The organism is Amycolatopsis ruanii (assembly GCF_003385175.1).
GTDB lineage: Bacteria > Actinomycetota > Actinomycetes > Mycobacteriales > Pseudonocardiaceae > Amycolatopsis_E > Amycolatopsis_E thermalba.
In genome coordinates this window covers 1-111,795 of sequence record NZ_PQHY01000016.1, presented here as the reverse complement: position 1 = coordinate 111,795, position 111,795 = coordinate 1, and the positions used below count along the sequence as shown (strand labels likewise).

The 111,795-nt window shown below is 72.1% G+C and carries 108 protein-coding genes and 6 pseudogenes (1 of these 114 only partly in view); 63 read left to right on the top strand and 51 right to left on the bottom strand.

Annotation, left to right across the window (positions count from 1 at the left end):
* From D0D28_RS11860 to D0D28_RS36710, 4 genes and pseudogenes are all read left to right on the top strand, one after another.
* Positions 1-367: the 3' portion of a hypothetical protein gene (locus D0D28_RS11860; RefSeq protein WP_162831038.1), read on the top strand. It extends 62 nt beyond the left edge of the window; 367 of the gene's 429 nt are visible here — the last part of the coding sequence; its start codon lies off the left edge, out of view; it ends in the stop codon at positions 365-367.
* Positions 368-473: 106 nt separating this feature from the next.
* Positions 474-866 carry an ArsR/SmtB family transcription factor gene (locus tag D0D28_RS11855; RefSeq protein ID WP_116110613.1) on the top strand — a complete coding sequence of 131 codons (393 nt, stop codon included), beginning with the start codon at positions 474-476 and terminating at the stop codon, positions 864-866.
* Between the two features lies 1 nt (position 867).
* Entirely contained in the window at positions 868-1,512 is a 645-nt protein-coding gene (locus tag D0D28_RS11850) for an SRPBCC domain-containing protein (protein ID WP_240323179.1), read from the top strand.
* Between the two features lie 86 nt (positions 1,513-1,598).
* Positions 1,599-1,715: pseudogene (locus tag D0D28_RS36710) on the top strand (hypothetical protein); the annotation flags it as partial.
* Here the strand turns inward: D0D28_RS36710 and D0D28_RS11840 are convergent.
* Together D0D28_RS11840 and D0D28_RS11835 are read right to left on the bottom strand one after the other, a co-directional pair.
* Positions 1,696-3,204, bottom strand: a complete 1,509-nt coding sequence (locus D0D28_RS11840; RefSeq protein ID WP_116110612.1) for an MFS transporter — start codon at positions 3,202-3,204, stop codon at positions 1,696-1,698. The pseudogene D0D28_RS36710 and the gene D0D28_RS11840 overlap by 20 nt on opposite strands.
* Positions 3,201-4,073: an alpha/beta hydrolase gene (locus D0D28_RS11835; protein ID WP_116110611.1), complete on the bottom strand. Its 873-nt coding sequence runs from the start codon at positions 4,071-4,073 to the stop codon at positions 3,201-3,203. The genes D0D28_RS11840 and D0D28_RS11835 overlap by 4 nt, the downstream gene beginning before the upstream one ends.
* Positions 4,074-4,195: 122 nt before the next feature.
* Here D0D28_RS11835 and D0D28_RS11830 point away from each other — a divergent pair, with 122 nt between their 5' ends.
* Together D0D28_RS11830 and D0D28_RS11825 are read left to right on the top strand one after the other, a co-directional pair.
* Positions 4,196-5,152 (top strand): LysR family transcriptional regulator, encoded by a 957-nt coding sequence (locus D0D28_RS11830; protein WP_116110610.1) that lies wholly within the window; start codon positions 4,196-4,198, stop codon positions 5,150-5,152.
* Positions 5,153-5,204: 52 nt separating this feature from the next.
* A complete protein-coding gene (locus D0D28_RS11825) occupies positions 5,205-6,074 on the top strand; it encodes an alpha/beta fold hydrolase (RefSeq protein WP_094007585.1) in 870 nt (289 codons plus the stop codon).
* A gap of 1 nt (position 6,075) precedes the next feature.
* Here the strand turns inward: D0D28_RS11825 and D0D28_RS11820 are convergent, their stop codons facing one another.
* Genes D0D28_RS11820 through D0D28_RS11780 form a run of 9 tightly spaced genes read right to left on the bottom strand, consistent with a single transcriptional unit; the run spans position 6,076 to position 14,303 of the window.
* A complete protein-coding gene (locus D0D28_RS11820) occupies positions 6,076-6,828 on the bottom strand; it encodes an SDR family NAD(P)-dependent oxidoreductase (RefSeq protein ID WP_116110609.1) in 753 nt (250 codons plus the stop codon).
* A gap of 21 nt (positions 6,829-6,849) precedes the next feature.
* Entirely contained in the window at positions 6,850-8,202 is a 1,353-nt protein-coding gene (locus D0D28_RS11815; RefSeq protein ID WP_116110608.1) for an MFS transporter, read from the bottom strand.
* Positions 8,199-9,269, bottom strand: coding sequence for a maleylacetate reductase (locus D0D28_RS11810; protein WP_116110607.1), 1,071 nt, complete (start codon positions 9,267-9,269; stop codon positions 8,199-8,201). Before D0D28_RS11810 ends, D0D28_RS11815 begins: the two co-directional genes overlap by 4 nt.
* Positions 9,266-10,135, bottom strand: a complete 870-nt coding sequence (locus D0D28_RS11805; RefSeq protein WP_094007581.1) for an intradiol ring-cleavage dioxygenase — start codon at positions 10,133-10,135, stop codon at positions 9,266-9,268. The genes D0D28_RS11810 and D0D28_RS11805 overlap by 4 nt, the downstream gene beginning before the upstream one ends.
* Positions 10,132-10,962, bottom strand: coding sequence for a sugar phosphate isomerase/epimerase family protein (locus D0D28_RS11800; protein WP_162831045.1), 831 nt, complete (start codon positions 10,960-10,962; stop codon positions 10,132-10,134). Before D0D28_RS11800 ends, D0D28_RS11805 begins: the two co-directional genes overlap by 4 nt.
* On the bottom strand, positions 10,959-11,582 hold the full coding sequence (locus D0D28_RS11795; RefSeq protein ID WP_116110605.1) for a nuclear transport factor 2 family protein: 624 nt from the start codon (positions 11,580-11,582) through the stop codon (positions 10,959-10,961). Before D0D28_RS11795 ends, D0D28_RS11800 begins: the two co-directional genes overlap by 4 nt.
* Before the next feature lie 17 nt (positions 11,583-11,599).
* Positions 11,600-12,346: an SDR family NAD(P)-dependent oxidoreductase gene (locus D0D28_RS11790; RefSeq protein ID WP_205413236.1), complete on the bottom strand. Its 747-nt coding sequence runs from the start codon at positions 12,344-12,346 to the stop codon at positions 11,600-11,602.
* Entirely contained in the window at positions 12,343-13,053 is a 711-nt protein-coding gene (locus tag D0D28_RS11785; RefSeq protein ID WP_116110604.1) for an alpha/beta fold hydrolase, read from the bottom strand. Before D0D28_RS11785 ends, D0D28_RS11790 begins: the two co-directional genes overlap by 4 nt.
* A complete protein-coding gene (locus D0D28_RS11780; RefSeq protein ID WP_240323178.1) occupies positions 13,050-14,303 on the bottom strand; it encodes an MFS transporter in 1,254 nt (417 codons plus the stop codon). Before D0D28_RS11780 ends, D0D28_RS11785 begins: the two co-directional genes overlap by 4 nt.
* 158 nt (positions 14,304-14,461) lie before the next feature.
* On the opposite strand from D0D28_RS11780, the gene D0D28_RS11775 reads away from it, so the two are divergent.
* The gene (locus tag D0D28_RS11775) at positions 14,462-15,211 is read left to right on the top strand and encodes an IclR family transcriptional regulator (protein ID WP_116110602.1); all 750 of its coding nucleotides are present in this window, start codon (positions 14,462-14,464) and stop codon (positions 15,209-15,211) included.
* Positions 15,212-15,560: 349 nt separating this feature from the next.
* Here D0D28_RS11775 and D0D28_RS11765 read toward each other — a convergent pair whose 3' ends face one another.
* Together D0D28_RS11765 and D0D28_RS11760 are read right to left on the bottom strand one after the other, a co-directional pair.
* Positions 15,561-16,421, bottom strand: a complete 861-nt coding sequence (locus D0D28_RS11765) for a class I SAM-dependent methyltransferase (protein WP_116110601.1) — start codon at positions 16,419-16,421, stop codon at positions 15,561-15,563.
* 76 nt (positions 16,422-16,497) lie between these two features.
* On the bottom strand, positions 16,498-17,100 hold the full coding sequence (locus D0D28_RS11760; RefSeq protein ID WP_094009228.1) for a helix-turn-helix transcriptional regulator: 603 nt from the start codon (positions 17,098-17,100) through the stop codon (positions 16,498-16,500).
* 113 nt (positions 17,101-17,213) lie between these two features.
* Here D0D28_RS11760 and D0D28_RS11755 point away from each other — a divergent pair, with 113 nt between their 5' ends.
* Entirely contained in the window at positions 17,214-18,794 is a 1,581-nt protein-coding gene (locus tag D0D28_RS11755; protein WP_116110600.1) for an MFS transporter, read from the top strand.
* 28 nt (positions 18,795-18,822) lie between these two features.
* Here the strand turns inward: D0D28_RS11755 and D0D28_RS11750 are convergent, their stop codons facing one another.
* Complete coding sequence (locus tag D0D28_RS11750; protein ID WP_116110599.1) at positions 18,823-19,665, bottom strand: helix-turn-helix domain-containing GNAT family N-acetyltransferase; 843 nt, start codon at positions 19,663-19,665, stop codon at positions 18,823-18,825.
* A gap of 100 nt (positions 19,666-19,765) precedes the next feature.
* Here D0D28_RS11750 and D0D28_RS11745 point away from each other — a divergent pair, with 100 nt between their 5' ends.
* The 3 genes from D0D28_RS11745 (at position 19,766) to D0D28_RS37635 (ending at position 22,225) form a co-directional block, all read left to right on the top strand.
* A complete protein-coding gene (locus D0D28_RS11745; protein WP_240323177.1) occupies positions 19,766-21,457 on the top strand; it encodes an NAD(P)-binding domain-containing protein in 1,692 nt (563 codons plus the stop codon).
* Positions 21,427-21,711, top strand: coding sequence for a hypothetical protein (locus D0D28_RS36705; protein ID WP_162831037.1), 285 nt, complete (start codon positions 21,427-21,429; stop codon positions 21,709-21,711). The genes D0D28_RS11745 and D0D28_RS36705 overlap by 31 nt, the downstream gene beginning before the upstream one ends.
* Before the next feature lie 280 nt (positions 21,712-21,991).
* On the top strand, positions 21,992-22,225 hold the full coding sequence (locus D0D28_RS37635) for a zinc-binding dehydrogenase (protein WP_429727776.1): 234 nt from the start codon (positions 21,992-21,994) through the stop codon (positions 22,223-22,225).
* Positions 22,226-22,278: 53 nt separating this feature from the next.
* Here the strand turns inward: D0D28_RS37635 and D0D28_RS11735 are convergent, their stop codons facing one another.
* The 5 genes from D0D28_RS11735 to D0D28_RS11710 form a co-directional block, all read right to left on the bottom strand.
* On the bottom strand, positions 22,279-23,409 hold the full coding sequence (locus D0D28_RS11735; RefSeq protein ID WP_116110598.1) for an FAD-dependent oxidoreductase: 1,131 nt from the start codon (positions 23,407-23,409) through the stop codon (positions 22,279-22,281).
* 64 nt (positions 23,410-23,473) lie between these two features.
* Positions 23,474-23,911: a MarR family winged helix-turn-helix transcriptional regulator gene (locus D0D28_RS11730; protein ID WP_116110597.1), complete on the bottom strand. Its 438-nt coding sequence runs from the start codon at positions 23,909-23,911 to the stop codon at positions 23,474-23,476.
* A gap of 12 nt (positions 23,912-23,923) precedes the next feature.
* Entirely contained in the window at positions 23,924-24,253 is a 330-nt protein-coding gene (locus tag D0D28_RS11725; protein WP_094002550.1) for a putative quinol monooxygenase, read from the bottom strand.
* A 508-nt stretch (positions 24,254-24,761) separates the two neighbouring features.
* Positions 24,762-25,112: a hypothetical protein gene (locus D0D28_RS11720; RefSeq protein ID WP_116110596.1), complete on the bottom strand. Its 351-nt coding sequence runs from the start codon at positions 25,110-25,112 to the stop codon at positions 24,762-24,764.
* A gap of 545 nt (positions 25,113-25,657) precedes the next feature.
* Positions 25,658-26,290 carry a hypothetical protein gene (locus D0D28_RS11710; RefSeq protein WP_240323176.1) on the bottom strand — a complete coding sequence of 211 codons (633 nt, stop codon included), beginning with the start codon at positions 26,288-26,290 and terminating at the stop codon, positions 25,658-25,660.
* Between the two features lie 172 nt (positions 26,291-26,462).
* On the opposite strand from D0D28_RS11710, the gene D0D28_RS11705 reads away from it, so the two are divergent.
* The 5 genes from D0D28_RS11705 to D0D28_RS11680 all read left to right on the top strand — a co-directional run bounded on the left by D0D28_RS11705 (position 26,463) and on the right by D0D28_RS11680 (position 31,777).
* On the top strand, positions 26,463-27,404 hold the full coding sequence (locus D0D28_RS11705) for an acyl-ACP desaturase (RefSeq protein ID WP_116110595.1): 942 nt from the start codon (positions 26,463-26,465) through the stop codon (positions 27,402-27,404).
* A gap of 108 nt (positions 27,405-27,512) precedes the next feature.
* Positions 27,513-28,379 carry a helix-turn-helix domain-containing protein gene (locus tag D0D28_RS11700; RefSeq protein WP_116110594.1) on the top strand — a complete coding sequence of 289 codons (867 nt, stop codon included), beginning with the start codon at positions 27,513-27,515 and terminating at the stop codon, positions 28,377-28,379.
* 871 nt (positions 28,380-29,250) lie between these two features.
* Positions 29,251-29,775: a hypothetical protein gene (locus tag D0D28_RS11690; protein WP_233156960.1), complete on the top strand. Its 525-nt coding sequence runs from the start codon at positions 29,251-29,253 to the stop codon at positions 29,773-29,775.
* Between the two features lie 257 nt (positions 29,776-30,032).
* Complete coding sequence (locus D0D28_RS11685; RefSeq protein ID WP_116110593.1) at positions 30,033-30,449, top strand: TetR/AcrR family transcriptional regulator; 417 nt, start codon at positions 30,033-30,035, stop codon at positions 30,447-30,449.
* Entirely contained in the window at positions 30,446-31,777 is a 1,332-nt protein-coding gene (locus D0D28_RS11680) for an MFS transporter (RefSeq protein ID WP_116110592.1), read from the top strand. Before D0D28_RS11685 ends, D0D28_RS11680 begins: the two co-directional genes overlap by 4 nt.
* A gap of 98 nt (positions 31,778-31,875) precedes the next feature.
* Here D0D28_RS11680 and D0D28_RS11675 read toward each other — a convergent pair whose 3' ends face one another.
* Entirely contained in the window at positions 31,876-32,652 is a 777-nt protein-coding gene (locus D0D28_RS11675) for an SDR family oxidoreductase (protein WP_116110591.1), read from the bottom strand.
* A 587-nt stretch (positions 32,653-33,239) separates the two neighbouring features.
* On the opposite strand from D0D28_RS11675, the gene D0D28_RS11670 reads away from it, so the two are divergent.
* The 6 genes and pseudogenes from D0D28_RS11670 (at position 33,240) to D0D28_RS36145 (ending at position 36,883) form a co-directional block, all read left to right on the top strand.
* Positions 33,240-34,073, top strand: coding sequence for an SDR family NAD(P)-dependent oxidoreductase (locus D0D28_RS11670; RefSeq protein ID WP_116110590.1), 834 nt, complete (start codon positions 33,240-33,242; stop codon positions 34,071-34,073).
* 105 nt (positions 34,074-34,178) lie between these two features.
* A pseudogene (locus D0D28_RS37630) lies at positions 34,179-34,526 on the top strand (serine hydrolase domain-containing protein); the annotation flags it as partial.
* A 97-nt stretch (positions 34,527-34,623) separates the two neighbouring features.
* A complete protein-coding gene (locus D0D28_RS37625) occupies positions 34,624-35,094 on the top strand; it encodes a serine hydrolase (protein ID WP_429728401.1) in 471 nt (156 codons plus the stop codon).
* A gap of 198 nt (positions 35,095-35,292) precedes the next feature.
* Entirely contained in the window at positions 35,293-35,700 is a 408-nt protein-coding gene (locus D0D28_RS11660; RefSeq protein ID WP_116110589.1) for a RidA family protein, read from the top strand.
* Between the two features lie 118 nt (positions 35,701-35,818).
* Positions 35,819-36,652 (top strand): phosphotransferase family protein, encoded by an 834-nt coding sequence (locus D0D28_RS11655; protein ID WP_205413235.1) that lies wholly within the window; start codon positions 35,819-35,821, stop codon positions 36,650-36,652.
* A gap of 108 nt (positions 36,653-36,760) precedes the next feature.
* Positions 36,761-36,883 (top strand): toxin-antitoxin system, antitoxin component, PHD family protein, encoded by a 123-nt coding sequence (locus D0D28_RS36145; RefSeq protein ID WP_198958067.1) that lies wholly within the window; start codon positions 36,761-36,763, stop codon positions 36,881-36,883.
* 379 nt (positions 36,884-37,262) lie between these two features.
* On the opposite strand, the gene D0D28_RS11645 is transcribed toward D0D28_RS36145, so the two are convergent.
* The 3 genes from D0D28_RS11645 to D0D28_RS11635 form a co-directional block, all read right to left on the bottom strand.
* On the bottom strand, positions 37,263-37,769 hold the full coding sequence (locus D0D28_RS11645; protein ID WP_198958068.1) for a hypothetical protein: 507 nt from the start codon (positions 37,767-37,769) through the stop codon (positions 37,263-37,265).
* A gap of 92 nt (positions 37,770-37,861) precedes the next feature.
* Complete coding sequence (locus D0D28_RS11640; protein ID WP_094002559.1) at positions 37,862-38,095, bottom strand: hypothetical protein; 234 nt, start codon at positions 38,093-38,095, stop codon at positions 37,862-37,864.
* Positions 38,096-38,362: 267 nt separating this feature from the next.
* Entirely contained in the window at positions 38,363-39,568 is a 1,206-nt protein-coding gene (locus tag D0D28_RS11635) for a hypothetical protein (RefSeq protein ID WP_094002560.1), read from the bottom strand.
* A gap of 98 nt (positions 39,569-39,666) precedes the next feature.
* Between D0D28_RS11635 and D0D28_RS11630 the strand changes: the two genes are divergently transcribed.
* The 5 genes and pseudogenes from D0D28_RS11630 to D0D28_RS35600 all read left to right on the top strand — a co-directional run bounded on the left by D0D28_RS11630 (position 39,667) and on the right by D0D28_RS35600 (position 46,511).
* The gene (locus D0D28_RS11630; protein WP_205413234.1) at positions 39,667-40,521 is read left to right on the top strand and encodes a glycosyltransferase family 2 protein; all 855 of its coding nucleotides are present in this window, start codon (positions 39,667-39,669) and stop codon (positions 40,519-40,521) included.
* Between the two features lie 746 nt (positions 40,522-41,267).
* The gene (locus D0D28_RS11625) at positions 41,268-42,209 is read left to right on the top strand and encodes a YcaO-like family protein (protein WP_162831044.1); all 942 of its coding nucleotides are present in this window, start codon (positions 41,268-41,270) and stop codon (positions 42,207-42,209) included.
* Positions 42,131-43,480 (top strand): MFS transporter, encoded by a 1,350-nt coding sequence (locus tag D0D28_RS11620; RefSeq protein WP_346009479.1) that lies wholly within the window; start codon positions 42,131-42,133, stop codon positions 43,478-43,480. Before D0D28_RS11625 ends, D0D28_RS11620 begins: the two co-directional genes overlap by 79 nt.
* A gap of 108 nt (positions 43,481-43,588) precedes the next feature.
* Positions 43,589-45,576, top strand: a pseudogene (locus tag D0D28_RS11610) (TfuA-like protein).
* Positions 45,573-46,511, top strand: coding sequence for an ATP-grasp domain-containing protein (locus D0D28_RS35600; protein ID WP_162831042.1), 939 nt, complete (start codon positions 45,573-45,575; stop codon positions 46,509-46,511). Before D0D28_RS11610 ends, D0D28_RS35600 begins: the two are co-directional and overlap by 4 nt.
* A 497-nt stretch (positions 46,512-47,008) precedes the next feature.
* Here D0D28_RS35600 and D0D28_RS11595 read toward each other — a convergent pair whose 3' ends face one another.
* The 7 genes from D0D28_RS11595 to D0D28_RS36695 all read right to left on the bottom strand — a co-directional run bounded on the left by D0D28_RS11595 (position 47,009) and on the right by D0D28_RS36695 (position 54,074).
* Complete coding sequence (locus D0D28_RS11595) at positions 47,009-49,549, bottom strand: hypothetical protein (protein ID WP_162831041.1); 2,541 nt, start codon at positions 49,547-49,549, stop codon at positions 47,009-47,011.
* Positions 49,542-50,921 carry a hypothetical protein gene (locus D0D28_RS11590; protein WP_162831040.1) on the bottom strand — a complete coding sequence of 460 codons (1,380 nt, stop codon included), beginning with the start codon at positions 50,919-50,921 and terminating at the stop codon, positions 49,542-49,544. The genes D0D28_RS11595 and D0D28_RS11590 overlap by 8 nt, the downstream gene beginning before the upstream one ends.
* 224 nt (positions 50,922-51,145) lie before the next feature.
* Complete coding sequence (locus D0D28_RS11585) at positions 51,146-51,547, bottom strand: PGPGW domain-containing protein (RefSeq protein WP_094002567.1); 402 nt, start codon at positions 51,545-51,547, stop codon at positions 51,146-51,148.
* 6 nt (positions 51,548-51,553) lie between these two features.
* Complete coding sequence (locus D0D28_RS37620) at positions 51,554-52,222, bottom strand: FAD-dependent monooxygenase (protein ID WP_429727775.1); 669 nt, start codon at positions 52,220-52,222, stop codon at positions 51,554-51,556.
* 108 nt (positions 52,223-52,330) lie between these two features.
* Positions 52,331-52,498, bottom strand: a complete 168-nt coding sequence (locus D0D28_RS35595; RefSeq protein ID WP_162831039.1) for a hypothetical protein — start codon at positions 52,496-52,498, stop codon at positions 52,331-52,333.
* A gap of 101 nt (positions 52,499-52,599) precedes the next feature.
* Complete coding sequence (locus D0D28_RS11575) at positions 52,600-53,640, bottom strand: PucR family transcriptional regulator (RefSeq protein WP_240323173.1); 1,041 nt, start codon at positions 53,638-53,640, stop codon at positions 52,600-52,602.
* Positions 53,641-53,687: 47 nt separating this feature from the next.
* Entirely contained in the window at positions 53,688-54,074 is a 387-nt protein-coding gene (locus D0D28_RS36695; RefSeq protein WP_240323172.1) for a PucR family transcriptional regulator ligand-binding domain-containing protein, read from the bottom strand.
* Between D0D28_RS36695 and uraD the strand changes: the two genes are divergently transcribed.
* The 21 genes from uraD (at position 54,049) to D0D28_RS11470 (ending at position 76,940) form a co-directional block, all read left to right on the top strand.
* On the top strand, positions 54,049-54,762 hold the full coding sequence (gene uraD, locus D0D28_RS11570; protein WP_346009478.1) for a 2-oxo-4-hydroxy-4-carboxy-5-ureidoimidazoline decarboxylase: 714 nt from the start codon (positions 54,049-54,051) through the stop codon (positions 54,760-54,762). The genes D0D28_RS36695 and uraD overlap by 26 nt on opposite strands.
* Positions 54,759-55,073, top strand: a complete 315-nt coding sequence (gene uraH, locus D0D28_RS11565; RefSeq protein ID WP_116110580.1) for a hydroxyisourate hydrolase — start codon at positions 54,759-54,761, stop codon at positions 55,071-55,073. The genes uraD and uraH overlap by 4 nt, the downstream gene beginning before the upstream one ends.
* A 25-nt stretch (positions 55,074-55,098) precedes the next feature.
* Positions 55,099-55,974: a factor-independent urate hydroxylase gene (gene pucL, locus D0D28_RS11560; RefSeq protein ID WP_116110579.1), complete on the top strand. Its 876-nt coding sequence runs from the start codon at positions 55,099-55,101 to the stop codon at positions 55,972-55,974.
* Positions 55,975-55,986: 12 nt separating this feature from the next.
* The gene (locus D0D28_RS11555; protein WP_116110578.1) at positions 55,987-56,859 is read left to right on the top strand and encodes an FAD binding domain-containing protein; all 873 of its coding nucleotides are present in this window, start codon (positions 55,987-55,989) and stop codon (positions 56,857-56,859) included.
* Entirely contained in the window at positions 56,850-57,335 is a 486-nt protein-coding gene (locus D0D28_RS11550) for a (2Fe-2S)-binding protein (protein ID WP_116110577.1), read from the top strand. Before D0D28_RS11555 ends, D0D28_RS11550 begins: the two co-directional genes overlap by 10 nt.
* Positions 57,332-59,641: a xanthine dehydrogenase subunit D gene (pucD, locus tag D0D28_RS11545; RefSeq protein ID WP_116110576.1), complete on the top strand. Its 2,310-nt coding sequence runs from the start codon at positions 57,332-57,334 to the stop codon at positions 59,639-59,641. Before D0D28_RS11550 ends, pucD begins: the two co-directional genes overlap by 4 nt.
* A gap of 54 nt (positions 59,642-59,695) precedes the next feature.
* Positions 59,696-60,178 carry a nucleoside deaminase gene (locus tag D0D28_RS11540; RefSeq protein WP_116110575.1) on the top strand — a complete coding sequence of 161 codons (483 nt, stop codon included), beginning with the start codon at positions 59,696-59,698 and terminating at the stop codon, positions 60,176-60,178.
* Positions 60,179-60,368: 190 nt separating this feature from the next.
* Positions 60,369-61,808 carry an NCS2 family permease gene (locus D0D28_RS11535; protein ID WP_116110574.1) on the top strand — a complete coding sequence of 480 codons (1,440 nt, stop codon included), beginning with the start codon at positions 60,369-60,371 and terminating at the stop codon, positions 61,806-61,808.
* 11 nt (positions 61,809-61,819) lie between these two features.
* Entirely contained in the window at positions 61,820-62,200 is a 381-nt protein-coding gene (locus D0D28_RS11530) for an allophanate hydrolase-related protein (RefSeq protein ID WP_116110573.1), read from the top strand.
* Entirely contained in the window at positions 62,197-63,018 is an 822-nt protein-coding gene (locus D0D28_RS11525; protein ID WP_116110572.1) for a hydroxypyruvate isomerase family protein, read from the top strand. Before D0D28_RS11530 ends, D0D28_RS11525 begins: the two co-directional genes overlap by 4 nt.
* Positions 63,019-63,051: 33 nt before the next feature.
* Complete coding sequence (locus D0D28_RS11520; protein WP_116110571.1) at positions 63,052-63,927, top strand: 2-hydroxy-3-oxopropionate reductase; 876 nt, start codon at positions 63,052-63,054, stop codon at positions 63,925-63,927.
* A 52-nt stretch (positions 63,928-63,979) separates the two neighbouring features.
* The gene (gcl, locus tag D0D28_RS11515) at positions 63,980-65,692 is read left to right on the top strand and encodes a glyoxylate carboligase (protein WP_116110570.1); all 1,713 of its coding nucleotides are present in this window, start codon (positions 63,980-63,982) and stop codon (positions 65,690-65,692) included.
* Positions 65,689-66,795 carry a glycerate kinase gene (locus D0D28_RS11510; RefSeq protein ID WP_116110569.1) on the top strand — a complete coding sequence of 369 codons (1,107 nt, stop codon included), beginning with the start codon at positions 65,689-65,691 and terminating at the stop codon, positions 66,793-66,795. The genes gcl and D0D28_RS11510 overlap by 4 nt, the downstream gene beginning before the upstream one ends.
* Positions 66,792-68,111 carry an allantoinase AllB gene (gene allB / locus D0D28_RS11505; RefSeq protein ID WP_116110568.1) on the top strand — a complete coding sequence of 440 codons (1,320 nt, stop codon included), beginning with the start codon at positions 66,792-66,794 and terminating at the stop codon, positions 68,109-68,111. Before D0D28_RS11510 ends, allB begins: the two co-directional genes overlap by 4 nt.
* Complete coding sequence (alc, locus tag D0D28_RS11500; RefSeq protein ID WP_116110567.1) at positions 68,108-69,226, top strand: allantoicase; 1,119 nt, start codon at positions 68,108-68,110, stop codon at positions 69,224-69,226. Before allB ends, alc begins: the two co-directional genes overlap by 4 nt.
* 129 nt (positions 69,227-69,355) lie before the next feature.
* Positions 69,356-69,991, top strand: coding sequence for a cysteine hydrolase family protein (locus tag D0D28_RS11495; protein ID WP_116110566.1), 636 nt, complete (start codon positions 69,356-69,358; stop codon positions 69,989-69,991).
* Positions 69,992-70,067: 76 nt separating this feature from the next.
* On the top strand, positions 70,068-71,483 hold the full coding sequence (locus D0D28_RS11490) for a helix-turn-helix domain-containing protein (RefSeq protein ID WP_116110565.1): 1,416 nt from the start codon (positions 70,068-70,070) through the stop codon (positions 71,481-71,483).
* A gap of 278 nt (positions 71,484-71,761) precedes the next feature.
* Entirely contained in the window at positions 71,762-73,234 is a 1,473-nt protein-coding gene (locus tag D0D28_RS11485) for a purine-cytosine permease family protein (protein WP_116110564.1), read from the top strand.
* A gap of 27 nt (positions 73,235-73,261) precedes the next feature.
* On the top strand, positions 73,262-74,554 hold the full coding sequence (locus D0D28_RS11480; protein ID WP_116110563.1) for a flavin monoamine oxidase family protein: 1,293 nt from the start codon (positions 73,262-73,264) through the stop codon (positions 74,552-74,554).
* Positions 74,554-75,516 (top strand): agmatinase, encoded by a 963-nt coding sequence (gene speB / locus D0D28_RS11475; RefSeq protein ID WP_205413230.1) that lies wholly within the window; start codon positions 74,554-74,556, stop codon positions 75,514-75,516. The genes D0D28_RS11480 and speB overlap by 1 nt, the downstream gene beginning before the upstream one ends.
* Positions 75,516-76,940 (top strand): gamma-aminobutyraldehyde dehydrogenase, encoded by a 1,425-nt coding sequence (locus D0D28_RS11470; RefSeq protein WP_116110561.1) that lies wholly within the window; start codon positions 75,516-75,518, stop codon positions 76,938-76,940. Before speB ends, D0D28_RS11470 begins: the two co-directional genes overlap by 1 nt.
* Before the next feature lie 25 nt (positions 76,941-76,965).
* On the opposite strand, the gene D0D28_RS11465 is transcribed toward D0D28_RS11470, so the two are convergent.
* Both D0D28_RS11465 and D0D28_RS11460 read right to left on the bottom strand, forming a co-directional pair.
* On the bottom strand, positions 76,966-78,432 hold the full coding sequence (locus tag D0D28_RS11465; RefSeq protein ID WP_116110560.1) for a PP2C family protein-serine/threonine phosphatase: 1,467 nt from the start codon (positions 78,430-78,432) through the stop codon (positions 76,966-76,968).
* Positions 78,433-78,585: 153 nt separating this feature from the next.
* On the bottom strand, positions 78,586-79,731 hold the full coding sequence (locus D0D28_RS11460; RefSeq protein WP_116110559.1) for a UDP-N-acetyl glucosamine 2-epimerase: 1,146 nt from the start codon (positions 79,729-79,731) through the stop codon (positions 78,586-78,588).
* Positions 79,732-79,906: 175 nt separating this feature from the next.
* On the opposite strand from D0D28_RS11460, the gene D0D28_RS11455 reads away from it, so the two are divergent.
* From D0D28_RS11455 to D0D28_RS11445, 3 genes are read left to right on the top strand one after another with little or no spacing between them, the layout of a single operon-like run.
* Positions 79,907-81,148, top strand: coding sequence for a sensor histidine kinase (locus tag D0D28_RS11455; RefSeq protein WP_116110558.1), 1,242 nt, complete (start codon positions 79,907-79,909; stop codon positions 81,146-81,148).
* Complete coding sequence (locus D0D28_RS11450) at positions 81,145-81,831, top strand: response regulator transcription factor (RefSeq protein WP_094002594.1); 687 nt, start codon at positions 81,145-81,147, stop codon at positions 81,829-81,831. The genes D0D28_RS11455 and D0D28_RS11450 overlap by 4 nt, the downstream gene beginning before the upstream one ends.
* Positions 81,815-81,997 carry a hypothetical protein gene (locus tag D0D28_RS11445; RefSeq protein ID WP_116110557.1) on the top strand — a complete coding sequence of 61 codons (183 nt, stop codon included), beginning with the start codon at positions 81,815-81,817 and terminating at the stop codon, positions 81,995-81,997. The genes D0D28_RS11450 and D0D28_RS11445 overlap by 17 nt, the downstream gene beginning before the upstream one ends.
* Here D0D28_RS11445 and D0D28_RS11440 read toward each other — a convergent pair.
* A complete protein-coding gene (locus D0D28_RS11440) occupies positions 81,981-82,241 on the bottom strand; it encodes a hypothetical protein (protein WP_094002596.1) in 261 nt (86 codons plus the stop codon). The two genes, D0D28_RS11445 and D0D28_RS11440, sit on opposite strands and share 17 nt — an antisense overlap.
* Positions 82,242-82,394: 153 nt before the next feature.
* On the opposite strand from D0D28_RS11440, the gene D0D28_RS11435 reads away from it, so the two are divergent.
* Positions 82,395-82,862: a hypothetical protein gene (locus tag D0D28_RS11435; protein ID WP_116110556.1), complete on the top strand. Its 468-nt coding sequence runs from the start codon at positions 82,395-82,397 to the stop codon at positions 82,860-82,862.
* A 69-nt stretch (positions 82,863-82,931) separates the two neighbouring features.
* Here D0D28_RS11435 and D0D28_RS11430 read toward each other — a convergent pair whose 3' ends face one another.
* From D0D28_RS11430 to D0D28_RS11400, 7 genes are all read right to left on the bottom strand, one after another.
* Entirely contained in the window at positions 82,932-83,921 is a 990-nt protein-coding gene (locus D0D28_RS11430; RefSeq protein WP_116110555.1) for a ferritin-like domain-containing protein, read from the bottom strand.
* 154 nt (positions 83,922-84,075) lie between these two features.
* Complete coding sequence (locus tag D0D28_RS11425) at positions 84,076-84,498, bottom strand: ATP-binding protein (protein ID WP_094002599.1); 423 nt, start codon at positions 84,496-84,498, stop codon at positions 84,076-84,078.
* Between the two features lie 121 nt (positions 84,499-84,619).
* Positions 84,620-86,077, bottom strand: a complete 1,458-nt coding sequence (locus D0D28_RS11420) for a purine-cytosine permease family protein (RefSeq protein WP_116110554.1) — start codon at positions 86,075-86,077, stop codon at positions 84,620-84,622.
* Positions 86,078-86,099: 22 nt separating this feature from the next.
* The gene (locus D0D28_RS11415; RefSeq protein WP_116110553.1) at positions 86,100-86,822 is read right to left on the bottom strand and encodes an enoyl-CoA hydratase/isomerase family protein; all 723 of its coding nucleotides are present in this window, start codon (positions 86,820-86,822) and stop codon (positions 86,100-86,102) included.
* Positions 86,819-88,003: an acyl-CoA dehydrogenase family protein gene (locus D0D28_RS11410; protein WP_116110552.1), complete on the bottom strand. Its 1,185-nt coding sequence runs from the start codon at positions 88,001-88,003 to the stop codon at positions 86,819-86,821. The genes D0D28_RS11415 and D0D28_RS11410 overlap by 4 nt, the downstream gene beginning before the upstream one ends.
* Positions 88,004-88,034: 31 nt before the next feature.
* Positions 88,035-90,104, bottom strand: coding sequence for an acetate--CoA ligase family protein (locus D0D28_RS11405; protein ID WP_116110617.1), 2,070 nt, complete (start codon positions 90,102-90,104; stop codon positions 88,035-88,037).
* Positions 90,101-90,922: an SDR family NAD(P)-dependent oxidoreductase gene (locus D0D28_RS11400; protein WP_116110551.1), complete on the bottom strand. Its 822-nt coding sequence runs from the start codon at positions 90,920-90,922 to the stop codon at positions 90,101-90,103. Before D0D28_RS11400 ends, D0D28_RS11405 begins: the two co-directional genes overlap by 4 nt.
* Before the next feature lie 233 nt (positions 90,923-91,155).
* Between D0D28_RS11400 and D0D28_RS11395 the strand changes: the two genes are divergently transcribed.
* On the top strand, positions 91,156-91,785 hold the full coding sequence (locus D0D28_RS11395; protein ID WP_094002604.1) for a TetR/AcrR family transcriptional regulator: 630 nt from the start codon (positions 91,156-91,158) through the stop codon (positions 91,783-91,785).
* 84 nt (positions 91,786-91,869) lie between these two features.
* Here the strand turns inward: D0D28_RS11395 and D0D28_RS11390 are convergent, their stop codons facing one another.
* From D0D28_RS11390 to D0D28_RS11380, 3 genes are read right to left on the bottom strand one after another with little or no spacing between them, the layout of a single operon-like run.
* Positions 91,870-93,387 carry an aldehyde dehydrogenase (NADP(+)) gene (locus D0D28_RS11390; protein WP_116110550.1) on the bottom strand — a complete coding sequence of 506 codons (1,518 nt, stop codon included), beginning with the start codon at positions 93,385-93,387 and terminating at the stop codon, positions 91,870-91,872.
* A gap of 21 nt (positions 93,388-93,408) precedes the next feature.
* Positions 93,409-93,900 carry a flavin reductase family protein gene (locus D0D28_RS11385; protein WP_233156970.1) on the bottom strand — a complete coding sequence of 164 codons (492 nt, stop codon included), beginning with the start codon at positions 93,898-93,900 and terminating at the stop codon, positions 93,409-93,411.
* A gap of 25 nt (positions 93,901-93,925) precedes the next feature.
* Positions 93,926-95,227, bottom strand: coding sequence for a flavin monoamine oxidase family protein (locus D0D28_RS11380; protein ID WP_116110549.1), 1,302 nt, complete (start codon positions 95,225-95,227; stop codon positions 93,926-93,928).
* A gap of 211 nt (positions 95,228-95,438) precedes the next feature.
* On the opposite strand from D0D28_RS11380, the gene ribA reads away from it, so the two are divergent.
* The 5 genes from ribA to D0D28_RS11355 all read left to right on the top strand — a co-directional run bounded on the left by ribA (position 95,439) and on the right by D0D28_RS11355 (position 101,076).
* Complete coding sequence (gene ribA, locus D0D28_RS11375; protein ID WP_116110548.1) at positions 95,439-96,644, top strand: GTP cyclohydrolase II; 1,206 nt, start codon at positions 95,439-95,441, stop codon at positions 96,642-96,644.
* 29 nt (positions 96,645-96,673) lie between these two features.
* Positions 96,674-98,068 carry an LLM class flavin-dependent oxidoreductase gene (locus tag D0D28_RS11370; RefSeq protein WP_094002608.1) on the top strand — a complete coding sequence of 465 codons (1,395 nt, stop codon included), beginning with the start codon at positions 96,674-96,676 and terminating at the stop codon, positions 98,066-98,068.
* Complete coding sequence (locus tag D0D28_RS11365) at positions 98,068-98,850, top strand: 2-keto-4-pentenoate hydratase (protein ID WP_094002609.1); 783 nt, start codon at positions 98,068-98,070, stop codon at positions 98,848-98,850. Before D0D28_RS11370 ends, D0D28_RS11365 begins: the two co-directional genes overlap by 1 nt.
* Positions 98,851-98,876: 26 nt before the next feature.
* On the top strand, positions 98,877-100,220 hold the full coding sequence (locus D0D28_RS11360; protein WP_094002610.1) for an MFS transporter: 1,344 nt from the start codon (positions 98,877-98,879) through the stop codon (positions 100,218-100,220).
* A 67-nt stretch (positions 100,221-100,287) separates the two neighbouring features.
* Positions 100,288-101,076, top strand: coding sequence for an IclR family transcriptional regulator (locus D0D28_RS11355; RefSeq protein ID WP_094002611.1), 789 nt, complete (start codon positions 100,288-100,290; stop codon positions 101,074-101,076).
* A 24-nt stretch (positions 101,077-101,100) separates the two neighbouring features.
* Here the strand turns inward: D0D28_RS11355 and D0D28_RS11350 are convergent, their stop codons facing one another.
* The 8 genes and pseudogenes from D0D28_RS11350 to D0D28_RS11320 all read right to left on the bottom strand — a co-directional run bounded on the left by D0D28_RS11350 (position 101,101) and on the right by D0D28_RS11320 (position 107,145).
* Positions 101,101-101,733 carry an SMI1/KNR4 family protein gene (locus D0D28_RS11350; protein WP_094002612.1) on the bottom strand — a complete coding sequence of 211 codons (633 nt, stop codon included), beginning with the start codon at positions 101,731-101,733 and terminating at the stop codon, positions 101,101-101,103.
* A 1-nt stretch (position 101,734) separates the two neighbouring features.
* Positions 101,735-102,949 carry a NucA/NucB deoxyribonuclease domain-containing protein gene (locus D0D28_RS11345; protein ID WP_116110547.1) on the bottom strand — a complete coding sequence of 405 codons (1,215 nt, stop codon included), beginning with the start codon at positions 102,947-102,949 and terminating at the stop codon, positions 101,735-101,737.
* Between the two features lie 466 nt (positions 102,950-103,415).
* Complete coding sequence (locus tag D0D28_RS37615; RefSeq protein WP_429728399.1) at positions 103,416-103,676, bottom strand: sterol carrier protein domain-containing protein; 261 nt, start codon at positions 103,674-103,676, stop codon at positions 103,416-103,418.
* Between the two features lie 502 nt (positions 103,677-104,178).
* A pseudogene (locus tag D0D28_RS37610) lies at positions 104,179-104,415 on the bottom strand (GNAT family N-acetyltransferase); the annotation flags it as partial.
* Positions 104,416-104,438: 23 nt separating this feature from the next.
* Positions 104,439-104,795, bottom strand: coding sequence for an IclR family transcriptional regulator domain-containing protein (locus D0D28_RS37475; protein WP_346009481.1), 357 nt, complete (start codon positions 104,793-104,795; stop codon positions 104,439-104,441).
* Between the two features lie 73 nt (positions 104,796-104,868).
* A pseudogene (locus D0D28_RS37605) lies at positions 104,869-105,246 on the bottom strand (helix-turn-helix domain-containing protein); the annotation flags it as partial.
* A gap of 207 nt (positions 105,247-105,453) precedes the next feature.
* Positions 105,454-106,536, bottom strand: a pseudogene (locus tag D0D28_RS11325) (MFS transporter); the annotation flags it as partial.
* Between the two features lie 99 nt (positions 106,537-106,635).
* Positions 106,636-107,145 (bottom strand): MarR family winged helix-turn-helix transcriptional regulator, encoded by a 510-nt coding sequence (locus D0D28_RS11320; protein WP_116110546.1) that lies wholly within the window; start codon positions 107,143-107,145, stop codon positions 106,636-106,638.
* A gap of 111 nt (positions 107,146-107,256) precedes the next feature.
* Between D0D28_RS11320 and D0D28_RS11315 the strand changes: the two genes are divergently transcribed.
* From D0D28_RS11315 to D0D28_RS11295, 5 genes are all read left to right on the top strand, one after another.
* On the top strand, positions 107,257-107,766 hold the full coding sequence (locus D0D28_RS11315) for a cupin domain-containing protein (RefSeq protein WP_094002616.1): 510 nt from the start codon (positions 107,257-107,259) through the stop codon (positions 107,764-107,766).
* Between the two features lie 11 nt (positions 107,767-107,777).
* Positions 107,778-108,332 (top strand): dihydrofolate reductase family protein, encoded by a 555-nt coding sequence (locus tag D0D28_RS11310; protein ID WP_094002617.1) that lies wholly within the window; start codon positions 107,778-107,780, stop codon positions 108,330-108,332.
* A 21-nt stretch (positions 108,333-108,353) separates the two neighbouring features.
* On the top strand, positions 108,354-108,698 hold the full coding sequence (locus D0D28_RS11305) for a DUF1801 domain-containing protein (protein WP_094002618.1): 345 nt from the start codon (positions 108,354-108,356) through the stop codon (positions 108,696-108,698).
* Positions 108,699-108,923: 225 nt separating this feature from the next.
* On the top strand, positions 108,924-111,023 hold the full coding sequence (locus D0D28_RS36685) for an aldehyde dehydrogenase family protein (protein ID WP_116110545.1): 2,100 nt from the start codon (positions 108,924-108,926) through the stop codon (positions 111,021-111,023).
* Positions 110,947-111,543, top strand: coding sequence for a ClpP family protease (locus D0D28_RS11295; protein WP_094002620.1), 597 nt, complete (start codon positions 110,947-110,949; stop codon positions 111,541-111,543). Before D0D28_RS36685 ends, D0D28_RS11295 begins: the two co-directional genes overlap by 77 nt.
* Positions 111,544-111,795: the final 252 nt, after the last annotated feature.

Genomic DNA, 111,795 nt, shown 5'->3' with positions numbered 1-111,795 from the left:
GTGGGCGGTCGTCACCGAAGAGACCGGCAGCGGGTCCACGTGGCAGCTCGCGGGACCGACGTGGCAGGCCACCGTAGTCGTCGAGCCGCGAAGCTGGCTCGGGTCGACGTTCCAGGCGCGGGATCCAGTGACCGGCAGGAGTGCCACCTACGACATCGACACCGACCTGTACGACATTTCGCTGGACGATCAACGCGAATTCGCGGAGGAGATCGAGCGCGATATCGTCGAGTTTCTCGGCAGCCTGAGGGCGAAAGCCGTTCTGCGTGGGAATGACGGATCGAAGTTCGTGCTCGTCTTTCCAGGGGCGTTTCATGGCCAGCGTGCGCACCTGCGCGGATCTTGCCGCCGCTCGGGCGGGCGGTGACTTCGTTCCGGTGGAGTGACGACCAACTCCGCCTCGCCCTGGAGGTCCTGGTCGACATCATGTATCAGCCTTGATTTATATTAGCCCGCCCCGGTAGGATCTCGGTGTGCACGCGTTCGACATCCTCGGCGACCCCGTACGCCGGCGCATTCTCGAGCTGCTCGCCGACGGTGAGCAGACCTCCGGGGCGGTCACGGATGTCATCCGGGCCGAGTTCGGCATTTCCCAGCCCGCTGTCTCCCAGCATCTGCGTGTGTTGCGGGACAGCGGGTTCGCGTCGGTCCGGGCCGAGGGTGCTCGCCGGTTCTACACGGTGGAGCCCGCGCCGCTGCGCGAGGTCGATGCGTGGCTGGACCGGTTCCGCCGGTATTGGGAACAACGCCTCGACGCCCTCGGCACCGAGCTGACCCGGGGCAAGCGCGCACGCCGGTCCCGGGCCGGTGAGGCGCCCACCCGGCCGGCCGGGCACAGCCCCGATCCATCCACCGAGAGGACATGACATGAAGGACGTACTGGACGAGCTGGCCGCCGTGCGCCGGGTCATGGGCAAGGGCAGCGTGCCGGCCGGCGAGGCGTACACCGTGGAGCTGCGGCGCCGGTATGACGCGGAGATCGACGACGTCTGGGACGCCATCACCAACCCCGAGCGGCTGCGCCGCTGGTTGAGGCCGGTCACCGGAGACCTCCGGCTTGGCGGGAAGTACGAGTTGGCCGGCGGTGAGCACGGCGAAATCCTCCGGTGTGAGCCGCCGCGGCTGCTCAAGGTGTCCTGGCTCTACGGCCCGGACGCCGACGCCTGGCCCGGCACGAGCGAGGTCGAGGTGCGCCTGGCCCCGGGTCCCGCCGGCGACACCGAGTTCGAGCTGATCCACGCAGCGGTCGTCGGTGAGCCCTCCTTCCCCACCTACGGCCCGGGCGCCGGCGGCGTCGGCTGGGACCTGGCGCTGCTCACCCTGGCCCGGCTCCTGGCCGATGGCGGGAGCGCCGACCACGAGGAGTTCGAGAAGTCGCCCGAAGGACGCGAGTTCAGCCGGCGCAGCGCCGCGGCCTGGGGCGAGGCTCAGTTGGCCGCCGGTGGCGACCCGGAGCACGTCGCGGCCGCGGTCGAGGCCACCACCAAGTTCTACGCACCCGACCCGGCCTGACATTCCTGACCGGGTGGGCGCGGCGCTCGCGCCCACGATGAGAATCAGGTTCCTCGACCGGCTCCCGGATCACGGACGGGTCCACAGTGGAGTTTCGCGGGCCGGGGACGGCGGGTTCTGCTACGCGCCGACGGTGGTGGCAGGGCGACGAGATCGTCACCGACGAGGGGTTCGGTCCGGTCATCACGGTCCAGCGGGTCGGCGACGAGCAGGAGGCGATCCGGCACGCCAGCTCCGTCCGCTACGGGCTGGCGCGTGACCACGGCCGCGGGATGCGGTCAACGGCGGGGGAAGGCCGGCCGCCGCTGGCATCCGCCCGGACGGCGCACTGCCCGGTGCCTTGCGGGCCAGTCCGATGGCGCACGCGGCGGCGAGGGTGAACACCGCGGCCTCGTAGGTCATCGCGTGCCACAGTGCTCCGCCGGCGTCCGGGGCGGATGCCGCGTAGGCGATGCCGGCCAGCGTGACGCCCAGCGTCCCGCCCAGTTGCTGCGCGGTCGGGAGCAGGCCGGAGACCGAGGTGGCGGCCTCGGGCCGGACCCTGGCGATCACCTGGGCGAACGCGGAAGCGGTGAACAGCCCGAAACCGGCGCCGCCGAGGGCGAGAGCCAGCCAGTACGTCCACAGCAGACCGTGGTGGCCGAGAGTCACCGGGACGGCGAGCGACACGAGCCCCAGGGTGAGGGACGACGCGGCGAGGACGCCGGGGCCGGCACGCCCGCCCAGCCGTTGCGCGATCCCGCTGCCCGCCAGCGCGCCGAGGGCGTACGGGGTGACGCCGAGCCCGGCCTGCAGGGGGCTCCAGCCTGCCGCGCCCTGCAGGTGCATCGACAGCAGCAGCGTGAACGACGGCACGCCCGCGTTGAAGACCAGGACGACACCGAGCCCCCACCTCGTCGCCGGCTCGGCCATGGTGGACGGATGCACCAGGGGAGCGGGCACCCGGCGCTGGGAGACCGCGAAACCGGCCAGGATGACCACCGCCAGCGCGAGGCTCACCCAGGTCCACAGTGGCCACCCCGCCTCCCGCCCCACGGCCAGCGGGAAGATCAGCAGCGCGAAACCCAGCAGGCTCAGCACCGCCCCGACCGGATCGACCCGTGCCCGGACCTGTCCGGTGTGGACGGTCGGCAGGACGGGGGACAGGGCGAGGGCCAGGAGCCCGATCGGCACCGTCACCAGCATGGCCGCCCGCCAGCCCAGCCCCAGCGGGTCGAGCTGGATCAGCACGCCGCCGAGCACCGGGCCCGCGAGCGAGGCCGCCGCCATGGTCGCGCCGAACGCGCTCAGTGCCGCGGGCCGGCGGGGCGCGGGCACCGCCGACTGGATGATCGACAGGATCTGCGGCGCCATGAGCCCGCTGCCGAAGCCCTGCACCAGGCGGCAGGCGATCAGCACCCACGCCCCGGGCGCCGCGGCCGCACCGAGGGAGGCGGCGGTGAACAACGCCATCCCGGCGACGAACATCCGCCGGTACCCGTACCGGTCACCCAACCGGGCCGACACGATCAGGGAACAGGCGTAGGTGAGGGTGTAGCCGGCGAGAACCAGCTGGGTTTCGCCGGCTCCGGCACCCAGATCCCGCCGGACGTCGAGGACACCGACCTGCAGGACCGTCACGCTGAACAGCTGGACGAACGTGCCGGACAGGATGACCGGCAGGAGGAGCCGCCGCCGCAGCGCCGGCGTCACCGGGTCACCGCGCCCTGCAGGGCGATGGTCGCGAGCAGCGCCGCCAGTTCCGCCGGACGGGTCACGAACGGTGAGTGGCCGCCGGGCAGGGACCGCACGTGGAACGGGTTGTCCGGCGTGACCCGGTCGGCCTCGGCGATCATCAGGTCCTGGGTGACGGGCGGCAGGGCGAGGTCGCCGGTCAGCCTGACGTAGGAGCGCGGGAGACGTCCCCAGCGCCCGGGCGTGACCTCGACCGGCGTGGTGAAGCTGCGGTACGGGTGGTCCGGGTGCAGGAAGTGGCGCCAGGTGTCCGGCTGGTCCGCGGGCAGGTCGTTGAGGAAGGCCCGGCGGATCACCTCGGTCACGGCCGGATCGGGCGACAGCGGGTTGATCCGGAACGCGCCGAGCTCCGCCGGGTCGGCGACGGGCGGAACCTGGACGGCGCCGGCGTTCTCCTCCGCGCCGATGTAGTCGGCGAACCGGGGCCTGCCCGCGGGCACGAACGCGGACAGGTACACCAGCCGGTCGACCAGCTCGGGGGCCGGCTCGGCGGCGGCCGACACCGGTGATCCGCCGGCGCTGTGCGCGACCAGGACCACGTTCCGGTAGCGCGTGCGCGCGCTGACCATCGCCTCGAGCACCACGTCCGTCGCGTGTTGCATCGTGATCTCGTGCAGCGCCGACTTCTCGGTGGCGAGCCCGGGCTGGCCGGGCAGGAAGTACCCGGGCGGGACCGGGGCGCCGAGCCCCGCTCCGGGCAGGTCGACGGCCACCGACGCCAGGCCGTGCCCGGCGAGGGCCCGCTGGGCGGGCGCCCAGTGCAATGCGGAGTGCCACGCGCCGTGCACCAGCAGGACGACGGTTTCGCAGGCGGAGGGACGGTTCACGGGAAGTCCTTCGGAGGTAGTCGATCGAGGGGACCGGACCAGATCACCGCACCGGGACCCACGTCATCCACCGCGATATCTCACAGCGCCGCCCGCGATACTTCCTCCGTATCATCGCGCTCGTGGAAGCCCGTCACCTCCGCTACGCCCTGGCGCTGGCCGAGCACCAGCACTTCGGCCGCGCCGCCGCCTCGCTCGGCATCGCCCAGCCACCGCTGTCCACCCAGATCGCCGCGCTGGAACGGGAGATCGGCGAGCGGCTGTTCGACCGCACGGCACGCGGGGTCTTCCCCACCGCCGCCGGTGAGGCCTTCCTCGCCAGGGCACGCAGCGCGCTCGCCGAGATGAACCTGGCCCGGATCGACGCCGGCCGCGCCGCGCGCGGGGAAACCGGGCGGCTCCGGATCGGGTTCCTCGGATCCGCGCTGCTCGCCCCGCTGCCCGGCGTGATCGGCCGCTTCCGCAGGACCCATCCGGACGTCCGGCTCACCCTGCAGGAGCTGGACAGCCCCGCCGCGTCGGCGGCGTTGCTCGCCGGCGAGCTGGATGTGGCCGTCGGGCGGGGCAGCCCCCGGGGCGCCGGGGCGGAGGACCTGGTCACGGTGCCCATCGGGGCGGACCACCTGGTGGCCGTGGTGTCCACGATGCACCCCTTCGCCGGGCGCCCGTCCGTCGGCGTCGAGCAGCTGACCCGCGAGCCGCTCGTGGTCAGCGCGGACGCGGCCGGCACCTACCTGCGACCACTGTTCGAGGCCGACGCGGCCGTCCTCGACGCCGCCACGATCGCCCGGGACATCCACACGATCGCCGGGCTCGCCGCGTGCTGCGCCGGGGTCGGGCTCGGGCCGGCCCGGATGCGGCTCCTCGCTCGCGACGACGTCTGGTTCTGCGACGTCGAACCCCGGTTCCGGTTGCCGGATCTGCAGATGTCGTTCCGGGTGACCGATTCCTCGCCCGTCCTCGCGGCGTTCCTCGCGGTGGTCCGGCAGAACTGCGCGGACGTGGGCTCCTGGCTCGACGAGCTCCTCGCCCGGCACCCCGCTGCCACTGAGCGGCAACCGCCGCTTGGTGTGTCCTGAGCGGCGCGGGCACTGTGGTCCGGGAGAACTCCCGTGACCGCAAGGGGAAGACATGCCGTGGGATATTCGCGAATCGGTGCGCCTCGACGACGTCGAGCTGGCCTACCGCGTCGCCGGGGACGGGCCCGAGGCCGCCGTGCTGGTGCACGGCTGGCCGCAGACGCACGCCTGCTGGCGGCACGTGGTGGAGCCGCTCAGCCGCGGGCGCACGCTCATCGTGCCGGATCTGCGTGGGTACGGTGACTCGGGACTGGCCCGCTCGGGGGAGTACGACAAGCGCGCCACCGCCGCCGATCTCAGTGCCCTCATCCGCCACCTGGGGTTCTCCTCGGCGGTGGTGATCGGCCACGATCGCGGCGCGCGCGTCGCGCACCGGTGGGCCCTGGACCACCCCGCGGACATCGATGCCCTGGTGCTGCTGGACATCCTGCCGACCAGGGTCGTCATGGACACGTTCGACCGCGACTCGGCGAGCGCCATGTGGCACTGGTTCTTCCACCGGAACCCGGAGCTGGCGGCGACACTGGTCGCCGGCAACGTCGAGGCGTATCTGCGGCACTTCTTCTCCCGGGTCCTCGAATCCGGCGCCGTGGACGCGCGGACCTTCGAGCACTACGTCGCCGCGTTCAGCGATCCGGGACACCTGCGAGCGTCCTTCGAGGACTACCGGACCGGCTTCTCCACCGACCTCGACCGTGACCAGGCCGATCACGCGCGGGGGCTGCGGGTGCGGGCGCCGCTGCTCGTGCTGTGGGGCGCCGAGGGCGGTCTCGGCGGGACCGACGTGGTGCGCGTCTGGCAGGAGCACCACGCCGATCCCGTGGCCGTGCGCGGGTACGCCGTCCCGGGCGGTCACTACGTTCCCGAGGAAGCACCCGGGGACGTGGTGGCCGCCGTGGAGGCGTTCCTCGCCCAGCGGTGAGTCACACGGCGGTCAGCCCGCCGTCGACCAGGATCTCCACACCGGTCACGTAGGAGGCCTCGTCGCTGGCGAGGAAGAGGACGACGTCGGCGACCTCCCGCACCTCGCCGGCCCGCTTCATCGGCACCCCGTCCAGTTGCCGGGCCCGCCACACCGGGTCGGCCGAGCTGCGGGAGGTGCGCATCGGCGGGAGCATTCCCGGAGCCACCGCGTTGACCCGGATCCCGTCGTCGGCGTAATGCACGGAGGCGGTCCTGGTCATCGACTTCACGGCCGCCTTGGACGCCCCGTAGCCGAGGTGCACGCCGAGCTGGCCGATCGAGGCCGAGATCGAGGACAGGTTGACGATCGAGCCGCCGCCGGTGCGGGCCATGGCGGCGGCGCCGTGCTTGATGCCGAGGAACACACCCTTGGCGTTGACCAGCATGAGCTGGTCGAAGAACGCGGTGCTGGTGAGGTCGGGGTCGAAGGTGCCGCTGATCCCGGCGTTGTTGACCAGCACGTCGAGCCGCCCCAACTCCGCCAGGACCTCGTCGATCGCGGTCGTCCAGGAGCCTTCGTCGGTGACGTCCAGGTGGAGGTAGCGCGCCCGCCCGCCGCCGGCCTGAATTTCCTTGACCACGGTGGTGCCGTCGTCGTCGTTGATGTCGGCGACGACCACGGCCGCGCCCTCGCGGGCGAACGTCGTGGCGGTGGCGCGGCCCATCCCGCTGGAGGCGCCGGTGACCAGCGCGGTCTTGTCGCGCAGTCGCATGATCGGGTCCCTTTCCTGAGGTCAGCTGTGTGCGGAGAGGCGTCCGGTGACCGGTTCGCCCTCGGGTGCGCGGGCTCGCCTGCCCTTGACGACGACGGCGAGGATGCACACGGCGCCGGGCACGAGCAGCGAGAGGAACACCTGGTGGTAGTCCAGACCGGCGGCGACGAGCACCGTGCCGATGGCCGCTCCGCCGATCGCCCCGAACCGGGCGACGCCGGTCGCCCAGCTGGTTCCGGTGGCGCGGATGCTCGTGGGGTAGAAGGCGGCGCCGATGATCGGGAAGGCCGTGCCGCAGGTGTTGGTGAACACCCCCATCACGAACATCAGCGTCCCGAGCACCAGCACGTTCGGCGGCGCGACGGCCACCAGCACGAACATCGCGCAGGCGCACCCCATGGCGGCGACGACCGTGCGGTGCAGGCCGAAGCGGTCCATCGCCGACCCGATCCCGAGGTTGCCCAGTGTGCCACCGGCCTGGAGCAGCAGCCCCATCGTCGCGGCGGCGGTCAGGGAGAAGCCGATGTCGGTCATCAGGATGGGCATCCAGCTGTTCGTCAGGTAGACGATGAAGAACGCGGCGCTGAAGCCGATCCAGATGGTGGCGGTCCCCAGCCGGAACCGGCGGGCCACCAGCCCGGCGACCCGGGCCTTCGCCTCCACCGGCGGCTCGTGGAGGGCGAACCGGGTGCCGGGCGGGAAGTTCTCCGGCACGATCCGGTTCACCAGGCCCACCAGCTCGGCCTCCCGCCCGGCCTGGCGGGCGAGGTACTTCGGCGACTCGGGCAACGCGAAGTAGACGACGACGGCGTAGGCGATCGGCAGGACACCGGCGGCGACCAGCGCCCAGTGCCAGCTCGCGACCTGCACGACGAGGCTGGTGAGGAACCCGGCGATGGCGCCACCGAGGGTGTGGCCGCAGTAGGTGAGCGCCATCATCGTGCCCCGGCGCCGCACGGGAGCGTACTCGGAGACCAGCGTCGTCGCGTTGGGCAGCGCGGCACCGAGACCGAAACCGGTGAGCAGGCGGAGGATCGAGAACCACACCACGTCCGGGGCCAGCGCGGTCGCCGCGCACATCACCCCGAAGAAGACCATCGAAGCGAGGATGACCTTGCGCCGGCCGACGCGATCCGCGATCGGCCCGGCGACCAGGGACCCGAGCGCCATGCCGAGCAGCCCGCTCGTGATCACCGGCCCGAGCTGGGCCTTCGCCAGGCCCCAGTCGGCGAGCAGGGGCGGGCCGAGGTAAGCGACGACGGCGAGGTCCAGGCCGTCGAGGACCACCACACCCAGGCAGAGCAGCAGGACTTTACGCTGCAGGCCTCCGACCTTGTTGCGGTCGATGACGTGTTGCAGGTCGAGACTCGTCACGTGTCCTCCGTGGGACAGGAGCCGGTGAGCGCGCCGCCGAGGATGGCTCGCAGATCGTGTTCCGTCACCGGCTTCGGATTGGCGTAGGGCGCGGACAGCGCTTGGGCCACCACGGTGTCCACGCCGTCCTCCGGCATCCCGAGTGCCTTCAACGACATGTCGGCGCCGAGATCACTGGCGAGGCGGAACAGGTGCGCGGCCGGATCATCGGCCCCGAACGCGGCCCGCAACGCGGCCCGCGCCCGGGGCGCGGCCGGGAGGTTGACCGCGAGCACGTGCGGGAGTACCGCGGTGTGGATTTCGGCGTGCGGCAGGTCGAACGTGCCGCCGAGGATGTGACACAGCTTGTGGTGCAACGACATCGTGGTCGCGCCCAGCACGCTGCCGGCGAGCCACGCCCCGTAGAGGGCCTCCGATCGGGCGTCGAGGTCGTGCGGATCGGCGGCCACCCGGGGGAGCGCGGCGGCCAGCGCGCGTGCCGACTCGGCCGCCATCAACGCGGTGACCGGTGAACCGTCCGGGGCGTAGAGGGCTTCGGCGGCGTGCGCGAGGGCGTTGACCCCGCTGGTGAGCGACAGGGCCGCCGGCAGGGTGAGGGTCAGCCGCGGGTCGTAGACCACAGTGGACGGCAGCACTCGGGGGTCCCGGCCGGTGGTCTTGCGGCCGGCGTCGGTCAGGCCCCAGATCGGGGTCATCTCCGAGCCGGCGTAGGTCGTGGGCACCGCGACGACGGGCAGCCCGGTGTCCTTGGCGATGGCCTTCGCCAGGCCGATGGCGGAGCCGCCACCGACGGCGAGACATCCGTCGGCGCCGAGGTCCCGGCTGCGCGCGATCGCCGCCGCCGCGACCGCGACCGGCACGTGCGGGGCGGCGTGCGCGTGCAGTGCCGCGACCCGGCCGCCGAGCGGGGACGTGAGCTCGGTGGCCAGCTCCGCCTGCTCCGGGGTGCACACCACGATCAGCCTGCGCAGGCCCAGGCGCTCGACCTCCTCGGCCAGGCGGCTCACCGCCCCCGCCGCGAACACGACCCGGCCGGAGCGGCTCTCGTGCACGAAGTCGTGGGTCATGACCGAACCCGATCCAGGACGATGTCGAATTCGAGGAGCCGGAACGGGTTCGCCACCCCGTAGCGCGCGGCGCGATCCGGATCGTCGACGTCGGTGACGGGCCGGATCAGTGACTCCTTGACCCCGAACACCGTGTCGGAGTCCAGGTACGGGCTCCCTTCGACGAACACGTGGGTGGTGAGCGGCGCGTGGCCCGGGGCGTCGGCGATGACGTGGATGTGCGCGGGCCGGTTCGGGTGCCGCCTGGTGGCGGCGAGCAACCGGCCGACCGGCCCGTCGTCCGGGATCGGGTAGTAGCGGGGAACCACGGTGCGCAGCCAGAACCGGCCGTGCTCGTCGGTGACGAACAGCCCGCGCAGGTTGCGCTCCGGCTGCACGCCGGGTTGCTGCACGTCGTAGAACCCGGCGCCGTTGGCCTGCCACACGTCCACTCGCGCGCCGGGCAGCGGGGTTCCGTCGGACGAGCGGACCTGCCCGGCGAACACGCACGGCTCACCGTTGCCGTCGAGCGAGATGTTCGCGCCGAGCTCGCGTGGCGGGGAGTCGACCAGGTGGAACGGGCCGAGGACCGTGGTGTCGGTGGCGGCGGCGGATTTCCGGTTGTTGATCGCGTCGACCAGCATCGACACCCCGAGCACGTCGGAGAGCAGGACGAACTCCTGGCGGGTGTCGTCGCAGGTGTGCCCGGTCGCGGTGAGGAAATCGATCGCCTGCTGCCACTCCGCGTCGGTCAGTTCGACGTCCTTGACGAACGCGTGCAGGTGCTTGACGAGGCTCGTCATGACCTGCTTCAAGCGTGGGTCGGGGGTGCCGGCGAAGCTCTCCGCGACGACCTCCGCCGAGGTGTCCTCCGAAAAGCCGGTCATCGGCCCTCCTCGAGGTTGATCGTCCAGGGGGGCGCGGGGAATGCGGCGCGGTCGAGGACGTCGGTGGCGGCGTCGAAGGCGAACCGGGCCGCGTCCCGCGCCGGGCGGGCGTCGAGCTCGTCGGAGAAGACCTCCGCCGACATCGGCGCGGTGACGCCGCGGTCCCGCAGGGCGCCCAGCACGGCGAGCGTGTCCCCGGCGCCGCGGCCGGGCAGCAGCCGCCGGTGGCGGGCCTCCTCGGTCAGGTCGGGACCCGGTTCGGGCAGCACGTCGCACAGCTGCACCGTGGTGATCACGGAGGCGGGGATGCCGTCGAGATCGGCGGGCGTGGCGCCGGAGCGGAACCAGTGCCACAGGTCGAGCGTGATCCCGCCGTTGCGCCGGTCCGCCGCGGCGACGACCTCCCACACCTCGCCGAGCGTGCGGACGTGGCTGTAGGGGAGGAACTCGAAGCCGACCAGCACGCCGTGCTCGGCGGCGCGGTCGCACAGCGCGCCGAACGGCTCCACCAGGTCGGTCAGCGGGTGCGCCTGGAACATCGGGAGGTTGAGGTGCCGCACCCCGATCCGGTCGGCGAGCCGGAACATGGCCTCCTCCACCGGATCGGGGCCCAGCGCCCAGTCCCAGTTGTGCTCCAGCTCGAGCACCCGCAGACCGTGCTGGTCGAGCAGGTCGCGGATCCGCCCGTCGGGCAGGTCCGTGCCGAGGTAGTCACTCACCCGCAATCCGATGCCGGTGAACCCGGCCTGGGCAGCCGCGGTGATGCGGGTGGGGAGGTCGGCGTGGCGCAGCGTGTTCGCGCTGCAGTTGAGGTGCTTCATGCTCATCCCTTGCTCACCTCGCCCGCGGTGGCCGAGCCCGCGAGCCATTTCGCGCCCTCGTCGTACAGGCGGCGCACGGCCTCTCCGGTGAGCCCGGGCAGCCCGGTCTTGACCGTGAACCCCGCCTTGGTCTGCAGGTAGGCCAGATGGCGGTATCCGGACGGGAACCGGTTCAGCAGTCCGGTGTCGAGCTCCAGCCGCGCGGACGGGTCGACGGGGTCGAGCCGGTCCTTCTCGTAGATCGGCTGCCTGCGCACGATCTTCCACGCGCCCTCGTGGCGGCAGCAGAAGTCGTAGAACCGGCCGGTGCACACCACGTCGGCCTCGACCCCGTCGACGCTCGCGCGCTGGCTGATCGTCATCTTCGTCTGGACGACGGCCCGGTCGCCGTCGACGTCGGCGCTGTGCCCGCCCAGGAAGTGCAGGATGTTCACGCCCCGGTCGAACCCCTCGCGGCTGACCGCGATGAACTCCGCGGCCGGCCCCTGGAACCAGGTGGCGGTCATCCACCCCTGGATCGGGTGCCAGACCGTCGCGAAGCGATCCCAGTCCCCGGCGTCGCGCCAGACGACCCAGTTGTCGACCAGTTCGCGCAGTTCCAGCCTGTCTTCGAGGCTCGTCGGCATGCTTTCCAACCCCCTTGTCATCGGATCGCCGGCGCCAGCTGGGTTCCGGCGGCGACGTGGATCACTTCGCCCGTGATGGCGCGGGCCCGGTCGGACACCAGGAACGCCACGGTGTTCGCGACGTCGGCCGGTTCCACCAGCCTGCCCAGCGGCGAGGCGGCGGCCATCGTGCCGGCGTAGTCGTCGAGGAACCCCGGATCGGCCTTCTGGGCGTTGAAGGCGGTGTGCACGAAACTCGGCGCCACGACGTTGACCGTGACCCCGAGCGGGCCCAGTTCGCGGGCGGCCACCCGGGTCGGCCCGACGAGCCCGGCCTTCGACGCGGAGTACGCCGGGGTCCAGCCGCCGCCGAGCCACACGCGCGAGCCGATCGACACCACCCGGCCGCCGCCCTGCCGCCGCCACCGCGGAACGCAGTGCTTCATCAGCAGCACCGGCCCGGTCAGGTTCACCTGCACCGTCGCCTGCCACGTGTCGAGGTCCAGGTCCGCCACCGTGTGCGGCGGCTCGATGCCGGCGTTGTTCACCAGCGCGTCGACCCGGCCCCAGGTGGCGTCCACCTGCTCGACGGCGGCCCGGACCGCTGCCTCGTCGGTGACGTCCGCCTCGACGCCCAGCACCTCTCCGGTGAACCGATCCGCGGCCTGGCTCGCCCCGCGGCGGTCCAGCAGCGCGACCCGGAAGCCGTCCGCGAGCAGGGCCGTGGCGATCGCCGTGCCCATGCCGCCGGCGCCCCCGGTCACGATCGCGACCGGGGCGGTCACGACGCGTGCTCCGTCGCGACCTTGACGATCGTGTCCGCCACGGCGCCGGGCATCGACAACATGGGGGAGTGGCTGGAGTCGAGTTCGCTCACCGAGCCTGCCCGGGCGGCCATCTTGCGCTGGACCTCCGGCGTGCAGGCCCGGTCCAGCGTGCACACGACGAAGTGGGCGGGAACCGTCCGCCAGGCCGCCCGGGAGACGACCGCGGTCCGGGCGTCGGCGTGCTCGGGGGTGAGGCGCCCGGCCGCGCTCGCCGCGTCGGCGGGCGCGCAGTCGTGGTAGAAGGCGTGCCGCGCGGTGTCCGGGTCGATGACCAGGTAGTCGCCGACCTGGCGGATGTCGTCCTTGCCCGCCTGGGAGCCCGCCTCGGCGTCGTTGACGGACGCCACCGAGTCGCCGGGTTCGAGGCAGAACGCGCTCAGGTAGATCAGGGCACGCACGCCCGGGGCGTCGCCGACCTCGGTCAGCAGGGCGCCGGAGTAGGAGTGGCCGACGAGCACGACGTCACCGGGGATGCCGTCGAGCACGCGGACGAGGTGGTCGCAGTGCCCCCGGAACGTCGGGTCACCCGGGGCCCGGTCCTTGCCGGGCAGCGTGACGCTGACGCAGGGATAGCCGTCGGCTTCGAGCAGGGTCGAGACACGTTCCCAGGCCCAGCCGCCGTGCCACATCCCGTGCACGAGAACGATGGTGGGACGGTCGGTCATGACGCGGTCCTTCCGGTCAGTTGCTTGTCTACTGTGGACACGCTGGTGTCACGGGTGCGGAGGGAGTAGGTGAGCGCGATCCCGGCCATGTAGATCCCGGCGATCACCCAGAGCGTCCCGGCGACACCGATCGGCGCCACCAGCCCGGCGACGACGGGCCCCAGGAACTGGCTCACCCCCGCGCCGAGGTTCAGGATCGCGACGGCGCCGCCGACGCGGTGCGGGGCCAGCGCGGGCAGGATCGCCGAGAGCGGGACGAATCCGGAGAGCCCGGCGCCGTAGACGACGGCGACCACGAGGACGGCCCAGAAGTTCGGGCCCAGCAGCGCCGGCACGTGGTAGAAGGCGGGCACGCTGAGCGCGCAGAGCAGACCGCCGAACCACGCCACCGTGCGGACGCGGCCGATCCGGTCGGCGACGTAGCCGAACAGCACGTTGGCGAGGATGTTCGTCAGCAGCATGGTGCCCCACACCGTCTGCCATTCCGGTGTGGACAGTCCGACGTCCCGCACCATGAACGTGCCCAGGAACACGACGAAGGCGTAGAAACCCAGGGTGTTGATCACTCGGACGATCCCGCCGAGACCCACCTTCGGCCGTTCGACGACGACGGTGACGGCGCCGAGCACGGCACGCAGGCTGGTCGCGGCACCGGCAGGCGGTTGCGGGCGGGCCTTGACCAGGACCGCGAGCAGGATCCCGCCGGCCCCGATGAACGCCAGCGAGGTGACCAGGGTGGCGAACTCGCCGATCAGCGGGATGACCGCCCCCGCGTAGTAGGAGCTGATCACCCCGAGGCCGAGCACGAAGAAGAACCAGTACCAGCCCACGGCCTTGCCCATCACCGACTCGGGCGTGTCCATGGCCACCCAGACGAGGAAGCCGTAGGAGAACAGCGGATAACCCAGCCCGCGGACGCCGAAGCTGATCAGCATGACCGTGAAGTCGCCCTGAGCCAGCGCGACCAGGAACGCGATCTCGAAGACCACCCAGATCGCGAACCCGGCGAACATCACGCGCCGGGGGCCGAACGCCTCGGCGAGCGCACCGGACAACCAGGCGGCGACGGCGACGACGAACCCGTAGACGCTCCACAGCAGCGAGGTCTGGCCCGGTCCGAAGCCGCGCTCGGCGAGGTAAGGGGACAGGAAGCCCGACTCGATGCCGTCGCCGATCATGAACAACGTGAGCGCCACGAACCCCCAGCGCAGATGCGGGACGATGCCCTGCCGTGCCCAGAACCCGCTCATCGGTCCGGCCACCCGGTGACACGGCCGTCGGTTGTCTTCATCCTCAGAACCTCCTTGTTCTGCCCTGGTCTCGCGGGAACGTAGCGATCCTGCGGCCCGGCCACCGCCGGCACCAGACGTGATTGCCGCCCAGTGGCAATCGTCCGTACATTGGCGGCATGGCAGGCCGAACGAACACGCCCGGACAGTCGGTCTCCCGGCGGCTGCTGACCGTCCTCGACTGTTTCGACGTGGCGCATCCGGCGCTCACGCTCACCGAGGTGGCCACCCGCAGCGGCCTGCCGATTTCGACCGCGCGCCGGCTCATCACCGAGTTGCGGGAGTGGGGCGGGCTGGAACGCCTCGAGGACGGCCGGTACCGCATCGGGATGCGCTTGTGGACGATCGGCACCCTGGCCCCGCGGCAGCGTGGGCTGCGGGAGGCCGCGCTGCCCTACATGCACGACCTCTTCCAGGCGGCCCAGGAGAACCTCCAGCTCACGGTGCTGGAGGGCACGCAGGCGCTGTGCATCGAGAAGATCTCCAGCACCAAGGCCGTTCCCACGCGGACCGAGGTCGGTGGCCGCCTGCCGCTGCACGCGACCGGCGTCGGGAAGGTCTTCCTGGCGTTCTCCGGACAGGACCTGCTGCGGTCGGTCGTCGAGGCGGGGCTGGCCCGGATGACCCCGCACACGATCACCCAGCCGGGCCGCCTCGCGGCCGCGCTGGAGGAGGTCCGCAAGACCGGTGTCGCCTACTCCTACGAGGAGATGACCCTGGGCGCGGTGTCCGTCGCCGCCCCGGTCCTCGGCCTGGACGGCCGGGTGCGCGCCGCGCTCGGCATCGTGGCGCATTCCCGCGCCGCCGTCGACCGGCTCGCCCCGGCTGTGCGCACCGCGGCCCTGGGCATCGCCCGCTGGGCCGATTGAGCCCCGGCGGGGAGCCGGTCAGGCTTCGCGAGCGGCCTCGCTCCTCACGCGCGCGTGCGGCCCAGACGGAACGTTCGGTGCGGACTGCGAGGTCGTCACGCCGCAGGAGGCTGTGCGGGCTGTTCGTGTCGAGCAGCCGGCCGGGCGCGGCGCGGCCCTCGGGATTGCCCGCTGGGCCGGCTGAGTCCCGTCGGGGACCGGTCAGGGGAGGCCCGGCGGCGGGCGGCCGGCGGAGCAGGTGATCCAGCGCGGCGCCGGCCCGCTGCGGCAGATGCCTCGTGCCGGGCAGCACGGCCGCTCGGCAGTGGTCAGTCGCGTCGATGAGTCCGGCTTCGCGGAGGGCCTCTCCTCAAGCGCGGCGTGCGGCCCAGACGGAACGTTCGGTGCGGACCGCGAGGTCCTCACGCCGCAGGAGGCTGTGCGGGCTGTTCGTGTCGAGCAGCCGGTCGAGCGCGGCGAGGTCCTCGGGGTCGAGCTCGGCCGCGACCGCGCCGCGGGCGCGCTGCAGCGCGCCCAGGGCGTACCGGCCGACCGCCGCGTTGCCGGCGCCCTGGACGTCCACCTCGACGACGAGCTCGCCCTCCACCACGAACCCGGCGGCGGCGAGCATCGGTCCCCAGTCGGCGCCGCGATGGGGGAGGTGCTGGGCGTGGCGCCGGTCGCTCACGGCGTGGACGCGGTCCTCCAGGCCGGGCCGGTCGTCGGGTGCGGTCCTGGGCAGGAAGCGGGGAATGCCCGCCATCTCGACCACGACGAACAGGCCGCCGGGCGCGAGCAGGTCGTGGACGGACCGCAGGGCGCGGCCGGGATCGGCCATGTGGTGCACGGCGCCCGAGGCCCAGACGAGGTCCGGGGTGCCGAGGTCGGGCCAGGTGGCATCGTCGAGGTCGGCGAGCACCGTGTGCACGTGCCCCTCCACCCCGCGGGCGCACGCCTTCTCACTGAGCCGCCGCAGGTGGCCGGGGGAGGTGTCCACGGCCGTGACATGCGCCTCGGGGAACTGGTCGAGAAGGGCGAACGTGCCCGCGCCGGTGCCCGAGGCGAGGTCGACGATCTGGCGCGGATCGCCGTGCAGGGGCAGCCACCTGATGATGCCGGCGGTGTGCTCGGCGAGGACTTCCGCGTCCAGTTCGAGGATCTCCGCCAGCGCGCTGTCGGGGTCGTGGTGGTGGCCGTGCCGGCGGTGGTCGTGGTGCTGGGCGTGCGTCATACTGCGACGATAAGCGCGTTATGCCTTTTCCGCGTGTTGTCATGCGCATTGCGCAAGGAAGTCGGCTCGCGCGATGCTAGGAGCGCAAGTCGTGGCGTCGTGAGCCGTCGTCCTCGGAGTTGTCGTTCTCGCGATGCCCGCGGCGGGCGTCGCGGTCGTAGATGAACAAGACCTCGCACGGGCGGCCCTCCGCCCCGATGGCGTGCGGCGTCATGGTCGGGAACTCGGCGGCGCGGTTCGTCTCGACCCGGAACCTGGCGTCCCCCAGCACCAAGGTGGCGGTGCCGGACAGCACGAGGAGCCACTCCCGGCCGGGGTGGGCACGCATCCTGGCGGGGTTGTCCGGCGGCGGCTCGGTCAGCCGCCTGCGCATCACCGTCATGCCGGGGTCGCTCTTCATCGGCCAGCTCAGTCCGCGCGCTCCGTGGTTCATCGGGCTGATGATGACGTCGTCCACGGCGTTCTCGACCAGCTGGTCGAGGGTGGTGTCCAAGGCGCGGGCCAGTGCGACGAGCTGGTCCAGCGCCAGGCGGCGCTGACCGTTTTCGATGCGGCTCAGCGAGGACTGTCCCAGGTGGACTCGCTTGGCCAGTTCCTCCAGGGACAGGCCCTGCGCGACCCGCAAGGCCCGGATCCGTTTGCGCACGAGGCCGTCCAGCGCACTTTCTTCTTGCGTCATGAGCAAGAGTGTATGCCATTGACGCAAATCCTGCTTAACATCGTGGCAGACGGTTCCCGGGCGCCGAACCACGTTCCGGGCCGTGATCTCCCAAATCCATCGGAAAGGAACCCATGAGCACCAACCAGCCCGCGCAGGGGGCTGCCACCCCGGACGCGCGGCAGCTGCGCACCATCCTCATCTCCGTGTCCGTCTCGTTGATGGCCGTCGTCGCCTCGGTCTCGGGCCTGAACGTCGCGCAGACCCACATGGCCGTCGAGTTCGGCGCCTCCCTGGGCACGGTTCTCTGGATCATCAACATCTACACCCTGACCCTGGCCGCGCTGCTGCTGCCGCTCGGCGCGATCGGTGACCGCCTGGGCCGCAAGCCCATGCTCACCGCCGGGCTCACGGTGTTCGGCACCGCGAACGTGGTGGCGGCACTGGCCCCGACCGCCGAGGTCATGATCGCCGCCCGCGCGATCGGCGGCGCCGGCGCCGCGATGATCATGCCGATCACCCTTGCCGTCATCACCTCCACCTTCCCCGAGGAACAGCGCGGCAAGGCCATCGGCGTGTGGACGGCCGTCGCGGGAGGCGGCGGCGTCCTGGGCATGTTCCTCTCCGCCCTCCTGGTCGACGTCGTCGACTGGCGCTGGCTGTTCGCGCTCCCGATCGCGCTGATCGTCGTGGCGATGGCGACGACGGTGAAGTCGGTGCCCAACTCCCGTGAGCGCGCGGCACACGCCTACGACACCGTCGGCGCGCTGCTCGCCGCCGTCGCCGTCGTCGGTCTCATCTTCGCGCTGCAGGAAGGGCCCGAAGGCGGCTGGGCCGCCCCGGAAACGGTGATCAGCCTCGCCGCCGGCCTCGTCGCCGGCATCGCCTTCGTGGTCTGGGAGCTGCGCCGCCGGGACGCCGCCCTGCTGAACGTGCGCTTGTTCCGGGAACGCGGCTTGGCGGGCGGCTCGCTCACGTTGCTCGCGGTCTTCGGCGTCCAAGCGGGTATCGGCGTGGTGCTGTTCCCGTTCTTCCAGGCCGTGCTCGGGTGGTCGGGACTGCTGTCGACGGCGGCCCTGATGCCCATGGCGATCTCGATGATGCTGGCTTCCGGCCTCGCGGCCAAGCTGGCCGCGGGCATCGGCTCCCGCGCGACCATGGCTGCCGGCGTCGCGCTGGCCGTCGTGGGACTGGTGTTCATGGCCCTGTTCGTCTCGGTGTCGGGCGGCTACCTGTCGATCCTGCCGGGGCTGGTCGCCGTGGGTCTGGGCATGGGCCTGTCGATGACGCCGTCCACCGAGGCCATCACCGGCTCGTTGCCGCGGGACAAGCAGGGTGTCGCCTCCGCGCTCAACGACATCACCCGCGAACTCGGCACCGCCCTGGGTGTCGCGGTGCTGGGCGCGCTGCTGTCCGCCGGGTATCGCGGCTCGATCGACGGCAGGCTGGCCGGTGTCCCCGAGGAGGCCGCGGACGTCGCCAGGGAGGGCGTCGCCAACGCCGTCGAGGTCTCGGGCGGCGCCGGCGCGCAGGCGGCACAGATCGTCCAGGCCGCCCGCGAGTCGTTCGTGGACGGATGGCAGCAGTCCATCTGGGCCGGAGCGGCCGTGATGGTGGTGTTGTTCGTCTACGTCGCCGTGTGGGGCCCGAAGAACCGGATGCGCTCCACAGTGGACGACACCGAGACCGCGCTCAGGTCGAGCCTGGTCGAATGAGCCGGCTCGACCCAGCTCAGCCGCCCGGTCAGCTGACGTTGTTGCGGCGTTCGAGGAAAACGGTGTCGTGCCAGGTGCCGTTGCGTTGGGCGATGCGTTCGCGGATGCCGATGGTGCGGTAGCCGGCGGAGTGGTGCAGGGCGAGGCCGGCGCGGTTTTCGGTGAAGATGGAGGTTTGCAGGGTCCAGTAGCCGGCCTCGTCGAGGGCGATGACCTGCTGCCGGATCAGGGCTTTGCCGATGCCGCGGCCGCGGTGGCCGTCGGCGACGTAGATCGAGGTTTCGGCGACGCCGGCGTAGCAGTCGCGAGTGGACACCGGGGTGGCGGCCGCCCAGCCGACCACCTCGCCGTCCAGTTCGGCGACCCACCGCTGGTCCGGGAGCCATGTCGCGTCGAGGGTGGCCCGGCTGGGGACGGTGGTCTCGAAGGTGGCGATCCCGGTGGCCATGCCTTCGCCGTAGATGCGGCGGACCGCGGCCCAGTCCTCGTCGCGCAAGGCCCGCACGGTGACGTCGGCGGGGACGTCTTCGGGGCAGCAGGGACGCGGCGCGAGCAGGCCCATCACGGCGTCGGCGGCGTGCGGGAGGCCGGCGCAGCAGGCCGCGTTGACGGTGACGATGGTGGCGGTGCCCTCCTTGCGCACCTGCACGAACCCGACGTCGGCGAGCTTGCGCACGTGGTGTGAGCAGGTGGACTGGCTGATGCCGACCAGGCCGGTCAGGGCGCCGACGGTGATGCCGCGGGGTGCGGTGGCCACGGCGTGCAGCAGCCGCACCCGGGTGGGCTCGGCCAGGCACGCGAACCAGTCGGCGTAGGTGGCGGCTTCCCCGTCGGGCAGGACTCGGGCCTGGGGCGCGGCAGTCATGGTCATGCCCCCGAGTGTATCGATTCCAATCGATGGTTGCCTCGATCGATGACAGTCGATACAGTCTGGGCAAGTCAATCGAGCTGGATCGATGGAATGGGCCGGGATGAGTGAGCTGCCCGTCGTGGTGGTGGGGGCTGGGCCGATCGGGCTCGCGGCCGCGTCCGAGGTGCTGGAGCGGGGTTTGGAGCCGGTGGTGCTGGAGCGCGGGTCGCAGGCGGGGGCGTCGGTGGCGCAGTGGAACCACGTGCGCTTGTTCTCCCAGTGGTCGGAGCTGGTGGACCCGGCGGCAGGCCGCCTCCTGGAGGCCACCGGCTGGGAACACCCCGCGGCCGAGGACTACCCGACGGGGCAGGAGTGGGTCGCGTGTTACCTGGCGCCGTTGGCTGCCGCCCTCGGTGAGCGCGTGCGGTTCGGCGCGGAGGTGGTGGGTGTGGCGCGCCGGGGCCGGGACCGCGTGGTGGATCACGGGCGGGACACCGAGCCGCTGACGGTGCACGTCCGCCACGCCGACGGCCGCGAGGAGCTGATCACCGCGCGCGCGGTGATCGACGCCTCGGGCACGTGGACCAACCCGAACCCACTGGGTGGCGACGGGCTCCCGGCGCTGGGCGAACGGGCGGCGGCGGACCGGATCACCTACCAGGTGCCCGACCTCGGCGACCCGGTGGTCCGGGAACGGTTCGCCGGCAGGCACGTCGCGGTCGCGGGCAGCGGGCACTCCGCGTTGACGGCGCTGGTCGCGCTCACCGCCGTGGCGGGCACGCGGATCAGCTGGATCCTGCGCCGCGGCTCGGTGGGCACCACCTTCGGCGGCGGCGAGGCCGACCAGCTGCCCGCCCGCGGCGCGCTCGGGCTGCGGGCCAAGGAGGCCGTGGACGCCGGGCTGGTGCAGATCGTGTCCGGGTTCCGCACCGAGGCCGTGACGCGCGACGAGCAGGGCCGCCTGGTGCTGCGCTCGGGCGACGGGCGCACCGTCGAGGCGGTGGACGAGGTCGTGGTGGTGACCGGCTTCCGCCCAGACCTGTCCTGGCTGTCGGAGCTGCGGCTGGAGCTGGACGCCACGCTGCAGGCGCCGGTCGCGCTCGCGCCGCTGATCGACCCGAACGTGCACTCCTGCGGCACCGTCTACCCGCACGGCGCGAAGGAACTCGCGCACCCGGAGCCGAACGTGTACCTGGCCGGGATGAAGAGCTACGGCCGCGCCCCCACGTTCCTCGCCATGACCGGCTACGAGCAGGTCCGCTCCATCGCCGCCGCACTGGCCGGGGACCACGAGGCCGCCGGACGGGTGGAGCTGGTCCTGGCCGAGACCGGGGTGTGCGGCGGGGCCGGCTTGTTCGTCGTCTCGACCGACAGCGGCGAGGAGCTGTCCGCGCCGATCGTCATCGCCGCGACCGGCGCCTTCACCTCCCCGTATCGGCCCGCGCTCCCCGGACTCGACGAGTTCACCGGGACCGTCCTGCACTCCGGCGACTACCGCGAGCCGAGCCCCTTCGCCGGGCAGCGGATCGTGGTGGTGGGCGCGGCCAACTCCGCCGTCCAGATCGCGATCGACCTCGCCCCGCACGCCCGCGTCACCCTCGCCACCCGATCCGCTACGCCCCCCGGAAACCGCTCGGGCGGGACGTGCACTTCTGGCTCACCGTCACCGGATTCGACGCCCTGCCCATCGGCCCCTGGCTGCGCACCAAGCCGGGCATGCCCGTCCAGGACGCGGGCGGCTACCGCGCCGCGATCGACGCCGGCGCACCAGACCAGCGCCGGATGTTCACCGCCATCGACGGCGACACCGTGACCTGGCCCGACGGCACCCGCGAACGGGTCGACACCATCCTCCTGGCGACCGGGTTCCGCCCGGGACTGTCCTACTTGGACAAGCTCGGTGCCCTCGGCCCGGCCGGGATGCCGAAGCAGCACCGCGGCCTGTCCACCACCCATCCCGGGCTCGGGTTCGTCGGGCTGGAGTGGCAGCGCAGCTTCTCCTCCGCGACCATCCGCGGCGTCGGCCGCGACGCGGCCTACCTCGCCCGACGGCTGCTAAGGCGGTGAGCGGTCGGGTGCGTGTGGATCGGGCCGATCAGCGTCTCGCCGAGCGGGGTGAGTGCGTACTCGGCGCGGGCGGCACCTCGGCGTAGGCGTGGCGGTCGACGAGCTCACCGCGGCGGACCGGGCCCTTGCTGAGACCGGCGAGCACGACCCTCCGGTGAATTTCCGCTGCCGCAGCCGCTTCCGTTCGTACCCGGCTGGGGCATCAGCGGTGTCGTCGAAGAGACCAGGACGTACCGGTTGCGGCCCGGTGACGAGGTGTTCGGCATGCCGCTGTTCCCCCGTGTGGCTGAACGCGTACGCGGAATTCGTGGCGGCCCCGGCGTTGCACCTGGTGCGCAAGCCGGCTTCGTTGTCGCATGTGGAGGCTGCGGCGCTGCCGGTCGTCGGGCTGACGGCGTGGCAGGGCGAGCTCCGGGTCCACGTGCAGGAGGTGTTCCCCTTCGACCGGATCGCAGACGCGCACCGCCTGCTCGACGCCGGCCACCTGCAGGGCAAGCTCGTCCTCACCGTCTGACGCCGCGGGCGGCGTTCGAAGCTCCGCCCCGTGATCGTGGGGGCTCCGGCGTTTCAGTCGCCGTTCTCCGTGAAGAGCTTGATCAGGCCCGCGGCCGCGTCGTCGCCGTCGAGGTCGTGGAGTTCCGCGCCGATGGAGCCGAACTCCACGCTGCGCGGGAACATGGCTTCCTCGTACTGCGTGAGGGCGGTTTCGATGTCGCCGGGGTGGGCGGCGATGGCCTTGCCGAGTTCGGCGCCGTCGTACATGGCGCTGTTGGCGCCTTCGCCGTTCGGCGTCAGGAGGTGCGCGGCGTCGCCGAGCAGGGTCACCCCGGGCACCCGCTCCCACTTGTGCCCGAGCGGCAGGGTGAAGATGGGACGCAGCAGCGGTGCGACGTCGCCGTCGGTGATCAGTGCGGTGAGCTCGGGTGCCCACCCGTCGAACTCCTGCGCGATCCGTGCGGCCGCGGCCGCGCCGTCGGCGAAGTCGATGGCCGCGAACCACTCCAGCGGTTCGCGGAGTACGACGTAGGTGTGGATGGTCTCGCCCTTTTCCCGGTGGGCCTGGATCCCCTTGCCGCCCGTCGCGGGTGCGGCCATGGAGCCGCTGCCGACGGCTCGCGCGGCAGCCGGGTGCCGGGTGTCGACGTCGAACAGGTAGGTCTCCACATAGGACATCCCGGTGTACTCGGGTGTGGCATCGGAGAGCAACGGCCGCACCCGTGACCACGCGCCGTCCGCTCCGACGAGCAGGCTCGTGGTGATGGTGCCGCCGTCGGCGAAGGTCACCTCGTGGTGCCCGTCGCCCAGGGAGCGGGTGCCGACGGCCTTTCGGCCCCACTGCACGGTGTCGCCGGGGAGTGAGTCGAGCAGGATCCGGCGCAGGTCGCCGCGCTGCACTTCGGGTCGTCCGCCGGTGCCGTCGTCGGGCTTGTCGAGCAGGACGGTCCCGTCGGAGGCGAGGATCCGCATGGCCTGGCGGCCGTGGAGGACGATGCCGCGGAACTCGTCCATCAGGCCGGCCGCTTCGATGGCGAGCTGCCCGTTGTAGTCGTGGATGTCGAGCATCCCGCCCTGCGTGCGGGCCGTCGGCGCGGGCTCGGCTTCGTAGACCGTGGCCGGGATTCCGTGGAGGTGCAGGACACGGGCGAGCGTGAGGCCGCCGAGTCCCGCCCCGATGATCGTGACGTGAGGGGTGTTCATAATGGTCTTCTTCCGGGCAGGTCCAGGCCGGCGCGGCGCGGACGTGGGGTGGCGGGGCGGTGGGTCAGGACGGGTCCGGCTGCGGCAGATCCGCGGCGATCTTCGTGAGGAGGGCCTGCAGGGTGGCGCGCTCCGCCTGGTCCAGCGGGGCCAGGATCGACTCCTCGACGCCGGTCATCGCGGTCTCGAACCCGGCGATCAGTTCGCTTCCCGCCGGTGTCGCGTAGACGCGTTTGCTGCGCTCGTTGCCGGGCTCGATGCGCCGCTCGACGAAACCGCGGCGCTCGAGCCCCTGCAGGAGGCTGGTCACGCTCGCCGCGCTGGTGCGGCTCATCCGGGCGATGTCCCGCTGGATCGCCCCGGGGTTGCGGACCAGGTAGACGAGCGCGGCGCTCTGCTCGTGGGTGAGCCCGCGCTCCCGGATCCAGTCCTCGCCGCTTTTCCGCTGCGCCCAGACGATCCAGCGCATCAGATCGAGGCTGCCGGTCGGTGTCGTCTCCATGCTTCGACCTTCTCAGCTGGAGGAGACGATGTGCACCGGCGTCCGGACGCCCCATTCCTCGGCGCCGTCGGCGACGAGGTCGGCGATCCGCTGGTGCCCTTCGTCGAACTGCCCTTCCTGGAGCGCGGCGCTCGAGTAGTGGCGGTCGAACGACGCGTCGTCCCGGTAGAACTCGAAGGCCCACATGACGTCGGGATCTTCGTCCGAGCGGGCGAGGACCCACTCGACCGGGCCGTCCGGGTCGCCGTTGAAGTGTTGCTCGTGGCAGGCCTGGAACAGTTCGTCCCCCATTCCGGGCTTCGCCTTGACCTTCAACACCATTCCCGGCTGCTTCGCATGCATCTCGTGCTCCTTTCTCGGGTGCTCGCCCTGTCGACTAACACTTAGCACTCTAAACGTTAGAGTTCTAAGTGTCAAGGAGATGCAGGTGAGGTCCGCGCCGAGGACGGGCTTTACGCGCGAGCCTCGCCAGAAGCCGCCTCGCGCCGCTGGAGCGGCTTGTCGGTGGTGGACCAGCGGCGGCGGGGGTGCCCAGGGATGGCTGCGGCAGTAGTTCGTCTCGCGCCCGTTGGCTCCGATGACGCCGACCGGCACCCTCCGGCTCGAGGACTGCCCCGCTTGCGACCCGCGACAACGGTCCGTCGCTGGTCAGACCCTGCCGGGTCACGCCGATCACCCGGCGGCGCAGCCCAAGCCGGTGTATGCGCAGAACGCGAGCCGGATGGCCTCGCCCTGCCCGATGGATGAGCCGCTTCTTCTTGCCGGGATCCTTCGAGTTGTGGCTCGCCTCCGGCACGGTGACGACGAAGTCGAACCCGTCGATGACCACAGCCGGTTCGCCGCCGCGCAGCTAGAACGGCTCGGCCCCGGCATCGTCCTGGTCGATGCCGGTTCGCGCTTGCCGGATCGGCGCCGGTTCGCGATGCACCGGATACGGCCGGAACGTCACCGAGGCCACTCCCTCCAGCTCGTCCGCAAGCCGCCGCCTCAGCTCCTCGCCCGCCTGGTTGAAGCGGATCGCCTCCGCGCGGTCGTCGAACCCGGAATCGACGGGGTTCGCCGAGTCGTACTGCTGCTCGTACCACGCCGCCCACCGTTCGAGGTCAGTGCGCAGCAAGCTGCTGATCGGCAATGCGGCCGGCGGCACATTCGCCACGCCGTCTTGGCGCTCCTCCCACACCGGCCAGCAGCCGAACCCCACGCCAACCCTGAGTCTGTGCACGGCTCGAAGCCTAGGTCATGGTCCGCTCGCCGATGGGCGGTTGGGACGGGCGTGCTTCGCAGCGCGGCTGGGTCCGCCGGGGCGCAGCGGGGCAGCAGGGCGGCCGGGCAGGTCGGCGGCGGGGTGGTTCATTGGCGGGCGTTGCGGCCCAAGGTGGCGTAGACGGGCGCCCCTCCGGTGTCAGCTCGAGCAGCGCTGCCAGCCGGCGACGAGCTGCGGGCCTGCTGCGCAGCGCCTACCCCGACCTCCGTGATCGATGGCAACAAGCGGCTGAGCTGGATGGCCGCCTTCGTGTTCTACGGGCTGACCGGTCTCGTCTCGACGCGCCCGCGGATGAGGCATACGACCTCGTCATCGGGGTTTCCACCGGCGCGGTCCCGTATGCGGAGGCCGCCGCGCGGCCGGCCCGATGGACTCGGCCCAGCCTCGCTCCACCGCGTGGTCCTGCTGACTTCCGCTCCGGTACCTCAGTGTGCTTCGCGGACTCGGATCCGGGAGTCCAGCCCGACCGGCGTCGAGTCGGGCTAGACGTTCGTCGGGCAGGGGCCGGTCGCCGGGGTGAGCGGGGCCGGCTCGTAGGCCTGCACCGGTGTCGTGCAGCCGGTGGGCACCAGGTGGTCGTCCTGCTGCACGTAGGTCACCCAGTACAGCGGCGCGAGCGCGAAGCTGGGCTCGTACGTGCTCTGCCGCACCGCGGCGTCCGGCAGGCCGTCGGCGTTGAGGTCGCGCACGTCGGCCGAGACGCCCTCCACCGCGGTGTCCACCGTGATCTTCGTATCGACCCGCAGCGTCGCGACGGCGGCGGAGTGCGCGCCGTACTCGAACGCGACCGAACAACGCGCCGCGCCGCAGAGCCCGGCCGTAACCCGCTCGTAGGGTTGCCCGTCGCTGCCGCGGACCTGTGCCGTGTCGACCAGGCTTGCGCCGTCCCAGTACGCCAGCACGTTGCCGCCGGCTCCGTGCAGCCCGTCGAGCCGGTGCCCGCCGGGCAGCGCAGCGGAGAACGTGGTTTCGCAGCCCTGTTCGCAACCCGGCACGACCGGCGGCGGCCCGTCGGCCTGCGGCGCTCCGCTCGTCGTGATCGCGGCGGCCGACGGGACCGCCAGCGTCACGACGCTCAGCAAGGCCAGCAGACAGTCGCGAAACCCCCTCTTCATGTCCTCCATTGTGACCCGTTCCGGCTCCGGACGGGCGGTGCCGTCGCCGGGTGTGATGTGGCACCGGGGGCGCTCGGCGGGAACCCGTCGAGGCGCTCGCGCGTTGTCAGTACCTACGGGACCGTAACCTACGGCCTCGTAGGTTCCTGGCCGCCACCCGAAGGACGTGCGCATGACGCTTCCCGACACCACCCGCCTGATGTACGAGCTGGAAGGGACGGTCGAAGAGAACCTCAACCGCCATCTCACCGCGGCCCAGGACTGGATGCCGCACGAGTTCGTGCCGTGGAGCGAGGGCCGGAACTTCGCGGATCTGGGTGGCGAGGCGTGGGACCCGGCGCAGTCGCGGGTGTCGCCGGTGGCGCGGACGGCGCTGGAGGTCAACCTGCTGACCGAGGACAACCTGCCCAGCTACCACCGGGAGATCGAGCGCGCGTTCGGCCGGGACGGGGCGTGGGGGACCTGGGTGCACCGGTGGACCGCGGAGGAGGGCAGGCACGGCATCTGCATCCGCGACTACCTGCTGGTGACCCGCGCGGTCGACCCGGTCGAGCTGGAGCGGATGCGCATGGAGACCATGCAGGCCGGCTACGACAGCGGGGACAAGCCGTTGTTGCGGGTGTGCGCCTACGTGTCGTTCCAGGAACTCGCGACGCGGCTGTCGCACCGCAACACCGGGCGCTACACCCAGGACCCGCTGGCGGAGAAACTGCTGGCCAGGGTGTCCACGGACGAGAACCTGCACATGGTGTTCTACCGCAACCTGGTGAAGGCGGCGCTGGAGATCTCCCCGGACGCGATGATGCGGGCCATCACCGACGAGGTCCTCGACTTCGCGATGCCGGGCGCGGTCATCCCGAGCTTCGCGCGCAAGGCCGCGTTGATCGCCAAGGCCGGGATCTACGACCTGCGCATCCACCACGACGACGTCGTGATGCCGCTGCTGCGGTACTGGAAGGTCTTCGAGCTGGAAGGCCTGGGTCAGGCCGGTGAGACCGCGCGCGACGAACTCGCCGCATTCCTCACTGGACTCGACGCGCAGGCCTCGCGGTTCGAGGACCGCCGAGCGGCCGCGCTCGCCCGCGACGCCGCGCGTGATCGCCCGCTCGCGTGACTCCCGGCCCGGCGTCCAGCACGGCCCCCCGTGACGGGGGGACAAGATGGGCCACCTTCACCGCGCGCCGGGTGGCCACCGGTGGGCACAATCGGGTCCATGAGCGGCATGAAGAGCGGTGAGCTGGCGCAGTTCCTGCGAACCTGCCGGTCCCGGGTCAGCCCCGAGGAGCGGGGCCTGGACGGCTCGGCCCGGCGGCGGGTGCCGGGGTTGCGGCGCGAGGAGCTGGCGCAGCTGGCCGGTGTGAGCGTGGACTACTACACCCGCCTCGAGCAGGGCCGCAGCCGCAGCGCCTCGGCCGAGGTGCTGGACGCCCTGGCGACCGCGTTGCGGCTGACCGACGCCGAGCGCCAGCACCTGATGGACCTGGGCCGCCCCGAACCCGCGGTGCGCAAGCGGCGCGCGCGGCCGCAGCGGGTGGATCCGGCGACGCTGCGCCTGGTGGAGATGTTGGACGAGGTGCACTCACCGGCGTTCGTGCTGGGGCGGCGCCTGGACGTGCTCGCGCACAACCGGCTCGCGGGCGCCCTCATCACCGACTTCCGGGCGCTGCCCGCCGCCGACCGGAACCAGGCGCGGTTCGTGTTCTTCGACCCGCACGCCCGTGAGCTGTACCAGGACTGGGAGGCCGTCGCCGCCGACACCGTCGCCATGTTGCGCCTGGACGCCGGCCGCTACCCGGACGACCCGCAGCTGTCGGCGTTGATCGGTGAGCTGTCCATCCACTCCGAACAGTTCCGGAAATGGTGGTCGGACCACAAGGTGCACCGGCGCACCACCGGCTCCAAGGGCTACCACCACCCGCTGGTCGGCGACCTGACCGTGCAATACCAGGCGCTGCACCCGGCGGGCGACCCGGACCAGATCCTGTTCGTCTACACCACCGAACCGGGCTCGGCGTCGGAAAACTCGATGCGCCTGCTGGCCAACTGGCACAGCACGGAGAACCAGGACCGCGAGCTGCCGGTGCGCTGATGCGCCCCGGATCTCGCTTGGCTGGGGGCATGAACCGAGACACCATGGCCCTCACCGGCGCCAGTGGCATCGGGCGGGCCGCTACCTCGCGGCGGCTCTGCTCACGAATGGCTGACACCGGCGTTGCTGGCCGCAGGCGGGCGGGTCGTGCACGTCGCGCCGCCCCCCACCTGTCGGCCTCGCGGGACGTGACCATTGGGCAGTAGCTTGAGGGCGGGGTGGCGCTGGCCCTGGGCCTGCTGGGGCTGAGGGGCTGAAGGGGACCAGGGACACCGAGGCGCTCCTGGTGCTCATCGCCGTCGCGGCGGCGGGCGCCCAGCTTGCCGCTGTTCACCGAGATCGGGCCGTCGGAGGCGCTGGCCCCGGCCGGGCGGGGCGTCGCGGTCGCGGTGGTCGTCCTGCTGGTGCGCCTGGCGTTCGTGTTCACCACGCCCTGCCTGCTGCGGCTGGTGGACCGGCGCCCGCGCCAGCGGGAGCTGCGGTCGCCGGCCCGTGTGCGCGTGGTGCTGGGCTGGGCGGGGATGTGCGGTGGCGCTGGCCGTGGCTCTGTCGCCGGCGACGTCCCAGGTCGTGAGCCACTCGGCGAGCGAGCCAGCGTGCACGTTCTCGTGCAGGTGCCCGGTGCAGCTCGCCGAGGAGCGCCGGGAAGCTGCTGCGGGAGCACCACCAGCTCACGCCCCAGGACGACCGGGCCTGCATATGTGGTCCACAAACCGGCGCCGCGGCTGCTTGTGGGGCAGTGCGATGTGGTCCAACCGGACAGTGCAGTGTGGTGGTCCAGGTGGGTCGGTTGACGGTGGTGGAGCCGGTTTGCGGGCGGGTGTTCGGACAACGGTTTTGGCCCAGCCCTGGATGGTGCATATTGGCGTCGGTGCGCGCCGTCTCGGGTTGTTGGCGTGGTATCGCCCTGCTCAGCTGGTTCGACGGAGGAGACGCCACCATGAGATCCGGTGCCCCGAACAGCTCCTACGGCGGCTACCTGGGCCATCCGAGGGACATGCCCGGGCTGATGAGGGGGGCGCGGGTACTCCTGTTCGTCATGGGTGGCGTGCAGCTCACCGTCGGTGCGCTGGTCGCCAGCTTCTCGGCCGGCATCATCGCTGGCAACGGCGGCAGCATCGCCGATGCCGTCGCCCTCGTCAGTGTGCTGCTGGGCCTGGGGGCGCTGTCGATCGTCCTGGGGACGAAGTTCGCCACCGGCGGCAGAGGTGTCCGGGTCACCACGATCGTGTACGCATCGCTGATGATCGTGGCCTGCCTGGGCATCCTGGGCCTCGGGGACGGCTTCGGCCTCATCTTCGCGGGCGGGCCGGTCATCGGGCTCGCCTGTGGCGGCATCATCCTGGCGTTGATGGTCACCGCACAGGCCGGCGCCTGGTTCAACCGCCCACGGTAGGCAACCGAGCAGCACGGTACCCACACACGCGCGAGGGTCCCCTTCACCACAGCGGAGCACGGGGCTGCGCGCTCGGCGAGCGCGGCCACCGACACAGGACGGCTGGTGCGGGCATGGGCTGCACGGCCCGATGCTCGCCGCCGCCCTGCGTCATCTCGCGCCGGTCGGGCGGTTGTGACGCCGCTTCTCGTCGCTTCCGAAATTTCCACCACCGCCTCCGGGGTTGTTAGTAGTCGGCCGAGCAACGGCGCGAACAGCTGCTGGAGCTGGCCGCCGAGGAGTTCGCCGCGGCTGGGCTGCACGGCGCGTCGATGGAGACGCTCGCCCGTCGCGCGGGGATCTCGCAAGCCTGCGTGTTCCGGTTGTTCGGCACCAAGAAAGCGCTGTTCCTGCAGGTGGTGCGGCGCGCGTTCACGCGGCTCATCGAAGGTATGGACCGCGCCGCGGAGCACACGTCCGGGACGGGCTCGGTCAAGGTCATGGGCGGGTACTACGACAGCGTTCTCGCCGACCGCACTGGGCTGCTGGTGCAGCTGCAGGCCTTCGCCGCCTGCGCCGACCACGAGGTCCGCGAGGTGGTGCGCGAGCACATGGCCAGGATGTGGGCCCGTGGCATCCGCACCCGCATCAACGCGGGGCTGTTCGAGCACCTGACCGAGGAGAACAACCAGTGAGTGCTTCCTCGACGCCTGCGACCGGCCAGGCCGAGGGTGCCGCTCGCGGCGGCACCCTCCTGGTGGCGGCGCTGGTGTTCATCGCGTTGGTGGTCGCGGCGATCGGCAGCCTGGGCGCACCGCTGATCACGTCCGTGGCCGAGGAGTACGACGTGTCGCTGTCCACCGCGCAATGGACGTTGGCCATCACGCTGCTGACCGGTGCCGTGGCCACCCCCCTGCTCGGCCGCCTCGGCTCCGCCCACCGGCGGCGGAAGGTCGTCCTGGCCACGCTCGCCGTCGTGGCGCTGGGCAGCGTGGCCACCGTGGTGCCCGCGCCGTTCGCGGTGATCTTGGCAGGCCGTGCCGCGCAGGGCGTAGGTCTGGGCCTGACCGCGCTGATGATGGCCACCGCCCGCCAGCACCTCGGCGACCGAGCCGTGAGCACGATCGCGATGCTGTCGGTGGCCTCCACCGTCGGCGTCGGCTACCCGATCGCGAGCCTGCCGGCCCAGGTCGGCGGCGTGCGCGTGGCCCACCTGCTCGGCGTGGTGGTCGCCGTGGCCGCGCTGATCACCGCCGTGGTCGCCGTCCCGCGGGACACCGGAGCCGCGCCGGCGAAGGAACCGGTGGACTGGCTGGGCGCGTCCCTGCTCTCCGCCGGCCTGGTGGCGGTGCTGCTGGTGACCAGCCAGTCGAGCCGGTGGTCGAGCGACCCGCTCCCGGTCGTGCTGATCCTGCTCGCCGGCGCCGTGGCGCTGGCGGCCTGGGTCCTCGTCGAGCGGAAGGCGGCGCGCCCGCTGGTGGACCTGACCGCGCTGCGGCATCCGGCGGTGGCGGGCGCCAACGTGGTCATGTTCGTCTCCGGTATCGCCATGTACCTGCTCTTCACCCTGGTCACCCGCTTCGTGCAGACCCCCTCGCAGGCCGGCTACGGGTACGGGCTCACCGAGGTCGAGGCGGGTCTGGTGCTGGTCCCGTTCTCGGTGCTGGGTTTCGTCGCCGGCCGCGTGACGCCGAAGATGCGGGAGAAGGTCAGCCCGTTCGGCCTGCTGACCGCGAACGGTTTCGTGATCGCCCTCGCGTGCGTGCTGTTCGCCGGCGTCCGCGGACTGGGTGTGGTGTGGCCGATCGTGGTCATGGGCGTGCTGGGCTTCGGCGTCGGCGGCTTCTCCCTCGGCAGCGCGGTCAGCGGCCTGATCCTCGCCGCGCACACCGCCGCCGGCAGCTTCGCCCCCACCGACTCCGGCTATTCCACCGCAGCTTGGACGGCCGGGGTGCTGGCGCTGGTCACCATCGTGCCGGCGGCGGGGATGAACGCCTCCCGGCGCAGGCGGCACCAGTCGTGACGAGGCGACCAGCGGCCGATGACCAGCCTGGCGAGTAACGACAGCAGCGGCTGCTCGGCGCGCCGTCCGGTTAGGACGGACGGCGCGCTCCGAGCCGCTCAGACCGGCTGGGCGGTCGGCAGGATGGTGATCTCGCTGAGGTTGACGTGCCGGGGCGCCGCGGCGATGAACGCAACAGTCTCGGCCACGTCGGCCGGGCTCAGGCACTCGATGTCGCGCAGCAGGTCCGCCATCAGCGTGCTGGCATCCGGGTCGGTGACGTGGTCGGGCAGTTCGGTGTCGACCATGCCCGGCTCGATCGCCGACACCCGCACCATCTTCCGGCCCAGCTCGACGCGCGCGAGCCTGCTGAAGTGGCTGAGGTAGGCCTTCGTGCCGGAGTAGACGGAGAACTTCTCCAGGATCCGGGTTGCGGCGATCGAGGAGGTGGTGATCAGGTCCGCGGGCCCGCCCGCGTCCGCGGCGGCGACCAGGTGCGGCACGAACGCGGCGAGGACGTTCATCACCCCGGTGATGTTGAGGTCGATCTGGCGCTGCCAGTCGTCGACCTTCAGGTCCTCGATGGGGGAGATCAGCTGCACGCCGGCGTTGTTGACGACCAGGTCGGCCCGGCCCAGCTGATCGGTCACCTGCGTGGCCGCCGCGGTGACGGCGTCGCGGTCGGTGACGTCCAGCGGGACGGCGAGCGCGGTGCCGCCGGCGACGGTGATCCGGGCGACCAGGTCGCCGAGGTTGTCCTTGCGGCGCGCGGCGACCGCGACCTTCGCCCCGAGCGCGGCGAGCCGTTCCGCGGTGGCCGCGCCGATCCCGCTGCTGGCGCCGGTGACGACGGCGACCCGGCCGGCGAGCGGGGTTCCGGTGATGACCTGCGACATGACGATTGTTCCTTTCCGGTTGCGGGTTTTCGTCCCGATGCCTTCACACAACCAGTCCGGGGGCCGGAAATGGGGCCACAACAGCGCCTCTGTTGTCGGGGGACAGGATGATCCCCCCAGCCGCGCCGGGTGAAGCGCACCGGCAGCGACAGCGGGCCGCGCCTGATCCCGCCGGGGATCCAGGCGAGCGGGGCGCCCAGGCGGTAGTGGATCGCCATGGACTGCCCTCCGGGCGCGCCGATACCGCGCGCCACCAGGCCGACGACGACATCCAGGCCTGGCCGGCCGCCGCGGACTGATCACGCCACGCACCAGGGCCGCTTCCGACGCTGATCCCGGTTCGGCGGTCTGGACCAGCAGGACCCGGCCGGGACGAGCGCGCGGTCAGCAGGTTCCGGGCTGCCGACGGCGCGCGCTGACGGGTGGTCATCCAGCCAGGGTGCCCCGCGGCGCGGACCACGGGCGGCGGTTGGGTGGCCCATTCCGTCCCAGGATGAGCGAGGCCCTGTTCGGCGCCCTTTTCGCCGCTCCCCGTTGGTTGAGTGGTGGCACAGGCACAACGCCGAAGCGAAAGGAGACACGAGGAAATGGCTACTTGGCTGATCACCGGCGCATCGCGCGGCCTCGGCGCGGAGATCGCCCGCGCGGCGCTGGCCGGCGGGGACACGGTGGCGGTCGCGGTCCGCAACCCGGACCGGCTCCCGGACGACCTCAAGACCGGCGGCCGCGTGTTCCCGGTCGCGCTGGACGTCACCGACACCGCCGCGATCGCCCCCGCGGTGGAGTCCGTGGTCGACCGGTTCGGCGGCATCGACGTGCTGGTCAACAACGCCGGCCGCGGTCTGCTGGGCGCGCTGGAGGAGATCAGCGACGCCGAGGCGCGGTCGCTGTTCGACCTCAACGTGTTCGGGCTGATCAACGTCACCCGCGCGGTGCTGCCCTACATGCGTGAAGCGGGTGGCGGGAAGTTGGTCCACATCGGATCCCGGTCGGGTTTCGAGGGTGAGCCCGGGGTGAGCGTGTACAGCGCGTCGAAGTTCGCGGTGGCCGGCATCAGCGAGGCGCTGTCGGTGGAGCTGGCGCCGTTCGGGATCCAGAGCATGGTCGTCGAACCGGGCGTGTTCCGCACCGACTTCCTCGACGCCAGCTCACTGTCCCTGCCGGACAACCGGATCGCCGCCTACGACGGCACCCCGGCACACACGACGCTGGACTGGGTCGGCGAGGCCAACCACACCCAGCTGGGCGACCCGGTCCAGGGCGCGGCGCTGATCTGCGAGGTCACCGGCCAGGAGAAGCTGCCCACCCACCTGCTGCTCGGCCGGGACGCGCTCGACCGCTGGCAGGTGAAGGTCGACCGGATCGCCGAGGACACCGAGCCCTGGCGGGAGAAGTCCATCGCGACCGCCCACCAGGACTGAGGTGGACCGTCCCGATCGCGGCCCCGCGGATTCGTCCGGAACGACCGATCCGCGGGGCCGCGTTCGTGCGCGCGAACGAACTTCTCCGCCACCGGCGCCGCTACCGTGACCCGATGGCGAACCTGGACGAGATCACCGGCTGGCTCGGACGCGATCCTGGCCGAGGCGCGTGAGGTGCCCGGTGCGCCCGCCGTGGGCGGCGAGGTCGCCGACGCGGGCGCCGGGGTGCTGAACCGGGCGACCGGGGTCGAGGCCACCCCGGACTCGGTGTTCCAGATCGGGTCCATCACCAAGGTCTGGACCACCACGCTCGCCATGCAGCTGTCCGAGGAGGGCGCGCTCGACCTGGACACGCCGGTGCGCCGGTACCTGCCGGAGTTCCGGGTGCCGGACTCCAGCGCCGCCGCCGCGATCACCGTCCGCCAGCTGATGTGCCACACGTCCGGCTTCGAGGGCGACCTGTTCACCGACACCGGCCGCGGCGACGACTGCGTCGAGAGGTACGTCGCGACCCTGGGCGGGGACCGACCAGCTGTTCCCGCCGGGGGAGATGTTCTCCTGCAACAACGCGGCCTTCGTCGTGCTCGGCCGGATCGTCGAGGTGCTGCGCGGCAAGCCCTACGACCAGTGCCTGCACGACCACCCGGCCACCCCGCTCGGCCTCACGCACTTCGCGACGAACGCCGACGAGGCGATCGCGCCGCGGTCGGGCATCTGCCGGGCGGGCAGCCTGCCCCGGTGTGGTCGCTGGCCCGCTCCAACGCGCCGGCCGGCTCGGCGCCGGCGATGCGGCCACGGGACCTGCTGGCCTTCGCCCGCCTGCACCTCTCCGGCGCACCGCCCCGGATGGGACGGCGCTGCTCAGCCCGGGCAGAGTGAAGGCCATGCAGGAGCGGCAGGTCCTCCTGCCGCCGCTCGGGCTGATGGGCACCGCCTGGGGGCTCGGCGCACCTACTCCAGCGAGGTCGCCGACCTCACGGTGACCCAGGACGACGACGGCGGCCTCTGGCCAGCTGGGTGAGGCCGAGCGGACCGAGCTGGTCCGCCTGGACGATGACGTCCTCATCCCGTGCACCTGATGACCGGCCTGCGCGCGATCGTGGAGGGCTACCCGCTCGTCGGCGAGGTCCGCGGGATGGGTTTGATGACCGGCGTGGAACTCGTCGTGCCTCGCCGACGACCGTTACCCCACCACTGTCGGACGAACTGAGGAGAACGCATGATCCGGCGCTGGAACCCGGACACCGTCGCCGCCCCCATCGGGATGTACAGCCACCTGGCCCAGGTGCCGTCCGGTCACGAGCTCGTGGTGATCTCCGGCCAGGTTGGCGCGCTGCCCGATGGCTCGCTCGCCGGTGCCGACGCCGAAGCCCAGACCGAGGCGGTGTTCGCCAACCTGGAGCGGCTCCTCGCGGCGGCGGGCGCGCAGCCGGAGCACGTGGTGAAGCTGTTCAGCATGGTGGCCGGCGCCGAGCACCTGCCCGGCCTCCGCACGGTGGTGAAGCGGACCTTCACCCGCTGGTACCCGGACGGCGACTGGCCGGCGCAGTCGCTGATCGTGGCGGCCGCGCTGGCCCGGCCGGACCTCCTGGTGGAGGTCGAGGCCATGGCCGCGGTGCCGCGCTGAGGCCCGCCGAGTTCCCGGCGCTCCGCGACCAGGTGTGGCTGGACACGCCGGGGGCGGAGCCGGTGGTGACGGCGATGCGAGGTGCCCGACGCGTGGTCGTCGGGCGGGTTCGACTGGGGTGGCGCTGCTGGCGCAGGACGGTGGACGAATCTTCTGCAAGGGCATCGCCGAAGCCGGTGGCCGCCGGGGAGTGATGCACCGCCACGAGGCCGAGGTCAATCGGTGGTTGCCCTCGGCCATCGCGCCGCGGCTGCGGTGGAGTGTGGAGGTCGAGGACTGGCTGTTGCTGGGGTTCGAGCATGTGCCTGGTAGACACGCCGATCTTGCCCCCGGGGCGCCGGACCTGGCAAAGATCGTCCCCGTGCTCGGCATCCTCGGTGCGGAGCTGGCCGCGTGCCCGGTTCAGGCGCCGCTGGTGGCCGAGCAGTGGGCGAGACTGGCGGCCTGGCGCAGGCTGGCGAAGGACACTCCGCCCGATCTCGATCCGTGGGCGCGGGAACATCTCGACGAGCTGGTGGCGGAGGAAGCGCGCGCGATCGAGCTGGTCGCAGGCGACCACCGGGTGCATACCGACCTGCACTCGCTCAACATCCTCGTCGGCGAGGACGGTGCCCGGATCGTGGATTGGGCCTGGTCCCGGCGCGGCAACCCCGCCCTCGACACGGCGTTCCTCATTCCGCGGCTGATCGCCGCAGGCCACCACCCTGACGCGGCGGAATGCTGGGCCGAGGCGGTGCTGGCGTGGCGATCCACTCCGGCCGCCACGCGTAAGGCGTTCGCCATCGCCATTTGGGGCATCTGGCAACTGCTCGAGCGGGACCAATCGCTGCCACACCGCCCGGCACTCATCACTGCGGCGCGGGGCTGGGCATTACACCGCATCCACCAGCACAAGATTGGCAACGAGCAGGCTGACCAAGGTTGCCAGCCATGGTTGGTCAAGCACGATTGACCGTATGGTGCGGACGGTGGAGGTGCAGGAGGCCAAGACGCGGTTGTCCGCAATCTTGGCTGATGTCGAGGGGGTGAGGAGGTTGTCATCGCGCGGGGAGACGTCCCGGTGGCCCGGTTGGTCCCGATTCAGGAGCCGCCGGAACGGGAATTGGGCTTCGTGCCCTACCGTGTTCCGGAGTCGTTCTCCGAGCCGCTGCCCGACGACGAGCTCGCGGCGTGGGAGCCGTGACCCCGTGGCGGCTGGTTTTGAAGCGCATGTGCTGCTGGGGGCATTGAATCGTGTCCGCGACCGGGTCAGATTCCGTCAGCCCGAAACGGGGCGCCACGTGGATCGCGGCACCGCCCGTCGCGCCACCGCCAGCCGTCGTCTGGTCCAGTTCAACGGAGGCCAACCTTGAGCACCCGCGCGTCCAGCAACGGGTTTCCCGTCGGGGCAACGAGCAGGAGGAGCACGTTATGCGTGAGCGTGTGCGTCCTCGAACTGGCCACGAGCCCTCCGAAAGCTGATCGACTCGCTCTGACGTAGTGTGATGCATTCTCCGCGCTTTGGTTTTCGCTGTGCCAGGGGACTGGGGTCGGCACGTCTTGTATAGCTGTTGGGGACGTAGTTAGGTTGCAAGGCTCTTGCGACGTGCCCTCATCGAGTAGGTTCGTCCGGTGCTGTCTTCGCTGCTTCCCCAGCCGCCGCTGGTGGCGATATGCCAGCCTTTCTGCTGTCGCATTTGAGATGCGAAAGTTTCCAAGTCGCGGATTGTGCAGCCGCAGTCCAGCCAGAGGTTGATGCTGATGTAGGAGGCGGTTGGCTTCTGCTCGTGGGGGCTGACTGACCAGCGGACTTGGTGTTCGTGGTCGGTAAGCCCGGTTCGTGCTTCGTCGTGGATGATTCGAAAGGCCCGGGCGTACTGGTCAAGGTCGTCGATGGCGAAGAGGTGGCTCGACCATTCTCCCGGCCAGACCGCGAATAAGCGAGATGTACCGGTGAGTGCGCGGTGGTAGGTGTTGTCATCCCCGCCCCAGTGGACGCTGCCGTCTGCGAAGACTTCGATGTAGCACATCGTCTTGAGGGTGTAGGGAAAATCGGCCCCCATGGCTCCGGCGCTTCTCGGTTCTTGCATGGTGTCTCCCATTCGTCAGCTCGGATCAGGACTTATCGTGCCATTGGTCTTGAGGGTGCGGTCGGTGAGGTTGCGGCCAACGACGAGGCTGGTCACCGCGTGGCCGTAGTGTCGGGGACGGGCAGCCAAAGTGAGCCGCCGACCTGGCTGGCGGTGTCCGCCATGCCGCCCACGATGCTCACGTCGTCCTCGCGCAGGCGTATCGCCAGTCCGGCGAGGCGCCGTCCCCGGTGCCGCGCGCTTGACAAGCGGGTGGGAATCGTGAACCGCACCGACGCGGCCACCGAGTTGGCCAGCAAGGCCAAGGAGTCGTGGCGGTCGCTCATCCGAGGAGACAGTTGCCGACCTTCCCGGCATCCTGGATACGATGGCGGCCGACGTCGGAGTCCGTCGACCCCGGTGAGCTGGGGCGTGGATCGGGTCGCCGGACAGCGCCCGCGTCCTTCTGGCGGCGCCGAGGCCGGCCACACGTCCCGCGGCCGGTCGCCCGACATCCGCTGCCCCGCCGTGGACTGGCTGGACGAGCTGGGCAGCGATGCCCGGTCCGAGAGATTACTGCGGGGCCGACAGGCCCGGAGTCCGGAGGGGACGCGTCACGGGTTGCGGCGCCTGCGGGTGATCCACCACGTTCCGCCGATGATGAGCAGTGCGAACGCGAGAAGGCCCGCGCCGAACGTGATGATCATCCAGATCCGGTCTTTGACTGCCAGTGTGCCGGCGAGTGTGACTTGCAGGGAGCCGACGGCGAAGGCGATGGCGGCGGTGAAGACGGTGACGAGTTCGATCGCGCGGACGGTGGAGTTCTGCAGTGTGCGGCGGAGATCGGCGTTGCTGGCTTCTTGGGCGGCCCAGCGCTGGCGTTCCTCGGCCGACCATTGGGCCAGTTGCCGGCCTTCCTGGATCATGTCGCGTTCGCGGAGGTATTGCTCTTGGAGCAGTTTGTGGCTGCCGCGGTTGCCGGTCGCGGGCAGGAGCCGCAGCGCGGTGTCGATGGTGTCGAGCGCGGTGTCGCAGTCCCGGGACATGCGCTGTCCTGCCGCCAGCCGGAAGTAGAAGATGTGATTGTCCGGAAATGCGGCCACGGCTTCTTCGGCCCGGGTGCGGAGGAGATCGGCTTGACCCTCGAAGGGGGCGGCCGCGGCGAGTGCGTTGAGGCAGAGGTCGACGACGTGCAGCGTCCGTTGCGGGGATGCCCACGCCTTGTCCAGCAGCGTGATCGCGTGTTCTGCGGTGATGGTGCGGCTGCCGAAGGCGGCGAAGGCTTCCAGGGCGACGAAGAGCGGGTCATTGCGGTGCTCGTCGCAGGCCAGGGCCAGGAGTGCGGAATCGAGGAACAGGCGCAGGTCGTCGAACGCGAAGTTCGCCCGGAGTTTGCCGGCGTGGTAGACGGTCGCGAAATACGCGATGGCGGACGAGCCGTGGTGTTCCTCCAGGATCCAGCCGCTGGCTTCGGTGAGTTCTCGCGCGGATTCGACGGTGTCCCTGGTGATGAACGCGTAGCCGAGGGCCCACTTCTGGGCGATCTCGGTGCGTTGCTCGACGTCGGCCGAGCGGGTCAGCCAGTGCGCGCACCGGGCGGCGGTTTCGACCGTGGGCAGTTCCAGGAACCGCAACCGCCAGTAGCGATCGGCGCAGATGAGGAAGGGGTCGGCGGCGAAGTCGGCGGATCCGACCTCGAACGGAGGCTCCGCCCCGGCCGCCATCAGCTCGGCGGCGGCAGCCTCGCAGATGCGATCCAGCTCGCGCGAGCCCGTCGTGGTTGCTTGACGCAGACTGTCCAGCAGGGCCTTCTTGTCCATGCTTCCCCTCGACCGACTGTGATTGATCCACTACTTACCACACCGGGGCCGCCTCGCGATGGTAGATACACACTGTGTGGGTTGATGTGGTGACAGCGGTGCACGCCGCCTACGCACCGTTCGTGCCTGCGGCCTACGCGTCCCTGCGCGCGCAGACCTATCCGCGATGGCGATGGCTGGTGCAGATCGACGGGGTGAACGACACCGCTGTCCGCACAGCCCTGGCTGTCACCGGAGCGCTGACCGACGAACGCGTCCAGGTCGAGAGCAACCGGGCCATGGCGGGGCCGGCCGTCACCCGCAACATCGCCCTGGCCCGCGCCGAGGCGCCTCTCCTGCAGAACCTGGACGCCGACGACCAGCTGGAACCGAACGCGCTGGAGCTGCTGGTGGCGGCGATGCGACGGCACCCGGAAGCGGGATACGCGGTCGGCCACGCCCGCGACCTGCTCCCCGACGGCACCCTGCGCGAGCATCCACTACCGTTGCCCCCCGGCATTCAGCGGCGCGGAGCATTATCGGACGAATGGTTGAGTGATCCGGAACACTACCGGCTTCCGGTCCACCCAGCGGGAGCCATGTGGCGACGGCCCCTCGTGGTGGAGCTGGGCGGCTGGACGGCGCTGCTGGGTATGGAGGACACCGGGCTTCTCATGGCAGCCTCCGCCGCCGCGGAGGGAGTCCTGGTCGACGCCCCGATCCTGCGCTACCGCAAGCATCCCCGGCAAAGGTCTCTCCGCACCGGAAGGTCAAAATTCGCGGGGGGGGGGGGCGCATATTTCGCTAGTGCGGGAACGGGTCGCACTCCTGGCCGCGGGGCCGCCCCGGTGGCCGCCCGCTTTGCGAGTCGAATGAGCCCGACGGACGTTGCCAGGACTTCGCCCAGCGCTGCAGTTGTCGGCGAAGCAACCGGAAATCGGACCAACGAACTCGTGCAAGACTTGGCATCTTGACGTGAGACGCACTGGGCGGTCAACGGGGCGCCCTGTTCAAATGAACGTCTGCTACTTCGCGGGTGCGTGAATGGTAGTTCCGAAGGGATTGTCGAACGCCAATCTGGTCGATTTGATGCTTAATGCGATCACGCGGTTGGCGAGGTCGTGAGAAGCGAAGTGTCATGGCTGGTTCGGTGCGATTTTGCGGTATGACCGACAACGTGTTTGGCAGGCTCAATACTTGCCGGACGACGATTCCTTAGCCTATCTTGATTTCCATTCGGTCTTGACCTTACGACCGGATGCATGGTGGCGAACCGGTGAAATCGGAGTGTGACGTTACCTCGCGCGCCTCGTCGGTGAATTGTGGCTGCCAGTTCCGATCGGTATCAACGCTTGCTTTGTCTGAATTGTCGAATTGTGCGGTTCGGCACTGATTGGGTCGAGGCCGCCCGGTATCCGGTCCTGCCGAACGGCATCGAGACCAGCGATCAGTGACCCGTCTGCAGCAAGACTCGCGGTTCACCCGACTTGAGTCCCCAACCTGGTTGTACGTTGATGTCCCTTGCGTGATACCTCGAATGAGGCGAGGAGGTCATGTCGAGATCGGTGAAAGATTCGGTGCACAGCGTCGGTGCCGCATCCGCCGCGCTAACCGTGAGGCGCGCCTGACGGGCAGAGTGGGTCGTGCCTGCCGGGCGGACGAGACGTTCGCGCGGTTCCGGCGTCTGATGCCGTCGGCAGGCGTGACTCGTCTCGCCGATGTGACCGGTTTGGATGTGCTGGGCATCCCGGTGTGCCTCGCTGTGCGGCCCCTTGCCCGTTCGCTGGCCGTGAGCGTCGGCAAGGGCATGGACACCGCCTCCGCGCGAACAGCAGCGCTGATGGAGAGCCTGGAGGTCCGGCATGCGGAGAACATCGACGCGGCGGGCCAAGTGGCGTCGTTCGAGGAGTTGACGGAGGTCGTGTCGCTGGACTTCCGGCTCGACAGCCTGACCGCGCCCTGGCTCGCCCGCAACTCGAATGGTCTGGCGTCGGGCAACACCCGGCCGGAGGCGATGCTGCACGCGCTGTGCGAGGTGATCGAGCGCGATGCGGAATGGCGGTGGGGGACCAGTGACGACGAGCGGCGCATCGCGTTGGACACGGTGCGAGACCCCGGATGCCGGTGGCTGCTGGACCGCTTCGCCGCACGCGGGGTGTACGTCGCCGCCTGGAACATCACCAGTGCCGCCGGGCTCCCCGCAGTGGGCTGCGTCGTCCTGCCGGACCCCGACGAGGCCGAGTGGTTCGGGACGGGGGTCCACGACGGTTTCTGCTGCCGCATGGAACCGGCCGCGGCCTTGGCCCCCGCGCTGCAGGAGGCCGCGCAGAAGAGGCTGACCTACATCTCCGGCAGCCGGGACGACGTCACCAGGGAGGAGATGGCCAGGGCCCACGACATCGGCCTGGTCCGGCGAGTGTGGACTGACCTGCACAGGGGAGGCGAGCGGATCGACTTCGCGACCTTGCGGTCGTACCCGCGTGGAAGCGCTGGCTCCGATGTCGCGGTGGCCGCGGAGGCACTCCGGCGTGCTGGATTCGAGCGGATCGTCGTCCTCGACGTGGGCGGCGCCGATCCGGGCCCGTGGGTGGTGAAGGTGGTCGTACCCGGCGCGTACGGCCCCTACGGCTCCGCGCTGGCCCCGGTGAGGCCAGTGGCGTGAGCACAGCCGGGCGGGATTTCCGATGGCTTTGGACGGGTCAGACCGTGTCACTGATCGGCGATCAGGTGTCTGCCTTCGTGCTGCCGACTGTCGCCGTGGTGGTGCTGCACGCGGGCAGCGTCGAGGTCGGCGCGCTCAATGCGATCGCCTCCGCGGCCTATCCGGTGCTGGGGCTGTTCGTCGGGGTGCTCATGGACCGCGTCCGCCGCCGTCCCGCCATGATCACGGCCGATCTGGTGCGGTGCGCGGCTTTCGCGACGCTTCCGGTAGCCGCGGCCTCCGGCGTTCTGTCCCTCGCCCAGCTGTATGTCGTGGCAGCGGTGGCGGGGGTCTTCTCGGTCCTCTTCGACGTGGCCTACCAGTCGTATCTGCCCACGCTCCGGTCCGGGGAGCCGCTGGCGCGGGGGAACGCGCGCCTGGAGATGTCGAGCAGCGTCTCCCGGCTGATCGGGCCCGTGCCCGGTGGGGCGTTGCTGCAGGCATTGGCCGCCGCCGGCGCCCTGGCGGTGAACGCGCTGTCCTTTCTCGCATCGGTGGCCGGGGTCGTTCTCGTCCGCGCACCCGAACCCACCCCGGGTTCGCACGGCGCGAGGACCGGTGTGTGGCGTTCGATCGCCGAGGGCTTGCGCTTCCTGTGGGGACACCCCCTCCTGCGCCCGCTCACCGTGGCAGCGGGACTGCGCAACCTGGGGATGAGCGCGGTGCGGACGGTGCTGGTGCTCTTCCTGTACCGGGCACTCGCGCTGTCCCCGGGGGTCGCCGGAGCCCTCTTCACCGCCGGGGCTGTCGCCGCGGTGGCTGGAGCGATGCTGAGCGGCTGGCTGGCCGGGCGTCTGGGGGTCGGCCGCACCTTGTTGCTGACCGGGTGCGAGGGGCTGGCGTGGCTGGCCGTGCCGTTGGCGCTGGTGTTGCCGCCGGTTGGCATCGTGGTGACCGTGATGGTGGTGTCGTCGCTGTGGCTGCCGATCTGGAACGCCGTCGTCACCACGCTGCGCCAGCAGGTCACGGAAGCCCGTCTGCTGGGCCGGGTGCATGCGACCGCTCGGACGATCAACCTGAGCACGATTCCTCTCGGCGCCTTGGCGGGCGGCGCGCTGGCCCAGCTTCTCGCGGACGCGTACGGCGACCGCACGGGCCTGACCCTGGCCCTGGTCCTCTGCGCCGCGGTCGCCACGTTGTCGCTCCCCAGCCTGCTGGTCGCCGGCATCGCCCGCATTCGCCACTACCCGAGCCCGGCCCCGGTCTCCGGCGGGACCGCGGAAGGAGGCTGACTTGCACGGTTGCGTTTTCGTCGGACCCACTCTCGGCGCCGGGGAAGCCGAACGCGTCGCCGGCCTGACCGCACTCCCCCAGCTTCGGCCGGTGACGTCTACCGCGCCGTGGAGGCGGGGTACCGCACGCTTCTCCTGATCGACGGGTACTTCCACCAGGTGCCCAGCGTTCAGCACAAGGAGATCCTCTACGCCCTCCACCAAGGGCTGGCGGTGTTCGGCTGCTCCAGCATGGGCGCCCTGCGCGCCGCGGAACTGGCGGACTTCGGGATGGTCGGTATCGGGCGCGTCTTCCGCCGTACCGTGACGGCACTCTCACCGACGACGACGAGGTTGCCGTCGCCCATGGTGACGCCGGTTCCGGCTACCAGACCCTGTCCGTGCCGATGGTGACGATCCGCCACGCCGCCGGGCTGGTCCGAGCCGAGGGCGTGCTGGGACCCGATTCCGCCGGCACCCTGGTCCGGCTGGCCAAATCCCTGTTCTACGCGGACCGTCACTGGACCAGCCTGGCCGAGCAGGCTCGGCAGGCGGGCATTCCCCGAGACCAGCTCGAGGACTGGGTCGCTTCGTGGCCGCCCGGAAACCCGACGTCAAACGCGACGACGCATTCGAAGCCCTGGACGCGGTTGCCCGGAATCCAGGGGCCCTTTCCAGGACGCGGCGCCCGTCTTTCGAACCGACCCACCACTGGGCGGAGTTCGTACGCCAGGAAACGCCCTGAACCCGCCTCCGGAGGTGTGCACGTGGCAGGCAAGGAGATTCTCGGGATCATCGACGATCTGCCGGCAGAGGACTTCACGGCGCTGGCCGACCGCCTGGGTACCGAACTGTGGAACGCCGGCGTCCACTTCGAGGGACGACCCTATCCGGCCAGTCCCCGCCCCTTGGTGCTGTCCGCGGAGGAAGCGGCAGCGGTTACTGACGCGGCGCGGGAACTGCACGCACTCCTCGAACGAGTCGCGGCGCTGTACCGCGAACACGCCGACGTGCGCGAGTTCTTCCCCCGATACGCGCACGCGGAGCACTGGCTGGCCGCCGACACCGGAACCCGTCCGGACGTCTTCGTGTGCCGCTTCGACGGGGCGCTGGTCGACGGCCGGTTCCGCATTATGGAGACCAACACGGCCTGCCCGGGAGGCGTGATCCAGAACGGCATCGTCCACCGCCGCTGGGCGCAGGCGGTGAGCGAAGAACTGGGCCTGGATCTGACGCCGTTCACCGATCCGCCCCAGGCGCAGGACACTGGGCTGTTCGTTCGCCGTCTGGTCGCACTGCACGAACGGAAGACCGGCCGGTTCCCTGAGTCGGCGGCTGTGGTCCAGTTGCGCGGCAAGTACGCCAACGAGGTCGACTGGATCAGCGAGGGGCTGACCGCCGCCGGGGTGGAGACCGAGATCGCCGACGCCCGCTCCTTCGTGCGCTCCCGCGAGGGCACTGTCCTCCTGAACGGGCGACGCATCGACCTCGCTTACAACAAGCTCGACCAGGTCGACCTCATCCGTACGCCGGAGGCCGTCGCCTACCTCGACGCAGCGGCGGCTGGTGACGTCACCTTCGTCAACGGGTTGCTGGCCCAATGCGTCCTCAACGACAAGTCGGTTCTCGCCCTGCTCACGGACGAGCGGTTCAGGACGCTGTTCGGCCCAGCGGAGCAGGATGTGATCGACCGGCACATACCGTGGACCCGCCGCGTCTCGTCCGGCGCGACGACCGTTCCGGACGGAACACGACACGACCTGGCCGCCTACCTCCGCAAGGACCGTGCCCGGCTGATCATGAAACCGGCCGACAAGACCCGTGGCGAGGGCGTCGTGGTCGGACCGTTCACCGACCAACCCGTGTGGGAGGCGGCCCTCGACACCGCGCTGGCGGCGCCGGACACCTACGTTGTCCAGCGCTATCTCCCTTTGGCGGCAAGCGATTTGCGCCCGTACTCGGGCGGGCGCCGCTGCCGGATGGCGCACGGCATCGACACCTACCTCTTCGACGGGGACTTCGCTGCGTTCCAGTGCCGGGCTTCATTGGACCCCGTGGTCAACATCGGCAGGCGGGAGATGCTGCTGCCGGTGGTCGTGGAGGAGGCCCGCGCATGACGCCGACGGCGCCGGTCTGGCTGCTGGACCGATCCGGAACGCCCTCCTGGGAGATGGCCCGGCTGACACAGCAGCTTGCCGGCCTGGGCATCGAGGCGGCGCCCGTCGACTGGCGGGCACTGGAGCCCGGGGCAGGCAGTGTGCGCCTGCCGTCCGCGCCTGCCTTGGTGCTGGTGCAGTCCCGCGTGGCTACCCGCCACACCGGTGGTGATCTGGCCCTCCTCTACGACTGGCTCGACCACCTGACGGATGGCGGCAGCCGCGTGGTCAACCGGGTGGCGGACATGCGCCGCTGCCGCAACAAGGTGCGGCAGGCCGCGACGCTGGAGGCTGCGGGCTTGCCCGTACCCGAGACCCGGGTCGTCGGAACACTGGGCGCTGTCGAGGAGTGCCTCGCGGAGTGGGGCGAGGTGGTGCTCAAACCGGTGATCGGCCACGCCTCCATCGACATGACGCATCTGCGCGCTCACGGTCCGAGCGGCACGGAGGCCGATCTCCTCGGCCTGCGCGAGGAGATCGTCGTATGGCATCTGCTCCAGGAGCGGAAAGTCTTGTGTGCACAGCCCTTCGTCCCGAATCCGGGCCGCGACGTACGGGTCACCGTCGTCGGCCGGACCGTTGTCGCGTGCGTGTATCAACACAGCACCGCACCCGACAAACGGGTACGCCACCATCTGTACCCCATCCGCTGGGAGCAGGTCGAACTCACCGCGCGGATCCGGGACATCAGCGTGCGTGCTGTCGCCGCGCTCGGCCTCGATCTGGCGTCGATCGACCTGGTGGAGGGACCGGACGGTCCGGTCGTCATCGAAGTCAACGAGGGCATCTCGACGTGGCGGCGCATCGAGGAGTCCTACGGCGGCCTGACATCGGCCGGGATGACCCGCGTGATCGCGGACCACCTCGCAGGGCTCCTCGACTCCGCGGCGGTCTAGAAGATTTTCGAGGTTCTTTCCCTGAGCCGGCGTTTGTTCGGATGAGGGGTGGCACTGCCGGCGCTTCGGCTGCACCACGTGGTTGCGGCCGCCGGCCTTCGCTGCCTTCTTCGCACGGACGGCCATTTCCACGAGCTCGCCGAGGTGGTTGCCGTGTGCCGGGCTGGAGACGACGCCGACGGCGATGGTGCAGGGGGGCGTGTCGCGGCCGAGTCGCGGGCTTTCGGTGGGAGCGTGCAGAAACTGCTGTCCACTGTCGACGAGCAATGACCAGCCGCCGTGCGGCCGGATGGCCGGCCAGCTGGTCGCCGCACGGTCTCGCACCGCCGCTGCCATTCGGCGGTCGCGGAGGTGCGAACCTGATCCGGCTCGCAGCCGCCGCGTAGACGGGCGACCCGGGGAGGTGCAGCGAATTCGGCCGGGCGGGAGGTCCCCAGCCCTGCCGGGCCCCGGTCTTCTGTCGAGCGCGCTGTCCCGTCGTTCCGCGGTGCGCCAGCTCAGCGATCGTCGGCGGTCCGGGCGCAACGAAGCCCTTTAGTGAGGTCTACGCCCATGTCTCGCAAGATGTCTACCGCCTCGGGTATCGGATGGACGCCTGCCGCGCGCCTGACTCGCTCCGCCAAGGTGAAGTCGCGCGCTTCCAGGATGGCTCGCGGGGTGATTCGCTGGTTGCAGCGGTAGTGGTTCCAGACAACCAGGTCGCCGTTCGGTTGGATACGGAACAGATCGGGGTTTCGCCACACCAGGAGGACCCAGCCCTTCGCGGTGCCGTGCGCCCAAGCTGCCACCCGGGTTGTCTGCGCTGCGGCGACGGCCGCCAGCGCGACGAACACCGGGCTCGGCCAGTCCCCCAGGACGTGGATCACCGCTGGGTGGTCCGCGTGGGCGACCCGGCCCTGCTCCTCCAGAGCGGACAACGCGTCGTTGACAGGGTCGGCTTGGACGACCTTCTCGGCGACCGCGTACACCGCGCCGGGGCTCAAAGCGGTTCCGAAGTGCTTCTCGAGTTCGGAACTGTACTCGGCGACGATGTCGGCGTCCATCGCAGGCAACAGGTGCTCGACGGCGCGGGCCACTGCCGCATACCGCAACGCGTTTTCGCTGCCGTGGTCGTAGCTCGGAACGCACCAGCGCAACAAGGCCAGACCCACCGCGGCGATGCTGGCCATCTGGGCCTCCGCCTCCGGGGGCGGGTCTTCGGCTTGCTGAAAGTCCACGAGCAGGTCGGCCACGAGCGGGAACCAGGAGTCGTCGTCCCACACCTCCATGGCGATCAGGGTGAACATCATGCGGACGGGCAGCAACCGGTCGACCGTGGCGATCACGTCCTGAGTCGCGGCCAGCTTCAGTGCCCACCGGCGCAGTGTGCGCCGCTGCTTCTCGGCGAGTCCCTGTGGTGGGCCATCGGGATCGTTCTGGACGGCGTCGACGGACTCGGCGGTCTCCTCCTCCAGGCCGGCTTCGGTCTCGTCGGCGTCCAAGTCCTCCGACCAGATCCCGGTGTCGACGCGGTCGTCTCGCTTGCGGGCCAGTGCGAGGTCGACCAGCGTCACACCGAGCCGGTCGTCGGCGATAGCGACCTCCTTCTGCCAGGCGGCCTGGGTGTGCAGCGAGGCCGTGGACGCGCGAAGTTCGCGCATCGCGCGACGCAACGCTGCGAGGTCCTCCAGGAACCGCTCGGCCAAGGTGCTGTTGGCGATCAGGTCGGTCAGGGTCGGCGGTTGCCTGACTGGGCTGGTTGTTACCGTCCGCGTGGCGCGGGCCAGGTCGAGGACCGGAACGAACGGGCCGGCGACGGCTTCGGCGTCGACGAGCCGCACGTGGCTGCCGGGCGTGCAGTCGCGCTCGACCATGACCTCCAGCGTGCCAGGTCCGACTTCGGCGATGGCCGTCCAGTCGTCCGGCGGGCGGCTGATATCGGACAACTCCAGCCTGCCGGTGCGGTTCAGGGCCGAAACCAGCTGGACGTGGAGTGCACCGTCGACGAGGGTCGCGCCGAGCAGACGCGGCCCTGGCGCCGGTGCGGGCAACGAGATTCGGGCGGGCTGCACCGCTCTCGCCGGCACAGGCGAGAAGTGCGGCATCAACGTCGCCTCCACCGTGCTCAGCACGGCCAGCTCGCAGTTTCCGCCCGCACCGGTCACGCGTCGCAGGGCCGCTGACGAGAGGTTCGCACTGCCGGTCAAGGCGAACGTCTGGTCCTCCACTGTCCATTCGATCAGCTTGCCGTGGCGGTATCGCGGCTCCAGGTCCGCGACCAGCGTGCCACCGGTGTCGATGATCAGCTCTTCCAACGCGGGCGCGTCGACCACGGTGCGGCCGGGCTGGTACGCGACAGTGAAGTGCCTGGGGCGCATGCGTTCCACGAGGGCGTGGAGCGCGGCGGCACCCCGGTCGTGGAAAGGAGCTGACACCCGCAGGTGATCGACCGGGCCTTCGGGAAGTTGTCCCAGCAGAGGCTCGTGGAGATTGTCGAGCACGGAAGGGCTGTTCGCCGTGACCGGGAAGGTCTCCAGTTGATCGGCGGCGCTGCGCAGAGCTTCGATCACGCCGCGCGAGAAACGGACGTGGCCGGGAAGAGCGCGCATCCACGCGGAAACGCTGTGGACAGCGGCGGGGACGCCTTCCGTGCCGCCTCGGAGGACTGTCCACAGCTCGGCGTTGTCCTGCCACCCGGCGAGTGTCGTGTTGCCGGACCCGACCGCGACCAGGCACTCCCGGTCGCCGGCCAGCACGATGACCTTGGGGTGGAAGGCGCCGGAGGTGACCGCCAAGCCCGCCAGGTAGGCGCGGCCGGCCTGCCGCACGGCACGGGGGTCCGGTCTGGCCGCGCCGGCGTCCCCGACGACCGTGACGCGTGAGCCCAGACCGCGGACCAGACCGAGCACCTGGGACTCGAAGAAGCCCAGGTCGAGTGTGTAGCTGAGGAAGATCGCGTGGTTGAGGCGCCAGCGGCCGCGTTCGGCCTGCAGGATCCAGGTCAGCGGCGAAGCCGCGCCCTCGCGAACGTTGCCGGCGATCGTGTGCTCGTCAGACAAGGAGATCACGTCCCAGGGCGGTGACCGTGATCCTGCCGCCGACGTCGGCGAAGACGCCGGACCCCACGAGCACGTTGCCCAGCTGAGCCAGCCGCAGGCTCACCCGTCCACGCCCCTCTGCACCGGTCTTGTAGAGCCAACCACCGTCGAGCGAACGGACGCGGCCGGGAAACCACAGAGTCCCGTCTGCCTTCCGGCGGGTCTTCATGAGCGCAACCCGCTCGCTCCGGGCGAGCAGCTGTCTGACCAGACGGTCCGCGAACGCGTGCAGGGAGTGCGATCGCTGCGCGTCCAGGTTCGCGGCCAGCCAGGCGGGCGTCAGTTCGTGGTCGGGGCTGCCTGCGAACACCTTTCGGATTTCACCGGTGAGCTCCGAGACTCGGGCCGCGTTGGCGCACAGCACACGCAAGTCCGCCGCGGGGGCGCCGTAGCCGTCATACAGGCTGACCTCAGCGGGTGCGGGCGCACCATCGGGTCCGGTGGTAGAGGGAAGCTCGGACAACCAGGCGCCCACGGTGCCTGCCGGCAACTCGGCAAGGAGCGCGGCCACCACGTCATCGATGTGGGTCACGTCGACCACCTGGTCGACCAGCCACGCCCAGAGCCGCCGCCACGCCGAGACAGCGTGATTGCGGAGGGTGACACCACGCCACCGGTGTGCGACCGGGCTGGCTGCCGCAACGGTGTCGGTGCTGAGGAAGACACCGAAGGCGAGGATGTCCGTCACCTGCTCGGTGAGGTTCCGGATGTCGTGGGTGTCGACGATCCGCGCCAGCAGCCGGATCGTTTCCCGCCGGGACAAGGTGGCCTCGTCCTCGGCGATGCGCTCATCCTTGCCACACAACAGCCGCGCCAGCCATCGACCGTCGGGCCGTCCCGGCCCGGCGCAGATGCAGAGGCCGGTGTCTTGAGCTAGATCCGACAAGGTGAGTTCGTCTTCGCGGGCCAGGTCCAGCAACCTGCCGATACCGCCGCGGACCGCGACGTCGTCGTACGTTTCTCCGGGACCTCTTGTTTGATCAAGCACGCCGAGCGTCACCTCGGAACCGAGGTATGCGCCGGAGAATCCCCAGGAGTTCCTGGCGTAGCCGCCGACAGCGGACGCCTCTTCCATGACGAGCGTCCCGCCGCGGAGGCGCTGCGCCAGTGAATCGGTGCCGTGCGCCCGGCCTGTCGGCGAGTCGTGTCCACCGTGGTGGACGAAGGAGACCGCCGCCGCCGCGACTTCCGTCCGTCGAAGCAGATCCGTGGTCGCGTCCTTGTCGAGCCCTCTCGCCTGAGCCTCGGCCATCACCATGCCGTGGATCGCGAAGTACCGCGCATGCGGTGTCACGGTCGTCACCCCGGGCACCAACTGCGCTGCCTGCGCCATCACTGGCTGCTCGACAGCCAACGGGTACTTCCCGGCACCGGCGCCCAAACCAACGGCGCTCCACGCCGGCCCGTCGACTCCCACCCGATCCCCTTCCACTTTCGGAGGTGATCGCGCGACGAGCTGGAATTGTTGCTTGCTGCAGGTCAGAGCGGTCTCCGTACGCCACCAGGCTATAGGCGTGCCCGGGCTGGGTCTGGCGTCCATCGACCTGGTGGAGGGGGCTAGGGAGAGGTCCGCGAGGTGGTGCGGCGCGCACGTACCCGGCGGTGGCTCCAGGCCAGCAGGCCGAGCAGGACGAGGCCGGACAGGATCAGGCTCGATCCGGTGCTCCACCCGCTCAGCGGCAGCGATCGCACGAAACCCCAGACCAGCCCCGCAGTGATGAGCAGCAGTCCGGCGGTCACGGAGCCCGCGATCCGCAGCGGTGAGGACACGCTGTCCTCGGCGGCCTTCATCGCTCGCGAGCGCACCGGGTCGACGTAGCGTTCCAGCGCGGGGAACTCCGAGGCCAGCACGACCAGCCCCGCGAGCACCAGCAGCAGCCCGGGGCCGGGAAGCACCAGCAGCAGCACCCCGACACCGAGAAGCAGGACGCCTGCCACGGCGATGACCGCTCGTTTCATCCGTCGTCAGCTCCCTGGCCCTGGTTGTCCCGGTCGGGTGCCAGTCTGCCCCAGTTCACCCGGCGACGCCCGTTCTGGCGCCCAGTTGTCCCGTGTGGACAGCGGTGCGGTCACCGGGCCGCGCGGAACGCCTCCTCCGCTTCGTCGATCGCCGCGAGCTGGGCGATGATCTCCCCGGAGGAGGATTCGCCGACGTGCGGTCGAGGATCGCGTCGCGGAGTGGTCGGAGTGGGCCGGTGCGTGGTGGAAGAGCCGGCCGAGCACGCAGGCCTGCTGCACCTGCCGGGCGGTGTGCGGTTTGCGCGGTGCTTCGAAAGCGTCGAGCGCGGCACGCACCGCGGCGTAGTCGGACAGGTCGGCCCCGGCCAGGCGGCGGCCGAGGAAGTAGCCGTCCTCGGTGGCCATGCCCGCGCCGTAGGCGGCGTAGGGGCTCGTGGCGTGTGCGGCGTCCCCGACGAGGGTGGCCCGGCGCTTCGACCACTGCCGGAGCGGTGTGCGGCGCGCGGGTCGCCGGTGAACCCGGTGCGGGCGTCGTGCGCGCCGAGGACCCACCACTGGAACCCGTCGCGGCCCTTGTCGGGGATGGACGTCCAGCTGCCCTGCACGGTGCGCCCGTGCGAGACGATGCACAGCCCGCGCTGGGCGGTGACGCCCTCGTCGCAGGGCGGCGGCCATGCCGGCCGGGCCGGCGCCGATGACGGGGCCCGGCCGCGCCTGGTCGGGGTGGCGCTCATGGTGATCTCCTCGTCGAGATGTGCGGGCGGGTTCGTTGGACGCCGCGGGTCAGGAGCTGGGGACTTCGTGGACGGCCACGGCCGGTTCGCCGTCGATCAGGTCGCCGATCCGGGCCAGGAACGCCTGGGTGTGGGGGAGCGTCAGGTGCGCGTCGAGGTCACCGGTTTCCCCCCGTCGCCCGGGCCGGGCACGAGCACTTCCGATCACGATCAGCACGCGTGGTGAATGCATCCGGGCCGGCCGGTGATCCGTCCGCCGAGTCGCTGGCCGTCCGGCCGCCGCTGCAGCGCCGGCTCGTGATCCACCTCAGGCCGCGGTCAGGGCTGGTCGAGCGCCAGGTAGAGGTCCACGCGGTCGGCGAACCGGGTCAGGTCGCGGCGGGTCAGTTCGCCGATCTTGCCGATCCGGTACCGCAGCGTGTTGACGTGCACGTGCAGCTCCGCCGCGGTCTGGGCCCACGAGCCGGAGTTGTCCAGGAACACCCGCAGGGTGTGGACCAGCTCCGACCGGTGCTCCTCGTCGTAGGCGAGGAGCGGGCCGAGGACCCGGGCGCGGAACGAGCGGCGCAGCTCGCCCGGGACGGCGGCCAGCAACAGCAGGTGTGAGGCCACCTCGTCACCGGCCACGACCTTCGCCCGCGCCTCCGACAGCTCCGCGAGCCGGCGGGCCTGCCGGGCCTCCTGCACCGCCGCGCGCAGGCCTCCCGAGTCGGGCGCGTGGCTGATCCCCACGGCCAGCCCGGCGGAGCCCAGCGCCGGTTCGATGACGCCCACCGCGTCGCGCACCGCGGCGGCCAGCGTGTCGTCCTCGCCCGGTGCGCAGCCCGCCAGCAGCCCGAACACCTCGCCGTCCACCACCCCGACCAGCGTGGCGGACTGCACCGGCGCCACCAGCTCCTCGGCGATCACCGACGCCAGCCCCGGCCCGCCGCCGCGCACCCGCACCGACAGCGCGGCGATCGGCTCGGCGGGCCGGAACTCCGCGGCCACCAGCCGGGAGTCGATCTCCGCCTGGGTGCCGTGCTCGGACAGTGCCAGCCGCAGCAACGGCTCGGCCGCCCGGTTCTCGATGCGCTTGGCGTCGTCCAACCGGGACCGTTCGACGCCGACCAGCGTCGCGAACTCCGTCGCGATCTCGTGCCGGTCCCGCTCCCACGACCGGTGGTCCCCGGCCACCACGAGGAACCAGCTCGCCACCCGGTGACCGGCCTTGCTCGCCGCGGGCAGCAGCGACACCGGCCCGCCCGGGCGGGACACCACCCGGGGCAGCCGGTCCGCCAGCAGGAACCGGCGGGCCAGCGCGGTCGGATCCGCCAGCTCCCCGGTGCCGGCCACCACCCGGCCGGTCGAGGTCAGCACCCAGCAGCCGGCGCCCAGCTCCGCCGCCCCCGCCTCGACCAGCGCCGTCAGCCCGCCCGTTCGGCCGCCAGGCCCAGGATCGCCCGCTCGGAGATCGTGGCGAACGAGACGGTGACCGGCACCTCGAACAACGGCAGCCGGTGCGTGCGGCACGCGTTGACCACGTAGTCCGGCACCGGCCCGCCCACCTCGGCGGTACCGGCGCCCAGCGCCACCACACCCGCCTCGGCCAGGCCGCCGATGAACGCGTCGGCGTCGGCCTGGCCCTGCAGCCACTGCATGCTGGACAGCACCAGCTCACCGCCGTAGAGGTAGCGGCGGGGGTCGCGCAGCGTCGCGGTGAGCACCCGCGTGAACTCGCGATCCACCTGGTCCTCGCCGGCCAACAGGGTCAGCCCGAGGTCGGCGATGTCCAGCAGGGCGTGCAGCCGCACGATGTGGCCTCCCGATCGTCGGACCGCCACTGTGTCCCCGCGGCGGCGCGTCGTCACTTGGAGGAAAGCACAAAAACCGGCCCGTGGGGACCGTCACCTTTCGGCGATTCCGCCGCTGGCCGCTGCCGGACCCCGGAGTGTGTACTGCTTCACAGTTCAGCCGGAGCAGACGAGGAGGTGGCCGGTGCTCCAGCAATTCCACGCACTGCCGGCCGAGGAGGCCGAGCGTGAGCTGCGGGCCTGCTGCGCCGCGCGGGACTGGGCCGCGCAGGTCGCGGCCGGCCGCCCCTACGCCGACGTGGACGCGGTGTGCGCGGCGGCCGACGCGGCCCTGGCCGATCTGGACTGGGCGGGGATCACCGAGGCGCTGGCCGCGCACCCCCGCATCGGCGACCGGGCCGGCGGCACCGGCCGGGAGGCGGCGTGGTCGCGCCAGGAGCAGGAGGCCGCGGCCACCGGCGACGAGGCGGTCCGGCGGGAACTCGCCGAGGCGAACGCGGAGTACGAGCGCCGCTTCGGCCGGGTGTTCCTGATCTGCGCCGCCGGGCTGCCCGCCGCGACGATCCTCGGCCGGCTGCGCGAGCGGCTGGGCCACGACGAGGAGACCGAACGGGCCGTGGTGCGCGAGGAGCTGCGCGAGATCGTGCGGCTCCGCGTGCGCCGGTGGCTGGCAGGGGAGACGCGATGAGCCTGTCCACGCACGTCCTCGACGCCGCGCGGGGCCGGCCCGCGGCGGGTGTCGTGGTGCGGCTGGAGCGGCACGACGGTCAGGGCTGGGACCTGCTGGCCGAGGCCCGCACCGACGACGACGGCCGCATCCGCGGCTGGCGCACCGGTCCCGGCACGCACCGGCTGGTGTTCGACACCGGCGGCTACCTCGGCCCGGACGCCTTCTACCCGGAGGCGGTGGTGACCTTCCGGGTCGGCGACCCGGACGAGCACTACCACGTCCCGCTCCTGCTGAGCCCCTTCGCCTTCTCCACCTACCGCGGCAGTTAGACCACAAAGGAGTGTCAGGACAACCATGGGCATCGTTCTCGGCGACAACCAGTACGGCAAGGCGGAGGTCCGGGTCGTGCGGCTCGACCGCGACGGTGAGCGGCACGCCGTCACCGACCTCAACGTCAGCACCACCCTCTCCGGCGACCTGGCCGACACCCACCTCACCGGGGCCAACGACAAGGTGCTGGCCACCGACACGCAGAAGAACACGGTGTTCGCCTTCGCCAGGGACGGGATCGGCGAGATCGAGGACTTCGGCCTGCGGCTGGCGCGGCACTTCGTCGCCACGCAGCCGAGCATCCACCGCGCCCGGGTGGCGATCGAGCGGTTCCCGTGGGCGCGCCTCGACGTCGGCGGTGTCCCGGCCGCGCACTCGTTCGCCCGGTCCGCCGAGGGCACCCGGCTGGCGGTGGTGCACCACGACGGTGAGCGGTCCTGGGTCACCGGCGGCATCCGCGACCTGACCGTGCTCAACTCCACCGACTCGGAGTTCTGGGGTTTCCCCCGCGACCGCTACACCACGCTGGCCGAGACCAAGGACCGCATCCTCGCCACCGCGGTGGCCGCGAGCTGGCGGTTCGGCCGCACCGAGGACGTCGACTGGGCGGGCGCCTACACGACCGCGCGGGCCGCTCTGCTGACCGCCTTCGCCGACACCTACAGCTACTCCCTGCAGCAGACCCTCTACGCGATGGGCGCGCGGGTCCTGGAGCACGTGCCGGAGATCGTCGAGGTGCGGCTGTCGCTGCCGAACAAGCACCACTTCCTCAGCGACCTGTCCGCCTTCGGCCTGGACAACCCGGACGAGGTCTACTACGCCGCCGACCGCCCCTACGGGCTGATCGAGGGGACCGTCCTGCGCGACGACGCCCCCGAACCCGGACTGGCCTGGAGCTGAAGGAGCACCGCGATGGACTTCCTGCGACCGTCCTCGCTCGCCGAGGCGCTGGCCGCGAAGGCCGAACATCCCGGGGCGGTACCGATCGCCGGCGGCACCGACGTCATGGTCGAGATCAACTTCGACCACCGGCGCCCGGACGCGCTGCTCGACCTCGGCCGCGTTCCGGAGCCCGCCCGGCACGGCACCGCCGACGGCCGGATCCGGCTGGGGGCGAGCGTCCCGTACACCCGCATCATCACCGAGCTCGGTCACGTGCTGCCGGGGCTCGCGATGGCGTCGCGCACGGTGGGCTCACCGCAGATCCGCAACCGCGGCGGCGTCGGCGGCAACCTGGGCTCGGCCTCCCCGGCCGGCGACGCGCACCCGGCGCTGCTCGCCGCGGGCGCAGAGGTGGAGATCGCCTCGGTGCGCGGCACCCGGACCGTGGCGGCGGCCGACTTCTACACCGGGGTCAAGCGCAACGTCCTGGAGCCCGACGAGCTGATCACCGCCGTGCACCTGGCCCCGGCCACCGGTCCCCAGCAGTTCAGCAAGGTCGGCACCCGCAACGCGATGGTGATCGCGGTGTGCGCGTTCGGCCTCGCGCTGCACCCGGAGCAGCGGCGGGCCGGCACCGGGCTCGGCTCGGCGGACCGGACCCCGCGCCGGGCCCCGGACGCGGAGGAGTTCCTCGCCGGCGAACTGGACTGGGAGAAGCCGAAACCACTGTCCGACGCGGTGCTGCGCCGTTTCGGGGAGCTGGTCGCCGCGGCGGCCGCCCCCATCGACGACGTCCGGGGCACCGCGAACTACCGCCGGCACGCGCTGGCGGTGCTGGCCCGCCGCACGCTCGGCTGGGCCTGGACCGACTACACGCGAGGGAGCTGGACCGCATGCGCCTGAACGTCACCGTCAACGGCGAGCACCGCCAGGCCGACGACGTCTGGGAGGGGGAGAGCCTGCTGTACGTGCTGCGTGAGCGGCTGGGCCTGCCCGGCTCGAAGAACGCCTGCGAACAGGGCGAATGCGGGTCCTGCACGGTGTACCTGGACGGGGTGCCGGCGTGTGCCTGCCTGGTCGCCGCCGGGCAGGCGGAGGGCCGCGCGGTGCGCACCGTCGAGCGGGTCGCCGAGGCGCACCCGCTCGACGAGGTGCAGCGGTCCTTTGTGGAGCGTGGCGCGGTGCAGTGCGGGTTCTGCACGCCGGGCCTGATCGTCGCCGCGCACGACCTGATCGAGCGCACCGGCTCGCCCGGTGACGCCGAGATCCGCGAGGCGCTGGCCGGGAACCTGTGCCGCTGCACCGGTTACGAGAAGATCCTGGACGCCGTCCGCCTCGCCGCCGAGCGCACGGCCGCCGCGAAGGAGGCCGCGCGGTGACCAAGCCGGCACCGGCCCGCTTCCCGCAGGACCTCACCGACGCCGTCACGGGCGGCGTCGGGGACAGCCCGCTGCGCCCGGACGGCAGGCTGAAGGTCACCGGCCAGTACGCGTACTCGTCCGACCTGTGGCACGAGGACATGCTGTGGGGCGCGACGCTGCGCAGCCCGCACCCGCACGCCCGCATCCGCTCGCTCGACTACAGCGCGGCGCTGGCCCACCCCGGCGTGCACGCCGTGCTGACCCACGAGGACGTGCCGGGCGAAAACGTCTACGGCCTCAAGTACGCCGACACCCCGGTGCTGGCCGCCGACCGGGTCCGCTGCCAGGGGGAACCGGTCGCGCTGGTGGCGGCCGACCACCCGGAGATCGCGCGCCGGGCGCTGAAGAAGATCAAGGTGGACTACGAAGTCCTGGAGCCGATCACCGATCCGGAGCGGGCCGCGCACGACGAGGACTTGCCGGCGCTGCACCCCGACGGCAACCTGGTGCGCTACCAGCGGATCGTCAAGGGCGACCCGGACGCGACCGCCGACGTGGTGGTGTCCGGCGTGTACGAGATCGGCATGCAGGACCAGGCGTTCCTCGGCCCGGAGTCCGGGCTCGCGGTGCCCGACGGCGACGGCGGGGTCGACCTGTACCTGGCGACCCAGTGGCTGCACGTCGACCAGCGGCAGACCGCGCACGCGCTGGGCCTGCCGCTGGAGAAGGTGCGCCTGACCCTGTCCGGCGTCGGCGGCGCGTTCGGCGGCCGCGAGGACCTGTCGATGCAGATCCACGCCTGCATGCTCGCGCTGCGCACCGGCCGCCCGGTGAAGATGTCCTACCACCGCGAGGAGTCGTTCTTCGGCCACGTGCACCGGCACCCGGCGAAGATGTACTACGAGCACGGCGCGACCCGCGACGGGAAGCTGGTCTACGTGCGGGCGCGGCTGTACTTCGACGGCGGACCGTACGCCTCGAAGACGCCGGTGGTCGTCGGCAACGGCACCACGCTGGGCGCCGGGCCGTACGTGGTGCCCAACGCCCGCATCGAGGGCTGGGGCGTGCGCACCAACAACCCCACCTGCGGGGCGATGCGCGGGCTCGGCGCGGTGCAGCCGACCTTCGCCTACGAGTCGCAAATGGACAAGCTCGCCACCGCGCTGGGCATGGACCCGGCGGAGCTGCGCATCCGCAACGCGATGAAAGAGGGCGACACCGGGGTCACCGGGCAGGTCGCGGATTTCCCGGTGGCGGTGGCCGAGCTGGTCCGCCGGGTGCGCGACATGCCGCTGCCGCCGGAGCGCACCGGTCCCGCGGACATCCGGGAGCTGCCCGGTGGCGCGTCCAACACCACCCACGGCGAAGGGGTGGTCCGCGGCATCGGCTACGGCGTGACCATCAAGAACGTCTCCTACGCCGAGGGTCTCGACGACTACTCCACCGCCCGCGTGCGGCTGGAGGTGGCCGGCGGGGAACCGGTGGCGCTGGTGCACACCGCGGCCGCCGAGGTCGGCCAGGGCCTGGTCACCGTGCAGCAGCAGATCGCCAGGACCGAGCTGGGCGTGCAGCGGGTGACGATCCACCCGAACGACACCTCCGTCGGCGACGCCGGGTCCAGCTCGGCGTCCCGGCAGACCTACGTCACCGGCGGCGCGGTCCGCAACGCCTGCCGCGCCGTGGCGGAGTCCGTGTGCGCGCTCGCGGCGAGCAAGTCCGGCCGTCCCGCCGAGGGGCTGACGCTGTCCGGCGGCAAGATCGTCGACGGCCGGGGCGAGGTGATCGCCGACCTGGTGGACGTCCTGGGCACCGACGCCGTCGAGGAGACCCGGGAGTTCCACCACCGGCCCACCGTCCCGCTCGACCCGGAGACCGGCCAGGGCGACGCGCACGTGCAGTGGGCGTTCTCCGCGCACCGGGCCGTCGTGGACGTGGACACCGAGCTGGGCCTGGTCAAGGTCGTGCAGCTGGACTGCGCCCAGGACGTCGGCAAGGCGATCAACCCGGACGCGGTGATCGGCCAGATCCAGGGCGGCTCGGCGCAGGGCCTCGGGCTCGCCGTGATGGAGGAGATCCAGGTCTCCGGCGGCAAGGTGCGCAACCCGTCGTTCACCGACTACCTCATCCCGACCACCCTCGACATGCCCCCGATGCGCATCGAGATCGTCGAGCGGGCCGACCCGCACGCCCCCTACGGCGTGCGCGGGGTCGGGGAACCGCCCACGATCTCCGCGACCCCGGCGATCGCCAACGCGATCCGCGACGCCACGGGACTGGAACTGCCCCGGGTCCCGATCCGGCCGGAACACCTCACCGGCACCTGAGGAACACCACCACCACGAAAACCCCGTGCCCGGCACGGGGGAGGGAGTGCACGCGTGACCGCGATCGTCAGTGTGGAGAAGGAATGGCTGGCCAGGGCCGTCGAGCTGGCCACCGACAACGTCGCCGCCGGCGGCGGGCCGTTCGGCGCCGTGGTCGTCCGCGACGGCGAGATCGTCGCCACCGGGACCAACCAGGTCACCCCGGCGCTGGACCCGACCGCGCACGCCGAGGTCGTCGCGATCCGGGCGGCCTGCCAGGCGCTGGGCGACTTCAAGCTCACCGGCTGCGTGCTGGTGTCGTCCTGCGAACCGTGCCCGATGTGCCTGGCCTCGGCCCTGTGGGCCCGCCTGGACCGGGTGGTCTACGCCGCCGACCGGCACGACGACCACGGCGCCGGCTTCGACGACCGCGCGTTCTACGAGCTGTTCGACCGGCCGCGGGAGTCGTGGACCGTCCCCGTCTCCCGGCTGTCCGAAGTGGACGGATTCGTGCCGTTCGCGGCCTGGCTGGACCGGCCCGACCGCATCGAGTACTGACCCCCCGGCCCGGGAACCCGGGACCGGGAACCGAGTACGGCTTGTCACCGGCGACGAGCGCCCCTCACCGGGCCCCTCGGCGGTGCTGACCGGAGCACCAGAAAAACCCCAATCGTCCCGCTCACCAGGCCCCGCGGCGCCCAGCCCGGGCGGCCCGGCCGAGCACACCCACCGGCAAGGGGAGGACGCCATGACCCAGGCCCCCAGCGACGACCGCGTCGCACCAGCACCCACCGTACCCCGCAGGACGGCGCTCGACCGCTTCTTCGACCTCACCGGCAGGCGGACCACCGTCGGCCGCGAGGTCCGCGGCGGGATCACCACGTTCGTCGCGATGGCCTACATCGTGCTGCTCAACCCGCTCATCCTCGGCGCGTCGGCGGACATCACCGGCGCGAAGCTGAGCGCGGCCCAGGTCACCACGGCGACCGCGCTGGCCGCCGCGGTGACGACCATCCTCATGGGACTGGTCGGCAACGCCCCGCTGGCGCTGGCCGCCGGGCTGGGCATCAACGGCATCGTGGCCTTCCAGATGGCCCCGGCGATGACCTGGGCGCAGGCGTTCGGCCTGGTCGTGCTGGAGGGCGTGTGCATCGTCCTGATGGCCGTCAGCGGGGTGCGGGAACGCATCATGAACGGCATCCCGCCGGCGTTGAAGACGGCCATCACGGTCGGCATCGGGCTCTACATCGCGCTCGTCGGGTTCGTCAGCGCCGGGTTCGTCACGCGCGTCCCGGACGTCGCGGGCTCGTCCGTCCCGGTCCAGCTGGGCCTGAGCGGGCACCTCGCCGGCTGGCCGATCGCGGTGTTCTGCCTGGGCCTGCTGCTGATGGTGGTCCTGGTGTCGCGCAAGGTCCCGGGCGCGGTGCTGATCGGCATCGCGGTCACCACGGTGTTCGCGATCGTGCTGCACGACGGGTTCGGCGTGGGCGGCTGGGGCCGCACCGAGCCGACACTGCCCAGCCAGGTGCTCGCCGCGCCGGACTTCGGGCTGTTCGGGGACGTCGACCTGTTCGGCGGGTTCGTCTCCGCCGGGCCGGTCACCGCGACGGTGTTCCTGTTCACGCTCGTGCTGTCCGGGTTCTTCGACGCGATGGGCACCATCACCAGCGTCTCCGACGAGGCCGGGCTGTCCCGCGACGGCAAGGTGCCCGGCATGGGCCGGATCCTGCTGGTGGACGGGGCGGGCGCGATCGCGGGCGGAGTCACCGGGTCGTCGCCGAACACGGTGTTCCTGGAGTCCGCCGCCGGTGTCGGCGAGGGGGCCCGCACCGGGCTGGCCAGCGTGGTGACCGGGCTGTTGTTCGGGGCGACCCTGCTGTTCACCCCGCTGGCCGGGGTGGTCCCGGCGCAGGCCGCGGCACCGGCGCTGGTCGTGATCGGCGGGATGATGGTGTCGCAGATCCGGCGCGTCCCCTGGCACGACACGGATTTCACCATCCCGGTGTTCCTCACCGCCGCGGTCATCCCGTTCACGTACTCGATCACCAACGGCGTGGGCGCCGGGCTGGTGTCCTACGTCGTCATCCGCATCGGCAAGGGCCGCTGGCCCGGCTGGCTGCTCACCGGGCTGGCCCTGGTGTTCACCGTCTACTTCGGAATCACCGGTGTCGAGAAGCTCTTCGGCTGAAGGAGACAGACATGGCGTTGATGTTCCTCAACGGCGGGGCCATGCGTGGCGAGCCGTTGCACCACCTGCTCGGCGGCGCCCCGCTGGTCGCCGCGACCACCACCGCGCCCAAGTACCGCTTCTACTCCGTCGGCGGTCAGTGCCCGGCGCTGTTCCCGGTCTCGCACGGCGGGGCGGCCATCGCGGGCGAGGTCTACGACGTGCCGATGGACGTGCTGCGCGACCGGGTGCTGCCGTCCGAACCGCACGAGCTGGAGCTCGGCGTGATCGAGCTGGCCGACGGCAGCTCGTCGCTGGCGATGCTGTTGCGCCGCCCCTACACCTCGCACGCGCAGCTGCGCGACATCACCGAGTTCGGCGACTGGCGTGCCTACCAGGAGAAAGCCGCGTGAACCACACCCTGCCCTACGACGTCAACCTGTCCATGCTGTTCACCGAGCTGCCCCTGCTGCAGCGCCCCGCCGCGGCCAAAGCCGCCGGCTTCGACGCGGTCGAGTTCTGGTGGCCCTTCGGCACCGCGGCACCCGGTGACGCCGAGGTGGACCGGTTCGTGGCGGCCGTCCGGGACGCGGGCGTGCGGCTGGTGGGCCTCAACTTCGCGGCGGGCGACCTGCCGGGCGGCGACCGGGGCCTGGTGTCCTGGCCCGCGCGGTCGGCGGAGTTCCGCGAGAACGTGCCGATCGCCGTCGGCATCGCCGAGCAGCTCGGCTGCCGCGCCCTCAACGCCCTCTACGGCAACCGCGTGGCCGGCGCCGACCCGGCCGAACAGGACGCGCTCGCTGCGCAGAACCTCGCCGTGGCCGCGCACGCGGCGGCGCGGATCGGCGCGACCGTGCTGGTCGAACCGGTCAGCGGCGCGCCGCACTACCCGCTGCGGCGGGCCGCGGACGCGCTCGCCGTGATCGACCGCGTCACGCGCGAATCCGGCGCCGGCAACCTCGCGCTGCTGGCCGACCTCTACCACCTGACGGCGAACGGCGACGACCTCGGCGCCGTCATCGCCGAGCACACCGGCCGGATCGGCCACGTGCAGATCGCCGACCACCCCGGACGCCACCAGCCCGGGACCGGCGCCATCGACCTGGACGCCGCGCTCGGCAAGCTCGCCGCCGGCGGCTACACCGGCCACGTCGGCCTGGAGTACCAGCCGTCCGGCACCACCGAGGACAGCCTGGCCTGGCTGCCCCGGGACCGTCGTGCGGCGACCTGAACCATCCCCGACACCGGAACGGAAAACCTGATCATGACCCGTGTGGGATTCGTCGGCCTGGGCATCATGGGTGCCCCCATGGCCCGCAACCTCGTCAAGGCCGGCTTCGCCGTCGCCGGCTACGACCGCAACACCGACGCGGTCGCCAGGGTCGCCGCGAACGGCGGCACCGCGGCCCGGTCGATCGCCGAGGCCGTGCGGGACGCCGAGATCGTCATCACGATGCTGCCCGCCGACCCGCACGTCGAAGACGTCGTGTTCGGCCCCGGCGGGATCGCCGGGCACATCGAGCCCGGGACGCTGTTCATCGACTTCAGCACCGTCAAACCGGAAACGTCGCAACGAGTCGCGCGGCGGTTCGGCGAGCAGGGCGTGCGCGTGCTCGACGCCCCGGTGTCCGGCGGTGAGGCCGGTGCCGTCGACGGCGTGCTGTCCATCATGGTCGGCGGGGCGCAGGCGGACTTCGACGCCGCCAAGCCGGTGTTCGACGCCGTCGGCAAGGTCGCCGCGCTCGTGGGACCGTCCGGCGCGGGCCAGTTCGTCAAGGCGGCCAACCAGCTGGTCGTCGGTGGCACCTACGCGCTGGTGGCCGAGGCGATCGTGCTGATGGAAGCGTCCGGTGTGGACGCCGAGGCCGGGCTCGAGGTGCTGGCCGGCGGCCTGGCCGGCAGCCGGATCCTGGAGCTGAAGCGCAAGTCCATGCTGGCCCGCGACTTCACGCCCGGCTTCCGCATCGACCTGCACCACAAGGACATGGGCATCGTGCTGGACGCCGCCCGGCAGGCCGAGGTGGCCCTGCCCTTCGCCGGCCAGGTCGCCGCCTTCGTCCAGTCCGCCCGCGCCCAGGGCCTCGGCGACGCCGACCACTCGGCGCTGCTCGCCGTCACCGAGCGGCTGTCCGGCCGCTGACGGCCCGCTCCACCAGCCACCACACCCGTCGACAGTCCGAGGAGTCTTTGCCATGCCCAGAATGCCCGCGATGGAAGCGGTCGTCGAAGTCCTCAAGTCCGAGGGCGTGGACGTCGCGTTCGGATGCCCCGGCGCGGCCATCCTGCCGCTGTACCAGGCGATGGAACGCCGGGGCGGCATCGAGCACCTCACGGTCCGGCACGAGGAGGGCGCCACGCACATGGCCGACGGCTGGTCGCGCACCAGCGGCAAGGTCGGCGTCGCGATCGGCACCTCCGGCCCGGCCGGGACCAACATGATCACCGGTCTCTACACCGCGATGGCCGACTCGATCCCGATCCTCGCCATCACCGGCCAGGCGGTGTCGGCCAACCTGCACAAGGAGGCCTTCCAAGCGGTCGACATCGTGCGGATCGCCGAACCGGTCACCAAGTGGGCGGTGCAGGTCAAGGAGGCGGCCACGGCGCCGTGGATCTTCCGCGAGGCGTTCCGGATCGCGCGGTCCGGCCGTCCCGGCCCGGTGCTCGTCGACATCCCCGTCGACGTCGCGCAGGAGATCATCACCTACGACCCGGACATCGACGCGCCGTTCCCGGTCGAGGTGGTGCGGCCGCACCTGCCGCGCGTCGAGCGGGCACTGGACCTGCTGCTGGCCGCGGAGAAACCGCTCATCCTGGCCGGCGGTGGCGTCGTCATCGCCGACGCGGCGCCGGAGCTGCGCGAGCTGGCCGAGTACCTCAACGTCCCGGTGCAGGTCACGCTCATGGGCAAGGGCGCGATCGACGAGGACCACGACCTCTACGCCGGGATGACCGGGGTGCAGACCTCCCAGCGCTACGGCAACGCCTCGATGCTGGAGTGCGACACCGTGCTGGCCGTCGGCGCCCGGTTCGGCGACCGGCACACCGGCAGGCTGGACGTCTACCGGGGCGACCGCACGTTCATCCACGTCGACATCGAGCCGACCCAGATCGGCAAGGTGTTCCCGCCCGATCTGGGCATCGTCTCCGACGCGAAGCTGTTCCTGCGGGCGCTGCTGGACGCGGCGCGGGCGCGGGGCGCCGGTGGCCGCGGCCCGGCCGCCTGGGTCGAGCGGATCGGCGAGCTGAAGGCGACGCTGCGCCGCCGGGAGGACTTCGACACCACCCCGATCAAGGCGCCCCGGGTGTACAAGGAGATCAACGAGGCGTTCGGCCCGGACACCTGGTTCGTCACCGCGATCGGGCTCTACCAGATCTGGGGCGGCCAGCACCAGAAGGCCTACCGGCCCCGGCGCTACCAGGTGTGCGGGCAAGCCGGGCCGCTGGGCTGGGAGATCCCGGCCGCGATCGGCGTGAAGAAGGCGCTGCAGCCGGTCGAGCCGGGGGCCGAGGTCGTCGGCATCGTCGGCGACTACGGCTTCCAGTACCTGGTCGAGGAACTGGCGGTGGCCGCGCAGTACGACGTGCCGTTCGTGCTCATCATGCTCAACAACGAGTACCTGGGCCTGATCCGGCAGGCGTCGATCCCGTACGACATGAACTACCAGGTCGACATCCACTACGACGAGTACGGCTCGGACAACGTCAAGATCATGGAGGCCTACGGCTGCGCCGGGCGGCGGGTGTTCGACCCGGCGGAGATCCGGGACGCGATCGACTGGGCCCGCAAGGAGGCGGTGGCGACCTCCCGCCCGGTGCTCGTGGAGATCATGATCGAGCGCGAGGCCAACACCCCGCACGGGCCCGCGATCGACGCCGTGCGCGAGTTCGAGCCCGCCCCGTGACCGGTCACGTCCTCGTCGCCCCGGACAAGTTCAAGGGCTCGCTGACCGCGGCCGAGGTCGCCGCGGCCGGCGGCGGCGGCCTCGGCGGCGGAGCCCGCACAGTGCCGCTGGCCGACGGCGGCGAGGGCACGGTCGAGGCCGCGGTGTCGGCCGGGTTCCGCCGCGTGCCCGTGACGGTGCACGGCCCGGCCGGGCAGCCGGTCACCGCCGCGTTCGCGGTGCGCGACGGCACCGCCGTGGTGGAGCTGGCCGAGGCGTCCGGGCTGCAGCGGCTGCCCGGACCGCCCGCGCCGCTGACCGCGTCCAGCTTCGGCACCGGTGAGCTGATCGCCGCGGCGGTGTCGGCCGGTTGCCGCCGGATCGTGCTGGGGGTCGGCGGCAGCGCGTGCACCGACGGCGGCGCGGGCCTGCTGTCCGCGCTCGGGGCGAAGCTGCTGGACCGGGACGGCGGCGAACTGGCTCCGGGCGGTGCCGCGCTGCGGGACCTGGACCGGGTCGAGCTGACCGGACTCCACCCGGCACTGGCCGGCGTCGAGTTCGAGCTGGCCGGTGACGTGGACAACCCGCTGCTCGGGCCCACCGGCGCGGCCGCGGTGTACGGGCCGCAGAAGGGCGCGAGCCCCGCCGACGTGGCCGTCCTGGAAGCCGGGCTGCGGCGGTGGTCCGAGGTCGTCGGACCGCGGTGCGCCGGCGCTCCCGGCGCGGGCGCGGCCGGGGGAGTGGGATACGCGGCGCTGGCCGTGCTGGGCGCGCGCCGCCGCCCGGGGGTGCGCGCGCTGATGGACCTGGTCGGCTTCGACGACGCCCTGCGCGGCGCCCGGCTGGTCGTCACCGGCGAGGGGTCGCTGGACGAGCAGACTCTGCACGGCAAGACACCGGCGGGGGTGGCCGGGGCCGGCCGCGCGGCCGGGATCCCCGTCGTGGCCGTGGCCGGGCGGTGCCTGCTGGACGGCGAGCAGCTCGCCGCGGCCGGTATCCGCGCCGCCTACGCCCTCACCGACCTCGAACCCGACCCCGCCCGGTGCATGACCGACGCCGGGCCGCTGCTGCGCCGGCTGGCCGGACGGCTCGCCGCGGACTGGCTGGGAAGGAGTTGCGCATGACCGGCTACGACCTCGTGGTCCGCGCCGACCGGGTGCTGACCCCCGGCGGCGAACGGCCCGCCGCGGTGGCCGTCCGGAACGGGCGGATCGCCGCCGTCACCGGCCGCACCGCGCGGCTGGACACCCGCCTCGACCTGGACCTGGGTGACCTCGCCCTGCTGCCCGGGCTGGTGGACACCCACGTCCACGTCAACGAGCCCGGCCGCACCGAATGGGAGGGGTTCGCCACGGCCACCGCCGCCGCGGCCGCGGGCGGCGTGACCACGATCGTGGACATGCCGCTGAACAGCCTGCCCGCCACGGTGACGGCGGACGCGCTGGCGGTGAAGCGGCGGGCAGCCGACGGGCAGTGCCAGGTCGACGTGGGCTTCTGGGGCGGCGCGATCCCCGGCAACGTGGGCGATCTGGCGGCGCTGCACGAGGCCGGGGTGTTCGGCTTCAAGTGCTTCCTCTCGCCGTCGGGGGTCCCGGAGTTCCCGCCGCTGAGCTGGCCCGAGTTCGACGCCGCCCTGGCCGAGCTGGCGCGGCTGGGCGCGCTGATGATCGTCCACGCCGAGGACGGGGCGCGGCTCGCGGCCGCGCCGGAGGCCGGACCGTCCTATCCGGAATTCCTGGCCTCGCGTCCGGACGAGGTGGAGACCGGCGCGGTGCACGGGCTGATCGAGCGGGCCACGCGCACCGGCGCCCGGGTGCACGTGCTGCACCTGTCCTCGGCGGCGGCCCTGGACCGGTTGGCCGCCGCCCGTCGCGCCGGCACGCCGATCACCGCCGAGACCTGCCCGCACTACCTGACGCTGGCGGCCGAGGCGATCCCGGCCGGGGCGACCGAGTTCAAGTGCTGCCCGCCGATCCGGGACGCGGCGAACCAGGCCCGGCTCTGGCGGGGGCTGGCCGAGGGCGTGATCGACTGCGTGGTGTCCGACCACTCACCGTCCACACCGGACCTCAAACGCGGCGGCTTCGACACGGCGTGGGGCGGGATCGCCTCGCTCCAGCTGGGCCTGCCCGTGGTGTGGACCGAGGCGCGGCGGCGCGGGCACACCCTGGCCGACGTGGTGCGGTGGATGGCGTCCGCGCCCGCCGCGCTCGTCGGGCTGCACCGCAAGGGCCGGATCGCCGAGGGCGCCGACGCCGACCTGGTGGCCTTCGCCCCCGGCGAGGAGGTCACCGTGACCCCGGACGCGCTGCGCCACCGCCACCCGCTGACCCCCTACGCCGGCCTGCGCCTGACCGGGGCGGTCCACCGGGTCTGGCTCCGCGGCCGCGAGGTGGACGGCGAACCGGCCGGAACGTTGTTGACGAGGGAGGAAGCATGACCGCACCGCACGACCCGACGACCCTGCCCGATCTGGCCGCGCGCCCGCACGGCGGCACGGTGATGGCCGCCAGCGACGAGTTCTTCGCGGACAAGGAGAACCTGATCAAGCCGGCGGCGCCGACCTACCAGCCGCACACGTTCACCCCGAAGGGGCAGCAGTACGACGGGTGGGAGACCCGCCGCCGGTTCGGGCGGCGCGGCGGGCACGACTGGGTCCTCGTCCGGCTCGGCGCCCCGGGCGTGGTGCGCGCGATCGACGTGGACACCGCGTTCTTCCTCGGCAACTACCCCGAGCAGTGCCGCATCGAGGGCACCGGCGTGGAGGGCTACCCGAGCCCGGAGGAGCTGGGCCGGGCGGACTGGTTCGAGCTGGTGCCCGCCTCGCCGCTCAAGGGCGGCGAGCACAACGTGTTCGCCGTGCACGCCGAGCGGCGCGTCACCCACGTGCGGCTGCACGCGCTGCCCGACGGTGGCATCGCCCGGCTGCGGGTGCACGGTGAGGTCGTGCCGGACCCCCGCGACCTCGACGCGGTCCCGTTCGACCTGGTGAGCACGCTGCACGGCGGGAGGGTCGTGGAGTGCAGCGACAGTTTCTTCTCCCCGCCGGCCAACATGCTCCAGCCCGGCGAGTCGCGGTTCATGGCCGACGGCTGGGAGACCGGGCGCCGCCGCGACGACGGGCACGACTGGGCCGTGGTCGAGCTGGCGTGCGAGGCCACCCCGCTGGTCGCGGAGATCGCCACCACCCACTACCGGGGCAACAGCCCGGACCGGGTCTCGCTGTCCGGGTCCGCCGGCGGCGAGTGGTTCCCGCTGCTGCCGGAGACGAAGCTGCAGGCCGACACCACCCACCGGTTCCGGCTCGGCGCGCCGCGCCCGGTGACGCGGGTGCGGATCGCCATTCACCCGGACGGTGGCGTGGGCCGGTTCCGCCTCTACGGGCAGCCGACCGAGGCGGCGCGGGAAGCCCTGGCGCGGCGGTGGTTCACGCTGCTGCCGGAATCACAGGCGCTGGCCGTGCTGGCCGAGGCCGGGGTGGGTGGTGCGGAGGCCGGACGCCTGGTCGCCGACCGCGAACACGCGCCGCTGGACGTGCTGCTGGGGAAGGGGTGAGATGGCGGTCCGGATCGCGTGGCGCCCGGTCCGGCCGCGGAACCGCGGGGTGCCGCACCGGCTGTTCCGGATCTGGTGGCGTATGACGGATCGTTGACGGTCGTAGCGTTCGCGTGCTACTCATCCGGGATGGGTTACCGGCTGGACCCGATCGAGCCCGGGCGCACCGCGCTGATCGTGGTCGACATGCAGCACGATTTCCTCGCGCCCGGCGCGCCGCTGGAGTCGCCGGACGGCCGGGCCATGGTGCCGCGGCTCAACGAGACGCTGGAGCTGTGCCGGCGGGCGGGGGTGTTCGTGGTGTTCACCGCGCACGTGCACCGCGCCGACGGTTCGGACATGGGCCGGTTCGCCGACCTCTACCCGCCCATCGCCGAGCGGGCGGCGCTGATCGACGGCACGCCCGGCGCCGAGCTGTACGCGGAGGTGGACCGGCGGCCGGACGAGCCGGTGATCCGCAAGCACCGCTACAGCGCGTTCTTCGGCACCGATCTGGAGATGATCCTGCGCGGGCGCGGGATCGACACCGTGGTGGCCACCGGCGTCACCACGGAGGACTGCGTCCACGCCACCATCCGCGACGCGATGTTCCGCGACTTCCGGCCCGCCGTGCTGTCCGACCTGTGCGCGACCTACGACCACCCGGACCTCGGCCACGGCGCGATGAAGGCCGCCGAGGTCCACGCCGCCACCCTCGTGGTGCTGGCCCAGTCCACAGCGGACGTCCTGACGAGCGAGGAGTTCCGGGCGCGGCTGTCCGGCTGATCAGGGTGCCGGCCGCCGCTCGGCGGCTTCGCCGCCGGCGCGCCGTAGTCTGGACCCTCCGCGAGGGAGGTGCCGGTTGCTCGTCGAAGACCTGCTGTCCGATCCCGCGCTCGCGCTGGACGTGCGGGTGTCCGGCCGGGTGCGGCGGCCGATCCGGTGGGTGCACACCATCGAGGTCGCCGACCCCGGCCGGTTCCTGCGGGGCGGCGAGGTCGTCCTCACCGCCGGGGTGTGGCGCGCGAGCGGGGTCCCGGCCGAACGGTTCGTCGCCGATCTCGCCGCCGCCGACGTCGCCGCGGTCGGGTTCGGTCTGGTCACCGCCGGGGACGAGGTGCCGCCGGAGTTCGTCGCGGCGGCCGCGGAGCACGGGCTGACCTGCTTCGTGGTGCCGGTGGCGGTGCCGTTCGTGCAGATCGTCGAGACGTTCGTCAGCGTCAAACGCGCGGAATGGGAACGCCCGCTGCGACGGCACCTCGACCAGCACGACGCGATCGTGGCCGCCCTGCGCCACCGCCGCGGGGTGGCCACGGTACTGCGGATCCTGGTGAGCCAGCTCGGCATGCCGGTCGCGCTGCGCTCCGGCGGCACCGTCACCGGCGAGGTGCCCGAGCCGCCCCACCCGCTGCCGCTGATCGGCGAGGGCCTCGCCGACGCGGAGATCCTCCTGCCCCGCCCGCTGCCGGACCTGGACGTCGACGCCCAGGCGGCGGTCGTGCGGGCGATGCCGTTCCTGGCGCTGGAGCTGGAGCGGGAACGCGCCGTGCGCGCGACGGAGCTGCGGTACGCGTGGGAGCTGTTCGAATGGATCCAGGGCGGCACGACGAGCGCCGCGACGCTGGCGACGCGGTTGCGCTCCCTGGGGGTGGGCACCGATCGCCCGATCGCGGCGCTGGTCCTGCGGACCGACCCGGATTCGGGCGCCGCGGACCGGCTGCGACGGCTGCTGGACCCCGGCTCGGTCGTCGTCGAGCGCGGGCCCGAGGTGCTCGCCCTGACTCCGGCGCCCCGCTCGATGGCCGAACTCGCCGGAAGCCTGCACGCCGGACTGCAGCGGGCGGGCGTGCACGGGCACCTGGGCGCGGGCAGCCCGGGCGGGGCCGCCGAGCTGCGGCTGAGCCTGCTGCAGGCCCGCCACGCCGCCGAGGCCGCCGCGGCGCGGGAGTCCAGCGGCTGGCTGACCTACGAGCAGCTGCACAGCCCCACGCTCCTGCTGGCGGCCCAGGACCCCGACCTCCTGGCGGCGACCGCCAAGGCGGTGCTGGGCCCGATCCTGGAACACGACGAACGCCGCGGCGGGGACCTGCTGCCGTCACTGGCGGTGTTCCTGGATTCGGGCGGCCGCTGGCAGGAGTCCGCCCAGGCGCTGCACGTGCACATCAACACGCTCCGGCACCGCATGCGCCGGGTGGAGGAACTCACCGGCCGCAGCCTGGCGAGCACCCAGGACCGGGTGGACCTCTTCCTGGCCCTGCGGGCACTGAACCTGCCGTAGGTGCGGTGCCGGTTCGCTCCGACCGGGGGGAACCGCTCGCTCCCTTCGGCAGGGCATAGGGGCAGGCTGGCGCCTGCCCCAAGGGGTCGGCCTGTTCCCCCCCGGTCTTCGCTGGGTGGGCCGTCGGCCGCCGTCAGCCCCGTTGTGCGATCCGACAACGCCCCTGCCGGACTTGGGACGATCGGTGACTTACGGCACCCCGCCATCTCGGCGCACCCTGGTCGCCGCCGGGAGAACCGGCCGGTTGACCACCACCAGCGCCACCAAGGAGTTCGCCAATGGCTGTTGAACCTCCGCCGACCACGCGCGCCATCGAGGTGCACGGGGTGGACACCATCCCGGACGCCGACCGCACCGGCCGTCCGCGCGACGTCGCGGGCATCCTGGTCGGCTCCAACCTGTGCCTCGGCGTCGTGATCTTCGGGTGGCTGCCCGCGTCGTTCGGCCTGGGTTTCTGGGCGGGTGTCACCTCGATGATCACCGGCACCCTGCTCGGCACCGCGCTCGTCGCGCCGCTGGCGCTGGTGTCGCTGCGCACCGGGACGAACCTGTCCACCAGCAGCGGCGGCCACTTCGGGGTGCGGGGACGGCTGATCGGCTCCGTGATCGGGCTGCTGCTGTCCCTGGGCTACGCCGCGCTCACGCTGTGGACCGGCGGCGCCGCGGTGGTCGGCCCGCTGGCCCGGCTGCTCGGCCTCCCGGACGGCGCCGCCAGCTACGTTGTCGTGTACGCGCTGCTCGCGGTGCTCGCCGTGCTCGTGGCGGTGTTCGGCTACCGGCTGCTCAACCGCATGGGCCGCTGGCTCGCGATCGGCATGACCGTGCTGATGCTCGCCGGGTTCGCCGCCTACGCCGGGGACTTCACGACCGCCCCGGTCGTCGAGGGCGGCTACCTGCTCGGCGCGTTCTGGCCGACCTGGCTGCTGTCCACGGTGGCCGCGGGACTGTCCGGGCCGATCGCGTTCATCACCCTGCTCGGCGACTACACCCGCTACGTCTCGCCACGCCGGTATCCGGCCCACCGCGTGGTCGCCGCCACCGCGGGCGGCATGATCGGCGGTCTGCTGATCCCGCAGCTGTTCGGGACGTTCACCGCGTTCGCCACCCGCGCCGGTGAGGACTACGTGGGCTCGCTGGTGCAGGCCGCCCCGGTGTGGTTCCTGGTGCCGCTGCTGCTCAACGGCCTGTTCGGCACGGTCGGCAACGCCGGCATCCTGCTCTACAGCATGGGCCTGGACCTGGACGCGATCGTGCCGCGGCTGTCCCGGGTGCGGGCGACCGTGCTGGTGTCGGTGATCGCCACGGTCCTGGTGTTCTGCGGCTACTTCGTGTGGGACGCGCAGGACGCGGTCACCGCGTTCGTGCTGCTCATCACCGCGCTGGGCACCCCGTGGGCGGTGATCACGCTGATCGGGTTCGCCCGCTGCCGGGGCCGCTACGACGCCGACGCGCTGCAGGTCTACAACCGGCGCTCGCGCGGCGGGATCTACTGGTACACCGGCGGGTGGAGCGTCCCGGCCGTCGTCGCGTGGACCTTCGGCGCGGTCCTGGGCCTGCTGTCCGTCGACACCACCGTCTACCACGGACCGCTGCTCGCGTTCACCGGTGGCATCGACGTCAGCTTCCTGCTCGCCGCGGCGGGCAGCGGCCTGGCCTACTTCCTGCTGACCCGGCGCAGCCCGCAACCCGTGCCCGGAGACGACCCGCGGCTCGCCGCCCCCGGCCGGTCCTCCGTGGCCACCCCGTCCTGACCTGGATCCAGAAACGGAAAGGTAATCATGGAACGCTACGACGTGGTCGTGATCGGCGCCGGTTTCGCCGGGCTGACCGCCGCCCGTGACCTCGGCGCGGCCGGCAGGCGCGTCCTCGTCCTGGAGGCGCGGGACCGGATCGGCGGGTCCACCTGGTACCGCCCGGACGCCATGGACGGCGCGGGCCTGGAGATGGGCGGAACCTGGATCGTGCCGCAGCAGCCGCACGTCTTCGCCGAGGTGGAGCGCTACGGCATCGCCGTGCGGGACAGCGAGCTGCCGCAGCGGATGACCTGGTCCGCGGGCGGCAAGGTGCTGGACACGCTGCTGCCGGTGCCGCCGGAGGAGTACGGGGCGCTCGAACACGCGCTGCGGCAGCTGCTCGCCGCGGGCGCCCGGCTCGACCCGGAGCGGCCGCTGTCCGAACAGGACCTCGCCGACCTGGACGTGCCGATCCGGCGGTGGGCCGACGACGCCGGCCTCACCGGCAACGCGCGGGAGCTGCTGATCTCCTGGTTCTGCGGCTGCGCGAACGCCAGCGAGGACACCGGTTCCGCGCTGGACATCATCCGCTGGCTGTCCTCGATGGACAATTCCCTGTGGGGGATGGTGCAGGCCAGCGTGCTGGGCTACACGTTCACCGACGGCACCGTGTCGCTGGCCCGCGCGATCCTCGACGACAGCGGTGCGCGCCTGGAGCTGTCCAGCCCGGTCTCGGCCGTGCGCGCCGACGACACCGGTGTCGTCGTGGAGCACGCCGGGGGAGCGGTGCGCGGCGACCGGGTGCTGGTGACCGTCCCGATCGGGGTGCTCGGCGACATCGAGTTCAGCCCCGGGCTGCCCGCCGACAAGCGGGCCGCGTCGGCGGAGAACCACGCCGGGCAGGGCCAGAAGATCTGGGCGCTGGCGCGGAACGTGCCCGAGGACCTGAGCGGGTTCGGCTGGGGCACCAGCTTCGACTACGTCGGCGCCATGCACACCACGGAACGCGGTGTGGTGCTGGTGTGCTTCGCCCCGGAACACGACCGCGTGGACGCCGCCGACCTCGCCGACGTGCAGCGCGCGGTGCGTGAGTTCGCCCCGCGGGCCGAGGTGCTCGACGCGTGCACGCACGAGTGGGTGCACGACCCGTACTCGAAGGGCACCTGGGCCACCTTCCGCGCCGGGCAGTTCGCCCGCTACGAGCTGGCGCTGGGCCGTCCCGAGGGCCGGGTGCACTTCGCCGGATCGCACACCGCCCGGCGCTGGCGCGCCTTCATCGACGGGGCGATCGAGTCCGGCCGCCGCGGCGCCGCCGAGATCCTCGCCGCCGACCAGTGATGCCCGAAGGAGACGACGTGACCAACCCGATCGGCCCGGTGGACGCCACCCGGGTCCCCCGCTACGGCGGCGACACCACGTTCGCCCGGCTGCCCCGGCTCACCGACGTCCCGGACGCGGACGTCGTGGTGTGGGGGGTGCCGTTCGACAGCGGGGTCAGCTACCGCCCGGGGGCCCGGTTCGGTCCCAACCACGTGCGGCAGAGCTCCCGCCTGCTGCGGCCCTACAACCCGGCCCTCGACGTCGAACCGTTCGGCCGCGTGCAGGTCGCCGACGGCGGCGACCTCGGGGTCAACCCGTTCGACCTGGACGAGGCGATCGCCACCGTGGAGTCCGGCGCGCGGGAGCTGTCCGGCACGCGGCGGCGCCTGCTCACCGTCGGCGGTGACCACACGATCGCGTTGCCGCTGCTGCGCGTGCAGCACGAGCGGCACGGCCCGGTCGCGGTGCTGCACTTCGACGCGCACCTGGACACCTGGGACACCTACTTCGGCGCCCCGCACACCCACGGGACCCCGTTCCGCCGCGCCGCGGAGGAGGGCCTGATCGACTTCGCGCACTCGGCGCACGTCGGGATCCGCGGCCCGCTCTACGCCCGGCTCGACCTGGACGAGAGCGAGAAGCTCGGGTTCGCGGCCGTGCACTGCCGGGACTTCGCCCGGCAGCCGCTGGACGAAATCATCGAGCGCGTGCGGACGCGGCTCGGGGACCGCCCGGTGTACGTGTCGCTGGACATCGACGTGCTCGACCCGGCGTTCGCGCCCGGCACCGGGACGCCGGAGGCGGGCGGCCTGTCCAGCATGCAGCTGCTGGAGGTGCTGCGCGGGCTGGACGGGCTGAACGTCGTCGGCGCCGACGTCGTCGAGGTCTCCCCGGCCTACGACCACGCCGAGATCACCGGGATCGCCGCCGCGCACGTGGTCTACGAGCTGCTCAGCGTCCTGCCGGTGGGAGGCCGCTGATGCGCGTGGTCAACAACGTCGTCGACGGCACGGTGGTGGAGGCGGCCGACGGTCGCCGCACCGACCTCGTCGATCCGTGCACCGGCAAGGTCTTCGCGGTCGCGGCCCTGTCCGCGGAGTCCGATGTGGACGCCGCGTACCGGTCGGCGGTCCGGGCCTTCCGCGACTGGCGCCGCACCACTCCGGCGCAGCGGCAAGGGTTCCTGCTGCGCCTGGCCGCCGAGCTGGAGCGCCGGGCGGAGGAGTTCGTCGCGGCCGAGGTGGAGAACACCGGCAAGCCCGTGGCGCTCACCCGCGTCGAGGAGGTGGGTGCCGCCGTGGACCACCTGCGCTTCTTCGCGGGCGCGGCGCGGTTGCTGGAGGGCACCGCCGCCGGTGAGTACGCGCCGGGCCACACCTCCTACGTGCGCCGGGAACCGGTCGGGGTGATCGGCCAGGTCGCGCCGTGGAACTACCCGCTGCTGATGGCGGTGTGGAAGATCGCGCCCGCGCTCGCGGCGGGCAACACCGTGGTGCTCAAACCCGCGGACACCACACCGGTGACCGCGTCGCTGCTCGGCGAGCTGGCCGCCGGGATCCTCCCGCCCGGCGTGTTCAACGTCGTGTGCGGCGACCGGGACACCGGCCGGGCGGTGGTCGCGCACCCGGACGCCGCGATGGTGTCGATCACCGGCTCCACCCGCGCCGGGCAGGAGGTCGCGGCCGCGGCGGCCCGGGACGTCAAGCGGGTGCACCTGGAGCTGGGCGGCAAGGCACCGGCCCTGGTGTTCCCGGACGCGGACGTGGCGGAGGCCGCCGCCGGGATCGCGGCGAGCGGGTTCTTCAACGCCGGCCAGGACTGCACGGCCGCGACCCGCGTCCTGGTGCACGAGGCCGTGGCGGACGAGTTCGTCGAGGCCCTGGTCGTGGAGGCGTCGGCGACCCGGTGCGGGCCGCCCTCGGACGAGGACGCCGAGTTCGGGCCGCTGAACAACGCCGCCCAGCTGGAGCGGGTCTGCGGTGTCGTGGCGGACCTGCCCGCCCACGCGCGGGTGCTCGCCGGCGGGTTCCGCGTCGGCGGCGAGGGCTTCTTCTTCGCGCCGACCGTCGTGACGGGGCTGCGCCAGGACGACGCGGCGGTGCAGGAGGAGATCTTCGGCCCGGTGCTGACGGTGCAGACCTTCGCGAGCGAGGAGGAGGCGGTGGAGCTGGCCAACGGCGTGGACTACGCGCTGGCCGCCAGCGTGTGGACCCGCGACCACGGCCGCGCGATGCGCCTGACGGCCGGGCTCGACTTCGGCGCGGTCTGGGTGAACACCCACATGGTGCTGGTGGCGGAGATGCCGCACGGCGGCTTCAAGCACTCCGGCTACGGCAAGGACCTGTCGCACTACGGCTTCGACGACTACACGCGCGTCAAGCACGTGATGCACCGCCTGGGCTGACCGTGCGGTGGTCCGGTCGTGACGGTCAGCGCTCCTGGGCGGCCCGGCCCGGTGCGCCGGTGTTCGTGACCGCCAGCCCGCTCTCGGTCGTGGTGGCGGCCAGGGCGAGCAGGGCGACGTCGTCGTCCAGGCCGTGGGGCAGGCCGGTGAGCAGGGCGACGGTGTCGGCGACCAGGGCGGCCGCGGTGGTGGGGCCGGTGCGGGCGGCCAGGAAGGCGGCTACGCCGTCGATGTCGAGCAGCCGTCCGTCGGCGTCGCGGGATTCGGACAGGCCGTCGGTGTAGAGCAGGAGCGCCTGGCCGGGGCGCAGGAGCACGGTGGTGGCGACGAACCGGGCGTCGGGCAGGGCGCCGACGAGCGTGCTGCCGTGCAGTTCCACCGGGTGCACCCGCGCACCGCCGTGCCCGGTGGGGGCGGGGATCAGGTGGAACGCCGGTGGATGTCCACCACCGGCCAGGCGGACCACGGTACCCCCGCTCTCGTCGTCGGCGGGGGTGATGGTGCCGTAGAGGACCGTGCAGAAGCGGCTCCCCACGGCCGGGTCGGCGAGCAGCGCGGCGTTCAGCGTGGCCAGCACGGCGAGGGGGTCGTCGACGTGCTGGTGGGCGGCGGCGCGGAGGGTGTAGCGGCTCAGCGAGGTCAGCGCGGCGGCCTCGGCGCCCTTGCCGCACACGTCGCCCAGGAAGAACCCCCATCGGCCGTCGTCGAGCGGAAACACGTCGTAGAAGTCCCCGCCGACCTCGTACCGGGAGGCGGGGTGGTAGTGGCAAGCCAGCTCCACGCCCGGGATCGACGGCAGCGCGGGTGGCAGCAGGGTCTGCTGCAGTGTCGCGGCGTACGCGGCGATGGCGGCAGCATCGCGTTCGGCCCGTTCCCGCGCGGCCTGTTCGGTCTCGGCGCGAGTGGTCTCGGCCTGGCGGAGCAACCGTTCGGCCCGCACCGCGCGCAGCGCCGCCCGGCGCAGCTCCAGCTCGTCCATGACGATCGCGGCCAGATCGGTCAGGATCGCGGTGTCCTCGGGGGTGATCACGCGGGGCCGGGTGTCCAGCACGTTGACGGTGCCCAGGCGGTGGCCGTCGGCGGTGGTGATCGGCGCGGCGGCGTAGAACCGCACCCCGAGGTCACCGGTCACCAGCGGATTGCCCGCGGCCACGGGATCGCGCAGCGTGTCGGGGATGACCAGCGCCTGGTCCTGGCAGATCGCCGAGGCGCACAACCCGGGGTCACGGCCGATCTCGGGCACTCCCTCCAGGCCGTGGGCGGCCTTGAACCAGATCCGGTTCTCGTCCACGATCGACACGGTCGCCACGGGCACCTGCAACAGGTGCGCCGCCATCGCCGCGACCCGGTCGAACGCCCCGTCCGGTGGGGTGTCGAGGACGTCGTAGCGGCGCACCGCGGCCAGCCTCGCGTCCTCGTCCTCGGGTAACGGCGCGGGCACCGGCCGGCGCGGGTCGTGTCCGTCCAGCGTCGACGCGTGCTGTTGCGGCATCCGGTTCCTCCCTTGTGCGCTGCCGCGACCGTTTCGGGTCCGTGATCGGCGGCTCGCGCTTCCACCCTAGGCAACGACGCACACCTTGGCAGCCGGCGGCGCCTCCCGGTTCACGCTGCCGGGAGGCGCCCGGGGCATCGAGACCGCGCTACTTCAGCGGTTCAGCAGGGACAAGTGGTGGACGGCGTCGGCGATGCGCTCGCTGCTGCGCCCGTCCCCGAACGGGGAGGGCGTGTCCGCGAGCCTGGCGCGGCACTCGACGCCGTCGGTGAGCCAGTCCAGCGCGATCCCGGCGATGTCGTCGTGCGGCCGCACGAGCTTGCCGAAGTCCCGCAGCACCTCCGGGCGTTCGGTGGATCGCCGGACGACCAGGATCGGCCGCTTCAGCACGGTGGCTTCCTCCTGCACCGATCCCGAGTCTGAGACCAGCAGCGCGGCGTGCTTGGCCAGCGCGAGGAACTCGGAGTGCCAGAGCCGGTTCACCACGCGCAGGTTCATCGCGGACGCCAGGACACCGGCGCGGATCACCGCGGCCCTGGTTCGCGGGTCGACGGGCAGCACGACCGGGTATCCGGCGTCGGCGATTCCGGAGAGCTGGTTCGCGATCGCGAACAGCGCTTCCTCGTCGTCGGTGTTCTCCGGCCGGTCGAGGGTGGCCAGCACGTATCCGTCCGGCTGGAGTCCCCACTTCCGCAGCACGTTGATCCGGTCCGGCCCGGGCATGAGCCGGTGGTGCACGGCCTCGGCGGTGGTGGTGCCGGTCAGCCGCACGTCCCGGCCCCCGAGTCCCTCGGCTTCGAGGTTGCCGACCTCGACCGGGGTCGGCGCGCAGAGCACGTCGGAGACCCGGTCGGCGAGCACCCGGTTGCGCTCCTCGGGAAGCGCGAGATCGTGGCTGCGCAACCCGGCCTCGACGTGCACCAGGGGGATGCCGTGCGAATGAGCGGCGAGCGCGCCGGCGAGCGCGGTGTCGGTCGCGCCGTGCACGAGCACGACCTCGGGGCGGTCGGCGGCGAAGAGCCGGGTCAGCTGTTCCAGCGCCCCCGCGACCCGGAAGCTCCGGGATCCGGTCCCGGTGCCGCCGCCGAACTCCGGGTTGGGCAGTGCGCTGGGGGAGTGGTTCCCGGGCCGCACCACCCTGGCCCGCCGGCCGAGCCGGCACAGGACCGGGGCGAGTTTGAAGATTTCCGGCCGCGTCGCGAGGATCAGTGCGACGCCGCCGGAGCGCGGTGCCGCGCCGGCGATGAGCGGAGGCCGCCGGGTGGCCGGTCGGTCGGTCTGCGGCAGGATCGCGGTCATCGGTTCCTCCAGGTCAGGGGCGGTTGGTCTCCTCCAGCACAGCTCAGCCGGGGGGAGGTTCGCGTCGTCCTGGGGTGACGGCTCACGCCGTCTTGTAGCCCCCGGTTGACGAAGTGGTCGACGCGCCACTCGATCGAGGCCGTGGAAGTCGCCCCGGCGGCGGTGAGCTGTTTCGATGGGGGAGGTGATGGAGCGTTGGCAGCAGCTGTTCCGGTCCCGGCGACCGCGTGACGCGATGGCTGCGCTGGTGATCGCCGGTCCCGCGGCGGTGGGGCTGCTGACCGGCTTGCACCGCACCGCTCCCGTGTCGCTGTCGGTCTACGCCGCGGTCGCGGCGTTGTGCGCGGTGGTGGTCGGGCGGTGGCGGCGGGAGTACGACTGGGCGGCCACGGTGGTGGCCTGCGCCACGTTCCTGATGACGAACCTGCCCTACGCGAACTACGTGATGACCTACTCGCTGGCCCGGCGACGGCGCTGGGCGCTCGCCGTCACCTGCATGGGGTTGCTCCTGGTCTGGCCCGCGCACCAGCTGTTCTTCGAGCCGGTCACCGGCCCCGGCCGGCTGTTCGAGTTCGAGACCAGCCTGCCGTCGAGCGGGCTCGACGGGCTGGTCTACTGGTCCCTCGCCGCGGTGGCGCCGCTGGCGATGGGCGCGGCGAAGAACAGTCTCGAGGAGGCGTTGACCGAGCGCGAGCGGCACGCCGCGCAGTCGGCGGAACGGCAGCGACGGCTCCGGGAGAGCACGCTCAGGGAGCGGAGCCTGACCGAACGGGCGCGGCTGGCGTCGATGATGCACGACGGCGTCGGCCACCACGTCACGGTGATGGTGAGCATGGCGGGCGCGATCAGCGTCGACGCCGCGGTCACCGAGCCCATCCGGCGGCGCAGCGAGCTGATCGTGAGCGTCGGCCAGAAGGCCATCGGGCAGCTCGGCGAGGTGCTCGACGTGCTGTCCACCCCGATCGGGGAGATCGACGGGGTGGCCGACGGGTTCCGCATCGCAGACATCGAGTACCTGGTGCGGGACTACCGGTCGCTCGGTGTCGAGGTGGCCTACTCGCCGGCGGCCGGGCCCGTGTGCGACTCGACCGGCGAGGACCTGTGCTATCGCATCGTGCGGGAAGCGCTGACCAACGTGCTGCGGCACGCCGGTGCGCCGCGAGCCGACATCCGGCTCACCCAGGCGGCGGGCCGGTTGCGGTTGACGGTGTCCAGCCCGGTCGCGCCGGAGGACCGGCCCTCCTTTCCGGGAACGGGCCGGGGCCTGCGCCTGCTCGCCGAGGAGGCGGCGCTGGCCGGCGGCAGCCTCACCGCCGGTTCCTCGGCCGACGTCGGCCGGTTCGTGCTGGAGGCCGACCTGCCGCTGTCGCCGGGCGGTCGCGAGGCCGGGGAGCCGATGGGACGATCGACATCGTGATCAGGGTGCTCGTCGTCGACGACCAGGCTCTGATCCGCGCCGGGACCAGGGCGATCCTGGAGTCCGCGGAGGACATCGAGGTGATCGGTGAGGCGGCGGACGGTGCCGAGGCGGTCGTGGCCTGCCGCGAGCACCGGCCGGACGTGGTGCTGATGGACCTGCGCATGCCCCGGGTGGACGGGGTGACCGCCACCGCGCAGCTGAAGAAGGACCCGCGGCCACCGCTGGTACTGGCGCTGACCACCTTCAACGACGACCAGCTCATGATCGAGGCGCTGACGGCGGGCGCGGACGGTTTCCTGCTCAAACAGCTCACGCCCAAGGACCTGATCAGCGCGGTCCGGGCGGTGCACGGAGGCGCCGCGGTGCTGAACATCGAACTCGGCAAGCGGATCCTCCGGCGCCTCTCCGCCAGGACCACCGCCGCGGCGACCGCCTTCCCGGACGCCGCCGAGCGGCTCGACCTGCTCAGCGAGCGTGAACGCGAGGTACTCGGCCACGTCGGGCTCGGCCTGGACAACACCCAGATCGCCGAACGCCTCTACATGAGCCTGTCCACGGTCAAGACCTACGTTTCCCGCATCCTGGCGAAGCTGCGGCTGGACAACCGCGTTCAGGCCGCGCTGCTGGCCGACCAGCTGCGGCTGACACCCGGCGACCACGACGGTGCCCAGCCGGGTTGACGGCCCGGCGCTGGGCGACATCCAGCTGCTGCTGGACCTGGGCCCCTGGGCGAACCACACCGACGAGGGTGTGGCGACGCCCGCCCGGCAGTCCGACCCGCCCGTGCCGGTCGGTCCCCGCATCGGTGGCGGGCCGGCGGCGTGGCGGATCACGGTGCGGGGGTGATCGGCACTTCGACGAGATCGGTACGGCCGGACAGGTCCCGCCACGTCGTGTGGTGCCGGTCGTCGTCGGTGTGCCAGCACTGGTCGCCGCCGAGGTGCCACCTGCGTCCCTGGTCGTCCCGGACGGTGGTGGCCCGGCTCGGGGCGGTGGGACAGCGGCCCGCCAGCCACACGGCGGGCTGACGCATCGTGGAGACGTCCATCGTGGTGTCCTGTTCCTGCGGAGCGGCCAGTACCTGGCTCACCCGGGTATTCGTGGTGGCGCCGTCTCCGGTTTGGCGAGCTGCGCACGGGGTGACCCGGACCGGCGGGGGCCACCAAACCCGACTGGCGTTCGTGACGAACGAGGGTTGACCGGCAGGGCGGTTCGCGCCTCGCCGAGCAGGGATTTCCGGATCATGAGTGTCAGCCGGCTGCACGTGCAGGCGTCGTTGTGGGACCACCGCGGCGTGGTGTTCGCGGCGCTGTTCATGGAGGGTGAGGTGGGTGCCCGGTCCGGCGCGACGGTGGTGCGAGATGCGTTGTTCCGGGTCGTCCTGGCGCGCGGGGTGCGGCTGACGACGGATCTGGACCATCTGCCCCTCCACGCGGCGCCGGGGTGGCGTATGCACGTGACCAGGCGGGGTGAGCTGACGCTCGAGTGGCCGCATTTCCAGCCGCTGCTCGCGGATGCGGTGCTCGATGTTCCCGGGAACTGGGTGGAGGTCGCGGCCGGGCGCGGCGTCGTGCTGGTGTTCGTGGGTTCGGGTTTCGGGCTGCGTGAAGGGGAATCCGGTGGTCGCGGGCACGCCGCCACGCAGGTGCGCCGCGCCGCGGAGACCGGCGCGCTCGCCGCGGGCGCGGTGTCGTTCACGGCATCGGCCTGACCTCCGCGAGTGCGCATGCCGCGGGGCCCGGCCGCACCCGGAGGCGCGGCCGGGCCTGGCGGGAGGCGATCAGGCGTTGCCGGCGCTGGTGTTGATTTCGCCGTTGACACCGCTGGGGAAGAACCCGCCGCGGGTGGTTTGCCCGGGGGTGAGGTAGACGATGTTGAGCACCTGGGCGGCGCTACGGCTGTAGGTGACGCCGAACTGGTCCGTGGGCACGATGTTGGCGTTGCCTCGGGCGTCGCGGACGCCCTGGTCCAGATCGGTGGTTCCGTCGAGGCTGTCGCGCGCGTCGGAGAGCTTGTTCGCCGCGTCGTCGAGATTGCGGCTGAGCACGCCCGCGCCGAACACGTTCGCCCCGGTTTCCAGGATCGAGGTCCGGATGTTGGCGGCGTGGTAGGCCTCGGCGGCGAGGATGCCGGCGGCCGCTTCGAGGTAGGTCTTGTTCTGGATGAGCGGTGCGGCGCCCTTGTAGGCGGTGACGCCGACGTCCTCGAAGAGGAACGCGGCCAGCAGGAAGTTCTCCTCCGAGGCGTAGGGGTCGAACGTGCGGCCCTGCCGGACGATGCCGGCCGCCTGTGCTGCCGCGGTGAAGCTGGTCTGGACGTCGATGGCCGGCTGGGCGACCGCCGCCGAGCCCAGTGCGCTGCGCAGGAACCGGACGTGCGCCAGCTCGTCGCCCGCGATCTCCTCGGCGTACTGCCGGATGCGCTTGGAACGGAACCGCACCCGGCGCCCGCCGGTCACCGGCCCCTGGTTCCCGCGTCCCGTCCGCAACGTCTCGGGCAGGCCCTCTCCGCGCACCGCATGCAGGTAGAACTGGGCTTCCAGGTACTCCGGGTTCAACGCGAAATTCAGGACCGACGCATCGCTGAGCTGCTGCGCGTCCTGCCGGGTGCGTGCCGCGGTGGCGGCCGAGGCGAAGCCCGGCGAGCCGAGCGCGCCGGCACCGACGACACCGAGGCCGGCCAGGCCGGCGCTGCGGAGGAAGCGCCGCCGGTCCGCGGGCGTCTCCGCGCTCCGGTGGATGATCTTGGCGACGTAGTCTTGGCCGAACATCGTGCTCCGTTCGAAGACCCTGCCGGCGCGTAGCACCGCGCCGGCAGGTGTGACAGCGGTCACGAGCGCGGATTCGGAGCTGGACGGGCTTCGGTTTGGAGCCGAGGCACCTTTCACTCGCTCGAAGGACGGCGGGACGAGCCGGGATGTGCGGTCAGGCGGCCTTCCAGGGCCAGGTCATGGTGACGGTGGTCCCGGTCGAGGTGCTGGTGACGGTGACTTCGGGGGCGAGGGCGCGGATGAGGGGGAGCCCGCGGCCGCGCAGGGGATCGCTGAGCCCGTCGCGCCATCGCCCGGTGTCGGCGACGCAGACCACGATCGCGCCGGGATCGTGGCGGGCGGTGACGGTCATGGTGCCGTGCGTGCCGTCGGGATAGGCGTGGTCCACGACGTTGGCCATGGCCTCGTAGGCGGCGAGTTCGAGGTCGGCGGCCAGCTCGGGCGGCAGCCCGCGGCCGCGGACCCAGCCGAGGAGGACCCGGCGCAGGATGGTGGCCTGAGCCGCCACGGCGGTGACCTCGCGGACGAGGGCCTCGCCGGATCTTCGGCCGGGCTCGTCCACCGCGTCGAGCGCCATCCGGATCCCCTCTCGCCGCTGCCGCGATCGAGGCTACTCCACCCGGAGCCGGAGCCGCCCGGACGCGGAGCGAACCCCGGCCCGGCGGCGAGCACCGGGAAGTACTCGCCGCCGGACGGGATCAGCGGACCTCCGCCGTCTCCAGATCGGCGTCCGCGCGGGCGATCAGCGCTCGCTCGGCCGCGGTGTCCAGGCTGCGGCACACCAGCAGGTACACCGCGCCGGACACGACCAGCCCGGGCAGCATCGCGATGTCGGTGCCGCCGAGCAGCCGCGCCACCGGTCCGGTGTAGACCGCGGAGTTGACGAACGGCAGCATCGCCACGAACCCGATCGCGTAGGCCAGCAGGCCCCGCCAGCCCCAGCGGCCGTACATGCCGCGCGGGTTGAAGATCTCCCGGATCGAGTAGTGCGTGTGCCGCACCCAGAAGAAGTCCACCAGATTGATGGCGGTCCACGGCGTGAACAACAACAGCAGGACGCCGAGGAAGTGCTCGAACTCGTGCAGGAAGTTCGCCGACGCCGACAGCGCCACCGAAGTGGACAGCACCGCGCAGACCACCAGCGTGACGATCCGCTTGGCACGGCTGGACCGCACCGGCCGCACCGAGTCCGCAATGGACAGCAGGGTCAGCGACGCGCCGTAGAAGTTCAGCCCGGTGATGGTGATCAGCCCGAGCAGCGCGAGCACCACCAGCACCGTCCCGAACCCGGGGAAGATCGCGTTCCCGGCCTGGTGGATCGCCTCCGAGGTGTTCAGCCCGGCGTTGAGCGAGGCCGCCACCGCGCCGACCAGCATCATCCACGCGCCACCGATCAGCGCGCCGAGGTAGGTCCACCAGAACGTGGCCCGCACCCCGACCGTGCGCGGCAGGTAGCGCGAGTAGTCCGACACGTAGATCGCCCAGCTGAGCTGGTAGGCCGCGGCGACGAAGAACTGGATGGCGAACGCCTCGGCGTGGAAGCCGGACGCGGAGAACTGCCCGGCCGGGATCTCGCCGGTGAACCCGATGCCCACGCTGAACACACCCAGCACCAGCAGCAACCCGTACGCCAGCCACCGCTGCGCCTTGTGGATCCAGTCGTAGCCGAACACCGCCAGCAGCACGGCGAGGACCGTGAACACCAGGTAGGCCACGGTCGGGTCGACCCCGAACAACAGGTGCGCCGCCTCCCCGGCGAGCAGCTGGTTGAACGCGTTGTAGCCGAGGTAGGTGACCAGCGCGACCACCCACACCAGCAGCGCCCCGAGGTAGCCGAACTGCGGGCGGGACTGGATCATCTGCGGCAGCCCGAGCTGCGGCCCCTGCGAGGAGTGGAACGCCATGAAGAACGTGCCGAACGCGCAGCCGGCGACGATGGCGATCCCGGTCCACAGCAGATTCGACCCCATCGAAATCCCCAGCACGCCGGTGGCGACGGTGGCGAGGTGCGCGTCGCCGGTGAACCACACCGGCCACAGGTGCCAGGCCTTGCCGTGCCGTTCGCGCAGGGGTACGTAGTCGATGGAGCGGGATTCGATGCCCCGCAGGCCGCCGGGGCGTGGCGGGGTGTTCCGGGAGTTGACGACGGTGTCCATGACTCCTCCGGTGGGGTGAAGGTCAGGTGCGGTTGAGCGCGGCGTAGGCCAGCTGCTCCAGCAGCAGCGCGGTGCGGTGCGAGGACTCGGCGGCGGCGTCGATGACCTGCTTGGTCCAGGCCAGTGCCTGGGGTGGCGCGGCCGCGAGCCCGGCGGCGAGCGCGCGGGCGCGGTCGACATGCGCCCCGGCCGGCACGACCTCGGTGAGCAGACCCCAGCTCGCCGCCTCCGCGGGCCCGAACCGGCGGCCGCGCAGCACCAGGTCGCGGGTGCGGGCCGGGCCCAGCTCGCGCACCACCCGGGCGATGCCGCCGGAGCCGGGCAGGATGCCGAGCCCGATCTCGGGGAAGCCGAACTCGGCCCGCTCGTCGGCCACCCGCAGGTCACAGGCCAGCGCGAGTTCCAGCCCGCCGCCGAGGCAGTAGCCGGTGATCGCGGCGACCGTCGGCTGCGGCAGGTTCGCGACCGCCTCGTACACCGCGCCGGACGCGCGGTAGTAGGCGGCGATCGCGGCCGGCGTCATCTCCCGCAGCTCGGTGACGTCCGCGCCGGCGGAGAACACCGCCGCCCCGCCGGTGATCACCACCGCGCGGGAGTCCACGACGGACGGTGACCGCAGCGCCTCGGCGAGCCGCGACTCCAGGTGGGTGGACAGGGCGTTGCGCTTGGCGGCCCGGTCCAGGGCGACGACGGCGATGCCGCCGGCCGTCGTCACCCCGACCGCGCCGGCGTCCGGCCCGGTCACTCCGCCTCCGGGAAGGTGACCAGCGAGCCCAGGCCGCGCTTGGCGACGTGGTTGGCGATCACCAGGCGCTGGATCTCCGAGGTGCCCTCCCAGATCCGGTCCACCCGCAGCTCCCGCCACAGCCGCTCGACCGGGTACTCGCGCATGTAGCCGCGGCCGCCGAAGATCTGCTGGCAGCGGTCGGCCACGCGGTTGGCCGCCTCGGACGCGGCCAGCTTGACCGTGGCCGCCTTGGCGTGCAACGTCTTGCGCACCGTCGGGTCGTCCAGGTCGGCCTGGTCGAACTCCCACGCCACCTGGTGGGTCAGCGCCCGGTTGGTGGCGATGTCCACCACCGAATCGGCGATCATGCCCTGGATCAGCTGCCGCTCGATCAGCGGCACCCCGCCCTGCACCCGTTCCCGCGCCCAGTCGGTGGCGAGGGTGAGCGCGCGCTCGGCCGCCCCGATCGTGCGGGCGCCGATCATCAGCCGTTCCTCGGTGAACCAGTCCCGGGTCAGCTCGTAGCCCTGGCCGACACCGCCGAGCACCGCGTCCGCGCCCAGCCGCACGTCGGTGAAGGTGAACTCGGGGTGCTCGTAGACGAAGGTGTGCGTGTAGCGCGGCACCCGCTTGATCCGCACCCCCGGCGTGCCGGTGTCGACCAGGAACATCGTCGGCCCGCCGTCCGGCACGTTCGCCAGCACCAGCAGGAAGTCGGCCGCGTCGCCGACCGTGACGAACCACTTCTCGCCGTTGAGCAGGTACCCGTCGCCGTCGCGGACCGCCGTGGTGGCGATCCCGGACGGGTCGGACCCGGCGTCGGCCTCGGTGATCGCCACCGCGTCCCGGCGGTCGCCGCGCGCGTCCGGCACCAGGTAGCGCTCGCGCTGCTCGGGGGTGGCGTGCACCAGCGGGTTCGCCGGCCGCCACACCGTGTCCCACAGCGCGTTGGTCAGCTTGCCCAGCTCGTCCTGCACCACGACCTGCTCCAGCACGGACAGGCCGGCCCCGCCCCACTCGACCGGGGTGTTGATCGCCTGCAGGCCGCTGGCCAGGACCTCCTGCCGGATCGCGGCGTGCGCCTCGGGCGGCAGGCCGTTCTCCCGCTCGCACTGGTCCTCGTACGGCATGATCTTGGCAGTGAGGTCGGCGGCCCGCTGCTTGAGCTCGGCCAGGCGGGGGGAGTAGGCGAAATCCATCGTGATCCTTCCGGTGTCGGGAAACTTGGTGTCAGTCGTCGGCGAGGACGATGCGGGCGTCGAGCGCGGTGACCCGGCCGGGCGCGGCCAGCAGGGGGTTGATCTCCAGCTCGGCGATCTCGGGGTGGGCGGCGGCGAGCGCGCTGATCGTGGCGACGACCCGCGCGGCGGCGGGCACGTCGACCGGCGGGCGGCCGCGGGCGCCGGTCAGCAACGCGGCGGCGCGCAGGCTGCGCAGCAGCTGCTCGGCACCGGCCTGGTCCACCGGGGCGAGTGCGAAGGCGACGTCGGCGAGCACCTCGGTGAACACCCCGCCGAGGCCGACCATGACGACCGGCCCGAACCGCGGGTCCCGGCGGACGCCGGCGATCAGCTCGACGGTGTCGCGCAGGTCGGCCATCGCCTCGACGGTGTAGCCGGGCGCCCGCAGCCGGGCGTGCATGTCCGCCAGCGCCGCCCGCAGCTCGTCCGCTGTGGACAGTCCCAGTGCGACACCGCCGGCGTCGGACTTGTGCAGCAGCCCTTCGGCCTTGAGCACGACCGGGTAGCCGATCCGCTCGGCCGCGGCCACCGCCTCCGCGGCGGTGGTGACGCGGGCGCCGTCCGGGAACGCCACCCCGGCGGCGGCGAACAGCGCCCGCGACGACCAGTAGCCGTCGTCGGTGACCGGTTCGGCCGGTGCGGGCACCGCGGCCGGGGCTTCCGGGGCGGGGGCGGACCCGAGCAGCGCCAGGGCGCGGGGGGCCTGCTCGACGGCACCGAACACGGGCACCCCGCGCTCGGCGAGCGCCCGCGCCGCCGGGCTGTCCGCGCGCATGGTGTGCACCACCACCGGCTTGCCCTGCCCGCGCACCAGGTCCGCGATGCGGTGCGCGGTGGCCAGCTCCCCGGCGCCCAGCCGCTCCCCGTACTCCCGGTAGCCGCCGAAGTAGCCGGTCATCAGGACCGCGTCGGTGTCCGGTTCGGCCAGGGTGACCTCGAGCACCCGGGTGAACGAGGTGATGTCCTGCTCACCCGCGCACGCCAGGTCGATCGGGTTGCGCACACCCGCCGACGGCGGCAGCTCGCGGCGCAACGCGGCCGACAGCCGCGCGGAGAACTCGGGCACCGCCAGGCCGGCGGCCTCGGTGACGTCCGCGGCGACCGAGGCGTGTCCGCCGCCGTCGGCCAGGACCGCCACCCGGCGCACCTCGACCGGTCCCTGCTGGCGCAGGGTGGCGGCCAGGTCGGCGAGCTCCCGCGGCGTCGCCACGCGGTAGACCCCGGCCGCGCGGCAGGCGGCGTCGATGACGTCGCTGTCGGAGGTGAGCGAGCCGGTGTGCGACGCCGCGCCTCGCACCGACGCCGCGCTGCCGCCGACGGTGAGCAGCACGACGGGTTTGCCGGCCCGCCGGGCCTGCGCGGCGGCGTCGGTGAACTCGCGGCCGTCGCCGAAGTCCTCGCAGTACACCGCGATCAGCTCGGTGCCCGCGTGCCGGGTGCACGAGCGGATCAGGTCGGCCACGCCCACGTCGGCCTGGTTGCCGAGCGAGGCGAAGCGCGCGAACCCGAGCCCGTGGCCGGTGAGGAACCCGCTCAGCTCCAGCGCCATGTTGCCGCTCTGCGACAGCAGGCTGACCGTGCCGGACGGCAGCGGGTTGGAGGCCAGGGTGAGCCCGGTGGTCGAGTCCGCGACGCCGAGGCAGTTCGGCCCGAGCAGGACGGCCCCGGCGGATCGCACCCGTTCGGTGACCCGCTGCTGCAGCGCCGGGCCCTCGGCGCCGAGCTCGGCGAAGCCCGCGGTGATGCCCACGACGGCGCGGGCGCCCGCGGCCAGGGCGTCGTCCACGGCCGCCTCGAACCCGGCCGCCGGCACCGCCACCACCACCAGCTCGACCGGTTCGGCGAGCTCGGCCAGCGAGCGGGCCGCGGGGCGGCCGAGGACGGTCCCGCCGCGGCGGTTGACCAGGTGCACCGGGCGGCGGCCGAGCATGCGCAGCGCCTGCACCGCGATCCAGTTGCCGTACTTCGACTCGTCGTCGCTGGCGCCCACGACCGCGACCGACGACGGGTCGAACAACACGTCTGCGTCCCGCCCTGCGCGGGGGAGCACGGCGGTCATCGCACCGGCTCCGGCGCCGGGTGGCCGGTGCCCCACGCGTCCGCGCCACCGTCGACCGTGATCGTCGTCCCGGTGACGTACCGGCCGCCCGGCGAGGCCAGGAACGCCACCACGTCGGCGACCTCCTCGGGCGTGCCCAGCCGCCCGAGCGGCACCGCCTGCGCCCAGCGCGCCCGGTCGGCGGCGGGGTAGTTCTCGCGCAGGCCCTCGGTCTCGATCGTGCCGGGCGCCACGCACAGCGAGCGGATGCCGTAGCGGCTCCACTCCAGCGCCAGCCCCGCGGCGAGGTTCTCCAGCGCGGCGCGGGCGGCGGTCGCGTGCACCATGCCGGGGATGCCGCGGCGCGGCGAGAAGGCGAGGAAGAACACCACGCCGGTGCGCGCGGGGATCATCGCGCGCACCGCGACCTCCCGGGTGACCGCCCAGCTGCCGTCGACCGCGAGCCGGTGCACGGCCCGCCAGCCCTTGGCGGTGATCTCCTCGGCGGGCGCGGCGAACTGGCCCCCGGCGTTGTTGACCAGCACGTCGATCCGGCCGAACTCCGCCAGCGCCCGGTCCACCAGCCGTGTCACCTGCTCCTCGTCGCGGATGTCCGCGGGCACGGCCAGCGCGCGGGCGCCGAGTTCGGCGATCTCCCCGCGCACCTTCTCCAGGTGCTCGGCGCGGCGGCCGGCCAGCACCACCCCGGCGCCGCACCGCGCCAGCGCGAGCGCGGTCGCCCGGCCGATGCCGGTGCCGCCGCCGGTGACCAGGGCGATCCGCCCCGCCAGCGCGTCCGGCCGGAGCACGCCCTCGTGCCCCTGCCCGTTGAGTGTCATCGAGCCCCACCCTTCTCCAACCGGTCTGACTGATGCGTCAGTTAGCGGCATGGTGTGGGTGGTTGTCAAGAGGTGCGGTCGGGGTCTGGGTGAGAAGAACGCTGGTCAAGTGGGGATATGCCCGGGTCGACCGGCCTTGACCGATTCCGCGCGGTGGTCTGACTGACGCGTCAGTTGGAGGGGTGTGGTTAGATCGGGGCCGGGACAGCACACCGGCAGAGGGAGGACCAGGAGTGCCCACCGCGGCCGAGAGCGCCACCAGCACACCGCCCGCCGAGCCGGAACGGGACGCCCGCCGCGCGGCGATCCTCGACGCCGCCGCGCGGCTGATCGCCGAACGCGGCTACCACGCCGTGCGGGTCGCCGACATCGCGCGCGAGGTGGGGACCAGCACCGGCGCGGTGCACTACTACTTCCCGGGCAAGAACGACGTGCTCACCGCGGCGCTGCGTAGCGCGGTGGACCGCGCGTTCGAACGGCAGAGCGCGGAGCTGCGCCGCTTGGACGACGCGCACGCGCGGCTGCTCCGGCTGATCGAGATGCAGCTGCCGAAGGTCGGGGTGGTGCGCGACGAGTGGTCGGTGTGGATGCAGTTCTGGGCGGAGGCGACGATCAACCCGGAGCTGCGCCCGGTGCACAACGCCTTCTACGCGCGCTGGCACGACACGATCGCGCGGATCGTCCGCCGCGGCCAGCGGCAGGGCACCTTCTCCGCCGACGTCGACCCGGACGAGGTGGCCGTGCGGCTGAGCGCCCTCACCGACGGCCTGGCGATCCAGGTGCTGACCGGAGCGCCGGGCATCACGGTGACGGTGATGCGGGAGGTCCTGGTGGCTTTCGTGCGCCGCGAACTGTCCGTGTGACGAGTCGGGTACGGCGTCGGCAGGTGGCCCGCCACCTGCCGACGCCGAGCTGTCACTGGCCGGCCGCTGTGCCCCCCTCCGGGCTCACCGCCAGCGGCCGGAGTCGCCGGGCTCGTTGACGATGCGGGGCAGCCCCAGCGGGTTCGCGTCCCGCAGCGCGAGCGGAAGCAGTGCGTCCGGGGCGTTCTGGTAGGTCACCGGGCGCAGGAAACGCTCGATGGCCGCCGTGCCGACCGAGGTGTGCGACACGGCGGTGGTGGCGGGGTAGGGACCGCCGTGGTGCTGGGCCGGGGTGACCGCCACCCCGGTCGGCCATTCGTTGAACACCACGCGACCGCTGCATCGCGCCGCCACCTCGACCAGCGCGGCCAGGCGTGCCCGTTCCTCCCCGTCCGGACGGTTCGACGTCTGCACCGTGACCGTCAGGCTTCCCGCCACCGCGGCGAGGAGTCCGGGCAGGGCATCGTCCACTTCGTACTCCGCGATCACCGCGGAGGGGCCGAAGTTCTCGTCCAGGAGCACGTCGCGGTGCTCGTGCAGGTTCTGCACCGGCCCCGCGTGGAACAGGGCCGGGCTGACCGCGGGAATGCCGGACGGATCGGCGTGTTCCCGCCCGCTCGTCAGAACCTTGACACCGGCCACGTTCGCCAGTTCGCCGAGCCGCTCGTGGTACCGCCGCGCGATGCCGGTCGTGAGCATCCGGGCGGGCGGCACGCCGTCGGCGAGCTCGGCCACGCGCTCCGGCAGGCCGGTGCCCCGGGGGAGGAGGAGCACGCCCGGCTTGGTGCAGAACTGACCCGCGCCGAGGGTGAACGATCCGACGAAGCCCTCGGCGATCTGCTCGCCGCGCTCGCGTGCCGCTTCCGGGGTGACGATCGCGGGGTTGATGCTCCCGAGCTCGCCGAAGAACGGGATGGGCGAGGGCCGCGAGGCGGCGATGTCGAAAAGGGCCCGGCCACCCGCGACCGATCCGGTGAACGCGGCCGCGGCGACGCGCGGGTCCCGCAGCGCCCGCACGCCGGCGCCGCGGCCGGTGATCAGGTCGAAGGTGCCCTCCGGCGCCCCGGCACCGAGCAGTGCCGAGCGGACGAGGTCCGCGGTGAGCCGCGAGGTCGCGGGGTGGCCGGGGTGGGCCTTCAGGAGTACGGGGCAGCCTGCGGCGAGGGCGGAGGCGGTGTCTCCGCCGGCCACCGAGAAGGCGAACGGGAAGTTACTCGCGGCGAAGACGAGCGCCGGGCCGAGCGGGACCAGCCAGCGCCGCAGATCCGGCCGGGCGCCGAGGGCGTATCCGGGGTCGCTGCGGTCGATGACGATGCGGAGACAGGAGCCGTCGCGCAGCAGATCGGCGAACATGCGCAGCTGCACGGTGGTCCGCTTCACCTCACCGGTGAGGCGGGCCTCGGGGAGGCCGGTCTCCGTCACGGCGGCGGCGACGAGGTCTGCCGTGGCGGCGTCGAGTGCGTCGGCGACCGCGGAGAGCGCCTCGGCGCGCGGGCGCGGTGCCCACTGCCCCCACTCCGGTGCCGCCGTGGCCGCCGCGTCCAGACATCGGTCGACCTCCGCGGCCGGTGTCTCGTGCTCCGCACTGTCCACTGTGGTCATGCCAGCTTCCTTTCGATCGCTTCAGGAACGGATTTCGCCGAGACGCCCGCGGTGGAAGACGAGGGGGTCGCCGTCGCCCGCTTCCAGGTGGCGGACGCGGGCGATCACGATGACGTGGTCGCCGCCGTCGAGCTCGTGCCGGGTTTCGCAGTCGATCCAGGCGTGCGCCCCGGAGATGCGCGGGGTGCCGTGCGGGGATTCGTGCCAGTCCACCGCGCTGAACTTGTCCTCGCGTTTGCTGGACAGCGCCCGGCACACGTCCTCCTGCCCGGCGGCGAGGACGCTGGCGCTGAACCGGCCTGCCGGGCGGATCTTCGGCCAGCTGCTGGAGGTCAGCGCGACGCTGAAGCTGACCAGGGGCGGGTCCAGGGACAGGGACTGGAACGTGCCGACGACGAGGCCCGCGGGCTCCCCGGTCCGGCGGCGGCCGGCGACGACCACGACACCGGTGGGCAGGTGTCCCATCACGTCGCGGAAGTGCCGGGGTTCGATCGTCGAAGGTGAGGTGATCACGGGAGTTCCTCCAACCAGGTGGTGGTCAGCGTGCGCCGGTGAGGTGCGTGGCGAGTTCGCGTGCGGTCCGCAGCCCGCTTTCGATGGCGCCGTCGATGAAGCCGGCCCACAGGCCGGCGTGGTCGCTGCTGGCGAAGTGCAGGACGCCTTCCGGTTGCTGCTGGGCGTTCAGGTACCGGGTGACCTGGTACGGACGGTGCATCATCCACGTCTCCCGCGAATAGGGGTCGGACATCCAGTCGTGGCCGGTCGTGTCCAGGACGTCGAGGTCGTCGCGCCACACCCGCAGCGCCGCAGTCACCGCGTCGCAGTCGTCCGGCGAGATCCGGGCGGCGTCCGCGCCGAAGGCGACCAGGACGGCGTCGTCGTCCCCGAGGTATTCGGTGCGCACGACCGACAGGGGATGGGCGGCCGAGGAATAGGCGAAGAACGGCTCGATCGGCCCGCGCACGCGGATCCACACCTTGACGCCCTTCGATGCCGCCTTCTCCTTGCTCGCGGCGAGCTTCCCGGCGCACAACGGCGGGGAGACCTCCAGGTCGCCGAGGATGTTCTGGGGCAGCGTCACCACGACCCGCCGCGCGCGAATCCGCTCACCGGCGGCCGTGGTGAGCACCGCGCGGTCCGGCCCGTGATCGATCCGGCGCACTTCCGTGGAGGTGCGGATCTCGGCGCCGGCGTCGGCGGCGATCGCGTCGACCAGGGACCGGGTGCCGCCGGCGAGCCGGAAGACCGCCGACGCCTCGTGCATGAGGTGCCAGGATCCTGCGGTGGCGGCGGTCCAGCGCAGCGCGCTGGTGAAGGCGCCGTCGGCGAGGGGAGCGTTGAAGTGCCCGACCCACGCCGCCTCGTTGGCGTGGTACTCCTCGGCCGGCAGGGCGAGTTCGTCGAGCTTGTCCTGCACGCTGAACCCGTCGACCTCGGCCAGTGCCGGCTCGGCGAGCGGCTCGGCGGGGCGGGGGAGCCAGCGCATGGTGCCGGCCAGGAGGCGCCGCATGCCGGGGTCGATGAGCTGCATGAACTCCTCCAGCGTGCCGGTGCGGACCTCGTCGCCGGCCAGCCAGTACGCCTGCTCGGGGCGGGGACCGCGGGTCACCGCGAGGCCGTAGCGGGTCACCTCGGCCCACACGTGCGGCTGCACCCAGTGCAGCCAGGTGCCGCCCATCTCCAGGTCGCGGCCCAGCCGGTGGTCGGTCCACACGCGGCCGCCCAGCCGGTCGCGGGCTTCCAGCACGAGAACCCGGAGGCCCTTGGCGCTCAGCTCACGGGCGGCGACCAACCCGGCGATCCCGCCGCCGATCACGGCGACGTCGACTTCCTCAGGCACTGTGACACTCCGTCGTGGTCGGAATCCTGAACTAGATGTTCATAAAATGAACACGGCAGCATTGTGACTTCTCGTCCCGGGAACCGTCAAGAGCCGAGAAACGTCAAGCGTAGAAGCAATTTTTCCGCCGGAGGGTTGACGGGCGAGGATGACCCGTGTCACCTTGTTCGAACATAACGGTCAATATGTGAACACTACGCAGGAGTGGATCATGCCCTCGTCGAACGTCGCCGAAGCCCTCGCCACACTCGCCGCAGGCGGGAAGGTCCTCGTGGTCGATGACGAGGACCGGGAGAACGAGGGCGACCTGATCATGGCCGCCGAGCACGCGACCACCGGCGAGGTTGCGTTCTTCCTGGAGCACACCTCGGGTTTCCTGTGCGTCGCGATCGACGAGGACCGGGCGGACGCCCTCGGGCTGGACCTGATGGTCGCGGACAACACCGAGAGCCAGCGCACCGCGTTCCTGGTCAGCGTCGACTACCGGCACGGAACCACCACCGGGATCAGCGCGGAGGACCGGGCGAAGACGATCCGCGCCCTGGCCGATCCGGGCCTGCAGCCCGCCGACCTCGCCCGGCCTGGTCACGTCATGCCGTTGCTCGCCAAGCCCGGTGGGGTGCGGCAGCGGCGCGGGCACACCGAAGCGGGAGTGGAGCTGTGCCGGCGGGCCGGGCTGAGCGGAGCCGCCCTGCTGTGCGAGATCGTCACCCCGGACCGGCGGCGGATGATGCGCGGCCCGGAGCTGACCGAGTTCGCCGCGCGCCACGGCATTCCGATGATCTCCATCGAGGACCTGGTCCGCTGGCTGGACGGCGGCGATCCCGCGGTGCGCCGCACCGGGCAGGCCGCCATCCCCACCGACCTCGGCACCTTCCAGGTCCGCGCCTACCGGTCCGGCGACGTCGAGCACGTGGCGCTGACGATGGGCGACCTCGACGGCGGGGACGTGCTCGTCCGGCTGCACAGCGAATGCCTCACCGGTGACCTGCTCGGCTCGCTGCGCTGCGACTGCGGGGCGCAGCTGCACATGGCGCTGGAGGCGATCGCCACCGAGGGGCGCGGCGTCGTCGTCTACCTGCGCGGGCACGAAGGCCGGGGGATCGGGCTGGGGCACAAGCTCCGCGCCTACCAGCTGCAGCAGTACCAGGGACTGGACACGCTGGAAGCGAACGTCGCGCTCGGCTTCCCGGTCGACAGCCGCGACTACACCGCCGCCGCGTGGATCCTCGCCGACCTCGGCGTCTCCTCGGTCCGGCTGTTGACCAACAACCCGGACAAGTGCCGCGCGCTCACCGGCTGCGGCGTGACCATCAACGAGCGCCTCACCCTCGAAGCCCCGGCGAACGAGCACAACACGGCTTACCTCGCGGCCAAACGGCACCGCATGGGCCACCGGCTCGAACAGATCGCCTGATCTCACCACTCGGAAGAAGGAGCACGACGATGACGTCTCGGCGGATGCGCTTGTTCGCCTTCGATTTCCAGGGCCCCGCGCACCTCTCGGCGGGCCTGTGGCGCCACGAGCGGGATCGCAGCGCCGGCTACACGGACCTGCGCTACTGGACGGACTACGCGAAGCTGCTGGAGGAGGGCCGGTTCGACGGGATCTTCTTCGCGGACAACGTCGGATACCACGACGTGTACCAGGGCAGCGTCGCCGCCGCTCTCGCCGACGCCGCGCAGATCCCCGCCAACGACCCGTTCCTCGTGGTCTCGGCGATGGCGAGCGTCACCGAGCACCTCGGGTTCGGCCTGACCGGCTCGACCTCCTACGAGCACCCCTACGCGCTGGCGCGCCGGTTCACCACGCTGGACCACCTCACCCGCGGCCGCGTCGGGTGGAACCTGGTGACCTCCTACGCCGACAGCGCCGCCCGCAACCTGGGCACCGGACAGCAGGTCCCGCACGACGAGCGCTACGACATGGCCGCCGAGTACCTGGAGGTCTGTTACAAGCTGTGGGAGGCCTCGTGGCAGGACGACGCAGTCGTCCGCGACCGGGCCACCGGGGTCTATGCCGACCCCGCCCGCGTGCACGAGATCGGCCACCACGGCAAGTACTTCACCGTGCCCGGCATCGCGCTGTGCGAACCGTCGCCCCAGCGCACCCCGGTCATCTTCCAGGCCGGCGGCTCGTCCAAGGGACGGGCGCTCGCCGCGGCGCACGCGGAAGCGGTCTTCGTCAACGCCGTGTCGATGCCCGCCCTCACACGGCAGGTCGGCGCGGTGCGGGGCCTAGCCGCCGAAACCGGCCGGGATCCGGGCAGCGTCAAGGTGCTGCAGATGCTCAACGTCGTGGTCGCCCCCACCGACGAAGCCGCCCAGGAGAAGTACGAGTCCTACCGCCGCCTGGTGAGCTACTCCGGCGCGATGGCCCGCTACAGCGGCTGGACCGGCCTGGACATGGCCCAGTTCGACCCCGACGTGCCGCTGCGGCACGTCAAGACCAACGCCGGGCAGACCATGGTCGACCTCTTCTCCAAGATGGACCCGGACAAGGAGTGGACACCGCGCGACATCGCCGAGTTCATCGGCATCGGTGGCACCGGCCCCACCATCGTCGGGTCCCCGGCCACCGTGGCCGCCGAGCTGATCCGCTGGATGGACGAAACCGGCGTCGACGGGTTCAACCTCGGGCACGCCGTGAAACACGCCGACATCGCCGACTTCATCGAGCTCGTCGTCCCCGAACTGCAGCGCCGCGGTGCGATGTGGACCGAGTACGAAGGCAGCACCCTGCGGGAGAAGCTCTACGGGCCCGGTACCGTCCGGCTCCGCGACGACCACCCCGGGCACGCCTTCGCCCACCGGGCACGCACGCTGGAGCTGAGCCACTGATGCAGACCTCCGAACTCCGCGACGTCGCCATCGCCCTGCGCACCGCGCGGAACAACCGCGAAGCGATCCCGGCGCCGACGAAGACCTGGCCGGACCTCGACGCCGACAGCGCCTTCGCCGTCCAGCGCATGGGCGCCGAAGCCGCGGTCGCCGAAGGGGACCGCGTGGTGGGCTACAAGCTGGGCAACATCGCCAAGGCCATGCAGGACGCGTTCGGCCTCGATCAGCCCGACTACGGCCACCTGCTGGCGAGCACCTTCGCCTGCGAGGGCACCACGATCGACCGGAGCCGGTTCATCGCGCCGTTCGTGGAGCTGGAACCGGCGTTCGTCCTCAAGGGCCACCTGCGCGGGCCCAACGCCACCGTCGCCGAGGTCATCACCGCGGTCGATTACGTCCTGCCCGCGATCGAGATCATCGACTCCCGCGTCGAGAACTGGGCCATCGACCTGCCGGACACCCTGGCGGACAACGGATCCACCGGCGCGGTCGTCCTCGGCGGCACACCGCGGTGCCTGACCGACCTGACCTTGCGCGACACACCGGGCGTGCTGCACTTCGCCGGCCGCCCGGTCATGTCCGGGAACACGGGCAACATCCTGGGCAACCCGCTGGCCGCGACCGCCTGGCTGTGCAACCGGCTCGCCGCCTACGATGTCGCGTTCGCCCCGGGGGAGGTGATCCTCCCCGGAAGCTGTCTGGAAGCCGTGCCGATGCGCGAGGCCGGCCACTGGTCGGGCACCTTCGACGGCCTCGGAACCGTCGAGTTCGACGTCGCGTAACCCCCACCGCAAGGAAGTGATCAACGATGACCACGACCCACAACCCCGGTGACGTCGGGGAAACCGAGAAGACCCGGACCGCCAAACGACGCTTCCTCGCCAAGCTGACCGCAGCCACGGTCGGCGGCATGTTCATCGACGGCTACATCCTGGGCATCGTCGGCAACGCCATCGGCGCGGTCAACGACGAGCTCGGTATGTCGCTGTTCATGGAGGGCCTCACCGGCGCGGCCGCCCTGATCGGCATCTTCTTCGGCGGGCCGCTCGGCGGGTGGCTCGCCGACAAGCTCGGGCGCAAGCCCATGTTCACCCTGGACCTGGCCCTGTTCATCATCGGCTCGGTGCTGCAGTTCTTCGTCGACTCGGCCTGGCAGCTGTTCTTCGTGCGGCTGCTGATGGGCGTCGCGATCGGCGCCGAGTACTCGGTGGGCTGGCCGCTGCTCGCGGAGTTCGCGCCCGCCCGCTTGCGGGGCAGGCTGATGTCGCTGTCCGAGGTGTTCTGGTACGTCGGGTTCATGCTGGCCTCCGCCGTGGCCTACGTCCTGGTCGCGGTGTTCTCCGTGGACTGGCGGATCGTGCTGGGCACCAGCACCGTGCCCGCCGTGATCCTGTTCGTGGTCCGGTTCGGGCTGCCCGAATCGCCCCGCTGGCTGATGAACCAGGGCCGTGTGGAGGAGGCCCACCGGATCGCGCACACCTACCTGGAGGAGCCGGAGGACGCGCTCGACCCGGGTGACGGGCGGCCCCGCCGCGGTGCGCTCGGGATGCTGTTCTCCCGCGACTACTGGCGCGCGACGACCTTCATCTCGGTGTTCTGGTTCTGCGCCGTCGCGCCGTACTTCGCCATCGCGACCTTCGCCGCCAGCGTGCTGGCCGACTACGGTCTCGGCGACGGGCTGGTCGGCGCACTCGGCGTCAACGGGCTCGCCCTGCTCGGCGTCTTGGTCTCCCTGCTGCTGATCGACCGGATCGGGCGGCGCAAGCTCACGATCCCGCAGCAGTGGGTGGCCGCCGTGGTCCTGGTGGTCATCGGGTCGTGGCCCGGGGCGCCGGCCGGTGTGGTGCTGGTCTGCTTCCTGGTTTTCGCCTTCGCCAACGCCATGTGCACGGCGCTGACCGGCGTCTACCCGGGCGAGATCTTCCCCACCGAGATCCGCGGTGTCGGCACCGGGTTCGCGACCGCGTTCAGCCGGATCGGCGCCGGCGTCGGCACGTTCCTGCTCCCGTGGTCGATGCACAACCTGGGGGCCGGGCCGACCATGCTCATCGCGGCCGGGGTCTGCGTCGTCGGCGCGGTGGTCTCCCAGGTCCTCGCGCCGGAGACGATGGGCAGGCCGTTGAGCGAGACCTCGGCGCCGCACCGCCCGTAACCTCGTCCGCGCGCGTTCGTATACTGAACACCCTGGGTGTTCTCTGAACGCGTGACGAGGAGGGGCGATGGGGGACGAGCAGACGGAGCTGACCAACAAGTCGGTCGCGAAGGCGGTGCGCCTGCTGCGCGAACTGGCGGCTCAACCGCGCACCGGTGCCACCGCCACCGTGCTCGCGAAAGCCGCCGGCCTGAGCAGGCCCACCGCGTTCCGTCTGCTGCTCAGCCTGGAGCAGGAGGGGCTCGTCGACCGGATCGACAACAACTACATCCTCGGCTGGGAGCTGGCCCGGCTCGGCCGCCGCGCCGACCCGCACGCCGGCCTGGTGGCGCGGGCCCAGCCGTTGCTGCAGGAGCTGGCGGACAAGTTCAACGAGTCGGTGACCCTGTCGGTGCCGAACGCCGAGGGCGGGCTGGACCTGGTGGCGGAGGCCGCCGGCTCGCACGTGCTGGGTGTCCTCGGCCGCAACATGATCGGGCAGCGTTATCCGCTGCACGCCAGCTCGACCGGCAAGGTGCTGCTGGCCGAGCAGCCACCCGAGCGTTTGCCGGCGCTGCTGCCGGAGAAGCTCGAGGCCTACACGCCGCACACCATCACCGACCGGGCGGTCCTGTTGCGGGAGCTGGAACAGGTCCGCGAACAGGGCTTCGCCATCATCGACAACGAGCTGGAACCCGAGCTGCTGTCGTTGTCCCGCCCCATCCGCGACGCGAGCGGAACCCTGGTGGCGATCCTGACGCTGAACGGCCCGCGCACCCGGTTCGGCCGCGCGCAGATCCCCGAGGCGCTGAACCAGATGCAGAACACGATCGACCGGCTGAGCGAGGCCTTCTGGCACGATCCGGCGGCCGGCTGACCGGCACGGCACGGGTGGACGGTGTCAGCCGGAGCTCAGGCGGACCGGGGTCCCGTCGGGCACGTCATGCAGCTGCCGCGCGATCGGTCCGCGGATGCGCATGCAGGTGACCGCGTCCTTGGCGACGAGGTTGTCGTCGTCGTACTCGCCGCCGAGTACGAAGAACCGCAGCGGGATCAGCCGTTCGTCGTAGTCGAGGGCGCCGTGGACGCGCTGCCAGCGGGTGGCGAAGGCGCGCGCGGCGTGTGCGTCGGCGTCGGAGGCGAGCCATTCGGTCCAGCCGGACAGGGTGTCGCTGAGGAACTCGCGGTGCCCGGTCTCCGGGTCGAAGGTGACGACCCGGGCGTTGTCCTCGATCGCGAACTGCACTCCGAAGAGGTCCTGGCCGAAGCACAGCAGGCCGTCGGCGAGGCCGGAGTAGGTGTCCTTCCACGTTTCCGGTGCGTTCCACCGGATCAGCTCCGGGCCGAGCCCCTCCGGGCCGACGCGGAAGACCTGAGCACCGGCGTTGGCGAGCGTGAACCCGTTGACCCGGCTCAGCAGGTCCGCGAGTTCGCCCACCGGCCCGTGGGCGGCGCCGAGGTCGGCGCGCACCGCGGCGCCGAGGGGGTGGCGGCCGGCCCGGAGCAGCTCGTCGAAGGCGGGATGGGTGCGCATGTCAGTCGGTCTCCCTGATCACGAAGGTGTCGCCGGGGTCGAGGTTCTTCGTCTGGCCTCCCATGGTGGCACCGGCGGAGCGGTTGTCGCGGGACGGGATGAGCTTGACGCTCGGGTCCCAGTCGTCGTGACGCCTGCCGCCCTCCACGCTCATGGCGGGCGGGAACTCGTCCCGGTCATGACCCGGCAGTCCGACGTCCCGGCCGTACGGGATACCCTGCATCGCCTCGTCCCGGCGGGCTTCCTTTTCGGCGGCGTTCTTGTCGACCGTGAGCACCTCCGGGGTGGACCGGCTCATCACGTAGGTGTCGCCGGACCAGATCTGGCCCCGCTGCGACTCCCGGATGTGTTGCAGGCTGTCCTTGTGCCGGTCCCGGTCCAGGTACACCTCGACCGGCGATTTCTTGCCGTCCAGGGCCTGGGCGGTGTGGTGCAGCTCGTTGCGCGCCTGCGAGCTCGCGTTGAGCACGGCGTCGCCCGCGTGGTTGCCCAGGAAATCCACGGTGTCCGGGGTGAGCGCTTTGCCGACTGCTTCCAGCTGGTCGTTGCCGGTCACGCTGGCGAGCCATTCCGAGGCGGCGTCCACGGCGCGGGCCGCGGTCTCGACACCGGTCTCGGCGACATCGTCCAGTGTCCGTCCGGCCAAGCTCGCGAGGTTGCCGAGCGCGCGAAGGTTTTCCGCCTCCGGCACGTCACCCTTGCTCCCGGTCGAGCCCGGCGCGCCGGGCGTCTTCGGCGTCTTGCCCGGATTCGCGACCTCGGCGCCCCTCAGGTCGTCGCCCATCGTCTTGATGTTCGCCGCCGCCACGGCGTACCTGTTCTGGTTCTGCTCGGCGGTCGTGGCGACGAGGTTGCGGGTGACGACTTCGCTTTCCTCCGGGGACAGCAGGGTTTTGCCGAGCTGGTCGTCGGCGTCGGCGCGGGCGGTGTTGGCCGCCGTGTCCTGCCGGGCGCTGGAGATCTCGTTGCCGCTCGCCGTGGCGAACCGGGTGAGGGCCCGGGCGTCGTCGCCCGCCGCCTGCGCGTCCGCGGCCGACGTCCGGGCGCGTTCCCGCGCCGCCTCGGCCGGCTCGCCACGCCACTCCTGGCCGGTGTGGCCGGCGAACCGGTGCGCTTCGTCCCGCGCGGGCTGGGTGTCCTCACCGGCCCGGCTCCACGCCTCGCCGGCCTCGTGGATTCCGTCCGGCCGGGCAGGGGTCGGTGCGAGTGACTCCACTTCCCGCGTGAAGTCACTCTGCGCCGGCTCCGTCGTGCTCGGATCGCGCCGGCCGTCGGTGGCCTCCCGCTCCGCTGTCCGTCCGGAGTCCTCCTGCTGCCGCGCTTCCGGGCCCGCACCATCGGGGAATCGGTCCGATGTGGACCGTTCGTCGGCGGGGGCCTCCCCTTGCGTTTCACCCGCGCGGTTCTCACCGGACGGCTGCTCCCCGGACGGTGAGCCCTTCGCGGGCTGGTCCGCGGACGGAGCCGGATCCGATGACGCTGGTGCCGCGGGCGCGGCTCCACCGGAGTCCGCCGGGGGAGCGCCGCCGCTTCCTGGTGACCCGGCCATTCCCGACCACCTCGCTGCCGCTCGTCCGTGGTGAGCAGTCTCGGGGGTGGTGGTCCTGCCGCGGTGGCCCGTGACCTGTTCCGGTCACCCCGGACGGAGCGCGCTCACCTGCGCATCGGAACGTGCTGCCCGCTCAGGAGGCCGCGGGGTGGAACGGCTCGTGCTCGCCGCGGAACGCGGCCGAAGTCCGGGCCAGTGCGCCCGCCCGTAGCTCGGTCACCCGGCTCGTCTCGGCGAGCGTCGCCAGAGACGGGCCGCCCAGGTAGGCCGCGCCGAGGTCGGTCGCGCGCACGCACAACTCGGCCGGGGCCGTGGTCCGCGAGCACGTCACCCGGGCGCCGTCCGCGGTCAGCCGGTACCGGCCGGAGTTCCACGGGCAGAACGAGTCGCACACGGACAGCACCACGTTCAGCGGCGTGGCGTACCGGCGCACGGCCAGTGCGCGCTCCACGTCGACCAGCCGCACCCACAGGTTGTCCACCGGCGCGAGCTGCCCGCGCGGCAGCGGTGAATCCACCGGCACCAGCGCCGACACCCGGCGAGGGCCCGCCAGCAGGAACCGCCACAGCGCCGCGTGAGCCTGGTCCGTCGTCGCGACCACCCTCGGCGACCCGCAGCGCGCCCGCGTCGCCCCTGCGGTAGAGCGCGTAGCCGGTCACCTCGCCCTCCGGCGAGTCGTGCACCGCGGCCGACGTGAGCAGCGTGTCCCAGAACCGCGGCGGCCGCGAAGTCCAGCCCACCGACCTCGGCCGCACCGCGTCGTACACCGGTTCGAGCAACGCCCCTGCCGACGATCCGTCCAGCAGCCGGATCCGGCCCGCCCCCAGGTCCGCGTCCGGCCGGAGCACGCCGCGCGCGTGCAGCCGCACCGCTCGCGCCGCTGGCCCGAACCCGAACCGCGCGCAGCTCCCAGCGCCCGACGCGATCGTCTCGCCCGACTCGTACAACTCGGTCAGCTGCCGTCCCAGCAACTCCGCCAGCAGCCAGTCCTGCGCGGGGGAGACCGCCACCACCTCGGCGACCGGCACCACCGCCCCGGGCACCGTCAGCTCCCGCGACACGACTGTCACACCGCCGACGATCTCGCCCTCGTCCACCGCCACGATCGTGCGGCCGCGCTCGGCCGTGCCCCGCAGCCTGTGCTGCGCGGGCTCCGTCAGCGGCCGGAAGTGCACACAGCCGGTGTAACCCGGCGGGCCGGTCGCGCGCCAGAGGATTCCGCCATCACCCGCGCGGGTCCCGCCAGCCGCTGCGACAACGACCGCGACGTGGCCGACAGCAGGCGCGCCAGCTCGCGCGGCCGCGCCCCGGCCACCCGCACCACCGCGCTGATCGCCGCGGCGACCCGGCCGGACGGGTCCCGCACGGGTGCGGCCACCACCAGCTCGTCCGGCGTGATCGTGCGCCGCGCGACGGCCACCCCAGACCGGCGGATGAACGCCAGCTGCCGCCGCAGCTCCCCGGGATCGGTGATCGTGTACCGCGTGTACCGCGCCAGCGGCGACCGCAGCACCTTCGGCCTGGAACGCGGGCTCGGCGTGGGCCAGCAGCACCAGCCCGGTGCCGGTGGCGTGCATCGGCCACCGGTCGCCCACCCGGCTGTTGGTCGCGGCGGCCCGCGCCCGCAGGGTCTCCACGTAGACCACCTCGCGCCCGTCCCGCACGGCCAGGTGCACGTTCCCGCGAGTCAGGGAGTGCAGGTCGTCCAGGAACGGGAACGCCGCTTCCCGCAGTTGCAGCTCGCGCGGGGCCAGCGCGGCCAGTTCCAGCAACCGCAGTCCCACCGAGTACCGGCCCGCCGGGTCCCGTTCCAGACCGCCCCACGACACCAGCTCGCCCGCCAGCCGGTGTGCCGTCGGCAAGGTCAGCCCGGCCCGGCGCTGGACGCCGCCCAGCGACAGCGACCGGTGCCGCGGCCCGAACGCGGACAGCACGGCCAGCACCCGGCCCGCCGCGGTGGTCATCTCGCGCTCCCGACCGGCGCGGGCGCCGCGACGCGGCCCGGCACCGGCAGCACCAGCACCGCCACCAGGCTCACCGCGCACAACAGTCCCAGGTAGAGCGCGATCGGCGGCGGGGAGTGGTAGGCGCCGTAGAGGCCCGTCGCGGCCGGGTGTCACCGCGCCGCCCACCAGGCCGCCCATCTGGTAGGCGATCGACGCGCCGCTGAACCGCATCCGCACCGGGAAGATCTCGGTGAACAACGCGCCCTGCGCCCCGGCCATGATCGCCTGCACGATCCCGGCGACCAGGAACGACAGCAGCGCCGCGCCCACGCTGCCGGTGTCGACGAGCAGGAACAACGGGAACGCCCACGCGACCGCCGCGGCCGCGCCCCAGCGCGTACACCCGTTTGCTGCCCCACCGGTCCGCGCACCGCGCCGCCACGTAGATCCGGCGATCCACGGCACCGTGGAGGCGAGGATCAGCGTCAGCAGCGTGCTGCGCCCGAACCCGGCGGCCTGGGTGCCGTAGCTGAGCATGTGGACCATCACCGTGTAGCCCACCGCGGGCGGCGCGATCGCGGCGAGGCTCGCCAGCACCAGCGTCCCCGGGCGCTCGCGGATCAGCGTCGCCGCCGGCACCCGGCTGACCTGCCGCTGCTGGCGGACCCTCTGGAACTCGGGGCTCTCGGTGAGCGTGCGCCGCACCAGCATCCCGACTACCAGCAGCGCGACGCTGACCAGGAACGGGATCCGCCAGCCCCAGGTGGCGAACCCGTCCCCGGTGGTCTCCACCACCAGCAGGAACACCAGGTTCGAGGCCAGCACCCCGATCGGCACGCCGAACTGCGCGAAGCTGCCGTACACCGCGCGCTGCCGCGGCGTGGCGTGCTCGGTGGCGACCAGCACCGCGCCACCCCACTCGCCGCCGACGCCGAACCCCTGCACCAGCCGCAGGAACACCAGCAGGATCGGCGCCGCGACCCCGATCGCGGCGTAGGTCGGCGGCAGGCCGATCAGGAACGTGGCGAGCCCGGCCAGCATGAGCGTCAGCACCAGCATCGACTTGCGCCCGATCCGGTCGCCGAAGTGCCTGATCACTGCACCGCCGAGCGGCCGCGCGATGAACCCCACCGCGAACGTGCCGAACGCGGCGAGCGTCCCGGCCAGCGGGGAGAACGACGGGAAGAACAGCGATCCGAACACCAGAGCCGAGGCGCTGCCGAAGACGTAGGAGTCGTACCACTCGATCGACGTCCCGACGCAACTGGCCAGCAGGATCGAGGCCCTGGTGGGTGGAGTGCCTGCCACGGGAGCACCCACCTTCGACGTCGGAACCGGGTGCCTCCAGTAAAGGAGCACCGCCCGCGCGCGTCGTCGGCCTGTTGCCGCGCCCGGGGAGTGCCGGCCTCAGAGTTCGAGAGCGCGCAGCAGGATTCGCAGGAGCCCGTCGAGGGTGCCGAGCTGCTCCTGGTCCAGCGCCGACAGCAGCCGGGTGACGTTGGCGGTGTGTGCCGTCATCGCGTCGTCCACGGTGGCGTAGCCCTGGTCGGTGAGCCGGACGCGGAAGCTGCGGCGGTCCGCGGGGTCGAGGGTGCGCTCGACGAGCCCGGCCGCCTCCAGCCGGTCCAGCCGGTTGGTCATGCCCGCGCGGGTCAGCATCAGGGTCGCGGACAACTGCGACGGCGTCAGCGTGTACGGAGCGCCGGAGCGCCGGAGCGCCGCGAGGACGTCGAACTCGCCCCTCTGCAGCCCGAACGAGGTGAAGACCGTCTCCTGCGCCGGGCCCAGCAGGAGCCCCACGCGGCCCAGCCGCCCGGCGACGGCGATGGCGTCGAGGTCCAGGTCCGGTCGTTCCCGCTGCCACGCCTCGACCGCCGCGTCGACGGCGTCGGCCGGCTGTTCGTTCGTCTCACTCACGGCTCCCAGTCTATTCGATGACGAGACTATCCGACGCCGTCCTATTCGACGCCGTGCTATTTGGCGCGAGATAGTTTGACAGCTTACTATCAGCCGTGTGACTATAAGGCCATGAGCACACCACCACTGACCGACCAGGAGGCTCCGCCACTCCTGGTACGGCGAGACGAGGCGGAAGTCCTGGGCGCGGGGCCGGCCACGGTCTCGCTGCTTGCCGACGTGCCCTCGACCGCAGGGTTCCTGAGCGCCACGCGCACGACGCTGGACGAGGGACAGGACGGGGCCGCGCCCCACTACCACCGCACCTCGGCGGAGACGTTCTTCGTCCTCGGCGGTGTCCTGGAGGTCCTGGTCGGCGAGGAGATCGTCACGGCGCGGGAAGGCGACCTGCTGTTCGTGCCGCCGGGCACCGTCCACGCGTTCGGCGCGGCCCCGGGATCCGGCGCCGACCTGCTGATCGTGTTCACCCCCGGTGTCGAGCGGTTCGGGTACTTCCGGCTCCTCGACCGGGTCCGCCGGGGCGACGCCGAACCGGCGCACGTCCTCGATGCGCAGGACCGCTACGACAACCACTTCGTGGACAGCACCGTCTGGCGGGACTTCCGCCGGGCCGACCGATGAGGAGACAACCCGTGCGCAAGGTCATCAACTCCACCTACGCCACCCTCGACGGCTTCATCGACAACCCGCACGAGTGGTCCCTGCAGTACTCCAACGAGGAAGCGCAGGCCTACGCCTTCACGATGACCACCGCCGCCGACGCGCTACTGCTGGGCCGCGTCACCTACGAAGGCATGGCGCAAGCGTGGCCGCAGATGGGCGGAAACCCCTACGCCGACCACGTCAACGGCATCACCAAGTACGTCGTCGCGTCGCAGCCGGTCGACACGTCGGCCTGGAACCCGACCGTCGTCATCCCCGGTGACGACGTCGTCTCCCGCGTCGCGGCGCTGAAGGAGCAGGACGGCGCCGACATCCTGATCTGGGGCGCCGGCCGGCTCACCGACACGCTCGCGGCGGCCGGCCTTCTCGACGAGTACCGGATCTGGGTGTGCCCGGTCATCAAGGGCCAGGGCGAGCCGCTGTTCCGCGAGGACAGCGCCATGAGCCTCGACCTGCTCGGCACGACGACGTTCACCACCGGCGCCGTCGTCCACACCTACCGGCCCGCCACGGCCACGTCCTGAACCGCACCGGAGGAGAAGATCGTGAACGACGAAGTCACCGGCTACATCGCGAAGACGCTGCCCTGGCAGGCCGAGATCTGCACCAAGCTGCGCGAGATGGTGCACGCCACCATCCCGGACGCCGGGGAACAGCTGCAGTACGGCAAACCGCACTTCCTCAAGAACGGCAAGCACGCCGCGGTGATCCACGTGGCGCGGAACAAGGTGTCGTTCATGGTGTTCGAGGCCGGCGACGTCGAACCCGTCAAGGGCGTGCTGAGATCCCTGGGCAACGGCGACCGCAAGGCCGCCGACTTCACCGAGGGGCAGGACGTCGACTACGACCTGCTCGCCGGCGTCCTCGCCCGGACCAGCGGCAAGCTCTGACCCGGCCCGGGCCGCCCCACGGCGGGCGGCCCGGGAACCCTTTCCGCGTCACGAAAGACGCCTCGCTCCGCTCTTCCGCGGCCTGGCATCCTCGGGTGGACCAACAGCGAGGAGCGGTTATGACGACTGTTCTGCCGGGCCCCGGGCCCCGGGGCCCTGGTCACGGAGAACACCCACCTCGTCGGCGGCGACTGGGTTCCCGCGGCCGGCGGGGACAGCATCGACGTGCTCGACCCGTCCACCGGGGATGTCCTCGCCCGGGTCCCGCGCGGCGGACCCGCCGACGCCGACGCCGCCGTGACCGCTGCGGCGGAAGCCTTCCCGGCCTGGCGCGACACCCCGGCCACCGAGCGCGCCGCGCTGATCCTGCGCTGGGTGCGGCTGATCGAGCAGCACGAAACCGAGATCGACCGGCTCGAATCACGCGAGGTGGGCCGCCCGCACTGGGGACCGCCGCCGCTGGCGCGCATCCTCACCTTCATCGCCGGCCAGGCCGACAAGGTCCAGGGTGTGTCGCTGCCCGCCGGTCCCGGTGTGCTCGGCCTGACCCTGCGCGAGCCCTACGGCGTGGTCGGCAGCATCATCCCGTGGAACGCGCCCGGCCCGATGTTCGTCAACGACGCCGGCGCCGCCATCGCCGCGGGCAACACCATCGTCGTCAAACCGGCCGAGGACGCGCCGCTCACCCCGCTCGCGCTGGCCCGGCTCGCGCTCGAGGCGGGCATCCCGCCGGGCGTGATCAACGTCGTCACCGGGTACGGCGGCGAAGCCGGCGCGGCCCTGCCCGTGCACCCCGGCATCCGGCGGACGAGCTTCGCCGGCTCCCCGGAAACCGGCTCGCTCGTCATGGCCGCCTGCGCGCGCAACCTCGTGCCGCTGCACCTGGAACTCGGCGGCAAGTCCCCGCAGATCGTCTTCGCCGACGCCGACCTGGACACCGCCATCCCGGCGATCGCGATGGGTATCACGCTCATCAACGCCAAGCAGCACGCCCGCGTTCTCGACTACGTGCGCGTGGGCCGGGAGGAGGGCGCCGAACTGGTCCTCGGCGGCGGCGTCCCGGACGGGTTCGACCGCGGGTTCTTTGTCGAGCCCACGCTGTTCGACCACGTCGCCCCGGACATGCGCATCGCGCAGGAGGAGATCTTCGGCCCGGCGCTGTCGGTCATCCCCGTCGAGTCCGAAGAGGACGCTCTGGAGGTGGCCAACGGCACCGGCTACGGCCTGGTCGCCTCCGTCTGGACGCGGGACCTCGGCCGCGCCGTGCGGATGTCGAAGGGACTGCAGGCCGGGCAGGTCGCGGTCAACGCCGCACTCGGCGCCGGGGTCACCGGCCGCTCCGACCACCTCCTCGGCGTCGACCCCGCCGACGCCGGCTACCGGCCCACCGACTGCTGGACCACCCTCGGCGGCCTGGCCCGCGACACCCGCCGGGTGCGGCTCGGCGCGGTGGTCGGCGCCGCCACGTTCCGGCAGCCCGGCATCCTCGCCACCATCGTCGCCGGCGTCGACGAGATGAGCGGCGGCCGCGTCGAACTCGGCCTGGGCACCGGCTGGTACGAGCGGGACGATGGAGTTCGGCGACACGGCCACCGGGTGCCGGGTCCGCATGCGGATGCCGTGCCCGCGGTGATCGGGGTGCTGGTGTCCGACGACCACGCCGTGGTGCGGCGGGGGATCGCGGCCTACCTGGAAAGCACCGAGGGCATAGAGGTGGTCGGCGAGGCCGTCGACGGGGACCGGGCGCTGGCCGAGCTGGCGCGGCTGGCCGCGCTGGGGTCGCTGCCGCCGGTGGTGCTGATGGATGTGCTGATGCCCGAGCTGAACGGCATCACCGCCTTGAAGGCGATCACGGCGAAGTACCCGGGCGTGCGGGTGGTGGTGCTGACGAGCTTCGGGGAGACCGAGCGGGTGCACGCGGCGCTGCAGGCGGGGGCGGCCGGGTTGACGCGGCAGCTGGTGTCGCCGCCGATGGGCCTGGCGGCGCTCACCGCGCGGGAACGCACGATCCTGGCGCTGGTCGGGCGCGGGTTGTCCAACCGGCAGATCGCGACGAAGCTGTCGATCAGCGAGCGCACGCCGCGCACGCACGTGAGCCACGTGCTGACGAAGCTCCAGCTGCCGTCGCGGACGCAGGCGGCGTTGTTCGCGAGGGTTGATCGACGCGGGTTGATCGCTGGTGGCGAAACCGTCATGCTCACGGCGAACACGGGTGTTGTGCTTGCCTTGTCCCGCCTAGGTTCGGGGCATGACTCTACGAGTGCTCCCGTCGGCGAACGCGTCGGCCTCTTTGGACGATTCGGTGTACGGGCAGCTGTTGCGTGACCGGATCGTGTTCCTCGGCACGGAGGTGACTGACGCGGTCGCCAACCGGATCACCGCGCAGCTGTTGCTGCTGGCGGCCGAGGATCCGCACAAGGACATCACGTTCTACATCAACTCGCCGGGCGGTTCGGTCACCGCCGGAATGGCGATCTACGACACGATGCGACTGATCAAACCGGACGTTTCCACGTGGGGACTGGGGTTCGTGGCGTCGATGGGCCAGTTCCTGCTGTCCTCCGGGACGCCCGGAAAGCGCTATCTGCTGCCGAACACGCGGGTGGTGATGCACCAGCCGTCGGCCGGGATCGGCGGCGCGGCCACGGACATCGCGATCCAGGCGGAGGTGTTCGGGCGGATGAAGCGCCGCCTCGCGGAGATCACGGCGCGCCAGACGGGGCAGCCGGTGGAACGCATCACGGCCGACGCGGACCGCGACCGCTGGTTCGACGCCGACGAGGCGCTCGCCTACGGATTCGTGGACCACATCGTCGGCGCCGGTGAGGAGGCGGTGAGCGCCTAGGGACGAAGAGCTCGCCGGTCGGCGGCCGCCAGCACGCGGTCCGCCACGGCCGCGTTCCGTCCGGTGGGGTTGCGCGGCCTCCGCGGGCCTGAGGCGTGCAGGGTCACCCCGCTGCCGGGCCCCTGGCCCCCGCTGTGCACCTGGTGCCCCGCCGCGGCGCGCCCCCTCACCCCCTACCGGCCGGTAGGGTGGTCGCATGGGTGTCGCCGCCGAGGAACGTCGTCTGCTGAGCCTCCTGCTGGACGAGACCGG

What these genes read in the sequence shown, in the direction of transcription:
- D0D28_RS11785 (WP_116110604.1), bottom strand. Translation starts at nt 13,053, where the DNA reads ATGACCGACCGTCCCACCATCGTTCTCGTGCACGGGATGTGGCACGGC.
- D0D28_RS11400 (WP_116110551.1), bottom strand. Translation starts at nt 90,922, where the DNA reads ATGACACTCAACGGGCAGGGGCACGAGGGCGTGCTCCGGCCGGACGCG.
- D0D28_RS11295 (WP_094002620.1), top strand. Translation starts at nt 110,947, where the DNA reads ATGACTCTACGAGTGCTCCCGTCGGCGAACGCGTCGGCCTCTTTGGAC.
- D0D28_RS11730 (WP_116110597.1), bottom strand. Translation starts at nt 23,911, where the DNA reads ATGGAGACGACACCGACCGGCAGCCTCGATCTGATGCGCTGGATCGTC.
- D0D28_RS11355 (WP_094002611.1), top strand. Translation starts at nt 100,288, where the DNA reads ATGGGGGACGAGCAGACGGAGCTGACCAACAAGTCGGTCGCGAAGGCG.
- D0D28_RS11390 (WP_116110550.1), bottom strand. Translation starts at nt 93,387, where the DNA reads ATGACCACAGTGGACAGTGCGGAGCACGAGACACCGGCCGCGGAGGTC.
- D0D28_RS11805 (WP_094007581.1), bottom strand. Translation starts at nt 10,135, where the DNA reads ATGACCGGCTTTTCGGAGGACACCTCGGCGGAGGTCGTCGCGGAGAGC.
- D0D28_RS11455 (WP_116110558.1), top strand. Translation starts at nt 79,907, where the DNA reads ATGGGGGAGGTGATGGAGCGTTGGCAGCAGCTGTTCCGGTCCCGGCGA.
- D0D28_RS11425 (WP_094002599.1), bottom strand. Translation starts at nt 84,498, where the DNA reads ATGGCGCTCGACGCGGTGGACGAGCCCGGCCGAAGATCCGGCGAGGCC.
- D0D28_RS11365 (WP_094002609.1), top strand. Translation starts at nt 98,068, where the DNA reads ATGCAGACCTCCGAACTCCGCGACGTCGCCATCGCCCTGCGCACCGCG.
- D0D28_RS36705 (WP_162831037.1), top strand. Translation starts at nt 21,427, where the DNA reads ATGTTCACCGCCATCGACGGCGACACCGTGACCTGGCCCGACGGCACC.
- D0D28_RS11780 (WP_240323178.1), bottom strand. Translation starts at nt 14,303, where the DNA reads ATGAGCGGGTTCTGGGCACGGCAGGGCATCGTCCCGCATCTGCGCTGG.
- D0D28_RS11590 (WP_162831040.1), bottom strand. Translation starts at nt 50,921, where the DNA reads ATGGCGCAGGCAGCGCAGTTGGTGCCCGGGGTGACGACCGTGACACCG.
- D0D28_RS11470 (WP_116110561.1), top strand. Translation starts at nt 75,516, where the DNA reads ATGCGCGTGGTCAACAACGTCGTCGACGGCACGGTGGTGGAGGCGGCC.
- D0D28_RS37620 (WP_429727775.1), bottom strand. Translation starts at nt 52,222, where the DNA reads ATGGCCGCCGCCCTGCGACGAGGGCGTCACCGCCCAGCGCGGGCTGTG.
- D0D28_RS11825 (WP_094007585.1), top strand. Translation starts at nt 5,205, where the DNA reads ATGCCGTGGGATATTCGCGAATCGGTGCGCCTCGACGACGTCGAGCTG.
- D0D28_RS11850 (WP_240323179.1), top strand. Translation starts at nt 868, where the DNA reads ATGAAGGACGTACTGGACGAGCTGGCCGCCGTGCGCCGGGTCATGGGC.
- D0D28_RS11795 (WP_116110605.1), bottom strand. Translation starts at nt 11,582, where the DNA reads ATGCCGACGAGCCTCGAAGACAGGCTGGAACTGCGCGAACTGGTCGAC.
- D0D28_RS11465 (WP_116110560.1), bottom strand. Translation starts at nt 78,432, where the DNA reads ATGCCGCAACAGCACGCGTCGACGCTGGACGGACACGACCCGCGCCGG.
- D0D28_RS11755 (WP_116110600.1), top strand. Translation starts at nt 17,214, where the DNA reads ATGAGCACCAACCAGCCCGCGCAGGGGGCTGCCACCCCGGACGCGCGG.
- D0D28_RS11660 (WP_116110589.1), top strand. Translation starts at nt 35,293, where the DNA reads ATGATCCGGCGCTGGAACCCGGACACCGTCGCCGCCCCCATCGGGATG.
- D0D28_RS11700 (WP_116110594.1), top strand. Translation starts at nt 27,513, where the DNA reads ATGAAGAGCGGTGAGCTGGCGCAGTTCCTGCGAACCTGCCGGTCCCGG.
- D0D28_RS11750 (WP_116110599.1), bottom strand. Translation starts at nt 19,665, where the DNA reads ATGACCATGACTGCCGCGCCCCAGGCCCGAGTCCTGCCCGACGGGGAA.
- D0D28_RS11480 (WP_116110563.1), top strand. Translation starts at nt 73,262, where the DNA reads ATGGAACGCTACGACGTGGTCGTGATCGGCGCCGGTTTCGCCGGGCTG.
- D0D28_RS11760 (WP_094009228.1), bottom strand. Translation starts at nt 17,100, where the DNA reads ATGACGCAAGAAGAAAGTGCGCTGGACGGCCTCGTGCGCAAACGGATC.
- D0D28_RS11585 (WP_094002567.1), bottom strand. Translation starts at nt 51,547, where the DNA reads ATGAAACGAGCGGTCATCGCCGTGGCAGGCGTCCTGCTTCTCGGTGTC.
- D0D28_RS11530 (WP_116110573.1), top strand. Translation starts at nt 61,820, where the DNA reads ATGGCGTTGATGTTCCTCAACGGCGGGGCCATGCGTGGCGAGCCGTTG.
- ribA (WP_116110548.1), top strand. Translation starts at nt 95,439, where the DNA reads ATGCCCTCGTCGAACGTCGCCGAAGCCCTCGCCACACTCGCCGCAGGC.
- D0D28_RS11820 (WP_116110609.1), bottom strand. Translation starts at nt 6,828, where the DNA reads ATGCGACTGCGCGACAAGACCGCGCTGGTCACCGGCGCCTCCAGCGGG.
- D0D28_RS11485 (WP_116110564.1), top strand. Translation starts at nt 71,762, where the DNA reads ATGGCTGTTGAACCTCCGCCGACCACGCGCGCCATCGAGGTGCACGGG.
- D0D28_RS37625 (WP_429728401.1), top strand. Translation starts at nt 34,624, where the DNA reads ATGTTCTCCTGCAACAACGCGGCCTTCGTCGTGCTCGGCCGGATCGTC.
- D0D28_RS11520 (WP_116110571.1), top strand. Translation starts at nt 63,052, where the DNA reads ATGACCCGTGTGGGATTCGTCGGCCTGGGCATCATGGGTGCCCCCATG.
- D0D28_RS35600 (WP_162831042.1), top strand. Translation starts at nt 45,573, where the DNA reads ATGACGCCGACGGCGCCGGTCTGGCTGCTGGACCGATCCGGAACGCCC.
- D0D28_RS11350 (WP_094002612.1), bottom strand. Translation starts at nt 101,733, where the DNA reads ATGCGCACCCATCCCGCCTTCGACGAGCTGCTCCGGGCCGGCCGCCAC.
- D0D28_RS11765 (WP_116110601.1), bottom strand. Translation starts at nt 16,421, where the DNA reads ATGACGCACGCCCAGCACCACGACCACCGCCGGCACGGCCACCACCAC.
- D0D28_RS11460 (WP_116110559.1), bottom strand. Translation starts at nt 79,731, where the DNA reads ATGACCGCGATCCTGCCGCAGACCGACCGACCGGCCACCCGGCGGCCT.
- D0D28_RS11735 (WP_116110598.1), bottom strand. Translation starts at nt 23,409, where the DNA reads ATGAACACCCCTCACGTCACGATCATCGGGGCGGGACTCGGCGGCCTC.
- D0D28_RS11315 (WP_094002616.1), top strand. Translation starts at nt 107,257, where the DNA reads ATGAGCACACCACCACTGACCGACCAGGAGGCTCCGCCACTCCTGGTA.
- D0D28_RS11555 (WP_116110578.1), top strand. Translation starts at nt 55,987, where the DNA reads ATGGACTTCCTGCGACCGTCCTCGCTCGCCGAGGCGCTGGCCGCGAAG.
- D0D28_RS11675 (WP_116110591.1), bottom strand. Translation starts at nt 32,652, where the DNA reads ATGTCGCAGGTCATCACCGGAACCCCGCTCGCCGGCCGGGTCGCCGTC.
- D0D28_RS11705 (WP_116110595.1), top strand. Translation starts at nt 26,463, where the DNA reads ATGACGCTTCCCGACACCACCCGCCTGATGTACGAGCTGGAAGGGACG.
- D0D28_RS11430 (WP_116110555.1), bottom strand. Translation starts at nt 83,921, where the DNA reads ATGTTCGGCCAAGACTACGTCGCCAAGATCATCCACCGGAGCGCGGAG.
- D0D28_RS11640 (WP_094002559.1), bottom strand. Translation starts at nt 38,095, where the DNA reads ATGAGCGACCGCCACGACTCCTTGGCCTTGCTGGCCAACTCGGTGGCC.
- D0D28_RS11645 (WP_198958068.1), bottom strand. Translation starts at nt 37,769, where the DNA reads ATGCAAGAACCGAGAAGCGCCGGAGCCATGGGGGCCGATTTTCCCTAC.
- uraH (WP_116110580.1), top strand. Translation starts at nt 54,759, where the DNA reads ATGAGCCTGTCCACGCACGTCCTCGACGCCGCGCGGGGCCGGCCCGCG.
- D0D28_RS11775 (WP_116110602.1), top strand. Translation starts at nt 14,462, where the DNA reads ATGGCAGGCCGAACGAACACGCCCGGACAGTCGGTCTCCCGGCGGCTG.
- D0D28_RS11535 (WP_116110574.1), top strand. Translation starts at nt 60,369, where the DNA reads ATGACCCAGGCCCCCAGCGACGACCGCGTCGCACCAGCACCCACCGTA.
- D0D28_RS11405 (WP_116110617.1), bottom strand. Translation starts at nt 90,104, where the DNA reads ATGACCGCCGTGCTCCCCCGCGCAGGGCGGGACGCAGACGTGTTGTTC.
- D0D28_RS11670 (WP_116110590.1), top strand. Translation starts at nt 33,240, where the DNA reads ATGGCTACTTGGCTGATCACCGGCGCATCGCGCGGCCTCGGCGCGGAG.
- D0D28_RS11810 (WP_116110607.1), bottom strand. Translation starts at nt 9,269, where the DNA reads ATGACCCACGACTTCGTGCACGAGAGCCGCTCCGGCCGGGTCGTGTTC.
- D0D28_RS11360 (WP_094002610.1), top strand. Translation starts at nt 98,877, where the DNA reads ATGACCACGACCCACAACCCCGGTGACGTCGGGGAAACCGAGAAGACC.
- speB (WP_205413230.1), top strand. Translation starts at nt 74,554, where the DNA reads ATGCCCGAAGGAGACGACGTGACCAACCCGATCGGCCCGGTGGACGCC.
- D0D28_RS11635 (WP_094002560.1), bottom strand. Translation starts at nt 39,568, where the DNA reads ATGGACAAGAAGGCCCTGCTGGACAGTCTGCGTCAAGCAACCACGACG.
- D0D28_RS11800 (WP_162831045.1), bottom strand. Translation starts at nt 10,962, where the DNA reads ATGAGCATGAAGCACCTCAACTGCAGCGCGAACACGCTGCGCCACGCC.
- D0D28_RS11435 (WP_116110556.1), top strand. Translation starts at nt 82,395, where the DNA reads ATGAGTGTCAGCCGGCTGCACGTGCAGGCGTCGTTGTGGGACCACCGC.
- D0D28_RS11745 (WP_240323177.1), top strand. Translation starts at nt 19,766, where the DNA reads ATGAGTGAGCTGCCCGTCGTGGTGGTGGGGGCTGGGCCGATCGGGCTC.
- D0D28_RS11420 (WP_116110554.1), bottom strand. Translation starts at nt 86,077, where the DNA reads ATGGACACCGTCGTCAACTCCCGGAACACCCCGCCACGCCCCGGCGGC.
- allB (WP_116110568.1), top strand. Translation starts at nt 66,792, where the DNA reads ATGACCGGCTACGACCTCGTGGTCCGCGCCGACCGGGTGCTGACCCCC.
- D0D28_RS11550 (WP_116110577.1), top strand. Translation starts at nt 56,850, where the DNA reads ATGCGCCTGAACGTCACCGTCAACGGCGAGCACCGCCAGGCCGACGAC.
- D0D28_RS11370 (WP_094002608.1), top strand. Translation starts at nt 96,674, where the DNA reads ATGACGTCTCGGCGGATGCGCTTGTTCGCCTTCGATTTCCAGGGCCCC.
- D0D28_RS11725 (WP_094002550.1), bottom strand. Translation starts at nt 24,253, where the DNA reads ATGCATGCGAAGCAGCCGGGAATGGTGTTGAAGGTCAAGGCGAAGCCC.
- pucL (WP_116110579.1), top strand. Translation starts at nt 55,099, where the DNA reads ATGGGCATCGTTCTCGGCGACAACCAGTACGGCAAGGCGGAGGTCCGG.
- gcl (WP_116110570.1), top strand. Translation starts at nt 63,980, where the DNA reads ATGCCCAGAATGCCCGCGATGGAAGCGGTCGTCGAAGTCCTCAAGTCC.
- D0D28_RS11410 (WP_116110552.1), bottom strand. Translation starts at nt 88,003, where the DNA reads ATGGATTTCGCCTACTCCCCCCGCCTGGCCGAGCTCAAGCAGCGGGCC.
- alc (WP_116110567.1), top strand. Translation starts at nt 68,108, where the DNA reads ATGACCGCACCGCACGACCCGACGACCCTGCCCGATCTGGCCGCGCGC.
- D0D28_RS11710 (WP_240323176.1), bottom strand. Translation starts at nt 26,290, where the DNA reads ATGAAGAGGGGGTTTCGCGACTGTCTGCTGGCCTTGCTGAGCGTCGTG.
- uraD (WP_346009478.1), top strand. Translation starts at nt 54,049, where the DNA reads ATGTCCAGCAGGGCGTGCAGCCGCACGATGTGGCCTCCCGATCGTCGG.
- D0D28_RS11495 (WP_116110566.1), top strand. Translation starts at nt 69,356, where the DNA reads ATGGGTTACCGGCTGGACCCGATCGAGCCCGGGCGCACCGCGCTGATC.